Genomic DNA, 114545 nt, shown 5'->3' with positions numbered 1-114545 from the left:
CGGCCCGCTCGCGGGCGCCCACGGACGAGGGCGCGAGGTTGCGTCCGGCGCGGGAGGCGGAGTAGCCGACGAAGTGCTTGAGGGTCGCGATGATCCCGGCGGACTCCAGGCCCTGTACGTAGGCGGTGCCGATGGTGCCGACGAGGTAGGGGTCCTCTCCGATGGTCTCCTCCACCCGGCCCCAGCGGGCGTCGCGGACCACGTCGAGGACGGGGGCCAGGCCCTGGTGGATGCCGACGGACCGCATGTCGGCGCCGATGGCGGCGGCCATCCGGCGCACCGCGTCCGGGTCGAAGGTGGCACCCCAGGACAGCGGGACCGGGTAGGCCGTGGCGCCCCAGGCGGCGAAGCCGGCCAGGCACTCCTCGTGCGCCACGGCGGGGATGCCGAAGCGGCCGGCCGCGGTGATGCGGGCCTGGGTGCGCATCAGGGAGAGCGCGCCGAGCGCGGGGTCGACGGGGACGGTGCCGAAGGGGCGGGTGAGCTGGCCGAGGCCGGCGGGCACGAGCGCGTCGAGGTCGGCGGGCTCCTCCATGTCGTGCTGGTGCGGGGCGACTTCGCCGCCCTTGTCGGAGGCGCCCACCCACACGCCGTACAGCTGGGCGATCTTCTCCTCGAGGGTCATCGCGGCGACGAGCGCGTCGACTCTGGCGGCGACGGGGTGGGTGGGGTCGTTCCAGAGGGGGATTTCGGGGGTGGTCTCTACGGCCACGTCGGCAGTCACTTTCCTCCGACACCCATCAGCCCCTGGACCAGGGCGCGACGGGCGAACAGGTAGACGAGCAGGATGGGCACCATGGACAGCACCACGGCTCCCAGCAGACCGGGGATGTCGATGCCGTGCGCGGTCTGGAAGTTGTACAGGCCCAGGGTGACCACCTTGGTGGACTCGGACTGGGTCAGCACGAGCGGGAACAGAAAGCCGTTCCACGCCTGGAGCGCGGAGAACACCACGATCGTGGACAGTCCCCCGCGGGACAGCGGCACGACGAGCTGGAAGAACATGCGCCGCGGACTGGCGCCGTCCATCGCCATGGCCTCGTACAGCTCCGGGGAGATGTCGCGCATGGCACCGCTGAGGATCAGCGCGGACATCGGCAGGCAGAACGCGGCCGTGGGCAGGATGACGCCGAGCAGGTTGTCGTACAGCCCGGCTTCGCTGATCAGGTAGAACATCGGCACGATCACGGCCTGGGCCGGGATGGCGAGGCCGAGCAGGAACAGCCGGAAGATCGCCGACGTCGCCCGGCCGCGGCTGCGGACGATCGCGTAGGCGAGCGGCGGGACCAGCAGCAGCACGATGCCGATGACGCAGGCGGTGACGACGAGCGTGTTGAAGAAGTACTGGCCGAAGCCCGAGTCGAAGGCGCCGGTGAAATTGTCCAGCGTGAAGCTGTCCGGGAGGGAGACCGGTCCGTTCTCGGCGTAGTCCTGGCGGGTGCGCAGGGTGGCGGCGAGCAGCACGAACAGCGGCAGTCCGACCACGAAGAGCCAGACGAGCGAGCCGACGCCGGCCACGTAGTTGGGTCGGCGCCTCATGACACACCCTCCATGGAGCTGCGCATCTTGTCGTAGCCGGAGACCCGGACGACGATCAGCGAGATGATCGTGGCCGCCACGACCAGGGCCAGCGCGATGGCGGAGCCGATGCCGTAGTCGAAGCTCTTGAACGCCTTGTCGTACATGTAGTAGGCGCTGATGGTGGTGTCGGTGCCGGGACCGCCCTGGGTCAGGATGAGGACCGTCTCGAACGTGGTCAGACCGCCGACGATCATCAGGATCATCGAGGTGATCATGGAGGTGCGCAGCTGCGGCAGGGTGATGTGGAAGAACTGCCGGTAGCGGCCCGCCCCGTCGATCTCCGCCGCCTGGTAGAGCACCGGCGGGACGGCGCGGGCGGCGCCCTGGTAGATCAGCGTGTGGAACGGGGTGAACTGCCAGGTGCTGACGAAGGCCAGCACCCCGATGGCGGTGTTCTGTTCGCCGAAGAGGTTGCCGTCGCCGAAGAGCCAGCTCGCCTCGGCCGGGATGCCGAAGTTCGGGTCGAGCAGCGCCCGCCACAGCACGGACACGGCCGTCGCGGACAGCAGCAGCGGGATGAAGTAGATGACCGACAGGACGGCACGGTTGCGCTGGTGACCGGCGGCCCAGACGCCGAGCAGGATGCTCAGCGGAGTCTGGAGGACCACGCCGAGCACGGTCAGCAGCAGGGTCAGCCAGATGCTCTTGAGCATCACCGGGTCGTCGATGAGGCGCGACCAGTTGTCCGTGCCGACGAACTCGGGCGGGCTGATGCCGTCCCAGCTCATGAAGGACAGCACCGCCACCATGATCAGCGGGACGATCGCGAAGAGGAAGAAGAACAGTGCGGCGGGCACCGCCCAGCCGAAGCCGGGGCGGCCCACCGTCGTCGCGGACGGGGCGGGCGGCCGCCGCCGGGACTCCTTGCGGGGTCCGGCGGCGGGCCGAGCGCTCGTGAGGTGTGTGGTCATGAGCCGTTCGTCACTCGGTCGGGAGGGCCTGCATGGCCTTGATGAAGCCGTCCGTGTCGAGCTGTCCGTTGAAGAACTGCTGGATGGCCTTGTGCAGATCCGAGCTGGCCTTCTGCGGATACGCCTGGTCCCAGGACAGCTGGAAGGACGGGGCCTTGGACACGAGGTCGTACTGGAAGCGCGAGTACTCGGGGGTGCCCGAGCCGTCGATGAACTTGTCGGTGTTGGTCGTGGTCGGCAGGTTGCCGATGTCCAGCTGCGCCTTGACGAACTCGTCGGAGTACATGAGCTTCAGGAACTCGGCGACCGCCTCGGGGTGCTTGGTCTTCTTCATCACCGAGTAGTAGTTGTTGGTGTTGCCGGCCACGGCGGCCGGGTCGCCCTTGCCGCCCTCGACCGACGGGAAGGCGGTGTAGCCGAGGCCCTTCTCGGCGAAGTCCGGGTGGTCCGTGAGCTGCTGGGAGTAGTACCAGGAGCCCATCAGCTCGAAGCCGGCCTTGCCGGAGGCCACCAGCTGGACCGAGCCGCCGTTGGTGTACTTGACGGAGTCGTAGTTCTTGCCGAAGGCGCCGCTGTCGACGAGCTCCTTGATCATGTCCAGGGCCTTCTTGCTGTCCGCACTCTCCCAGGCGCTCTTGTCGCCGCCGACGGCCTTGGCGAACAGCTCGGGACCGGCTATGCGGTCGTAGAGGTACTGGAACCACATCTGGGTGGGCCAGACGTCGCCGCCGCCGAGCGCGATCGGGGTGACGCCCGCGTCCTTGAGCTTGTCCACCGCGGCGAGCAGCTCGTCCCAGGTCTTCGGCGGCTGGACGCCCGCGTCCTCGAGGACCTGCTTGTTGTGGAAGAGCAGGACCGGCTGGGTGCCGCGCATCGGGACGCCGTACGGCTTGCCGTCGACGACACCGCTCTCGAAGACGGACGGCAGGAACTTCTTCTCCAGGTCCGGGTTCTTCTTGATGAAGTCGTCGAGCGGCAGCAGCAGGTCCGCCTTGACGAACGGCTTGATGCTGCCGCCGCCCCAGTTGAAGAAGACGTCCGGGGCCTGCGGGGTGTTGATGATCGTCTGGAGCTTCGTCTGGTAGTCCGCACCGGGGATGGTGTCGAGGACCGCCTTGACGTCGGACGTCTTGTTGAAGGTGTCGACGATTCTCTGTTCGACCTTGTTGCTGGCGTCCCCGTAGACCAGGACATGGATCTTGCCGTCGTCCGACGACGCCCCGCCGTCCCCGTCACCGCAGGCCGACAGGCTCAGCGCCAGGGCGAGCGTCGCACCGGTGGCGACCAGTCTGGGCAAGCGCGCACGTGTCTTCATCGTTCGCCTTTCGAAAGTTTCGGCGCCATCACCGAAAGTCCATGCTGGTCGGACAGTAAAGTGAGACCGGATTTCTGGTCAATGGCCGTGCGGCTGCCGTCTCAAAACGTTATCGATCGCATGGCCTATCCTGCCTGCATGCACGATGAAGTTGAGGTGAGCGCCCGGGTCACCCTGGCCGAGGTGGCGAAAGAGGCGGGGGTCTCACCCCCGACAGTTTCGAAGGTCCTCAACGGTCGTTCGGATGTCTCCAGTACCACCCGGGCGAAGGTGGAGCGGCTCCTCGAGCTGCACGGCTACCGCCGCCGCGCCGCGAGCCCACCGCGCTCGCCCCTGGTCGAACTCGTCTTCCACGAGTTGGACAGCGTCTGGGCGATGGAACTCGTCCGGGGCGTGGAGGAGGTCGCCAAGGCCCACCGGACCGAGGTCGTGCTCACCCGCAGCGGCACCCGGCACGCACCCGCGCCGGACTGGATCGAGGGCGTGCTCAGGCGCAGGCCGCTGGGTGTCGTACTGGTCTTCTCCACACTCCCCGCGGAGGTCAAGCACCGGCTGCGGTCCTGGGACATCCCCTTCGTCATCGTCGACCCGGCCGGCGACCCCGACCCCGACGTCCCGTCCGTCGGCTCCGCCAACTGGGCCGGAGGACTGGCGGCGACCCGTCACCTCACCGACCACGGACACGAACGCGTCGCGATCATCACCGGGTTCGAGGACATGCTGTGCTCACTGGCCCGGCTCGACGGATACCGCTCGGCGATGACCATGGCGGGCCTGCCGATCGACCCGGCCCTCGTCCGCTACGGCGACTACAGCGTGGAGAGCGGCTTCGCGCACGGCATGGACCTGCTCGCCGGTCCCGGGCGGCCGACGGCGGTCTTCGCGGGCAGCGACCTCCAGGCGCTCGGCGTGCTGGAGGCCGCCCGCGTCAGCGGCCTGCGGGTCCCCCAGGACCTCTCGGTCGTCGGCTACGACGACGTGCCGCTGGCCCAGTGGTCGAGCCCGCCGCTGACCACCGTCCACCAGCCGCTGCGGCACATGGCCGAGGAGGCCACCCGCATGCTCTTCCAGCCGGACGACCCCGGCCGGTCCGGCCGCCGCATCGAGCTGGCGACCCATCTCGTCGTACGGCAGAGCACGGCGCCCCCGGGCGGGGTACGGCGGGCGCCCGGCGGCGCGGATGGGTGAGGCGTGACCGCGGGCCGCTACCGGTCAGAGTCGCCGCGTACGTCGGACAGATGGGGCGCGTCGGGCAGGTGGCGCGCGTCAGGCAAGTGGGGCAAGTGGCGCGCGTCGGGCAGGTGGGGAACGTCGGTCATGCGCTCGTCGTAGCCGGTGGCGGGATCGACGACCCGCCCGGCGGCCCACCAGTTCTCCCGCGCCGTCTCGACGGCCATCAGCATGACGTCCTCCTCGGGGACGCCCGCGCGCAGCCGGAGGTTGTCGACGATCGCCCGGAAGAGTTCCGCCTTCTGCGCCGCGCTGCGTTCGTTGAAGGACAGCTGGATGAACAGGGTGCGCCGGCTGCGCGGAATGCCGAACACCACCGGCTGCATCACGAAGTTGTCGTCCGTGACCTCGTGGAAGACGTGGAACTGGTCGTCCCGCGGGATCTTCAGGACGTCGACCATGGACGCGTGCAGCGCCTCGGAGACGAGCCGCCGGTACTCGGGCGTGGTTCCCTTGCGCAGGGAGATGCTGATCAAAGGCATGGCACCGACGCTAGGAGCCCGCGAGCCATTCCGACAGCGAATGTTCGGCATGCCGGATATGCTGCGGCCTCATGGGGATGGCCGATGTGACGCTGGTCGGACTCCGGGTGCTGCGCGAGGTGGCGGAGCGGGGCACCTTCACGGCGGCCGCGCACAGCCTCGGGTACACGCAGTCGGCGGTCTCGCGGCAGGTGGCCGCGCTGGAACAGGCGGCGGGCGCCCGGCTCTTCGACCGTTTCCCCGGCGGCGTACGGCCGACCGGCGAGGGCCGCGCCCTGCTGCGCCACGCCGTCGCCGCCCTGGACGCGCTGGAGGCGGCCGACCGGGAGCTGCGCGGGGTCGAGGACGCCACGAGCCGGGTCCGCCTGGGGTACTTCCCCGCGGCGGGAGCGGTGATGGTGGCCGACGCGCTGACGGCGCTGCGCTCCGAACGCCCCCGCGTGCGGGTGACCACGCGGGAGGCGAGCACCCCCGCGCTGGTACGCGCGCTGCGCAGTGGCAGCCTCGACCTGGCGCTGCTGACCTCCCGGCCCCCGCACCGCTCGCCCGACACCGACGACCCGCCGCTGCACGTCGAACCCCTGCTGGAGACGCGCCTGGCCCTGGCCGTTCCGGCGGACAGCCGCTTCGCCGAACACGGCACCGCCGATGTCGCGGACCTCGCCTCCGAAGCCTGGATCGCCGGGCCCGGCGGCACGGGCGATCCGCTGCTCGGCGTCTGGCCGGGGCTGCCCGGCCGTCCCCGGATCGCCCACACCGCCCGCGACTGGCTGACCAAGCTCCACCTGGTGGCGGCCGGTGCGGGCATCACCACGGCCTCACCGGCGCTGCTGCCCGTCGTCCCACGCGGCGTGTGCTTCGTCGCCGTCACGGGCGTCGCCGAGGAGGTCCGGCGCATCGACCTGGTCTCCCTGCCGGGCCGGGTCACGGCACCGACCGGGGCGCTGGTGCACGCCCTGCGCCGACGCGCCGCGGATCTGGCCGACTGACACGCGAGTCGGGAGACGAAGGCGCCAACCGCCTGTGTTTCGGGCCGCTCTCTGGGAAAATCTCCGAAGTCGGACGACCAGGGGGGCCGATGCCGATGGAGGCATTGAAGGCAGGGGATCCGGACCGCATAGGCGCCTACCGGCTCGTGGGCCGGCTCGGCGCCGGGGGCATGGGACAGGTGTTCCTCGGACGGTCGGCGGGCGGAAGACCCGTGGCCGTCAAGGTGATCCGCCCGGAGTACGGGGCCGATGCCGCGTTCCGGCGGAGCTTCGCCCGCGAGGTCGAGGCGGCCCGGCGGGTCGGCGGCTTCTTCACCGCGCAGGTCGTCGACGCCGATCCGGACGCGGAACGCCCGTGGCTGGTCAGTGCCTTCGAACCCGGGCCCTCGCTGTACACGGTGGTGGGCGAGCACGGCGCACTGCCGGCCGGTGCGCTGCGGGTACTGGCGGCCGGTCTGGCCGAGGGGCTCGACGCCATCCACCGGTGCGGCCTCGTGCACCGCGACCTCAAACCGGGCAACGTCGTCGTGGCGGCCGACGGACCGCGCGTCATCGACTTCGGCATCGCGCGGGCGCGGGAGGCCTCGTCGCACACGGTCAGCGGCGTCGTGGCGGGCACCCCGGCCTACATGTCGCCCGAGCAGGCACGGGGAGACCGCGGCATCGGACCGGCGAGCGACGTGTTCGCCCTAGGGTCGGTGCTGGCGTTCGCCGCCACCGGTCGCGCCCCGTTCGGTGACGGGCATCCCGCGGCGATGCTCTACCGGATCGTTCAGGAGGAGCCGGACCTCGCGCCGGTCGATCACGAACTGCGCGGCCTGGTCGCCGCCTGTCTCGCCAAGGACCCGGACGCCCGCCCCACGGCGGCCGGCCTCCTCGACTCCCTCTCCGGCGACACCGTGACGGCCCCTTGGGTCCCGCCCGCGGTCGCCCGCATGATCAGCGCGTTCGAGGCCGCACACGGCGTCGGCACCGGCCGCGGGGACGACGGCGCCACAGGCGGCGGGGCCCCGGACGCCGACGCGGGCGGGGCTTCGGGCGCCGCCGCCGGCGGGATCGCGGACGCCGACGCGGAGGTCGACGGGACGACGCTCACGCACACGCCTGCCGACGCCGGCACGAAGACCTACGAGGCCGGGGCCGCACCCGGCGCCCCGCCCCCTTCTCCGCGGCGACGCCGCGGCCTGGCACGACTGATCCCCACCCGCCGCGGGGACGGCCGCGACACCCCGGACCACGCGGGCCCTGCCGCTCCCGAGCGTGCCCTCGCACAGGGCTGGAACGGCCTGCCCTGGGGAGCGGGCGTCGCCGACTTCCGGGCGAGGTTCCCGGGCGCGGCGCAGCAGAACGGCGAGTGGTGGGTCACGGGACGGGGCCCCGAGACGTTCTGCGGGGTCACGATGGACGCCCAGTACGCCTTCAACGCCCGCGGCCGTTTGTGCCTGATCGCCTTCTATCCCGAGCCGGGCGACCGGGAGCGCCTGCCCGTGTCGGTCCTCGAGACGCTGGGCGCGCCGGACGGCACGTCGACCCGGTGGACCAGGGGCAAAGTCGTCGTGGACGTGAAGGTGGCGGGCGTGGTCGCCACCCTGACGCACACGGGGTTCGCCGACCGGTGAACTCCGTGCCACGGTCCGGGTCGCGGCGACGCCGGAACAGATGCCCAAGCACGACAGGTCTCCTGCCCCCCCCCCGTCGTGCCCGGGCAGCGTCCCGCCCTGGTGGCCGAGCTTCATCCCCGCTTAGTCTGCACAGCGTGATCGACTCATACGCGAGATCCGGCGATGCCGCGGTCGCGACAGCCGGGGCGCGGGCTGGCGCGGACGTGGTCCGCGCCATGTACGGCCGGCGACTCAACCGCATCGACAAGGGTGCTGGGGACTTTGCCACCGCCGCGGATGTAGAGGCAGAGAAGGCGATCCTGGGCATCATCCGTGCCGCACGGCCCGATGACGCGGTACTCGGCGAAGAAGGCGGGCAGCAGGGCGCTGGAGACGCGGTGCGCCAGTGGTTGGTGGATCCCCTGTGCGGCACACTGAACTACGCCGCCGGCAACGCGCTGGTGGCCGTCAACGTGGCGCTGCGCGAGGGGGCGGCGGCGGTGGCCGACCCGTTCAGCGGCGAGGTGTTCTTCACCGACGGGGAGACTGCCTGGGTGCGGCAGGACGGGGCCGACGACGCACTGCTGACGCCCACGACCGCTACCCGGTTGGTGGACGTCAACCTGGATCCGCCGTTCCCGAGTGCGCCCGGGTTCCGGACCGTGGACCTGCTGGCCCACCCTGAGTTCGTCGCACGTCTCCGACCCCGCGTCGTATCCACGACGCTGGCGCTGGCCTGGGTGGCTGCCGGCAGGCGCGCCGCGTATGTCACCGATGGCGGCGACCTCTCCGGGAGCGTGCACTTCGCGGCCGGTATCGCCGTGTGCCGGGCTGCCGGCTGCGTTGTCACCGACATCGACGGTGCCCCGATGGGTGAGGGGGGTCGTGGGCTCGTGGCCGCCGCCGACGACAAGACCCACAGGCTGCTGATGTCGATGATGCGCAGCCGGAGCTAGGGCTGCGACCGGATCGCCGGTGCCGCATGGGGTACGACTTCGTGCCCGTGATCCCTTACCCAGAGCGCGGTCTCCACGCCGACGAGCCCGCCGTCGTCCCACACAACGACCTCTATTCGGGTACTTCCCCGCCACCGGTCGCGGCGCGCGGAGTTGCCGCCTGGATGCCCCGCAGCAGGCCGGTGGACTGGCCCACCTCGATGAGGTAGCCGTCGGGGTCGCGCAGGTAGCAGCGCAGCTCGGCACCGCGATCGACGGGCTCGGTGAGGAAGTCGGCTCCTTGGGCGACCGCGTGCGCGTAGAAGGCGGCCAGGTCGGCCACCCGCACGTTGAGGAAGCTGGACACGCGCTCACCGCTTCGCGGGGCCTCCAGCGTGATCCCCGGTTTGTCGGGGGTGGGTCCGCCGCCGGGGTTCATGATGATCCAGCTGTTGGCGACCTTCACCATCGCCGGGTTCTCCGCCATCACCACCTCTCCACCGAAGACGTCGGCGTAGAAGCGCCGGGAGACGGCGACGTCGCGCACCGTGAGGAAGTGTGTGATCAGGAGGCCGTGTTGCGGTGCGGGCAGCTTCCCCGTCGGTGTCATCGTGCCGTCGTCCCTTCGTCAGCCCGAGCTGTCACGGATCGGCTCCGGAAGCCCGGCCCGCCGTGTCCACGCGGGTGTCGTGAGCGCAGCACCCGCGTCTGTGACATGTGACCGGGCCGGGGGTCGATCCGTGACAGCGACGATCACTCGTGACGGAGGGAGTGAGGGGCCGTGAGACGGACGCCCGTCGTCGGGGACGTCCGTCGTGGGGGACGTCCGTCGTCGGGGACATGCGTCGTCGGGAACACGCCGTCTGCGAAGGGCCCCCGACCGTTCACGCAGGCCCTTCGGGGGCTGTCGCGCGAATAGGCCCCGGGCAGCAGGATCAGATGAGTTCCAGGCCGCCGTCGACGGTGATCACCTGACCGGTCGCATGGCGTCCGGCCGGGTCCGCCATGCGGAGGATCCAGTGAGCCACCTCGTCCGCGTGCGCGATGTGGTGGGTCGGGATGCGGTCGCGCTCGTAGGCGTACATGTCGTTGGCCGCCTCCGGTGTCAGACCGGCGTGCAGCATGACGTCGGTGCGGGTGGGGCCGGGAGCGACCGAGTTGACGCGGACACCCTCGCCGGCCAGCTCCAGAGCCCAGCTCCGCGTCATCTGCTCGATGGCGGCCTTGGTGGCCGCGTAGTGCGCGCCCCCCGCCATCGGGCGGTGCCCGTAGGTGCTGGAGAGGTTGATGATCGACCCCGAGGTCCGGCGCAGGTGCGGCAGGGCTTCGCGGGCCAGAAGACTGGGCGCGACGACGTTGAGCGCGAGCAGATCGACGATCGTCTGCTTCTCGGCCTCCGCCAGTGGCATGACCGCTGTCGCACCGGCGTTGTTGATCAGGTGGTCGAGGCGTCCCCACCGCTCCACGGCCGCACCCACCACCTTGCCGGGCGCGTCGTCGTCGCGGATGTCGATCGCCAGGACGTCGATGTTGCTGTGGGCCGCGGCGGTCTCCTTCAACAACTCCTCGCGACGGCCTACTCCGAGCACACGCGCTCCCGCTTCGGCGAAGGCGACGGCGGTGGCTCGGCCGATGCCGGTTCCCGCACCGGTGACGATCACGACGTGCTCGGCGAACGTCTGGTGGGGGTGGTTTACGGACATCAGGAACTCCTTGTTCGATGTTCGATGTACATAGAACACTATGAGCAAGGGTCGGTGCATACGTCAAATGGGGAGGTGGCGACGGTGACCGGGGCAGGCGGAGTCAAAGGCGTCCGTGCGTACGGGAGTTGCTGCCGCGCTTCACGGGGCACCCGCCTCACATATTCATGCACACGTCAAAACAAGGTGTGACACGGGCAGTACACGTGCGGCACGCGGTGCCTACGGGGTCAGGCCTGCTCGTCCCGCTCGGTGACGTGGTCCCCGATGCGGTCGGCGACGGCGGCGGACAGCAGCGCCGGCAGGAAGCCGGGAAAGCGAGCCTCCAGGACGTCGCCCCGCAGCTTCACGAAGCAGCGCGTGCCCTCCTGGCGGGTCTGGGTCACACCTGCCTCACGCAGCATCTTGAGGTGATGGCTGAGCGTGGACTTGGCGACGGGAGCGCTGAACTGCCCCCACCCCTTCTCCGTGCCGTCGGACAGGATCCGGACGATGCCCAGCCGCGTCGGATCGCTGAGCACCCCGAGCACGCGAGGCAGGGAGATCTCTCTGTCCGCGGGTGACGCGTGGTGATCCGGCATACGGCCATGCTACCGAACGTTCGGCGCCTGTCGAACATGGGTCCCCGCACCGTCGCTCCCTCCTCCACGCAGGTAGCGGAGCAGGTCCTTGTCCGTCTCCTCGACGTGGAGCTGGCGCACGACCTCCTCGACCGCCTGGCTCAGCAGGGGAGATCCCAGCCGTAACACGTCGTGCGCGACGGCGGTGAGCTCGATCTCGATGCTCCGGCGGTCGTTGGCCGCGGTGTGCGTGGTGATCAGGCCGCGCTCCTGCAAGCGTGTGACCAGGCGGCTGGTGGCGGACTGGCTCAGCCCCGTCCCGTTGGCCAGGTCGCTCAGATAGAGCAGTCCCGTGCCGGCTGCCACCCCCTCGTTCAACGTGCGGAGGGCGTAGAACTCGCTCACGCCCAGGCCCAGCTGCCGGTGCAGGTGCCGCTCCATACGGGCTTCGATCCGGCGGTGGACCCGGGTCAGCCTGTTCCACTGGCTGATCAACCTGGCATCGTCGCTCATGGGTGGTGACCTCCCTGCTGTCCCCGGCGTCCGGCTGCTCGGTGCCGGGGCGGTCTCCCGGCGCGAGGGCGCGGCAGGTGAGCCGCACCCGCTTGCCCGCACAAGGAAGACAGGGCGGAGGCCCCGGATGTGACACCAGGGGGCCGGTGGAGGTCCGGCGGCGCGAACTCCGCCGCCCCGGGCGGAGCGAGCCCGCTTCGCCGCTCGTCGTCACGCGGCCTGACGGGCCGGGACGTGTGCAGGACCGACCGGTCTGCGGGACGGCTGTGGCAGGCGGCGCACCCGCTCCTCGGGGACGAGCAGTCGTACGAGACCGTCGAGGTCGCCGGTGTCGGCGGCGGTCCGGAACGCGGTGACGAGACGGCGGTGCGACTCGACGGGGATCGGACGCTCGCGCTCGCTGTCGAGTCGGGCCTGGGCGCGGTGGACCACCACGCGAGCGTTCGGGGCGCTGATCCGCAGCAGCTTCGCCAGCTCCGTATAGGTGTAGTCGAAGCCCTTGCGCAGCACATAGGCGGCCAGCCGGTCCGGCGTCAGCCTGGCCATGAGGAGGGCGAGGGCCGACTCGATCGCTGCGGTCCGCTCGGCGCGGAGCATGGGGTCGTCGGACGAAGCGAGGTCACCGAGGTCGGCGAAACGCGGTTCGGCCGGCATCTCGTGCCGGCGCCGCCCGGACTGGATGACGTTGATGGCCAGGCGGGTCGTGGTCGTGGTCAGGAACGCGACCGGGTTCTTGACCTCCGCGCGGTCGGTGAGCTGCCAGCGCACCCACGCCTCCTGGACCACGTCCTCGGCTCCCGCGGCGTCCCCGACGATCCGGTAGGCGATGCGGAACAGCCGGTTGCGTTGGGCCAGGAAAACGTGGAGGGCGGTGTCCAGGTCACCCTCGGCAGGCCGGGCGGCCGGGGTGTCGGCCGGCGTGGTGGTCTCCGGACTGGGCGCGGACATCGGGACTCCTTCGGGTGAACAAGCGCCCCTTCAGGGGCGATGGCTCCACCCTCCGTCCGTGACACCCCTCATCGCGCCCCTGTTGTCCGTAGTCGAGTCCGTGGGGCCCCGGGGGGCCAGGGCCTACGGACTCAGCCCGCACGCACCAGGCCCTCGTCGTCCCGGCCCGTGGGCGGGGTGCTCGCCAGGGCACCGGGCAGCGCGCGACGGGAATTGATCCCGAGCTTCGTGTACACCTTGCGCAGGTGCCACTCCACGGTGTGCGGGCTGATGAACAGCTCCGCGCCGATCTTCGCGTTCGTCATGCCGTCGGCGGCGAGCGTGGCCACCTGTGACTCCTGGGGGGTGAGCGCGCTGGTCACCGCGGCCTCCCGCACCCGGACGTGCTCCCCGGTGGCGAGCAGCTCGCGGCGGGCCCGCTCGGCGAAGGCGTGCGCCCGCATGCCGTCGAACATCTCGTGAGCCGTACGCAGGTGCTCGCGGGCCAGCGATCGCTGGTGGGTGCGGCGCAGCCACTCGCCGTACAGCAGGTGGCTACGGGCCACCTCCACGGTGACGCCGCCGCGCTCGAACTCCACGATCGCCGCACGGTAGAGACGGTCGGCCTCCTCGCCGTCGGCGAGCAGGGCCCGGCTACGGGCCGCGGCGCCGCCGGCCCAGCCCGAGTCGGCCGCGCGGGTGAGATCGAGCAGCCGGTCCAGTGAGGACCTGGCCTGGTCCAGCTCACCGCACCGGGTGGCGGCCTCGATGTGCTCGATCAGTGACAGACCGACGAAGTTGAATCCGTCGTGCTCGATGCCGGTACGCGCCGCCTCCAGGGCCTCCTCGTACCGTGCCAGGCCGTTGTACAGCACTCCCTTGATGTAGCCCGTGGCGCCCAGCAGGGAGACCTCGCCCCGCTGGTCGGCCCGCCGCCTGGCCTCCTCGATGATCCCGGAGGCGACGTCCGCCTCGCCCCGCCAGGCGGCCAGGACCAGCGTGGCGTACTTGTGCGGGGCGTGACCGGTCGCGGCGGCCAGGGCGTCGGCCTCGTCGATCATCCGGTCCGCCTCGGCGAAGTCGCCGTAGTGGATGTGCACTCCGCCGGCGTAGACGAGGGCCGGCGGCAGTGCGCCGAGCGCGCCGATGTCACGGGCCAGGCGCACCGCGCGATTGGACAGGGTGTCCCACGCGTGCAGGTCCCAGGCGTAGTGGATGAACGCCTCCAGCGCCACCGGTACGAGCAGGAGCCACCGCACGGTGGCCTCCCGGGTGGGCAGTTCCTCGGTGGCCAGCAGTTCCAGGGCGCCGCGCAGCGCCGGCACACCGGTCTCGTAACCGTCCGTGAGGAGCGCGGCCACACCGTCCAGGAGCAGGTCGGCGGCCTCGGAGCCGGAAGGGGGCGCGCCGGACGCGCGGGCGGCGATCGCGGCGGCGCGTGCCCCGGTGGGGCCGTGGACACGGCCGGCGAAGATGGTGGCGCTGATCGCCTCCAGGTATGTCTCCCGCGCCAGCGGCGACCCGGCGGCGGTGAACTGCGCGGCCGCGTCGAGGAGCAGGGGCGCCGCCTCGTCGCTGCGGCTGCGGGCGAAGAGGATCCTGGCCCGCAGCCGCGCCAGGCGAGCGCGGTCCAGCTGACTCAGGGGGCACAGTTCGGCCACGGTGGCCAGCTCCGTGGCCCGGTCGGGCGCGGCGGCAGAGAAGTGCGCCTCCGCTGCCGCCAGGGCACGGCGCCCTCGCGAACGGCGGTCCGGTGTCACCTCGGCGGCGCGTTCCAGCAGTACCGCCTCGGCCGCGATGCCGCCGCGTTGCCGGGCGCGGCCGGCCGCGCGCTCCAGTCCCGCGGCGACCTCCTCGTCCGGTCCGTCCGCGGCCTGGGCGGCGTGCCAGGCGCGCCGGTCGGGGTCCAGGACCGGGTCGGTGGCAGTGGCCAGGGCCCGGTGCACCGATCGGCGCGCTTCGGGTGCGGCTTGGTGGTAGACCGCCGAACGGACCAGCGGATGCCGGAACCGGACGGACTCGCCCAGCTCGATCAGGCCGGCGACCTTGGCCGGGGCGGCGAAGGGGGTGATCTTGAGCGTGGCGGCCGCGCGGGCCAGCAGCCGGGCGTCACCGACCGGTTCCGCCGCGGCGATCAGCAGCAGCGTCCGCGTCGCCTCCGGCAGCGACCCGAGCCGCTGGGCGAAGTCCCGCTCGATCCGGCTCGCGACCGGGCCCTGGACGATCGGGTGACCGGACGAGTCCAGGCCGTAGGCCAGTTCGGCGGCACTGCGGCCTCGGGAGAACTCCAGCAGAGCGAGCGGATTGCCGTGCATCTCGGCCACGAACCGGTCCCGGATCCGCTTCTCCAGTCGCCCGCCCACGGCGGTTTCCAGCAGTTCCCCGGCGGCGGTGGCGTCGAGGCCGCCGATACGCAGGGCCGGCAGACCGGTCAGCGCCTCCTGCCCTGCGGGGTCGCGCACCGCGAACACCATCGCGACCGCCTCGGCAAGCAGCCTCCTCGCGACGAACTCCAAGGTTTGCAGGGAAACTTGATCCAGCCACTGCGCGTCGTCGATCAGAACGAGCACCGGTCGCGCCTCCGAGGCGCGGGTGAGCAGCGTGAGGACGGCGAGGCCGACCAGGAAGCGGTCGGGCGGATCACCGGCCGCCATGCCGAACGCCACGCGCAGGGCCTCCCGTTGGGGTGACGGCAGGTGGTCCAGCTGGTCGAGGAACGGCGTGCACAGTTGGTGCAGGCTCGCGTAGGGCAGCTCCATGTCCGCCTCGATGCCCTGCGCCCGGGTCACCTTCGTCCGTGCCGCGTGCGCGGCCAGGTACTCCAGCAGCACCGTCTTCCCGATGCCCGCTTCGCCGCGGATCACCAGCACACGGGACCTGCCTTCACGCAGCTCTGCCAGGAGATCGTCGAGTGCCCCGCACTCGCGGTGCCGGCCGACCAGGTCCGGAAGCGGGCTGGCGATCATGCGCGTGGCTCCTCAGGTGCTCCGGGGACGGCGAACTCCCGCATCGAATGCCGGGAGCAATCCCCTTCACAATACCTGGAACACAGAGCACACCGTGTGTCCATACCTTGTGACACACTCCACATGTGAGATGGTGCCAAGGTTGTCACACGGGGCCCCGCAAGCCGGTCGGTCCTCTCGTACGACCGGGGCGGCGACGGTCTAACCCCGGCCGCCGCGCCGGGCGGTCGGCGTGTCCGGAAGGTGCCGGGACGCCCATCCGGCCAGCTCGCCGAGGATGGGCATCAGGGCGGTCCCGTCCGGAGTGAGGCGGTAGCGCACCGTGACGGGCGGGCCGGGCTCCACCTCGCGGTACGCGAGACCGGCGGCGGACAGCTCGGAAAGCCGTTCCGAGAGGACCGAGTCACTGATGCCCTCCACAGCGCGCCGCAACTCGGCGAAGCCCAGGGGTCCGTGCTGGAGGGTGGCCAGGATGACGCCGTTCCATCGCTTGCCGAGAAAGCTGAAAGCCTTGCTCAGCGCACCGTCGCAAGCCGCCGGATGGTGCTGCTCCGCCGCCGCGCCGTCCGCGTCGGCCGATCGAGTGCCCTTCGCCTTCTCCATGCCCTCAGGGTAACCGGGTGCTACTCTGCCGAAGGTCGCTCTGTTTTTCCTAGTGACCAGGCTTATCGCAGTCACTCCCTCATTACGAGCACACGAGCCAGGAGCATCCCCATGTCCGTTTCCGGACCTCTCCCCCGCATCCCCGCCGAGGCCGGCGCCGCGCTCTTCACCGACGCCCGCACCGCGTACTCCTTCGCCGACACTCCGGTCGACGACGAGACGCTCACCGCCATCTGGGAACTCGCCCGCTGGGCACCGACCGCCGCGAACACCCAGCCGCTGCGTGTCCTGTACGTCCGTACGGCCGAGGGCAAGGAGCGCCTGCTGCCGCACCTCGACGAGGGGAACCGGCCGAAGTCGGCCTCGGCGCCCGTCGTCGCGGTTCTCGCCGCGGACCACCGCTTCCACGAGCACATCCCGCACGTCCTGCCCATCCGCCCGGAGATGAAGGAGTACTTCGAGAGCGAGCCCGCCCAGCGCGAGGCCATCACCTCCTTCAACGGACCGCTTCAGGCCGGCTACTTCATCCTCGCCGTGCGCGCCCTGGGCCTGGCCGCCGGTCCGATGGCCGGCTTCGACCCGGCCGGAATCGACAAGGAGTTCTTCGCCGACAGCGACTGGCACTCCATCCTCGTGGTCAACATCGGGCACCCGGCCGGACCTCCGGCGTTCGACCGCATGCCGAGGCTGGCCCACGAGCACGCCCTCGACTGGGCCTGACCCCCGGCAGGCGTGAGAGCCGCACCGTCACAAGGCCGGCAGCAGGGACAGCAGCCGGAGGTTGGTGTGGCTCTCCGTCCCCGGTGTGGCGGTGTAGACCACGAGCCGCTGGGACTGGTCGGGATCGATCAGTGTCTGGCAGTGCAGTTCGAGGGTTCCGACCTGTGGGTGCACGAAGCGCTTGGAGGCGCAGTACGGTCCCAGCACGGGGCGCTGCCGCCACAGGCCGGCGAACTCGGGACTCTCCCGGTTCAGCGCGTCCACGAGCGCGGCGGCACCCGAGTCGCCCCCGTCGCGGGAGTAGGCGCTGTGGAGGTCGGCCACCATGAGACGGCTCTGCTCGGCGTGATCGCCCTCGGGGTGGATCAGGCGGGCGGCGGGGTCCGTGAACCAGCGGTAGTGGAAACTGCGGGCCAGTCCCGTGCGGGCCGTCTGGTCACCCAGCAGGGCCACCGCGGGGCGTGTCTGGGCCAGCGTCTCGCCCAGGTGGTTCATCACCTGGGCGGGAGTGTCCTCCAGCCGGTCCAGGATGCGCATCATCCCCGGCGCGACGTGATCACCTCGTCGCGCCCGGCGCGGCAGGGCGTGGCCGGCGAGCTGGAACAGGAGATCGCGTTCCTCCAGTGACAGGCGCAGGCCGCGGGCCATCGCGGTGAGCATCTGCTCCGAGGGGTGGGGGCCCCGCGGCTGCTCCAGCCGGCTGTAGTAGTCCACCGACATGTCGCACAGGGCCGCGACCTCCTCGCGGCGCAGCCCTCCGGTACGCCTGCGGCGGCCGCGGGGCAACCCGACGTCCTCGGGTTGCAGAGCCTCCCGGCGGGCCCGCAGGAAGGCGGCCAGCGCCGCGCGGTCTGCCATGGTCGTCCTTTCGCACGCGGCAGTGCGCCCCGTCGGGGGCGCACGGTCGCGACTCGGTGGATCAACGAGGTGAACGTCGGGTCCGGGGTCCGTCATTCCCGGCCGACAGTGTGTTGTGCGCGGACACGGTGGCAGGGTGCGTCAGCGTGTGATCGCCTTGGTCTCCAGGAACTCCTCGAGGCCCGCGCGGCCCATCTCCCGGCCGTTGCCGGACTGCTTGTATCCGCCGAACGGCGCCTGGAAGTTGTGCTGGCCGCCGTTGACGTCGACCTGACCGACACGCAGGCGCATGGCGACCGCCATGGCATGGTCCTCGTCCCCGGTCACCGCGGCGTTGAGGCCGTAGACCGTGCCGTTGGCGATCTCGACGGCGTGTTCGACGTCGGTGTAGGGGATGACGACGAGAACGGGGCCGAAGATCTCCTCCTGGGCGATGACCGACTCCGGTGCGACGTCGGAGAAGATCGTGGGCCTGACGTAGGCGCCGGTCTCGAACCCCTCGGGTCGGCCGGGGCCGCCCGTCACGAGGGTGGCGCCGTCGGCGATGCCGCGCCGGATGTAGTCGTCGACGCGGCGGCGCTGGGTCTCCGAGGCGAGGGGTCCGATCCGCGTGGCCTCGGCGGCCGGATCACCGACCACGTAGTCCTGGGCGGCGGTCCGGAGCTTGTCGACCACGGTCGCCTGAAGGTCCGCGGGCACGAGCATGCGCACGTAGGCACCGCAGGCCTGGCCGGCGTTGGCCCAGGCGAAGGCGAGTCCTCGGGGGACGGCGGAGTCGAGGTCGGCCTCGGGGAGGATGATGTGGGCCGCCTTGCCGCCCAGTTCGAGTGCCACCCGCTTCACCGTGGCGGAGGCGGCGCCGGAGACGCTCTTGCCGGCACGGGTGGACCCGGTGAAGGAGATCATGTCGATCTTCGGGTGGCGGGACAGGGCCTCACCGACGACCGGGCCGGTTCCCTGCACCACGTTGAACACACCGTTCGGCAGCCCGGCCTCCGTCGCGATCTCCGCGAACATCCGGGCGCTGAGCGGAGACATCTCCGAGGGCTTGAGGACGACCGTGTTGCCCGCCAGCATCGCCGGGACCACCTTGGTCACCAGCTGCTGCAACGGGAAGTTCCACGGGGTGATGGCCCCCACCACTCCGATGGGCTCGCGGACGACGAGGGAGTTCTCGACCGTCTCGCTCCACTCGAACCGCTCGGCCGCGGCGATCGCGGCCAGGGTGGACGCGACCGGGAATCCGACCTGCGCCTGCCGGGAGAAGGCGATGGGGGCGCCCATCTCCAGGGTGATGGCGGCCGCCAGTTCCTCGCTCCGCTTCTGCACACCCTCGGCCAGGCGTCGCATGACGTCCGCCCGGTGCCGCGGGGGCGTCGCGGCCCATCCCGGGATGGCGGCGACCGCGGCGTCGACTGCCATGTCCACGTCTTCGGCGGTGGCCTCGTGCACGTGGGCGACGACCGACTCGTCGGCGGGGTTCACCACGTCGATCAACGGTCCGGAGCCGGTGACGGCACGGCCGTCGATCCAGTGGGACGGGGTCGGGAAAGGCATCCTGGGGCTTTCGTTCATGCCGCCCAGCGAACACCTCGCGGCGCGGGACATCCATGCTCTCCAGGACCCATGATCCGGGTCACAGGACCGTGTGCGCGCGGCACTGCCGTGGGACGTCGCGGCCGCGGCGCGAGGCGCCGCCCGCCGCTCCCGGCCCGCACCACGAGGGCGCGGCCGACCGGTCGCCGGGGCCGTCCGGGCGTCCGGGCGTCCGGGCGTCCGGGCGTCCGGGCGTCCGGGCGTCCGGGTCCGAGAGCACCGCCGGCGCGCGCCGGGCGACGCGTACCGCTCGGGAGACGTCACCGGCCTCGGCCACCGCGCGGTACGTCCGGCCCGGACGTACCGCGCGGTGCGGTACGTCCGGCCCGGACGGCTCCGGCGCCGGGGCACCGGCGCGAGTCGACCGCCCCCTGCCCCGGCCGCACGCCGTGTTGTTATGCTCCCCGCGTGTGGGGGGCTGCGTGAGCGGGGACGGTCCGGAGCGGCTGCGTGGCCGACGCCGTGAGTACGACGTGCTGGACGGGCTGGTCTCGGAGGTGGAGGCGGACCGCAGCGCGGTGCTGGTGCTGCGCGGCGACGCCGGCATCGGGAAGTCCGCCCTGCTGGATCATCTGGCGGCACGCGTGACCGCCCACCGGGTCGCCCGGGGAGCGGGCGCCGAGTCGGAGATGGAGCTTCCGTTCGCGGGACTGCACCAGTTGTGCGCGCCCTTCCTCGAACACGCCGGCTCCCTGCCGCCCCCGCAGGCGGAAGCGCTGGCCACGGCGTTCGGGGTGAGCGCGGGGCCGCCCCCGGACAGGTTCCTGGTCGGTCTGGCGGTGCTCGGGCTGCTGACCGACGTGGCCGCCCGGCGACCGCTGTTCTGCCTCGTGGACGACGCCCAGTGGCTCGACCGGGTCTCCGCGCAGACGCTGGCGTTCGTGGCGCGGAGGATGCTCGCCGAACCGCTGGCCCTGGTCTTCGCCACCCGTGAGCAGCGGGGGCGCGACGACCTGGCCGGCCTGCCCGAGCTGACGCTGCACGGGCTGGACGACACCGACGCCCGCGCGCTGCTGGACGCGAGCGCCGAAGGCCCGATGGACGAGCGGATCCGCGACCGCGTCCTCGCCGAGGCCCGCGGCAACCCCCTGGCGCTGCTGGAACTCCCCCACGGCCACGTCGACCCGGAAGCGGTCGAGGGGTCCGCTCCGCACGGTCCCGGAAGGGTGACCGGCCGTATCGAGCGGAGCTACCTCGCGCGGGTCCGCTCGCTCCCGGAGCCGACGCAGCGCCTGCTGCTGGCGGCCGCCGCCGAGCCGGTCGGTGACGTGTCGCTGCTCCGCAGCGCCGTCGAGCGACTGGGCGTCGCCCCGGACGCGGTGGAGCCGGCGGTGACGGCGGGGCTGCTCGACGTCGGCACGCTGGTGCGTTTCCGGCATCCGCTGCTGCGCTCCGCGATCTACCGGTCGGCCGGGCTCGCGGAGCTGCGGGAGGTGCACCGCGTGCTGGCCGAAGCGACGGACCCCGGCCTCGACCCCGACCGCCGGGCCTGGCACCTCGCGCGGGCCACGGTCCGGCCGGACGAGGCCATCGCCGCGGAGCTGGAGTCGTCGGCCGGACGGGCGCGGGCGCGGGGCGGCACCGCCGCGGCGGCCGCGTTCCTCGCCCACGCGGCCGTACTGACGCCGCACCCGCGGCGCAAGGCGACGCGCGCCCTCGCCGCGGCTCAGGCGAAGCTGCGCGCCGGTGCGCCCGCCGCGGCGCGCGACCTGCTGGAGCTGGCACGGGCCGGCACGCTCGACGAACTCGGCCGGGCCCGCGCGGATCTCGTCGAGGCCCGGATCACCTTCGCTTCCAGCCGTGTGGACGAAGTGCTCCCCAGACTGCTGGCCACCGCGCGACGCCTGGTCCCGCTCGATGTGGGCCTGGCCCGCGAGACGTTCCTGGACGCCCTGTCGGCCGCCATGTTCGCCGGACGCCTCACGTCGGAGGCGCTCGTGGGCGAGGTGGCGGCGGCCGCGCGCGGGACGGCCCCGTCCCGCACCGGACCGCCGCGCAACGCCGATCTGCTGCTGGACGCGCTCACCACCCGTTTCCTCGACGGGTACCGCGACGCGGTCACCGTCTCCCGCGAGGCGGTGCGCGCGTTCCGCCGGGAGACCCAGCCGGACGAGGTACTGCGCTGGTCGTGGGTGGCTTCGGCACTGGCGGCCGACCTGTGGGACCACGAGGCCTGGACGGAACTGGTCACCCGCCACGTACGCACCGCCCGTGCGGTCGGCGCGCTGACCGAGTTGCCGCTGGCGCTCAATTCGCGGGTGGTCGTCCACACGACCGCCGGTGAACTGGACGCGGCGGCGCTGCTCCTCGCGGAGACCGGCCGGGTCCAGGAGGCGGTCGGCAGCGGTTTCTCGCCGTACGGCACGATGACGCTCGCCGCCTGGCAGGGCCACGCGAGCGAAGCCGCGCCGTTGATCAAGGGCGGCACGGAGGATGCCCTCGGCCGCGGTGAGGGCATCGGGGTGGCCGTCGCGAGCCGGGCGGAGGCGGTGCTCCTCAACGGCCTGGGCCGGTACGAGGAGGCGCTGGAGGCCGCCCGTCGGGCGAGCGCGCATCCGCGGGACTTGGTCGCGGCCGGCTGGGGGCTGGTGGAGGTGGTGGAGGCCGGGGCGCGCAGCGGCCGGCTCGACGTGGCCGAGGCGGCACTGGTCCGGCTGGCCCGGGAGACGGACGCCGCCGCCACGGACTGGGCAATGGGCGTCCAGCTGCGCTGCCGCGCCCTGCTCAGTGACGCGACGGCGGCCGAGGAGCTGTACCGGGAGGCGATCGAGCGGCTCGGCCGCACCCAGGCCGCCATGGATACGGCCCGGGCGCGTCTGCTGTACGGGGAGTGGCTGCGGCGGGAGGGCCGCCGCGCCGACGCCCGTGCGCAGTTGCGGACGGCCCACGCCCTGTTCACCCGGTTCGGCGCGCAGGCGTTCGCCGAACGCGCCGTCCGCGAACTGCGGGCCACCGGCGAGACGGTGGCCCGCCGCGACGCCGCCGCCGCGGCGGCGCTCACGCCTCAGGAGAGCCAGATCGCACGCCTGGCCCGGGACGGGCTCACCAACTCCGAGATCGGCGCCCAGTTGTTCCTGAGCCCGCACACCGTGGAATGGCATCTGCGGAAGGTGTACGCCAAGTTGGGCATCACCTCCCGGCGCCTGCTGGGCACGGCCCTGTGAGCGGCACCGCCCGACCGGGCGTCAGGCCACCCGGAGGGACGCCAGGTGGGCGTCGAAGGTCCGGCGGCCGCGCAGGTACTCCCCGCGTGGCAGCAGACCGCCCGTCGTCATGGCCTTGCCGACCTTGCCCGGGAGCGTCACCGGCACGACGAGGCGGCGTCGGCCCCGGGCACGCGCGATGCGACGCGCCATGTCCACCATCTCCAGCTGGTCGGGTCCCGCGATCTCGGGTGCCATGCCCGCCGGGCCCTCGACGGCGTGCTCGACGAGTGTCCGGGCGACGTCCTGGGCGGCGACGGGCCGCGTCAGCATCCTCGGCACCATGACCACCGGTGACGCGCTGTTCAGCAGCGGTTCCGGGAACTCGAAGAACTGGGTGGCGCGCACCACCGTCCACGGCAGGCCGGAGTCGCGGACCAGTTCCTCCTGGGCGCGCTTGCCGAAGTAGTACCCGAAGTCGACCTCGTCGCTGCCGACGATGGACAGGGTGACCATGTGCGCGACCCCGCCGGCGTGCGCGGCGGCGATCAGGTGGCCGGTCGTCCGGGAGAAGAAGTCGACGGCGGTCTTCCTTCTCGTGGTGACGATGTTCGCCACGTCGATCACCGCGTCGCTGCCGGAGAGTTTCGCGGCCAGACCCTCGCCGGTGGTGAGGTCCACACCGTGTGAACGGGCGAGGATCACGGGGGTGTGCCCGGTGTCCCGCAACTCCGCCACCACGTACTTGCCCACCAGACCGGTTCCTCCGGCCACGGCCACCCGCATGTGCTGCCTCTTCCCGCCGACATGGTTCGTGCGCTACACCCTGCTGACAGGACACACGCTTCTTCTGTGACACCCCCGCACGGGCGGAAGTGTCACACTCGCCCGCGCCGCTCGGTCACTGCGGAAGAGGGGGCTGACGGACTCCGTCCGGCCCCCGTACCCCGGCCGAGAGGAAGACCCATGATCACGCGCATCGTGACCGTCGCCGAAGGCGCCCGGCTCACCCGTTCCGTCTCGATCGGCACGCACCACCTGACCGCCGACGAGCCCGAGCCCGTCGGCGCCGACGAGGGCCCCACCCCGGGCGAGCTGCTGCTGGCCGCGCTGGGGTCCTGCACCTCCATGGCCGTGCGGGCCCTGGCGGACCGGCACGACTGGCCACTGGAGCGGATCGACGTGGCCGTGCGGTTCGGGAAGCAGGGTGACATCGTCAAGAACGTCGGGCTGACCGGCGACCTCGAGCCCGCTCAGCGCGAGCAGTTGCTGGCGGCGGCCGGGCGCTGTCCCGTCCACCGCCTGCTGGCCCGGGAGGCGAAGATCGTCACGGTGCCCGCGCTGCTGGCGGAACCGGAGGCGTCGCACGTCTGAGCCGGCCTTCGCCGCGCGGGTCAGGGCGCGGTCGCCATCGCCTCCAGCCGCACCGAGCCGATCTCCTTGCGGGAGGAGACGCCGAGTTTCGCGAAGACCTTGCGCAGATGCCATTCGACCGTGTGCGGGCTGAGAAAGAGCCGCGCGCCGATCTCCGGGTTGGTGAAGCCGCCCTGCACGAGCCGGGCGATCTCGACCTCCTTCGCGGTGAGGACCGCGGTCTGAGCCGTGGCGCGGCCGCGCACCTTGACGCCGACGGCGTTCAACTCGCGTCGGGCGCGTTCCGCGAACGCCTCGGCCCCGGCGGCGTCGAGCATCTCGTGTGCCTCACTCAGCCGGGTGCGCGCCTGCGCCCGTCGCCGTTCCAGGCGCAGCCACTCGCCGTGCCGAAGCCGTGCGCGGGCGCTGTCCATCCGGACCCCGGCCGTGTCGAGCCGCTCGATCGCCTCCCGGTGCAGGGCGTCGGCCGTCTCGCCCTCGCTCACCAGGGCGCGCGCCGCGGCGGACGTGCCGAGCGCCCAGGGGGTGCCACTGACCCGGGCCATCTCCTCGATCGCGCGCACGGCCCCGGCGGCCCGCTCGGTACGTCCGAGGCGCACGGCCGCTTCGACGAGTTCGACCCGGGACTGGAGGGACAGGCCCATCTCCTGCGGGTTCTCACAGCCCCGCTCGGCCGCGGCGTAGGCCTCCTCGTACCTGCCGAGGCCGTTGTAGAGGACGGCGGCGGCCCACTGGGTGGCCGTCGCCACCTTGCCCTCCCCGCGCAGGAGGCGGTCCTGGGTGAGGGTCTCGATGGCCTGCCGGGTGGCCGGCTCCCGCCCTCGGAAGGGCTCCAGGACGAGTGCGCCGTAGTGGGCGAAGAAGCTGCTGCCGGTGGCTTCGCCGATCGCGTTCGCCTCCACGGTCAGGGAGGCGGCACCGCGCAGGTCGCCGGCGAACACCCGGTTCGACAGGCGCAGCAGGAGGGCCGAGGGCAGTACGGCGAGCGCTCCGTTCGCGCGGGCCAGGTCGACCAGCCGCGCCGACAGCTCGGACCAGGCGGCGAAGTCCCAGGTGTTGTGGGCCATGCGGCACGCGAACGGCAGCCAGCCCAGGCCCTCCTCCCGGGAGAGTTCCCCGTCCCGGAACGCCGCCACGGCGTCCAGGAGGATCGGCGCGCCCACCGCGTAGCCCTCGGTCACCACCCGGGCGAGACCGGTCAGGAGGCGGGTCTCCCGGCTCTCGGTGCCGATGTGGCCCGGCGTGCTGAGCACCGCGTCGGCGACGTCCCGGACCCCGCCCGTGGCCAGTCGGCCCGCGGTCAGGGCCGCGTAGATCGCGTCCCGGTACGTCTGGTCGGCGAGTGCGGAGTCGAACGGCTGGAGCCGCTTCGCCGCTTCGAGCAGCAGCGGCAGTCCGGCGCTGGCGCTCTTGGCCGCCGACATGATCTGCCCGCGCAGCAACGTCGCGCGTCCGGCTCCGACCTCGTCGAGCGGGCTCAGCTCCGCCGCGTCGACCAGTTCCCTCGCGGTGTCGAAGGCGCCCGCCTGGTACTTCGCCCGCGCCGCGGCCAGTGCCCTGGCTCCGCGGCGCACCGGGTCGGGGGTCAGCGCGGTGGCCCGGTCCAGGAAGGCCGCCGCCGCGGCGACACCCCCGCGCGCGTGCGCCCGCCCGGCGGAGCCCTCCAGTTCGGCGGCGACGTTCTCGTCCGGGCCCGACGCGGCGCTGGCGAGGTGCCAGACACGGCGTTCGGGATAGAGCGTGGCGTCGATCGACTCGGCCAGGGCCGCGTGCACGCGCCGGCGCTCCTCGAACCCGACGGCGCGGTAGGCCGCGGAGCGCACCAGTGGGTGGCGGAAGCGGACCCAGGTGCCGAGGGTCAGCAGACCCGACGCCTCGGCTTCGGTCGCGGCACGGTCCACGTCGATGCCGAGGCGTTCGGCGGCGCTCCGCAGCAGGGAGACGTCGCCGACCGGTTCGGTGGCGGCGATGAGCAGCAACTGCTGCGTCTGCGCGGAGAGGGACCGGATACGGCGGAGGAAACCCGCCTCGATCTGGCTGGACAGGGGGCGGCTCTCCGGGGCGCCGAATCCGCCGGCCATCTCGAGGAGGGTCAGGCCGCGCGGCAGCTCCACCAGGGCCAGCGGGTTGCCGCGCGTCTCGGCGACGATGCGGTCGCGGACCCGCTGGTCGAGCGGGCCGGTGACGACCGAGTCGATGAGCTCTCGGGAATCGCGCTCGCCGAGTCCGCGCACGGCGAGCTCCGGAAGATCCGTGAACACCTCGCGGGAGCCGGACTCGCGGACGGCCAGGACCAGCAGGACGGGTTCGGCGAGCAGCCGTCGGGCGACGAACTCCAGCGTCTGGGCCGAGACGCGGTCCAGCCACTGCGCGTCGTCGACCATGCACAGCAACGGCTCGTCGCCGACGGCGGCGGCCAGCAGGCTCAACGTGGCCAGGCCGACCAGGAACCGGTCGGGAGCGTCACCGATCTGCATTCCGAATGCCGTGCGCAGGGCGTTGCGCTGCGGCTCGGGGAGACTGTCCAGGTGGGAGAGCAGAGGTGCGCAGAGCTGGTGCAGCCCGGCGTAGGAGAGCTCCATCTCGGACTGCACGCCGACCGCTCTGACGACGCGGCATCCGGTGGCCCGGTCGAGCAGGTGGTTCAGGAGCTCGGTCTTGCCGATGCCGGCCTCGCCGCGCACCACCAGCACTCCGCTGCGGCCCGCTCTGGCCTGCGCGAGGAGGTCGTCGAGGACCTTGCACTCGTCCTGCCGCCCGATGAGCTCGGTCCGTGCGCCGTCCCTCACCATGGCAGCCTCCCGGCTGTCACGATACCCCGGCGTTTCACTTTCTGTAGACCTGTCTCAAACTGATTGCCGAAGCTCGCGCGCAGGCGCTCGGAACCCTGGGGTACGGCGCCCCTGCCTGCGCCCGCCTCCGCCTTCTGCCGCGTGCCGGTCCTCCCGGCCTCGCGTTCCGGCCGGGTCCACTGGCCGGAAGCCGCCGCTACGGATCTCGCGGTGCCCCGGTGCCGCGTGGGCGGATCAGGTCATCGATCCCACGACGACCGCCGTGCACACGAAGATCGTCAGGCCGATCGCGGTCATGGCGATCATGGTGCCGCGCAGCCAGCGGCCGAACCGGAGGCGGTGCGCCGCCTCGGCCGCGCCGATGCGCTCCGCGATGTGCTCGGTCACCATGCGGGCGACGTACTTCTGTTCCTCCAGGTACCACCGCTCCAGGTCCATCCGCTGCCCGTGGGTCAGCCCGTCGGCCTTCGCCGTGAAGGCGGACACCCTTCGGCGAGCGGCGCTGAGGTGCGCCTCGCGGTACAGGAACGCCTGTAGGTCGGCCAGCCCGCGAGCGGCCTGCTTGCTCGTGTTCATGAGGTACTCCCGTGTCACTCCGGTGGGTCGTGACGCGGCGCCGCGGCGGGCGCGGTGCCGGTGGGCCGCCGCCGGTCCTCCCGGGGGCGGCGGCCCACCCTCCGCTCAGCCGGTCGCCTGCGCCGCCTCGTTGATCAGCCGGGCGACGTCGCCCGGACGGGACACGCTGACCGCGTGGGAAGCGGTGACGTGCACCACCGTGGCCTTCGCGCGCTCGGCCATGTACGTCTGCACCTGGGCCGGGATGTTGCGGTCGTCGGCGGCCACGAGGACCCAGGACGGGATGTCCTTCCACGCCGGCGCCGAGGCGCCCTCCGCGAGCGCGGCGTCGGCCACGGGCCGCTGGGTGGCCGCCATCACCGCCGTGGTCTCCTCCGGGACGTCGGCGGCGAACTGCTGGTGGAATATGCTCTGCTCGATGTAGAGGTCCGCGGCCCGGCCGCCGCCGGGGAGCGTGACCGGCACCGGGCGGAGCGTCTCCCCGAGGGTGCTGCCCGGGAACTTGCCGGACAGGTCGACCGCGCTCTCGCCTTCGTCCGGCAGGAACGCCGCGACGAACACGAGAGCCTTGACGTGGCCGAGTCCCTTCGCGGCGTTGCTGATGACCGAGCCGCCGTAGGAGTGCCCGGCGAGGACCACGGGCCCGTCGATGGACTCCAGGAGCTGTCTGACGTACGCGCTGTCCTCGGTCAGCCCGCGCAGCGGATTGCTCGCGGCCACCACCGGGTAGTCGTGCGAGCGGAGTTTCTGGACGACGCCGTTCCAGCTGGACGAGTCCGCGAACGCGCCGTGCACGAGGACGACGGTCGGCTTCTGTGCGCTCATGAGGGTGTCCTTTCCGGATCAGTCGGTGCCGAGGGCCTTGCGCAGAACGTGGATCGCCTGCTCGATCGCCGCGCTGGAGGCCTGCGTTCCGCGGACCGGGTTCAGCATCATGAAGTCGTGCAGGCTGGCGTTGTAGCGGACGCTCGTGGTCGGCACCCCGGCCTCGATCAGCTTGCGGGCGTACGCCTCGCCCTCGTCGCGCAGCACGTCGTTCTCGTCGACCACGACGAACGCGGGCGGCAGCCCCTGGAGGTCCTCCGGGGTGGCGCGCAGCGGCGAGGCCGTGATCTGGTCCCGCTCCGCCGGATTGGGGGCGTAGGCGTTCCAGAACCACTCCATGGCCTTCGCGGTCAGGTGCGGTCCGTGCGCGAAGAGCCGGTAGCTCTCGGTGTCCTGCCCGGCGTCGGTGACGGGGTAGTAGAGGGACTGGTGCAGGAACGTCACGTCACCGCGCCGCTTGGCCATGTGGGTGAGGGCGGCGCTCATGTTGCCGCCGACGGAGTCACCGGCGACGACCATGCGGGAGCCGTCCAGGCCTTCGTCGGCGCCCTTGGTGGTGACCCACTGGGCGGTGGCGTAGGCCTGCTCGATGGCGACGGGGTACTTCGCCTCCGGGGAGCGGTCGTACTCGACGAAGACCACGGCCGCCTCCGCGCCCACGGCCAGTTCCCGCACCAGACGGTCGTGGGTGCCCGCGTTCCCGAGGATCCAGCCGCCGCCGTGCACGTAGAGGACGACGGGGAGTACGCCGGTGGTGCCGGCGGGCTTGACGATGCGCACCCGCACGTCGCCGACCTCGACGGGCACGGTGATCCACTTCTCGTCCACGTCCGGCTTCTCCACCGGACCGGACTGGACGTCGTCGAGCAGCTTGCGGGCGCCCTCGACACCGAGTTCGTACAGCAGCGGCGGCTTGGCCGTGGCGTCGGCGAAGTCCTGCGCGGCGGGCTCGAGAACGATGTCGCTCATGGTCACTCCTTGCGGTGATGAGGCTTTTGGATGGCTTTCCACCTCATGAGACCGCGCGAGGAGTCGATGTGTGACGTGTCGAGCCCGCACAGATGTCGCTAGTCGGCGGCGACCCGGGTGGGGTCCACCGGCCTCGGCAGCAGGAAGCCGTCGACGTACAGATCGACGTGCTCGTTGTAGAACGCGGTCAGTCCGGCGATGCGGTTGGCGTGGATGGTCGGGAAGTCGTACGTCCAGGCGATGTCCTCGTGGGCGCCGGTGTCGCCGTCGAAGGACCAGTAGTCGCTCGTCGTTCCCTTGTAGGGGCACCGGGTCACCGTGTCGGAGTGCCGCAGCCGGGTCCAGTCGATGTTCATGGGGTCGAGGTAGTAGCGGGTCGGCAGACCGGTCTCGAACAGCTTCACGCAGCCGGAGGCTTCCGCCAGCACGACGCCGTCCACCTCGACCCGGACGGTGCTGCGCGAACGCAGCGCGTCCACCCGCGAGTACGGGCTGCGCGGATGGACGAAGACCGGCTCGTCCTCCTCGAACCAGGCGTCCAGCGCCTCCCATTCGAAGCGCACCGTGTCGCGCAGGGCTTCGGGGGCGCCCTCCCCCCAGACCCAGGCGGCCCCCGCGCGGACCTCCGGGCCGACCCGCAGGGTGTGGCGGTGCGCGGGCCCGGCGCCGAGCTGCTCGGCGTGCTTGTCGTCGTCGAGCACACCCTCCGCCAAGTCCTCGATCGGGATGCTGAACTGCGGGTACGCCTGCCACTCCCACACGTACAGCGCGCGGCGGGTGTCGAAGGCGACACGGCCCCCGACCATTCCCCGGATGCGGCGGGGAACGGGCTCGACGTGTCCGATCGGGACGATGAGACTGGGGTGCAGGACGCTCTCGGTAGCCATGGTGATCACCTTGGGGTTCGCTGATGGGGCGCTCGCCGTACCCGGGGCCCGGGAGTGCGGCGCCGACTCGGGCCGATGGGCCCGGTCCTCTTCCTCGATGCTAACCGCCCGCACCCGGCGACCACACCGAACGCGGGCCGCGATGCACTCTTCTTCACACGGTGTGCCCAGAGTCATGTCATGCCTGCGGACCGCGGGGCCGGGGAACGGAGGGTGCCGTGCGTGCGGGCGCATGCGGCTGTCACAGAACGCGCGGGCACCCGGTCAATGGTCCGTAACCGTTCCACCCTTGAGGAGATACGTCATGGACGCGCGCATCAACTACTTCGGCAACGCCCTCGCGGGCAAGGTCATGAAGCACCTGAATTCGGCCGGTGCGGCGGTCCAGGCCGCTCTGCCGGTCGCCACTCAGGAACTGGTGAAGATCCGGGCCAGCCAGATCAACGGCTGCGGCTTCTGCACGGACATGCACACCAAGGACGCCGCCGCGGCGGGCGAGGACCAGCAGCGACTGAACCTGGTCGCCGTGTGGCGCGAGGCCACGGTCTTCTCGGACGCCGAGCGCGCCGCCCTGGCGGTGACCGAGGAGGGGACCCGCATCGCGGACGCCTCCGGCGGTGTCTCGGACGAGGTGTGGGCCGAGGCCGCGAAGCACTACGACGAGGACCAGCTCGCCGCGCTGATCTCGCTGATCGCCGTCATCAACGCCTACAACCGGATCAACGTCATCAACCAGCAGCCCGCGGGCGGTTACAAGCCCGGCATGTTCGGCTGACGCAGCCTTTCCGGCCGCGCGGCAGCCCGGCCGGACGCGTGCCGTCCGTCGCCTGCTCACCCCGACCCCCGAGCAGGCGACGGACCGCTCGGGCCCACGCCACCCCAGGACTCGACATGAACCCCTCCCCCGCTCCCGAGAGCACCGCTTCCCTCCGCATCGCCGGCGCCCGTGGGCGGTGGACCCTGCTGGCCACCGTCCTGGGCTCGAGTGTCGTACTGCTCGGCTCGACCGTCACCAACATCGCGCTCCCGCGCATCGGCCAGGACTTCGACGCCGATCTCGGCGTCCTCCAGTGGACGGTGAACGCCTACATGCTGACCCTGGCGGGACTCATCCTGCTGGGCGGTTCCCTGGGCGACCGGTTCGGACGGCGCCGCATCTTCGTCCTGGGCCTGGTGTGGTTCGCGGTCGCCTCGCTGCTGTGCGCGGTGGCTCCGGACACCACCACGCTCATCGCCGCCCGGGCCCTCCAGGGCGTCGGGGGCGCGCTGCTCACGCCCGGGTCACTGGCGATCATCGAGGCCTCCTTCCATCCGGACGACCGGCCGCGCGCGATCGGCCTGTGGTCCGGCTTCGGCGGCATCGGCGCCGCCCTGGGGCCGTTCGTGGGCGGGTGGCTGGTGGACGGGCCCGGCTGGCGCTGGACCTTCGTGCTGAGCGCCGTCCCGGCGCTGCTGTGCGTCCCCGTCGCCCTGCGCCATGTTCCGGAGTCCGTGGGCGCACCGCGCAAGGAAGCGGTGCCCACGGCCGGCGCGAGGGCCCGGCGCGGGGTCGGCTTCGACGTGCCGGGCGCCGTCCTGGGAGCTCTGGCCCTGGCGCTGGTCACCTACGCGCTGACGGAGGCGCGCGACGGCGGGACCGTGGCCGTCGCCGCGGCCGTCGGCGGTGTCGTCGCGGGGGCCGCGTTCCTCCGCGTCGAACGGCGCAGCGGCGACCCCATGATGCCGCTGGCGATCTTCTCCTCCCGGCAGTTCACCGCCGTCAACGTGATCACCCTGTGCGTCTACGCGGGGACGGGCGGGTTCTTCTTCCTGACCGCGCTGCAACTCCAGATCGTCGTCGGGTACTCGGCGCTGGCCGCGGGGGCGGCGATGCTGCCGAACACCGTGCTGATGCTGCTGTTCTCGTCCCACGCCGGGACGCTCGCCCAGCGGCTGGGGCCGCGGGCCCCGCTCACCGTCGGCCCGCTGGTGTGCGGAGCGGGCATGCTGCTGATGCTGCGGGTCGGTCCGGGCGCGTCCTACGTCCAGGACATCCTCCCGGCCCTCCTGGTGATGGGCGCCGGCATGGTCGTCATGGTCGCCCCCCTGACCGTGACCCTGCTCGCCTCGGTGGACGCCTCGAACGCCGGGCTGGCCAGCGGCATCAACAACGCCGCGGCCCGGGCGGCGGGGCTGGTGTCCGTCGCGGCGCTCCCGCTGCTGGTCGGGATGGGGCCGGAGGCCTACCGGTCGGACGCGGCCTTCGACGCCTCCTTCGGCCGGGCCATGCCGCTGTGCGCGCTCCTGCTCGCCGTCGGCGCGTCGGTCGCCCTTCTCACGCTGCGACGGTCCGCCACCGCCCCTCGTCCGGCGCACGGGCACACCCACGGCTGGCTGACGGAACCGCCGCTGGTGTCCCGCTTCGCCCATCATCAAGCCGTCGAATGACAACCGGCGCCGCGCGCGGCGTTTGCCGTACGAAAGGAACCAGACATGTCGTACCCGTACCCGGAGCAGAAGTACTGGGGTGAGGACGGCGAGGTCAGCGCCGTCTTCCGGCCGGCCACCACACCGCCGAACCTGGGTGAGAGCGGCACCGGAAAGGACGCCACCCACTATCTGGCCACCACGGCCACCACACGGGGCGAGTTCGGGCTGTACCGGGTCGAGATGCGGCCCCGGGCGGGCGGCCCGAAGACCCATTTCCACAAGCGGATCTCGGAGTCCTTCTTCATCCTGGACGGGACCGTGCGCGTCTTCGACGGTGTGCAGTGGGTCGACGCCCGCAAGGGTGACTTCCTGCACGTCCCCCAGGGCGGGCTGCACGCCTTCCGCAACGACTCCGACGCACCGGCCGACATGCTGCTGCTGTTCACCCCGGGCGCCCCGCGCGAGGAGTACTTCGAGCAGGTCTCCCAGTTGGGGCACGCTTCCGAGGAGGAGCGTGCCGCGTTCTTCGACCGGCACGACTCGTACTTCGTGGAGTAGGAGCGGGAGCCTTGGTACCGCGCGACGACGGGGCCCCGCATCCGTGACCTCCCGGCCTGGCCGGTGTCACGGGTGCGGGGCCCCGTCGTGCGTGCCCGACCGGGGTCAGGCGGTGGGCCGGGGGGCGCGCAGGTGGGCGCGCTCCTTCAGCTCGGCCTCGTCGACCAGTTCGAGCATGGGCTTGCCGGGCGCGCACATCATCGTGACGACGAACTCCGTCTTCTCGTCGCTGAGCGCGTTGCCGTCCTGGTAGTGGATGGCGTCGCCGCCCGGCTCCCAGAAGGTGCCGCCGGCCTCGACGACACGCTCGGGCTCACCCTCCAGTTCGAAGCGGACGGCGCCCTTGATGACGTAGCCGAACGCCGGGCCGGAGTGGCGGTGCGGCGGGGTGCCGGGGTCGCCGGGCTCCCACTCGACGTGGATGGTCATCGCCGAGGCGCCCTCGGGGACGACGATCGGCGAGGCGTCCTGGAGCATCTTCGCCGCGCGGGTCCAGCTCGGACCGTCCGCGTCGCCGGTTCCGTGTCCGTGGTGGGCGTGCTGTGCATTCTCCGACATCGAGTCGCACCTTCCGTGGTTCCCCCGTGACCGGGCGGCACATCGTCCGCCGTCACGGGGTGGTCTCCGGTCGTGATGACCGCTCGCCCTCCTGACCGGACACCGTGCGGGTCTGTGACACCGCGCCACGGCCGGCCGGGTACGCGCCCCGGCCGCACGGTGTCACACGAAGGACTCGCGGTCTGTCTAGGTGAGACGGGCACGTTGGCACTTCGGCATCCGCCACCGTCCGCCCGGAACACCCAGCGGGGTCATCGGCCCCCGACGGAGGAGACGCAGATGAGAGTCGTCGTTGCAGGTGCCACCGGACTGATCGGTTCCCGGACCGTCGCACGGCTCCGGGACCACGGGGTGGAGGTCGTCCCCGTGTCGCGCGGGGAAGGAGTCGACGTCAGCACCGGCCAGGGCCTGGACCGGGCGCTGCGCGGCGCCGAGGTGGTCGTGGACGTCACCGACGCGCCCTCCCGGCGGCAGGAGACCAGCACCGCGTTCTTCACCACCGCGACGGGCAACGTCCTCAAGGCGGCCGCCGCCGCGGGCGTCGAGCACTACGTGGCGCTGTCGGTGGTGGGCGCCGACCGGATCGGCTCGGGCTACTTCCAGGCCAAGGCGGCGCAGGAGGACCTGGCACGGAACACCACCGTGCCGTACTCCGTGGTGCGCGCCACACCGTTCCACGAGTCCGTGGAGGCCGCCGCCGCGGCCGGCACCCGGCCCGACGGCGTACACGTGCCGCCGCTGTCGCTGCGGCCCGTCTCGGCGGACGACGTCGCCGCGGCCGTCGCCCATGTCGCGGTCGGGCTCCCCCAGTTCGGCGTGGTCGAGACCGCCGGGCCCGAGGAGCTCCGGCTGGAGGACCTCACGGCCGAGGTGCTCGGTTTCCTCGGCCGGCCCGGCCCGGTGATCACCGACCCGCGGGCGCCGTTCTTCGGCGCGGTGCTCGAGGAGCGGGCCCTGCTTCCCGGCCCGGACGCCCGGTTGGGCCATCACACGTTCTCTCAGTGGCTCAAGAGCCGCTAACCCGCCGGACGGCGCTGCCCGTCGCCCGGATCTCCCCCTCAGACCTGTCGCCCCGCGACACCCACCGTGTCCGCGGCCGGTGTCGCCGACACCACGCCGTGAAAAGAAGGCTGCCATGAGTGAACCCTCCCGGCCGACCGAGAACCCTGTGATCAGCGAGCTGGACCAGCTGCCCGACCGCGACCGCGAGGAGACCGCCGAGTGGCGGGCCTCCCTCGACGCCGTCGTGCGCAACGCGGGGCCGGAACGGGCGGTGTACCTGATGCGGCGAGTGCACGAGTTCGCCGCGAGTACGGGCATGTCCCTGCCGGGGCTGCTGCACTCGGACTACATCAACACCGTCCCGGCCGCCGCGCAGCCGGAGTTCGACGGCGACCTGGAGATGGAGACCAGGATCACCGCGCTCAACCGGTGGAACGCGGCGGCGATGGTCACCCGCGGCGCGCGCCTCGGGCTGGGCGGTCACATCTCGACCTACGCCTCGGCGGCCTGGCTCTACGAGATCGGCTTCCACCACTTCTTCCGGGGCAAGGACGGCGACGGCTCCGGCGACCAGCTCTTCGTCCAGGGACACGCTTCCCCCGGCATCTACGCCCGGGTCTTCCTGGAGGGGCGGCTGAGCGAGAGCCAGCTGGACGCCTTCCGCCGGGAGGCCGGTGGTCATGGACTGCCGTCCTATCCGCACCCCCGGCGGCTGCCTTGGCTGTGGGAGTTCCCGACGGTCTCCATGGGACTTGGCCCCCTCGGCGCCGTCTACCAGGCCCGCTTCAACCGCTATCTGCACGCCCGCGGCATCAAGGACACCTCCGCCTCACGGGTGTGGGCGTTCCTGGGCGACGGGGAGATGGACGAGCCGGAGTCGACGGCCGCCCTGACCCTCGCCTCCCGCGAGAACCTGGACAATTTGACGTTCGTCATCAACTGCAACCTCCAACGCCTGGACGGCCCGGTACGGTCCAACTCGAAGATCGTCCAGGAACTGGAGGCACGGTTCCGGGGCGCGGGCTGGAACGTGGTCAAGACGCTCTGGGGCGAGGCCTGGGACCCGCTGCTGGCGCAGGACACCACCGGCGACCTGGTACGGCGCCTGGGCGAGGTGCCCGACGCCCAGATGCAGACGCTCGCCGCGCGGGACGCGGCCTACATACGCAAGCACTTCTTCACGGGTGACGCCCTGTCGGCGCTCTCCGCCTCCCTGAGCGACGCGCGGGTGGTCGACCTGTTCGAGAACTCGCGTGGTGGACACGAGCCGTTGAAGGTGTACGCCGCCTACCGGGCCGCCGTGGAGCACCGGGGCGCCCCGACGGTGGTCCTCGCCCAGACGGTGAAGGGCCACACGCTGGGCCCGGCGTTCGAGTCGCGCAACGCCAACCACCAGATGAAGAAGCTCACGATGGAGCAGTTCCGGGCCATGCGCGACCTGCTGGAGCTGCCCATCCCCGACAGCGCGCTCGCCGGCGACCAGGTGCCGTTCTGGCACCCCGGGCAGGACTCGCCCGAGGTGCGGTACCTGCGCGAACGCCGGGCCGCGCTGGGCGGGCCCGCACCCGTGCGCCGGGTGGTCGCCAAGCCGCTGCCGGAACCGCCGGCCAAGCCCTTCGAGGACCTGGAGAAGGGGTCCGGCCACCAGGAGATGGCCACCACGATGGCACTGGTCCGGCTGGTCAAGGACCTGATGCGCGACCCGCGCAGCGGGGCCCGCTGGGTGCCGATCGTCCCCGACGAGGCGCGCACCTTCGGCATGGAGTCGATGTTCCCCACCGCCGGCATCTACTCGCCGCAGGGGCAGAACTACGACCCGGTCGACGCGGACCAACTGCTCCACTACCTGGAGAGCACGACCGGGCAGCTGCTCATCGAGGGCATCACCGAGGCCGGTTCCGTCGCCGAGTTCGCCGCCGCCGCGACGTCGTACGCCACGCACGGCGAACCCATGATCCCCTTCTACATCTTCTACGCCATGTTCGGCTTCCAGCGGACCGGCGACCAGTTCTGGGCGCTCGGCGACCAGATGGGCCGCGGCTTCGTGGTCGGCGGCACCGCCGGGCGCACGACGATGACCGGCGAGGGCCTCCAGCACGGGGACGGACACTCGCACCTGCTCGCCGCCACCAATCCGGCGGCCGTCAGCTACGACCCGGCGTTCGCCTACGAGATCGCGGTCATCGTCCGGGACGGTCTGCGCCGCATGTACGGCGAGCAGTCCGAGAACGTCTTCTACTACCTGACCGTGTACAACGAGCCCAAGCACCAGCCCGCCATGCCGCCGGTCCCCGGCATCGAAGAAGGCATCGTCCGGGGCATCTACCGGTACCGGCCCGCCGAGGCGCCCGCGGCCGGACCCCGGATCCAGCTGCTCGCCTCCGGTACGGCGATCCACTGGGTCCTGCGCGCACAGGAACTCCTCGCCTCCGACTGGGGCGTGCACGCCGACGTGTGGTCGGTGACGTCCTGGACGGAGCTGCGCCGGGACGCGATGCGTGCCGACGACGCCGGGACGCGGGGCGAGGAACGCACCCCGTTCGTCACCCGGGCCCTGTCGGGGGCGCCGGGGCCGGTGCTGGCCGTCAGCGACTGGATGCGGCAGGTGCCCGACCAGATCAGCCAGTGGGTCGAGCAGGACTACTACTCCCTGGGCACCGACGGCTTCGGGCTGTCCGACACCCGTGAGGACGTGCGCCGCTACTTCCGGGTGGACGCCGAGTCGGTCATGGTGACCGCACTGGACCGGCTGGCCCGGGCGGGGCAGGTGCCGCCGGAGACCGTCGCGCGAGCCCGCGCGCAGTACGGCCTCGAGCGCTGAGCCCCCGTACGAGGCGCCCCTACCGCCCGCGTCGTCCGACGCGGGCCGTGCACGACAGGTACGGCGGGGCCACGCGCCCCGCCGTTCCGTGAGGAGTTGAACGTCATCATGACCGTTTCCGTGACCCTGCCGGCTCTCGGCGAGTCCGTCACCGAGGGCACCGTGACCCGCTGGCTGAAGCAGGTCGGTGACCCCGTCGAGGCCGACGAGCCCTTGCTGGAGGTGTCGACCGACAAGGTGGACACCGAGATCCCCTCCCCGGCCGCCGGCGTCCTGCTGGAGATCCTCGCCGCCGAGGACGAGACCGTCGAGGTCGGTGCCGGCCTCGGCATCATCGGCTCCCCGGACGCGACCCCGGCGGCCCCGGCGGCCCCGGCCGCACCTGCGCCCCCACCCGCGCCCTCGGCACCGGCGCCCGCTGCCAACCCGGCACCGGCACCCGCTCCCACTCCGGCACCCGCTCCGGCACCGGCACCGGCACCGACTCCCACTCCGGCTCCGGCTCCGGCTCCGGCTCCGGCTCCGGCTCCGGCTCCGGCCGAGCCTTTCGTGCCGCCTGTCGCGGCCGCCGTTCCGGCTCCGCCCGTGCCCGCGCCCTCGCCCGCGTCTCCGCAGGCACCGGCACCGGCACCCGCACCCGCACCCGCACCAGTGGGCGCCGCCCCGGTGGAGGACGCGTCCTCGCTCCGCGGCCGCACGGTCCCGATGACCCGTATCCGCCGGGCCATCGGCAACAACCTCAAGAAGGCGCTGCTGGAGCAGGCGCAGCTCACCTCGACGGTCGAGGCCGACGTCACCCGGCTGATGCGCCTGCGGAACCGGTCGAAGGACGGGTTCCTGGCCCGGGAGGGCCTCAAGCTCTCCCCCATGCCCTTCTTCGTCAAGGCAGCCGCCCAGGCGCTGAAGGCGCATCCGGTGGTCAACGCCCGGATCAACGAGGACGAGGGGACCATCACCTACTTCGACACCGAGAACGTCGGGATCGCGGTCGACACGGACGCCGGTCTGATGACCCCGGTCGTCAAGGCGGCCGGTGACCTCACCGTCGCCGGGCTCGCCCGGGCCGTCCACGATCTCGCCGACCGGGCCCGCGGTGGTCACCTGACCCCGGACGACGTGTCGGGCGCGACCTTCACGATCTCCAACACCGGTTCGCGCGGCGCGCTGTTCGACACCGTCATCGTGCCGCCGAACCAGGCCGCGATCCTCGGTGTGGGCGCCACGGTCAGGAGGCCGGGGGTCGTGCGCGTCGGTGACGAGGAGATCATCGGCGTCCGGGACCTGGTGCACCTGTCGCTGTCGTACGACCACCGGCTGGTGGACGGGGCGGACGCGGCCCGCTACCTGACGGCGGTCAAGGCGCTCCTGGAGTCGGCGGCGTTCGAGGACGACCTGTACCCCTACGCCGCTGCGTGAACGAGGAAAGCCGGTGCGGGCGATGCCCGCACCGGCTTTTTCCGTCGGCGGCGCAGGCCGCGGACGCGGTGTGTGAAGGTACCCGCACGCGTTACTGACGGGGGACGGACGCGTGGGCCGTCAGGTCGTGGACCTGGACCCGTGCGGTGACGGCGCCGCCCTCCTCCGTGCGCTGTACGGGAACGGGCGCGTGGCGCAGCATGGCGTCGATCCGCTCGTCGCCGGCCAGGAAGAGGCCGTAGAGCGTCGTCCAGCCGCCGGCCCGCGCGTGTTCGCCCAGGTGCTGGAGCAGGCGGGTCCCGAGTCCGCGGCCCTGCCAGGAGTCCTCGACCAGCAGCGCCGCCTCGGCGGCCGTGTGGTCCGGCATCAGGTGACCCACGGCGACGATGCGTCCGGTCGCGCCCACGGCCGCCAGATGTACCGAACCGGGGCGGGACAGCAGAATGGGCACATACGTGCGAGGGTCGGCCATCGCCCGGTGGTAGCGGCTCCACAGGGTCTGCGGCGAGCAGCGGCGGTGCATCGCCACGGTGCGAGCGAGCTGATCGGGGCCTATCGGGATGATCCGCGGTTCGCGGCGCATGAGTCCGTCCTTGGGCGGCCGCGAACCGGTGCGCGACACGCACACGGCGCGGGGTCGGAAAAGGGCCGGTGGCGAACCACCGGCCCTTCGATCACCGGTGCGCGCTCAGCGCACCGAACGGGCGGCGTCCTCGATGACGCCGGTGACCTTTCCCGGCTGCGAGACGCTGACCGCGTGGGACGACCGCACCTCCGTGGTGTGGGCACCGGCCCGCCGGGCCATGAACTCCTGGGTCGCGGCCGGGATGTTGCGGTCCTGGGTGGCGACCAGGACCCAGGAGGGAATGGTCTTCCAGGCCGGTTCGGCCGCTGCCTCGCCCAGGGCCGCCTCGGTGACCGGTCGTTGGGTGACGGTCATGAGGTCGGTCTTGTTGCGCGGCACATCGGCCGCGAACTGCTGGCGGAACTTGTCGTTCTGGATGTACAGGTCGGTGCCGGCGGAACCGTCGGCGTTCGTCACCGGCACGGGGCGCAGCGCGTCAGCGAGGGTGCTGCCGGGGAACCGCTCGGACAGGTCGCCCGCGCTCTCGCCCTTCTCGGGGAGGAAGGCGGCGAGGTACACCAGCGCCTTGACGTTCTTGTTGCCGGTGGCGGCGTTGCTGATGACCGAACCGCCGTACGAGTGACCGGCGAGCACGACGGGTCCGTCGATGCCGGCCAGGACGTCCTTGAGGTAGGCGGAGTCGCCGCTCAGGGAGCGCAGCGGGTTGGCGACGGCGACGACCGGATAGCCGTCGTGCCGCAGCCTGTCGATGACGCCGTTCCAGCTCGTGGAGTCGGCGAACGCACCGTGGACCAGCACGACGGTGGGCTTGTGGCCGCGGTCGGCGGGGCCCTTGTCGGCGGAGGCCGGGGCGATCGTGGTGGCGAGCAGGCCTGCGGCGACGCCGGCGCCGGCCAGGACGGTCATCGTCGTATGGGTCCGGCTGGTGCGGAAGGTGCGGTTCATGTCTGATGCCTTTCGGGCGGGATCGTGATCGGTGGGTGCGGCACGTTGTGTCGCCTTTTCACCTTTGAGACCGGAAACCAACCAAATGCGTGACATGGTGTGAAAATGGTCTCCGCCGGTGTGTGTCGTCTCGCGGTTCAGGACCCGTGCCGACCGGTGATCTCCTCGTGCTCGGTCGCCGTGGGCTTGGGGATCTGTGTGCCGGGGCCGTAGAGGAAGCCGCTGAGTCCGGTGCGCAGGCGCTGGGTGCCGCGGGCCACGGCACCGTCCCCGTCGCGCGGGGGTACGGCGTCCAGGGGCCGGTGCTGCTCGTGCGAGGTCAGGGTGTGCAGTCGGGCCGGGTCGAGGGGCTCGTGGACCTCGACGTACTCGCCGTGCGGCAGGCGCTTGATGACGCCGGTCTCCCGGCCGTGCAGCACCAGGTCGCGGTCCTTGCGCTGGAGTGCCAGCGCCACGCGCTTGGTGACGACGAAGGCCAGGACCGGGACGACGAAGAGGCCGACGCGAACGGCCCAGGTCACGTCGTTGACGGACATGTGCAGGCGGGTGGCGATGATGTCGTTGGCGGCACCGATCAGGGCCACCGCGTAGACACTGAGCCAGGCCACGCCGAGGGCGGTACGCACCGGGCGGTTGCGGGGACGGTCGAGCAGGTGGTGCTCGCTGTCGTCGTCCGTGACCCAGGCCTCGAGGAACGGATAGGCCCCCATGGCCAGGAAGAGCAGCATCCCGGCCAGCAGCGGCAGCAAGTTGTCCAGCGCCAGGGTGTGGCCCCAGAAGTCGATCTCCCAGCCGGGCATGACGCGCAGCAGTCCGTCGGCGACGCCCATGTACCAGTCGGGCTGGGACCCGGCGGAGACCTGGTCGGGACGGAAGGGGCCGTAGTCCCAGACGGGGTTGATCTCGGCGACGGCGGCCATGAAGAAGATCACGCCGGCCACGAAGAAGAAGTAGCCCGCGGCCTTCACGGCGTACACCTTGGCCGGAAGACCGACGACGTTGTCGCGGGTACGGCCGGGTCCGGGATACTGCGCGGGCCGGTGGCGCAGGGCCAGGACCACGTAGGCCGCGATGAGGACGACCATGAGCGCGGGGATGACCAGGACGTGCAGGGTGTTGAAGCGGGCGATCAGGTCGTCGCCGGGGAACTCACCGCCGAAGAGGAAGAACGACAGATAGGTCCCGACGACGGGGATCGACAGGATCGTGCCGTTCACGACCTGGAGGCCGGTGCCGGACAGCAGGTCGCCCGGCAGGTCGTAGCCGGTCAGGCCTCCGAACATCGCCAGGACGAGCAGTCCGAACCCCAGCACCCAGTTCAGCTCCCGCGGCTTGCGGAACGCGCCGGTGAAGAAGACCCGCAGCATGTGGGCGAGGAGGGCGGCGACGAAGACCAGGGCCGCCCAGTGGTGGGCCTGGCGGACGAGCAGGCCGCCGCGGACGTCGAAGGAGATGTGCAGGGTCGAGTCGAAGGCCTCGGACACCAACTGCCCGCGCAGGGGGGCGTAGTCGCCCTGGTAGACCACGAGTTCGGAGGAAGGGTGGAAGTAGAGGCTCAGATAGACACCGGTGATCAGCAGGATCACGAAACTGTAGAGCGCGATCTCACCGAGCATCAACGACCAGTGGTCGGGGAAGACCAGGCGCCGGACGGAGCGCGCGACGGGGCGGCGGCCCAGCCGGCTGTCGGCCCATCGGGCGAGTCTGTCCCCCGTGCGCTCCTGCTCCGGCTCCACCGGCCGGCTGTCGTGGCCCATCTCTTCACCCTTCGTTTCTGCGTCACCCGCGGCTCACCGGCGCCGCGGTGGCGGGCTCCGCCGTGGATCCGCGGCACTGGCCCGGCGCGAGGGCTTCCGACCGCCGCGCGGCTGTGGTGGGGGGTGGGGGGACGCCCCCGCGGATCGCCCGCCGGGAAGACCGTCGGCACCCGTATGGCGCGACGAATCCGACTCGTCCGACGCTGTGCTGTTCGGCATGATTCGTGTACCGCTGTCGTCACCATGACCGGCGAGCCGGTGCGGGTGTGACATGCGCGGTGCCCCCGGGCAGGACGGCGGCGGGACGGCCCCGGCGTGGCTGACACCGGGGCCCGGGCGTCATCGGGACACGACGTTCTCCAGCTCCTCACCTGCGGCGAAACGGATCAGCTGGTGCCGGATGAGCTGTTCGAGACGGGGCCACAGGGCCGCCGTGAACGCGCCGACGTGCGGCGTGATCAGCACGCCGGGCGTCTCCCGCAGCAGATGGCCCGGCGGGAGCGGCTCGGGGTCGGTCACGTCGAGCGCGGCCCGCAGCCTGCCTCCGTGGGTCTCCTTGAGCAGGGCGTCGGTGTCGACGACGGCCCCGCGCGCCACGTTGACGAGCAGGGCGCCGTCCTTCATGCGGGCCAGCATGCCCGCGTCGAAGAGCTGACGGGTCTGCGGGGTCAGCGGGACGGACAGCACGACGACATCGGCGTCGCTCACGAGCCGGGGCAGGTGTGCGGCGGAGCGGACGGGGCCCCGGGGCGCGTCCCGGTCCGCGCCGGCCACACGGGTCACCGCACATCCGAAGGGCACCAGGAGCTCCTCCAGCGCGGAGCCGACGGCGCCGTAGCCGACGATGAGCACGGACCGCCCGTACAGGGACGGGAAGACCTCCGGTCGCCACGCCCCGCCGTCCTGGGCGCGGACCGACTCCGGTATGCCGCGCAGCGAGGCGAGGATCAGGGTCAGGGCCAGTTCGGCGGTGCTCGGTGCGGGAGCCGCGCCCGCGTTGCACAGGGTCACCGGGCGAGGCAGCCGGTCCAGCTCCGCGCGCAGTTCGTCCGTGCCGGAACTCAGGGCCTGCACCGCACGCAGCCGTGTCATGTGGGGCAGGGGACTGCTGATGACATCGATGTCCTTGGTCAGCGGCGGGGCGTAGAACTCCACCTCCGACGGGTCCGACGGGAAGGCCGAACGGCCGTCCCAGCGTACGTACTCCAGTCCCGGCGGCAGGTCGGTGAGCTCGGCGAACTGGGCGGGCAGCCATACCTGCGGGGTTCTCACGGTCATGACGGCGTGTTCTGCTTTCCCTCCGGGTTCCGCGAGTCGGAACCAGAGAACTGACTGCGTGTGCCATGCACTTGTGACAGCCCGTCTCCGTGACGGGCATCACCTCGGATCCGCCCGGACCGGCCCCCTCGCGAGGCACCCGCTGTCACACGTCCGGCTCACACGTTGTCTAGCTGGACATGCACCCCGTCATCACCGGAGCACCCGTGTCCCGGCCGGACCCGGACTCCTACGCCGTGACCGCCGAGTTCTACGACATCCTCCAGGCCGACCGGGACGCGGCACGCGTTCGCGAGCTCTACTGCCGGCATGTCGCGCGGGCCCGTCTCGGTGTGCTGGACATCGGGGCCGGGACCGGCCGGATCACGCTGATGAGCCTGGCCGAGTCCGCGGTCGACGTGCACGCGGTGGAGCCCGCGCGAGCCATGCGCACGTCCCTGCTCACCCGCCTCGCCACCCTGCCCGCGCGTCAGCGCGGGCGCGTGACCGTGCACCCGCACACCCTGGACGAGGCGGCGCTGTACGCGGCCGCGGACGTCGCCGTGTGCCACAACACGGTCGCCTGCCTCCCCCCGGCCGCGCGGGACGCGCTGTGGCCCGCGATCCACGCGGCTCTGGCCCCGGGGGGCACGCTCCTCCTGGAGCCGCCGCCCGCGCTGCCGCCCCCTCGCGACGTCGTGCGCCGCCTGCCGGAGCAGCGGGTCGGCGCGCACGTGTACGGCGGACGCATGACGATGTCCGCTGCGGGATACCGCATCCACACCCGTGTCGACTACTGGGTGCGCAGCGGACGGCATGTGCTGCGGGAGCACACGGAGTCGTTCTGGATGTGGCCCGCCTCGCGCACACGGATCATCGACGACCTGGCGCGGCACGGCTTCGTCCCTGCGCCGGGGCACGACGATCCGCGTGTTCTGGCCGTGACGCGGCCACCCCACCGGTGAACCGGCGGGCGGGACGGGCGCCGAACTCCGGGAGCACGGGGCCGGGCGGGCCCGTGCCACGGTGTCACAACGCGTGTCGTCGCCCGGTCTGAAAGGTGACCGGACCACTCGGTCCGGGTGCGCCTCACAGACTGGGACGGGTATCTCATGCCGCGTGCGAAGACGTTCGTGATCGTCGGGGGCGGTCTGGCCGCCGGCAAGGCCGCGGAGGAATTGCGCGAGCACGGCCACGACGGGCCGCTCGTCGTCATCGGGGACGAGCGGGAACGGCCGTACATCCGGCCACCGCTGTCCAAGGGCTACCTGCTGGGCAAGGAGGACCGCGAGTCCATCCACGTGCACCCCGAGAGCTGGTACCGGGAGCACGACGTCGATCTGGTCCTGGGCACGAGCGTGACGTCCGTCGACGCGCATGACCGGGCGGTGACGCTGGACGACGGCCGTCGCGTGCCCTACGCCGGTCTGCTGCTGGCCACCGGTTCCTCGCCGCGCCGCCTGTCGGTGCCGGGCGCGGACCTGGAGGGCGTGCTGTACCTGCGGCGCGTGGGCGACAGCGAGCGCCTCAAGGAGGCGTTCACCGAAGGCGCCCGGGTCGTGGTGGTCGGCGGCGGATGGATCGGGCTGGAGACGGCGGCGGCGGCCCGGGCGGCCGGCGCGGAGGTAACCGTGCTGGAGCGCGGTGAGCTGCCCCTGCTGAAGGTCCTGGGCCGGGAGGCGGCCGAGGTCTTCGCCGCTCTGCACCGGGACCACGGTGTGGACCTGCGTCCCCATGCCCAGATCGAGGCCGTCACCGGCACCGGGGGCCGCGTCGACGGGGTCCGGCTCGCCGACGGCACCCACCTGCCCGCGGACGCCGTGGTCGTGGGCGTCGGCATCACGCCCAACGTCCGCCTGGCCGAGGAGGCGGGCCTCGAGGTGCGCAACGGCATCGTGACGGACGCCCGTCTGCGGACCTCCGCCGCCGGTGTCCACGCCGCCGGTGACGTCGCCAACGCCTACCACCCCCGGCTCGGCCGGCACCTGCGCGTGGAGCACTGGGCCAACGCGCTGCACCAGCCCCGTACCGCCGCGCTGAGCATGCTCGGCCAGGACGCGGTGTACGACCGGCTGCCGTACTTCTACACCGACCAGTACGACCTCGGCATGGAGTACACCGGGTACGCCGAACCGGGCGGCTACGACCGCGTCGTCTTCCGCGGGTCGCGCGAGGAGCGGCGGTTCCTGGCGTTCTGGATGTCCGGCGACCGGGTGCTGGCGGGGATGAGCGTCAACCTGTGGGACGTCATCGGGACGATCCGCGCCCTGATCGAGTCGGGCGCGGAGACGGACGACGCCGCCCTCGCCGACCCCTCGGTCCCGCTGGAGAGCCTGCTTCCCCCGCACGCGCGGCCGACGGGGGACCAGGCGTGACCGGCAGCGCTCCCGCGCCGCTGCGCCCGATGCCGGACGACTGGCGGCGGGCCCTGGCCGTGGTGGCCCACCCCGACGACCTCGAGTACGGGTGCTCGGCGGCCGTGGCCTCCTGGGTGGCCGACGGCAGGGAGGTCACGTACCTGCTCGCCACCCGCGGTGAGGCCGGCATCGACACCCTGGATCCCGGACGGGCCGGCCCCCTGCGGGAGGCGGAACAGCGGGCCGCCGCCGCGGCGGTCGGTGTCCGCGCGGTGGAGTTCCTGGACCACCGGGACGGTGTGATCGAGTACGGCGTGTCCCTGCGCCGCGACATCGCCGCCGCCGTACGGCGTCACCGGCCGGAACTGGTGATCACCCTGAACCACCGGGACACCTGGGCCGCCGGGGCCTGGAACACCCCGGACCACGTGGCGGTGGGGCGCGCCGTGCTGGACGCGGCGGCGGACGCGGGCAACCGGTGGATCTTCCCGGAACTGGCCGAACAGGGGCTGCCGCCCTGGAACGGCGTCCGCTGGGTGGCCGTCGCCAACTCACCGGCGCCGTCCCACGCCGTGTCCGCCGAGCCGGGCTTCGAACAGGGCGTCCAGTCCCTGCTGCGGCACCGGACCTACCTCGAAGCCCTGACCGAGGAGGACCCCGAGACGTACGCGCGCCGCTTCCTGGGCGAGAGCACCGGCGTCCACCGCGCACGGTTCGACGGCGCTCCCGCCGTCGCCTTCGAACTGTTCAGCCGATGACCGGGCGCCCGCGGGCCCCCTACGCCTCTCGCCGCCGTCGCGACTCCCCCATCCGCACGGGCCGGTGCCCGTGCCGAGGAAGGACCCCTCATGATGTACGACTCCCCCGCCGTCCTGGACGCCGGACCGTCCGACGGCGTGGATCCGGACGCGTTCGTGCGCGCCGCCGTGCGCTGGCACTTCGACCCGGAGACCGGCTCCCGCTACTGGCTGGACCGGGCCGAACGGCTCGCCTTCGATCCGCGCCGGGACGTCAAGGGCGTGGACGACCTCGCACTCTTCCCCGACCTGAGCGACGAACTGCGCCAGGTCCCGGTGGCGGACCTGATCCCCCGGGGTTACGGCGGCGACGCCCGGCTGCTCAACGTCTTCGACAGCGGCGGGACGACCGGGGCGCCCAAGCGGGTCGTCCAGCTCGACGACTGGATGCGGCACAGCACCGCACAGGTCGACCGGCGGCTGCGGGAGCACGGCCTGCCCGTCGGTGCCCAGTGGCTGACCGTCGCGCCGACGGGTCCGCATCTGGTGGGGGACGTGCTGCAACGGGCGGCGGCCTCGCTCGGCGGCCCGGGACTGAGCATCGACATGGACCCCCGGTGGGTGCGGAAGCTGATCGCCACCGGCCGCGCCGACGAGGTCGAGGCCTACACCGACCACCTCGTCGAACAGTGCCGGCGGATCCTGCTGACCCAGGACATCGGTGTGCTGGCCGCCACCACACCCCTGCTGGAGCGCTTCGCCCGCGAGGAAGACCTCCTGGAACGGATCAACGGTTCGGTCCGGGCCATCGTCTGGGGCGGCACCCACATGGACCCCGACACCCGTCACCTGCTGGCCACGGAGGTCTTCCCCGAGGTGCCGCTGATCGGCATGTACGGCAACACCATGATGCTCACGGCGCTGCTCGAACGCCCCGGTCTCGACGCCTCGCAGCCCTGCGTCTTCGACCCGGTGTCGCCGTACGTGTTCCTCTCGGTCGTCGACCCCGCCACCGGGGAGCGCGTCGCGGTGGGCGAGCGCGGCCAGGTGATCGTCAGCCACGTCAGCAAGTCGATGCTCATTCCCCACAACGCCGAGCGCGACACGGCCGTGCGCGTCCGGCCCGTGGGCGGCCACGCGGGCGACGCCGTGGCGGACGTGGCGCCGGTGCCCACGGTGAAGGGCGAGACCGTGATCGAGGGCGTGTACTGATGGCCGCCGCCGATGCCGCCGAGCCGGTGTACCTGGACGCCCTCGGCCCCCGCGGTCCCTACCGCACCCGTGTCCCGGACACCGTGACGGATGTGTCCGGTGCCGAGGTGGCGCGGCTGAGTCTGGTGCCGCCGGTGTACGTCGACCGGGCGCTGGCCGCGCTGCGCAAGGCCGCACCGGTCCCGGCGGACGGCCTGGACGCGCTGCTGGCAGCGGCCGCCGAGGAGTTCGCCACTGGCACCGTCGGCGGGCTGGGCGTGCGCGAGTACGAGTACCTGGTCAGCCGCACCTCCGGTACCCCGCTGACCGTGGTGCGCGACGCGACCCGCGGCACGGCGAGGTTCGTCGCCCGCGCCCGGGCCTCCGCCGAGCAGGGCAGGCCGCGCGGCACGGTCCGGGAGCGCCCGGACCCCGTTCTCGGGGCCGGGCACGCCGTGTGGGCCCGCCGGGGCGAGGTGTTCGCCGTCAACGCCTCCGGCAATCATCCGGGGGTCCACCGGCTGTGGCTGGAGGCGCTGGCCCTCGGCTACCGCGTGGCCGTGCGGCCGTCGCGGCGCGAGCCGTTCACCCCGCACCGCCTGGTCGGCGCGCTGCACCGGGCGGGCGTCGGCCAGGACCGGCTGGCGCTGCTGCCCACGGACCACCGGACCGCGCAGACGCTGATCCGCGGCGCCGACCGTGCGGTGGTGTACGGCGGTGACGACGTCGTCGCCCGCTACGCCCACGACGCCCGGGTGCTGCCCCAGGGGCCCGGCCGGACGAAGATCCTCGTCACGGCGGACACGGACTGGCGGGAGCACCTGGACACGATCGTCGCCTCCGTCGCCGACGAGGCCGGCACCGCGTGCGTCAACGCCACCGCCGTCCTCGTCGAGGGCGACCCGGCACCGCTCGCGGAGGCCCTCGCGGCGCGCCTGTCCCAACTCCCCGGTCTGCCGCCCCAGGACACCCGGGCGGTTCTCCCGGTGTGCCCGCTGGACCGGGCCCTGGCCGTCGACTCCTACCTGAGGTCGGTGGCGGCGGGGACCCGCGCCTGGCTCGGCGGTGACGGCGTCGTCGACGACCTCGGGGACGGGAGCGCCGTCCTGCGGCCGGCCGTCCATCAGGTCGCCGACGCGGGTGCCCCGCAGCTGGGGACCGAACTCCCCTTCCCCTGCGTGTGGGTGGCGCCCTGGAGCCGCACGGACGGAATCGCCCCGCTGCGCGGGACACTCGTGCTCTCGGTCCTCTCCCGCGACCGTGCGCTGCTCGACACGCTGGTGGCGGAACCCTCCATCGCCAACGTGTACGCCGGTGACCACCCGACGTACTGGATGGCTCCGGGAGTGCCCCACGACGGCTACCTGTCGGACTTCCTGATGCGCGGCAAGGCCGTGGTCGGGATCGGGTGACGGCGGAGTCAGTGGGGCAGCAGCAGCATCACGGCCGTCCCCAGCGCCATCGCGCCGTCGCGCACGTGCCCGTACGGGTTCACGGCGGCGGCGCGGTGCGCGTGGTCCGTGGCGGTCCGCAGTGCGGGCATGGGACGTGTCAACGACCGCAGGGCGCAGCCGAGGAGATACACCGCCAGTACGACGGTGACCAGGGTCGCCGTCGTCGAGGCGTCGGCGGCATGGCCGTGGGCCGCGGTGTGGTGCGCGGCCGGGCCGCCCGCGGCGGCCACGGTCTCCCGGGCGGAGGCGGAGACCGGGACGGCGCCGGACGGGGGCCGCGACATCCAGGCCATCGCCGCCATGCCGACGGCGGACGTCAGCCGGTCGGCGAGCACCACCGTCGTACGGGCGGTCAGCGGGAACCACAGTGCGGCGGCGGTGAAGAACACCGTCGCGGCCCGGCCGGACAGGGGCGGGCCGGGACTCCAGGGCATCGCCGCCATGGCCGCCGCCATGGCGCAGTGCAGGACGAGGTCCACACGGTCACGGCGGCCCCCGCCCGGGGACCGGACAGCGTGCCACAGCATGTGCAGGGCCACTGCGGCGAACAGCAACGTCAGCATGCCGTGCACGGCATCGAGAGCCGGCGTCCTGTCCGACACGGTGTGCCCCTTCCGGTCCCTGGCGGTTCGCTGTCCTGACCGGGTGCGCGAGCGATCCGTGACAGGGAGGGCGGCCGCGGGGCCGGGGCGGGACGGCCGGACACCAGGGGGCTGCCGACGCCCGTGCGTGTCCGGCGGTGCCCCGTTGCCACGGTGTGCCACCCGTGGGGTCCGTGCGCACGCGTGCGCCCCTCCGCCGACACGCCTGTCGGCGCCCGCTTGTAGCATGGGGTGCACGAGGCCAGAAGGGATGTTCCATGCACGCTGGCGCCCCACCCGGCACCCTTGACCAGGCGACGAAGGACTTCCTCTCGGCGCGCCCGCAGCTCTTCGGTATCGCGTACCGGGTCCTGGGCAGCGCGGCGGAGGCCGAGGACATCGTGCAGGACACCTGGCTGCGGTGGCAGAGCACCGACCGTTCGAAGGTGCACGAACCGGCCGCCTTCCTGACCACGGTCGCCACGCGGCTGGCGATCAACGTGGCCCAGTCCGCGCGGGTGCGCCGGGAGTCCTACGTCGGCCCCTGGCTTCCCGAGCCCGTCGACACCACGCAGGATCCGCACCTGGGCGCGGAGCGGGCCGAGGCCGTGGAGATGGCGGTCCTGCTGCTCCTGGAGAAGCTGAACCCCGTGGAGCGCGCCGCCTACGTGCTCCGGGAGGCGTTCGACTACCCCTACGGACGGATCGCCGAGATCCTGGAGACCAGCGAGGCCAACACCCGCCAACTGGTGAGCCGCGGCCGCAAGCACCTGGCCGCCGAGCGCAAGGAGGCCGTTACCCCGACAGCCCACCGGCGGCTGCTGGAGGTCTTCCTGTCCGCGGCCCGGACGGGCGACCTGGCGGGCCTGGAGGACGTGCTCACCGCCGACGTCGTCAGCTACACGGACGGCAACGGGATCCGCGGCGCGTCCAGGATCCCGGTCATCGGGCTGCCGCACGTCTCGCACTACCTCGTGGCCTTCGCTCCGCGGTTCTGGCCGCAGTCGCAGGTCCGGTGGGTCGAGGCGAACGGACGGCCGGCCGTCCTGGTCCTCTCCGGCGAGGATGCCGTCGCCCTGCTGACCGCCGACATCTCGGCGGACGGCATCGACCGGCTCATGTGGGTGATGAACCCGGCCAAGCTGGCGCCCTACGTGGCCTCCCTGCGGGACTGACCTGCGGTCGGAGGTCCTCGGCCGCCGACGGGCAGGCGTCACAACAACGGTCGCTCACCGGTCATCCAGTCGTCCCGGACGTCTGCCGGGACCGCGTACCACGACGACACCGGAGCCCTGCCGTGACCGAGCGGATCAAGTTGCCCACCCTGTCGACCGAGAAGGATTTCGACGGGGAGGAGTTCTCGCCCATCTACACCACCACGGTGACCGTCCACGGTGGTGCGGCCTCGCACGGGCGGGCCTCCGGCCACGCCCGCTCGGCCGACGGGGCCTTGGACCTCGAGCTGCGGATGCCGGCCGAGCTGGGCGGTGACGGCCGGGGAACCAACCCCGAGCAGCTCTTCGCGGCCGGTTTCGCCGCCTGCTTCCACGGCGCGCTCAGCCTGCTGGCCCGGCAGGAGGCGCTGGACCCCGCGGCGATCTCCGTCGTGGCGACCGTCGCCTTCGGCCGGGACCCGGAGGACGGCGGTTATCTGCTGCGCGTCGATCTGGTGGTGCGGTGGCCCGGTGTCGATCCCGCGACGGCCGACGAGCTGATCGGGAAGGCCGACGCGTTGTGCCCGTACGCGCGCATGGCGTGGAGAGGGACGCCCACCACCATCACACTCGCCTCCTGACCGGGCACGCTCGGTGGCGGCGGCCGGTCAGGAGGGGAACCACAGATCCGCGTCGGCCGCCTCCTCCTTGCGGACGGTGAAGAAGGAGATCTCTTTCTTGTGCGGCCCGTGCTGCGGGGGCAGTGCCTCGACCGCCGGGTGGTCGCCGGCCGTGTCACGTCCTGCGCGCGACGGGGAAGCCGCCTCGGCGAAGTACTCCGCGTTGACGGCGAGGTAGTGCGCCCAGTGCCCCGGCAGATCGTCCTCGTGGAAGATCGCCTCCACCGGGCAGACGGGTTCGCACGCATGGCAGTCGACGCACTCCGCCGGGTTGATGTAGAGCGTGCGCGCGCCCTCGTAGATGCAGTCCACGGGGCATTCGGTGACACACGCCCGGTCCTTGATGTCGACGCAGGGCTGTGCGATGACGTACGTCATCCGTCTTCTCCTCTTCGGCCGTCGGACATCCCCCGGCGCCTTGTCGCACGGTCGTCAGGTTCGTCCAGATGACCGGGGACCCCGGCACGGTGTGACACGCGCGCGCCCCCGATGTCACAAACCGTCGCCCGACGTGGTCCTAGTCAGTGACCACCCAGAGCGACGGGAGCAAGCGTGCCTCTCACCGAACAACGTCTTTCCACCACGGTGCTGGTGATCGGTACCGGCGGTTCCGGCCTGCGGGCGGCGATCGAGCTGGCCGAGGCCGGCGTCGACGTCATCGCCGTCGGCAAGCGTCCCAAAGAGGACACCCACACGTCCCTGGCGGCCGGCGGCATCAACGCGGCCCTGGCCACGATGGACCCCGAGGACTCCTGGCAGCAGCACGCCGCGGACACCCTCAAGGAGAGCTATCTGCTCGGCGACCCCCGTACGGCGGAGATCGTCACCCAGGGCGCGGCCCTGGGCATCGACGACCTGGAGCGGTACGGCATGGCGTTCGCCCGTGAAGGGGACGGCCGGATCTCGCAGCGCTTCTTCGGCGCCCACAAGTTCCGCCGTACCGCCTTCGCCGGCGACTACACCGGCCTGGAGATCCAGCGCACCCTGATCCGGCGCGCGGTCCAGCTGGACATCCCGGTACTCGACAGCGTCTACATCACGCGTCTCCTGGTCCACGACGGTGCCGTCTTCGGGGCCTACGGCTTCGACCTGACCAACGGCACCCGCCACCTCGTCCACGCGGACGCCGTGATCCTCGCGGCGGGCGGGCACACGCGCATCTGGCGGCGCACCTCGTCGCGCCGGGACGAGAACACCGGTGACTCCTTCCGCCTGGCCGTCGAGGCCGGGGCCCGCCTGCGCGACCCCGAGCTGGTGCAGTTCCACCCGTCCGGCATCATCGAACCGGAGAACGCCGCGGGCACCCTGGTCAGCGAGGCCGCCCGCGGTGAGGGAGGCATCCTGCGCAACGCCCTCGGCGAGCGGTACATGAACCGCTACGACCCCGAGCGCATGGAACTGTCCACCCGCGACCGGGTGGCCCTCGCCTCGTACACCGAGATCAAGGAGGGCCGGGGCACCGCGAACGGCGGGGTCTGGCTCGACGTCTCCCACCTGCCCCGCCAGACGATCATGAACCGGCTGCCCCGGGTCTACCAGACGCTCCTCGACCTGCAAATGCTCGACATCACCCGTGAACCCATCGAGGTGGCCCCGACGGCCCACTACTCGATGGGCGGCGTCTGGGTCCGTCCCGAGGACCACAGCACCGACGTCCGCGGTCTGTACGCCATCGGCGAGGCCGCCAGCGGTCTGCACGGCGCCAACCGCCTCGGTGGCAACAGCCTGATCGAACTCCTCGTCTACGGCCGTATCACCGGCCAGGCCGCGGCGGCCTACTCGGAGTCCCTCACCGCGCAGCCCCGGTCCGCGACCGCCGTGGCCGAGGCACGTGCCGAGGTCGACGAGCTGCTGGCCGCGGACGGCCCCGAGAACGTCCGGGCGCTCCAGCGCGCGATCCGCAACACCATGACCGAGCACGCCGGCGTCGTCCGGGACGAAGAGGGCCTGCGCGCCGGCCTGGCGGAGCTGGACGCCGTCGAGAAGCGCATGCAGAACGTCGGCGTCCATCCCGACATCGCCGGCTTCCAGGACCTCGCCCACGCCTTCGACCTCAAGTCGGCCGCCCTGGCGGCCCGCGCCACCCTCGAAGCGGCACTGGAACGCCGGGAGACCCGTGGTTGCCACAACCGCAGCGACTTCCCCGACATGGACCCCGCGTTCCGCGTCAACCTGGTCTGGTCGCCGACGACCGGAATCACCCACGAGCGCATTCCCGATGTCCCGGACGAGATCGCTTCCCTCATGGCGGACGTGTCCACCGACGGAAAGCTCGTCGAGTAACAGGTTTCCGAGCACCGGAAAGCCTGAACACCTGAACTCCAGCAGCGCCGGAAACGCCAGAACACCGATGCATCGGTTCGCCTTGTCACAGAGCGGGTGAGCATTCGGTCTTGTCTGGTGCAGGCGAAAACGCACATCTCGAAAGGACATTCACATGAAGATCGTAGTCATCGGCGGTACCGGACTGATCGGTTCCAAGCTGGTCGCCAAGCTCAACGAGCACGGTCACGAGGCGGTGCCGGCCGCTCCCAACACCGGTGTCAACACGCTCACGGGCGAGGGCCTGGCCGAGGTCCTGACCGGCGCCTCCGTCGTGATCGACGTCTCCAACTCGCCCTCCTTCGAGGACGAGGCCGTCATGGAGTTCTTCCGCACCGCCACCACCAACCTCCTCAAGGCGGAGGCGAACGCCGGTGTGACCCACCACGTGGCGCTGTCCGTGGTCGGCACGGAGCGGCTCCAGGACAGCGGCTACTTCCGCGCCAAGCAGGCGCAGGAGGGTCTGATCAAGGACTCGGGCATCCCGTACTCGATCGTGCACGCCACGCAGTTCTTCGAGTTCATGAAGGGCATCGCCGAGGCGGCGACCGACGGTGACACCGTCCGGCTGGCCCCGGTCAAGATCCGGCCCATCTTCTCCGACGACGTGGCCGCCGCCGTCGGCCGTACCGCGGTCGGCACCCCCGTGGGCGGGGTGGTGGAGGTCGCCGGCCCCGAGGAGTTCCAGCTCGACGAGCTGATCCGCAAGGGGCTGGCCGCCAAGAAGGACCCGCGCCAGGTCGTGACCGACGTGCACGCCCCGTACTTCGGCGCGGAGTTGCAGGAGACCACGCTGCTCCCCGGCCCGGACGCGCACATCGCCGAGACCCGGTTCGCCGACTGGCTCGCGCAGCAGCGCTGAGTCGTCGGGGGCGGGTCCCCGAGCGGGGCCCGCACCCACCACAGGGGGCCTGTCGTCCGCACCGCGGCGCGGCAGGCCCCTCTCGTCACAGAAAGCCGACCCACCCTCATGATTCAACGCGACAACACCACCGCCCCGGTCCTCGGCGCGCACCCGGCCGTGACCGGTGCCTACACCATCGACCCGGTCCACAGCACGATCGGCTTCTCCGTCCGGCACGCCATGATCACCAATGTGCGCGGCCGGTTCGACCGGTTCGAAGGCCTGCTCGTACTGGACGGCTCCCACCCGTCCCGTTCCAAGGCGTACGTGAGTGTCCAGACCGACAGCATGGACACGGGCGCGGCGGACCGCGACGCCCACCTCGCGGGGCCCGACTTCTTCGACTCCGCGACGTTTCCCCTGATGACCTTCCACTCCGCCGGCATCGTCCCGCTCGGCGACGACGAGTTCCGCCTCACGGGCAGCCTGCGGATCAAGGACATCGAACTGCCCCTGGACATCGACGTCGTCTTCGGCGGGGCCGGTGACGACGCCTTCGGCAACCACCGAGTCGGCTTCGCGGGCTCCGCCACCCTGCGGCGTTCGGACTGGGGGCTGGCCTGGAACACACCGCTCGACACGGGGGGTGTGCTCATCAGCGACAAGGTGACGCTGACCCTGGACATCTCGGCCATCCGGACGGAGCAGGAGGCGGCGGCCTGACGGACACCGATGCGGGTGGGCGGTGGTGGCTCCGGCTGTGGAGCATCCCCGCCCACCCGCATCGGTCTCCGGCCGACGCACCGCATCGGTCTCCGGACAGCACATCGCATCGGTCTCCGGCCGACGCCCGCGCGTCGTCGGGCCGCTCAGGCGGCGCTCTCCGTCGCGCGCGACGCGCGCACCGCGCGCCGTCGCAGGGCGCGGCGCTCCCCTTCCGTGGTGCCTCCCCAGATCCCCTCGACCGGCCCGACATCGACGGCCCAGGCCAGGCACTGCCGCGTGACGGGGCAATGACGGCAGACCGCTTTCGCCTCGTCCGTCTGAATCGCCGCCGGCCCGCTGTTGAGACCGCCGATCGGGAAGAAGAGATCCGGGTCCTCGGTCAGGCAGAGGCCCCTTACACGCCAGTCCATGAATTGTCTCCTGTATGAGAAACGGATACCGGTTCGGGGGGTGGCTCGTCGAACAAGGTATTGCGGGAATAATTCGGGTCGCGCAGCGCCGCTTTCTCTGGAAGACCGGACGGTCGGTGCGAATGTGACATCCCGCCGCGCCGTGTGCCGGCGCGGCGGGACCGCCTCCGGGCAGGGCCGTGCACCGGTCCGCAAGATCCGTAAAAGAAGTCCGCGCAAAGGTGTAACGAAACGTCGGCGCCGCCGGTCGTCCGGAGCGAAGGTGAGCACCGCGCCCTGCCGATCCCTCAGTACGCCGGGCCAGCGCTCCGGCGGTCACGACGAAGAGTCGTCCGACCGCCTCCGCACCCACCGGCAACAGAGAAACGGAGACCCGGGATCATGCATCCAGAGGCGACCCCCGTGGCAGGCGACCTGAGCGAGGCCGTTTCCGTCTTTGTCGAACTCCGGCCCCGCCTCTTCGGCATCGCCTACCGCGTGCTGGGCAGTGCGGTGGAGGCCGAGGACGTCGTCCAGGAAGTGTGGCTGCGCTGGCAGCGCACCGACCGCACCCTCGTGATCAGCCCCGTGGCGTTCCTGTCGAGCACCACCACCCGGCTGGCCATCAACGTGGCCCAGTCCGCCCGCGTCCGCCGCGAGACCTACATCGGTCCGTGGCTGCCGGAGCCCGTCGACACCAGCAACGACCCGGAGGTCGGTGCCGAGCGGGCGGAGGCACTGGAACTCGCCCTGCTCCTGGTGCTGCAAAGGCTCTCCCCGACCGAGCGCGCCGCCTACGTCCTGAGGGAGGCATTCGACTACGCCTACCCCGACATCGCGCGCATCCTGGGCCTCAGCCCTGTCAACGTCCGCAAGATCGTGAGCCGGGCCCGCAAACACCTCACCGAGGACCAGCGGGACAGCGTCGACGCGGCCGAGCACCGGACGCTGCTCCAGACGTTCGTGGCCGCCGCCCGGCAGGGCGACGTCGCCCGACTGGAGGCGCTGCTCACCCCGAACGCGGTCAGTCTGTCCGACGGCAACGGCATCAGGGGAGCGGCGCGGGTGCCCGTCCTGGGCCGTGCCCGCGTGGCGAACCTGTCCACCGCGCACCCGCGGTTCTGGCCCACGGTCGAGACGGAACCGGTCGAGGCCAACGGACGCGGCGGCATCCTGATCCACCGGGACGGCCGGCCCGCCACCTTCATGACGGTCGCGGCCACGTCCCGCGGCATCCACCAGGTGATGTGGGTCTTCAACCCGGCCAAGATCGCCGCTTTCCTGCAATCCCGCACCCGTCACCGGTCCGCGGCGGCCCTCTGCGTCTGAGCGGGCCGCTGACGCGGTGTGCCGGGCGCACTGCTGACGTGCCGGGCGCGGGACGGGGCAGGTCAGGCGCGCGGGCGGTTCCAGGAGCGCAACTTGTCGGGATTGAGGACGGCCCACACCTGTACGACGCGTGAGCCGGCCAGGTCGAGGCAGACCACGGCGGCGACCTGGCCGTCGTAGCGTGCGACGAGACCCGTGCGCCCGTTGACGGGGCGGGTGTGCACAGTGGTGCGCGGGTGCCGGGCCAGCAGGGTCACGAGACTCTGGGCGACCCGTGGGCCGCCGACGACCGGCCGTGTCAGTGTGCGGACCTTGCCCCCGCCGTCGTAGAACGCGACGGCGTCGGGGTCCAGCAGCGTGGTCAGACGGTCCGCGTCCTCGTCGGCGCACGCCTGCCGTACGGCATCGACCAGTGCGTCCTCGACGCGCGGTGGCGTGGGGCGTGCGGCCATGGTCCGGAGGCTGTGCCGGGCTCTGTCCAACGTTTCGGTGCCCACCGGCCCCGGCCGGTCCCAGCCTGCCGGTCCCGCGGTGCCCACGGGTTCTCCGGCCGCGCCGCCGAGGGCCTCGTTGAGTACGAGGGCCGCTCGCTCGGCGGGTGTGAGCGCGTCCAACGCACCGGCCCACAGCGCGTCGAGATCGTCCTCCGGAGCCGGACCGGACGCTCCACGGCTCCCCTCGGGACCCTGGGGGCCCCGGTCACGATCGGACAGGGCCAGCCGCGCCAGGGAGATGCTGCCCACGACACGGGTCAGCCAGGCCCGCGGGGCGCCTATTCGGTCCCGCTGGTGCTCGGGGAGCGCATACCACTCCCGGTACGCCTCGTCGGTGACATCCTCGGCGACAGTGCCGCTGCCCAGCATCCAGTGCGCGACGTCCAGCAGGTGCCGCCGCTCGTCGAGCAGCTCCCCGATCGGCATGGTGTCAACCACGGGCTCCATACCGTCTCCTCCTCCTGAACGACTCGTCCTTGTGACGACTCGCCTCCCGCATGCGGTTCCCGCATCGCGCGCATCGCCACGTTACCCGCGGCACCGCAACGGCCGCATCCATGTCCCCCGGGACTGCGCGGAAAACTCCCACCCGCACAACACCACCCGCCTTCACACGGTCACACTCTGTCCGACGTTGCGTCCAGGCAGTCAGCGAGTTGTGTCGTACGGGCGAACCCTGCGGCCCTCCTACCCGTGGCGGCCTCTCGCACACCCGCTTCCGGGAAAGAATCGGCATGCCTCACCATGCCTCACCTGACGCCTGCCGCAGCGGCGGGAGCCTGCGTCGCCGGACCCGCCGGCCGCCTCGAGTCCGGCTGCGCACCGCGGTGACGCGCGGGCTCGCAAAGGGCTGTCACAGCGCTCGTCACTGTCCGGTCAATGCGATGTCGACGGTTCAGGAGCCGACGGCACGAGCTGAGGAAGGACGAGGGATGTCCCGAAGCACTGATCGGCAGACCGATCCCGCCGCCGCCACGGCGTCGCTGGCGGCGGAGGCCGCCCTGCTCGAAGGGCGGTTGAGCCTGCTCCGAGAGGCGATCGACTCGGTGGACGCACGTATCGACGCGGTCTCCGAGACCCTGCGGCGACTGCAACGCCCGGCGACCGGGCCCACCGACGGTGAAACGCCCGAGGAGCGGAAGAGCGGCACCGGGCCCGACCGCTCGAAGCGGGGCCGTGCCTGACACGGCGGACGGGCGGGCCCGGTGGCGCGTCACGGCGGACACCGCTGTCGACGCGCCGCCGGTCCGCCGCGCTCGCCGCCCGACGTGGGCCGTTTCCTGGCAGTACGGGTATCCTGCCCCCGGTGCCGGGCCGAGTGACGGAGCCCGCATCGGGCGGCCCCGCCGGAACGAGGGGTGAGAACGAGAGGAACGCATGGTCTCCGTGACCCCCAAGGCTCGCAACATCGAGATCACCGCCGAGGGCCTCCAGGAGGACCTGGCGCGGCTGGAGATCCAGAAGCAGGCACTGGAGCGGGAACTGGCCGCGGTCGCCGCTCACTTCGACTCCGTGCAGCGGGCCCTCAGCGCCCTTCAGGCCCTCATGCCGGAGTCCGTTCCCCCGGCCCCCGCGGCCCGTCCGGCGGCCGTGGTCGCGGAGGCGCCGGCGCCGGTGGCACCCGCCTCCGCACCCGTGCCGTCCGCCGACGAGGCGCAGGACGGTGCCAATGACGGTGACGGGGACCGTGCGGAGGACGCCTCCGGCGCCGGTGACGCCGACGGCTCGAAGTCGTACGGCAAGCTGACCGAGCAGATCCTGGCCTACTTCGCGGACGCCGGAAACACCGATGTCCGGGCCAGGGATGTGGCGTCCGCGCTGGGCCGCGACACCGACAGCGGCAGCATCAACGCGGTCCGGAGCACGCTCGACCGTCTGGTCGGCCAGTCCCGTGTCCGCCGGGTGGGCCGCGGTCTGTACCGCGCCGCCAAGCGCTGAGCCGCCCTGCCGTGTCCCCGGGGTCCACGGAGCCCGCTGGGAGTCATCCGGCGACGGCGTCCGCGTCCGCCTCCGCGGACTTCTCGCCTCGCCGTGGGTCACCGCTGGAGACGAAGGCCTCCCTCGGGTGCTGGACCGAGGCGAGGGAGATGACGTCGCGGCCGAAGAAGGCGGCGGTCACCCAGACGGCGAACACCCGTGCCTTGCGCTCCCAGCTCGGTACGGCCAGCACGTGGTAGCCACGGTGCATCAGCCACGCCGGGAATCCCTTGATGACCAGACGCCGGTACTGGAAGATGCCACGGCCCAGCCCGAGGGTGGCCACCACGCCGAGACTGTGGTGCACGTAGTCCTTGACGGGCCTGCCGCGCAGTGACGCCAGGATGTTCTTCGCCAGCAGCTTGCCCTGACGGACGGCGTGCTGGGCGTTGGGCACCGTACGGGCGTCCGGCCGGCCGGCGGCGAGATCGGGTACGGAGGCGTCGTCACCGGCCGCCCACACGTCCGCCACGACCTCGTTCTCCGTCCCGACGCGGAGATCCGCGCGCACCATCAGCAGACCTCGTGCGTCGACGGGGAGGTCGGTGTGGTTGTGCACGATCGGGTTGGCGGCGTTGCCCGCCGTCCACACGAGCAGCTCCGAGTCGTACTCCGATCCGTCCGACAGCACCACGCGTCCGTCCTTCGCGGAGACGAGCTGGGTGTTCAGATGCACCCGCGCACCCCGCTTCTCCAGCGAGCGCACCACCCACTCCCCCGGCTCGTCGGTGACCTCGGGCAGGATGCGCCCCCGTGCCTCGACCAGGTGGAAGGCGAGTTCCTCCGCCCCGATCTCGGGATAGTGCTTGAGCAACGCGGAGGCCAGGCTGAGCAGTTCACCGAAACCCTCGACCCCGGAGAAGCCGCCACCGACGACGGTTGCGGTGAGCAGCCGACGGCGTTCGGGCCCGTGGGGCAGGGTCGCCGCGCGGTCGAAGGAGGTGAGCAGCCGGTCGCGGATCGCCACGGCCTCCTCGACGTGCTTGAGCCCGTACGCCTGGTCACTCAGTCCCGGGATCGGGAAGGTGCGTGTGACGGCTCCCGCGGTCATCACCAGTATGTCGTAGTGGAGGTCGAACTCCGGTCCGGACGGCGGCCGGACCGTCACCGTGTGCGCGCTGTTGCGGATCTCGGTGACCGAACCCGCGATCAGCCGGGTGCGGTGCAGGTGCCGCCGGAGCGAGACCGCGGCATGACGGGCCTCCACCGACCCGGCGACCACCTCGGGCAGGAACGGCTGGTACGTCATGTACGGACGCGGGTCGACGACGGTGACCCGGGCCTCGTCCCGCCGCAACTTCTTCTCCAGGCCCCACGCGGTGTAGAAGCCCGCGTACCCGCCGCCGACGATCAGGATCTCACGCACGGTGTCCTCTGTTTCTCTTGGTTTCACCCTTCAAGACCGGCCGGCACCGCCCCGTGTGACAGCACCGGCACCGGTCCCGGCGTCCCCGCCCGGCCCTCAGGCGGCGGCGTGCGCGCTCCAGTGCTTCTCCAGGATCTCCGCGACCTCCGCCGGGCGCTGGAGCACCGGCCAGTGGTTGCAGTCCATCTCGACCACCTCGCTGGAGTGCAGGGAGTCACCCAGCCGGCGTCCGAACTCGATCTGGCAGGCGGGGTCCCGGGCTCCCCAGAAGACGACGGACGGCGCGGACACCGCGGACAGCTCCGGCTCCCACTCCGCTCCCATGGTGAGCGCCGACCTGTACAGCCTGAGCACCGAGTCCTTCATCGGCTCGTCCACGCGGCTCGCCATCTCCCTGGCCAGGTGGAGGGGTACGTCGAAGCCGGCCGCCACCTCCTCGGCGAAGGGCTCGGCACGCAGTTCGGCCATGTACCGGTCGCCCTCGACCCGGTCCTGCCAGATCCTGGCCAGCGGATGCCAGACGTACCCGGCGTTGACCGGCCCGTTGCCTCCGGCCCAGGTGCGGACGAGGTCGGGGCGCAGGGAGGCGACGCGGAGGGTGAGGATGCAACCCCAGTCGTGCCCGACCAGGTCCACCGGCTCACCGACCCGCTCCAGTCGCCGCACGAGCCAGTCGACGTACTCCTCCTTGGTGGAACCGAAGCCGGCGGGGCGCTCGGCGCCGAAGCCGGGCAGGTCCCAGGCTTCCACGTCGGATCTGGTCAGATGACCGCGCACACCGTCCCACACATGGTGGGTGTCGGGAACGCCGTGGATCAGGATCGCGGGCATGGTGGACCCTTTCGTCGGTGGGACGTGGTCGCGTGCGGTCGGCGACATCTCATGGTGTCACACGGTTGTATCGCCCTTTCGTCTCCGCCGTCCTCGCCACCTGCGCCGCCCTCTCCACCTCCGTCTCCGTCACGCCTCCGACTCCGTTTCCGCCTCTGTTTCCGCCTCTGTCGCGGTCTCCTGTTGTCACATGATCCGTGCTTGTGCGGTCTGCTCTGCCGAGGGCACGGCCAGCCGACCGCGGTGGTGGCGTTGTGGTGCCGGTAGAGGAAGGACACCTCATGGGTGGAACCGGTGACACGACACCGCTCGCGGAGCTGCTGGACGAGCGACAGCATCTGATCGACGTCGCTCGCTGGATGCTGGGCGCCGGGACGACGGCCGAGGATGCCGTCACCGAGACCTACCGGCGGTGGTACGGCCTGACCGACGCCGAGCGGTCGGGCATCAGCGAACCGCGTGTCTGGCTGACCAAGAACACGGGCACCATCTGTCTGGCGCGCCTGTCCGCACCCGCGGGCCGGCTGCCGGGCCCGGACGAGGCGGGCGACGGCATCGGCATCGAGCCCGACCGGGCACTGTCGAAGGAGGTCAGCGACGTCCTGCTCAACGCCCTGGACGCGCTCTCCCCGTCCGAACGAGCGGTCTTCGTACTCAACGACGTCTTCGCCATGCCCCCTCGGACGGTCGCCGACATCGTCGGGCGGACCCCGCACGAGTGCGCCGAGCTGGCCGAGAGCGCCCGCCGCAGCCTGCGTGCCGACGGCACGCGTCCCACCCCGTCGGACCAGCACGACAGGATCGTCCGTGCCGTCCGGCAGGCCTGCGTGCTCAACGACGCGCGGCATCTGGTGTCCCTGCTGTCTCGGCACGCCATCGCGTTCTTCGACGGCGGAGGCAAGATCCGTGCTCTGACCAGGCCGGTGCACGGCGACCAGCACGTCGCCCGGACCCTCCTCACGCTCCTCGCCCCGCGCCCCCGCACCGTCCTCCACCTCCAGGCGGCCAACGGTCGCACCGCGATCGTCGTGCGCCACCACGACCGGGTCGCCGCCGTGATCAGCTTCGACATCACCGGCCGGCGCGTCACACACGTGTGGGCCGTGCTGAACCCCGACAAGCTGCGCGGGTGGAATCGCCCCCACCCGCCCGCCGACGGAAACGGAGCGGTCCGGCACGTGTGAAGAGGCCGCCGGAAGGCGCCACTGGCCGGGGACTCGGTGCCCACTGTGCGCTCACCCGTTGCGCTTTCCACGTGTCAGTGGCAACAATTGTCAGGTGAGCTTCCCTCACATCGCCATCACATCTTCATCACGGTGACCATGGGACCCACCCGATGACGACGTTCCAGCACTCCTTGAAGGAAAACATGGTTCCGGCATCTCGCTCGACACGTGACATCGAAGTGACGGCTGAGAGCCTCCAGGCCGATCTCAGCCGTCTGGAGCTTCAGAGGCGGGCGCTGGAGAGGGAACTGGCCGCCGTCGTCGCTCATCTCGGCACCGTGCAACGGGCACTGGGCGCTCTGGAAGTCGTCATGGCGTCCACCGCGGCGGCCCCGGCCTCCGAGGCCGCGCCCGCGACCGCTCCCGGGACCACCGGCGGCACTGCCCGGCGCCGCGCCCCTGGTCCCGCGCGGGCCGCGACCCGGCCGAGAGCCGGCACGGAGCGCACGTACGGCAGGCTGACCGAACAGATCCTGGAGTACTTCGCGGGGGTCGGCGACGCCGACGTGCGTGCCCGGGACGTGGCGGTGGCCTTGGGGCGGGCCACCGACAGCGGCAGCATCAACGCCGTCCGCAGCACGCTCGACCGGCTCGTCGGCACCTCGCGGGTCCGGCGCAGCGGCCGAGGCCTCTACCGCGCCGGATGATCCCGGCAGTTCCCTCCGGCCAACGAGACTGGCCCCGGACGCCGACTCGCGGGGGATCGGTGGGCGCCCGGGGCACAGTACCCCCGCCAGGCTCTAGATGGCAGGGGAGCATTCCCGGCGCCGTGTGTGGGGTGTCCAACCCAACGCCGTGAACACTGTGATGATTCTACCTCACGTTCACACGCTCCGATGACACCGTCGTAGCCGTCTCCATCGTCCTCCATAACAGTGTGAGCGCGAGTGGCTCACCGGCTGGACGAAAAGGCGCCTCCGGCGCTCCATACTGGTAGTCGTGAACGACCCGTGCGTGTCTCCGAACCTCTCCCCCTCAGCGGAGGAGCCCGCGCCGCGGTCCGCGGTCGAACCGGGCCCGGATCGTGGGGACAGTGTGGATGCCATGCTGCGTCAGTGGGAGGAACACCGGCCGGCCGTGGACGTCTCCTCCAGCGAGGTACTCGCGCGACTGCTGCGCGCGGCCCGCCTGGCCGAGGAACTGTTCGAGGAGCGGCTGCGCCGTCAGCCCGGCAGGACCATCACCAACGTCGGGGACTTCGACCTGTTGCAGACCCTGCGCCGGGCGGCGCCCGGGCACGCCCTGACGCCGGGGCAGCTGATGCGGCACCTCGTGGTCTCCTCGGCCGGTCTCAGTGGCCGCCTCAACCGGCTGGAGCGGGACGGCTGGATCGTCCGGACCGCGTCACCCGACGATCGGCGGCGCTCACTGGTCAGCCTGACGGCGCAGGGGCGGGAGGAGTTCGACCGCCGGCTGGAGGGTCACCTGGCCGTGGAGCGTGAGCTGCTGGCCGTGCTCGACGCGCGGGAGCGGGTGGTCGTCGTCGGCGCGTTGCGCAAACTGCTGCTCATCCTCGAGGCGGCGGAGTGAGCCGGCGGACGCGGCGGGGCCGAGCCGCTCAGCCCACCGCCACCAGGACGAGGGCGACGACCAGGACGATCACGGTCGCCGCGAGTCCGGCCAGCGCCGCGCGGGACATCCGGCGCAGCCGGGCGTAGCGCCTGGCGTGCCGCGCCTCCACCATCGTGATCTGCTCGGTGAGGTGATGGGCGATGGCGCGGGAGACCCTGATCTGCTCCTCCACGTACCACCACTCCAGGTCGGTCTTCTGTTCTTCGCTGAGTCCGGGCACGTGTGCGGCGAACTCCGCCGCGCGGTGGTGAGCGGCCCGGCGGTGGGAGTCCCAGTACAGGTAGTCCTGAATGACCGTCAGGCCGCGCTCGGCCTCGTCCTTCGCATCCATGGTGTGCTCCAGCCATAGGTGTGCCGCCTCATGCCCACGACGCCGCGGCCACCGCCTCGCGGGAGGCCACCGTGGTGGCGCCCGGGCGTGCGGCAGATCGTGTCACACCATCGTATCTCTCGCTCGCGAGAGAGGGGACGGCGAGGCGTCACTCGGTCATGATGCAGTGCATAACAGTGTGATCACTCGTTGTGTTGTTCCTTGCGGGGTTGCCGCCCCGCACGGATCATGGGACGACGTGAAGCACACGCATCGGCCGGGGACTCTCCCGCGCACACCCGAAGACCCCTCCGCTCCCCTGTCTCCCGGCACGCACACGATCACCGTTCCACACGGTTCCGCCCGCGTCGCACTGCGCTACCACGTCGCAGGCTCGGGCCCCGTGTGCCTGGCTCATTCGGGCGGACCGGGCATCGGCTGGGAGTACCTGCGCATGCCCGGTCTCGAGGACTCCCTGACCATGGTCTACGTCGAACCGGTCGGCACGGGCGACTCCGGTCGGCTCCCGGATCCACGCGACTACACCGTGGCCACGTACGCGCACTTCCTGCACGCCGTGGTCCAGCACCTGAACGTGCCGCGGTTCGCCCTGCTCGGTCACTCCCACGGTGGTTTCGTGGCCCAGCGGTACGCCCTCGACCATCCCGCACAGGTCACCGCCCTCGTTCTCTACGACACCTCACCGGTCGCGGACGAGGAGTTCTGGTCGGCGGCAGTCACCGCCATGGAACGGTTCGTGAAGGACCACGTCGAAGACCATCCGGAGGTCGCGGACTACGCCGCCACCCTCACCACGCCTCTCGGTCTGCTGGACGACGACGGCGCCACCGCCGTCCTGCGCACACTGATGCCGGCCTATCTCCACGACTACTGGGGCAGAGAAGCCGAGTTCGCGCCCGCCCGTCGGACGCTGCGCATGTACGCGTCCCCCTCCCTCGGGGAGGAACCTCCCTTCGACGTCCGGGACGAACTGCCCCTCCTCACCCCGCCGGCCCTGGTCCTGGCGGGCCGTCACGACTTCATCTGCGGGCCACGGTGGGCCGCCCTGCTGCACGAGGGCCTGTTCAAGGCCGAGTTGACGGTCCTGGAGGAGGCCGGGCACCTCGCGCACCTCGAACAGCCCGCCCGGTTCGACGCCTCCGTCCTCGCGTTCCTGCAGGCCCAGGGGGTCGTCCGCGGACCGCGGAACTCATAGCTCCGGCGGTCCGGTCTCCAGCTTGCCCGTCGTCCGTCGGCGGCCGGTTCCTGACACGGCGTCACAAGTCCGGCCGCTGTCCGGTCTCACTGACAGGACGGGCCGCACAGACGGACCGCGGCACGTCGGATAACAAGCATCTGAGATCCCAGTTTGGAGTAGGCATGCTCTCCAGTCAGTCGGCCCTGATCGTCCGCGACACGCTCCCCGCCGTCGGAGCCTCTCTCGGTACGATCACCGACCTGTTCTACCGCCGCATGTTCGAGGAGCGTCCCGAGCTCCTGCGCGACCTGTTCAACCGCGCGAACCAGGCCAGCGGCGTCCAGCGCGAGGCGCTGGCCGGTGCCGTCGCCGCCTTCGCGACCGCGCTCGTGAAGCACCCGGACGAGCGCCCCGACGCGGTACTCGGCCGCATCGCGAACAAGCACGCGTCACTGGGCATCACGTCCGACCAGTACACCCTCGTCGGCCGCCACCTCCTCGCGGCCGTCGCGGAGGTCCTCGGCGACGCCGTGACCCCGGCGGTGGCGGCCGCCTGGGACGAGGTGTACTGGCTCATGGCGAACGCCCTCATCGCCATGGAGGCGCGTCTGTACGCCCGGGCCGACGTCGAGGACGGCTCCGTGTGGCAGAGCATGGAGATCGTCGAACGCCACGAGGAGACCCCGGACACGGCCTCCTTCGTCCTGCGTCCCGCCGACGGCTCACCCACCCGCCCCTTCGTCCCCGGCCAGTACGTCAGCGTGCGGGCCGAACTGCCGGACGGAGCACACCAGATACGGCAGTACAGCCTCTCCAGCGCTCCCGGCGGCGGGACCTGGCGCTTCACCGTGAAGCGCGAGCGCTCCCTGGACGGGCAGGTGCCGGACGGGGAGGTCTCCACGTGGCTGCACACCCACGCGCGCCCCGGTGACGTCCTGCGGGTGTCCCTGCCCTTCGGTGACCTCCTGCTGCCCGAGGGCGACGGTCCGCTCCTGCTCGCCTCCGCGGGCATCGGTGTCACCCCCATGCTCGCCATGCTGGAGCATCTGGCCACCGCGGCGCCCGACCGTCCGGTGACCGTCGTCCACGCGGACCGCTCCCCCGCTCACCACGCGCACCGGCTGGAACTCACCGCGCTCGTCGAGCGGCTGCCGCACGCCTCGCTGCACCTGTGGTACGAGGACACCGCGAACCATCCGGACGCCGCGGCGGACCACGTCAACGAGGGCTGGGCCGACCTCACGGGACTGTCCCCGGTCCCCGGCACCACCGCGTTCCTGTGCGGGCCGCTGTCCTTCATGAAGGCCGTCCGCACCGACCTGCTCGCCCATGGGCTGAGCCCCAGGGCCATCCACTACGAGGTGTTCGGCCCCGACCTGTGGCTCAGCAAGTAGCAGCGCCGGCCGCCGGGCGGTGAGCGGGCGGGCGTCGGTCGACCGCGCGGGGCGCCGGCCGTCGCCCGCGTACGGAAGCGGGAGAGGAGTCCGGCGCCCGCCCCCGGGAGTTCATGCGCTCGACGCGGTCGCGGTGAGTCCGGCGAGGGCGGGCTTCAGCTCGGTGCGCCGCTTGATGCCGAGCTTCACGAAGACCTTGCGCAGGTGGTACTCGACGGTGTGCGCGCTGATGAACAGGCGGGCGCCGATCTCCCGGTTCGTCAGCCCCTCGCGGGCCAGGCGCGCCACGTTCAGTTCCTGTTCGGTGAGCCGCGCCGCCGACTCTCGTGTGCGGACCCGCAGGGTCTCGCCGCTCGCGCGCAGTTCATTGGCGGCGCGCTGGGCGAATCCGGTCAATCCGCGGGCCGACAGCTCTCGGTGGGCGGCGCGGAGCTGTTCGCGCGCTTCGGCGGACCGCCCCTGGCGGTTGAGTGCCTCGCCGTACAGCAGGCGGCAACGGCCCACCCAGATCGAGATCCGCTCGTGCTCGAAGCGCTTGATCGCGTCCAGGAAGAGCCGCTCCGCGTCGTCCCCCGCACGCAGCTGCGCCTCGGCCATCGCCAGGACGGCCAGCGCGTAGCTGGTGCCCACCGGCCGTGTGACGTCGGCCAACTGCTCCAGTGCCTGCTCGGCGAGCGCGCGCTCACCGGTGTGCGCGGCCGCTTCCACCAGCTCGACCAGTGTGCGCATCGCGAGGTTCAGTTCGCGGGTGTACGGCAGCTCGCGCCGGCCGCTGGCCACCGCCTCGGCGAAGCGGCCCAGGCCGTTGTAGAGGACCGCCTCGGAGAAGTTGGCGGCGCTCACCGCGTGTCCCTCGCCGCGGGCGAGCCCGTCGGCCCGGACCCGCCCGGCCAGGCGCTCCGCCTCGTCGGCCTGCCCTCGGTACGCGGCGAGGAGGAGCCGCCCGTACGGCGGCAGCGGATTGCCGGTGACCTCCTTGATGGCGTCGATCTCGTCGCAGGAGGCTTCCGCCCCGTCCAGGTCGCCGTCGATCATCTGCACGAGCACCAATAGGCTCAGGGCGATCGGCAGTACGGTGACGACGCCTTCGGCACGGGCGAGTTCGACCTGCCGGTCGGCGAGCGCACGCAGGCCGGCGGGGTCCCACAGGTCCTGGGCGGCGCGGGAGGCGAACCACATCCAGTGCAGTTCGAGGGAGTCCGGCGCCTGCTCGAGGAAGGCACGCTGCGCCCGTCGCAGGGTGGGGAGCGCCGCCGTCTGCCCTTCGGTGGCGAGCAGCGCCTGCCCGCGCAGGATCAGGTCCCGTGCCCGGTCGGTCTCGTCGGCGGCGGACGTGGCGCCGAGGATCGCGTGCGCGACGGCGGTCACCTGCTCGGCGTCACCGAGCCTGCCGCCGTAGGTCGCCGCCGCGAGCGCTTCGATGTAGGTGTCGCGGGCGAGGACCGGGTCGAGCCCTTCGAGTCCCCGTGCCGCGTCGAGCAGGTGCCGCGCCCCGTCGCGGTCGCGCCGCAGCGCGTATCCGGCCCGCGCGCGCAGCCGCACCACGAGCGCCTCCTGCAACGCGGTGAGGGGAAGGACGCGGGCGGACCCGAGCAGGCGCAGGGCCGCGTCCGACGCGCCCGCGTCGTGCTTGGCCTCGGCGGCCGCGATGAGCCGCTGCCCGCGGCGGAACGGCGAGGGCGTGAGTTCGGCCGCCCGCTCCAGAAACGCGCCGGCGGCGGCCGCTCCGCCACGGGTTCGCGCACGCACGGCGGACTTCTCGAGATCGGCGGCGACCTCCTCGTCCGGTTGCAGGGTCGCGCTGGCCCGGTGCCAGGCCCGGCGGTCCGGGTCGTGCTCGGCGCTGGTGACGTCCGCGAGAGCGGCGTGGACGCGACGCCGGTCCCCCGGTGACGCCGCCCGGTACACGGCCGACCGCACCAGCGGATGGCGGAAGCCGACACGGGTGCCGACGACGAACGCCTCGGCGTCCTTGGCCGCGTCGAAGGCCTCCGGTCCCAGTCCCAGCACCGCGCTGGCACGCCACAGCAGCCCCGGGTCGCCGGTGGGTTCGGCGGCCGCCAGCAGCAGCAGGAGGCGCGCCGGTGCGGGCAGCGGGGCGAGCTGGACGACCAGGCTCTGCTCGATGCGGCTTTCCAGCGGCAGGGAGTCCGTCAGGGTGAAACCGCCGGCGATCTGGGCCGGGCTCAGGGCCCGGGGCAGTTCGCGCAGGGCGAGGGGATTGCCGCGGGCCTCCGCGATCAACTGGTCGCGCACCCGCAGGTCGAGACCACCGGGTACGGCCAGGCGCAGCAGTTCGCACGCGTCCTCGTGACCGAGCCCTTCGACGCTCATGTGGGGCAGGCCCGCGAACACCGGGTCGGCCTGCCGCATGGCGAGCACCAGGGCGATGCCCTCCGCGTCCAGCCGCCGGGCCGCGAAGGCGAGGGCACGCGCGGACGCCTGGTCGAGCCACTGTGCGTCGTCGACGACGCACAGCAGTGCCTGCTCCTCGGCGGCCTCGGTCAGCAGCCCCAGCAGGGCCAGCCCCACGAGGAACGGGCTCGGCGCGGCGGCGCTGCGCAGCCCGAACGCCACCTCGATCGCCTCCTGCTGGGGGGCCGGCAGCCGGGCGGCGGAACCCATCATGTGCCCGCAGAGCTGCTGGAGACCGGCGTAGGCGAGCTCCATCTCGGACTGGGAGGCGACGATGCGCTCGGTACGGACCTGCGCCGCGGCCCGTGCCGTGAGGTGGTCCAGGAGCGCCGTCTTGCCGACACCGGCCTCCCCGGAGACGACCAGCGCCCCACTGCGGCCTCCGCGGGCGCGGCTCACCAGCGCTTCCAGTTCCGCCAACTCGCGGCGTCGCCCCCGCAACGGCGCGATGTCAGCCACCATGTCCGCCTTCACCGGGAAGTACCGCTCCGCCATGTCCTTCGTTCAGGCATTCTATCGGAGCGCCGCCCCGGGCCGCCGAGCGTCGAGGACCGGTGCCGACGGCCGGCCCGGTCACCGTGCTGAAGAGCCGCACCGTGCCGACGGACGAAACCCGCCACACCGGGCCCCTCAGGAGCACGCCCGGTCACATCGGCCCGACCCGCCCCTCGTCGCCCCGGACGGGGGTGGGCGGAGCGGTGCCTGTGCGGCGACTGAGCCGGGTTCCGGTGAGCGGACGGCGGCGTGCCCGCCGGAAGGCCGTCCGCGCGGCCTTCCGGCGACTCGTGTTCTTCCGCGTCGGCGCCGTCACCGCCCTCGGCTCTCGGCGGTGGCCTTGCCGTGCTCGGCGTCGACGCGCGCGGTGACTCCCGTCTCGACGAGGGTGCGGGTCGCGTCGACCGAGGCGTAGATCCAGAGGATGCGCATGGGCGCGGTGCCGGAGGCGTTGCGGAAGCGGTGCGGAACGCCGGCGGGGACATACGTGGTGTCGAAACGGGTGACCCGGTGTTCCGTGCCGTCGATCTCCACGAGGGCGTCACCTTCGAGGATGGTCACACTCTCGGGGCAGTTGTGGGTGTGCAGGGCGATACCGGCACCGCTCTCGAAGAGGGTCTGCCCGGTGAGGAAGACCTCGGCGCCGACGGCCCGGGTGACCAGGGGGATGGTGCGGGCGCCGCCGCCTCGGGCGAAGGAGGTCAGTTCGTCCGGGCGCAGCACGGAGGGCGGGAAGGCGGCGAAGCAGGGATCGTCGGCGGCATTGTTCACAGGTTCTCCGTGGTGACATGGGATGAAGGGCCGCTGTCGTGGCCGGGCGGAAGTCGTGCACGGGGTCGAGCGGCCGGATGCTCCGGACGGGCGGGGCGGGGCGGGACGATACGAGACGGGACGGGACGCACCTCGCCGTCACGCGCGGCGCGCCGCTCAGGTGACGCTGATGGCGCCGGTGACCACGGCGAAGAGGATGTAGGCGGCGGAGACGAGGATGCCCCAGCGAAGGGCGTGCTTCTGGAAGTCGCCGAGTTCGGCCTTCACGAGGCCGAGGAGGACCCACAGGGGGGCGCTCGTCGGACCCATCATGTGGAGGATCTGTCCGATGGCGCCGGCGCGTGCGATCTCGTTCGGGCTGATGCCGTAGTGGGCGGCGGACTCGGCCAGGACGGGGACGACGCCGAACCAGTAGCCGTCGTTGGACATGAAGAAGCCGAGGGGCAGGGAGAGGACCGCGGTGAACAGCGGGATGACGTTGCCCCAGCCGTCCGGCACGATCGACAGGGCCGCGTCGGCCATCTCCTTGATCATGCCCGAGTCGGTCATGATGCCGGTGAAGACGCCGGCGGCCAGCACGAGGATCATCACGGGGACGGCATTGGCGGCCTGGCGCTTGATGAGCTCCTGCTGGTCGCCGATGGCGCGGATGTTGACGAGCAGCGCGATCACGAAGGCGACCATGAAGAGCACGAGGAGATCGGCGACCTCGAGGATGAGGAGCACCATCAGGAGCAGGGTGAGGGCCGCGTTGAACCACATCCGCCAGTCGACCCTGACCGGCTCGAACGCCTCTCCGGAGGCGATCTCCAGCTGGTAGGCGGCGAGCTTCTCCGCGTCGATCCGGCGACGTTCGCGCAGGCCGAGCCAGTAGGCGACGGCGATGATGGCGAGGCTGGTCAGTGCCATCGGGCCGATCATGTGGACGAAGTACTCACTGGCGTTGAGGTGCAGGACGCTGATCCCACGCGTGGCGGCGCCGCCCCAGGGGGTGGTGCCGGAGATGGTGCCCAGCGACATCGCGGCCAACGTCGCCAGGACCAGGGGGTTCATGCCGAGGCGCCGGTAGATGGGCAGGAACGCCGAGCAGACGATCATGTAACTGGTGGTGCCGTCACCGTCCAGGGCGACGCACAACGACAGCACCGCGGTGCCGACGACGATGCGGAGCGGGTCACCCTTGGAGGCGCGGAGGATGGCCTGGACGATCGGCTCGAACAGCTTCACCTCCATCATCAGGCCGAAATAGAGGACGGCGAACAGCAGAAGCGCCGCGGTGGGCGCGACCGTGTCCAGGCCGTTCATGATCATGTCGCCGAGCTGGGTGCCCTTGCCCGCTATGAGGGCGGCGACGATGGGCGTGAGCATGATCGCGGTGAAGGCGGAGAGGTACTTCCGCATCACGAGCAGCATGAAGCTGCCCAGCGTTGCGAAGCCGAGGACGGCGAGCATCGTTGCTCCTTGGTCGGTGCAGGACTGAGGGCCGCCGGTCGGACGGCGGCACAGAACGGCGCGTCGGGGTCAGTGCGTGTCGGTTCGGGCGACGACCGGCAGCGCACGCGGGGCCGTACTCGGCTCGTGCGTCGGGTCGGTCATGGTACGGGCGGCTCCTGTACGGCGGGCTCGCCGGACGAAGGGCGGGAAGGGGTCGGAGCGAGCCGGCCAGCTTCCGGACAACCGGTTTACCGGATTGCCGGTAGGTAACTAGAATCCAGCCATCACGTCAATACCGAAGTGAGGAAATCAATGGCCGAACTCGCCAGGATCACGGTCGAGCCGCGCGAGCCGCTGGCCGCCGAGGTCTCCCGCCGCCTGATCGACTACCTGATGTCCGGCGAGGTCCAGCCCGGCGACCGCATCCCCTCCGAGCGCCAGCTCACCGAGATGCTCGGAGTGAACCGGCCCACCGTGCGGGAGGCGATCAAGTCGCTCGGTTTCCTCGGGCTGCTGGAGATCCGGCAGTCCAGCGGGACGTACTTCCGCGGCACCGACTCCGACGTGCTCTACCGCCTGTTCGAGCTGGGTCTGGTCCTGGGCGAGCGGGGGGCCCGCGACATGGTGCAGGCCCGGGCCGAACTGGAGGTGATCGTCGCCGGGCTGGCCGCGCGGGCGCGCACCGAGGCGGGCGTCGAACTGCTGCGGGCCCGGCTCACGGCGATGCGGGAGTGCCCCGACGATGAGTTCCCCGAGGCGGACACCGCCTTCCACGCCGCCCTCGGCGAACTGGCCGGCAACACGGTGCTGCGCGACATGCTCAAGGGCATGCGCGCGATGATCCAGCGCGGCTGGGTGGAGCGCACCGGCGCCGTCCGGTCCCGCGAGGTGGCCTACGCCGACCACGTACCGATCTTCGAAGCGGTCGCGCAGGGCGACGCCGACGCCGCACGCGCCGCGATGGCCCAGCACATGGACGGCGCCTCCCGCCGCCTGATGAAGGCACTCGAACAGCGCGAGGCGTAGCGGCGTCGGCGGGCCGCCGGACCGGGACCGGCGGCTCACGGGCTCAACTCGCCCACAACCGGTTGACCGGTTGACCGGTTGGATCTACAGTGGCGGCACGGCACACACCACGCCCTGCTGCCGCCCCACATCTCGGGCCTGTCTTCCCGCTGTCACGGACGTTCACCCGCCGAGCGGAGCAGCCCCGCGGTCGGGACCCCTGCCGGTCCCCGCCTACCGGAAGAGGTAAGAACCCCGGTGATCGAACCCCAACCTCTGGTCGCCATGATCCACGCCGTGCCGACCGCGCACCGCATCGCCGAAGAGGCGTTCGCGCGGGAGTTCCCGCGGGCCACGGTCTGGAACGTGCTGGACGACCGCCTCCTGGACGACGCCCGCCGAGCGGGCGGACTCACCGGCGCGCTGCGTCGGCGCATGCTCCGCCTGATCGGCCACGTGATGGACGGCGGCGCCCAGGCCCTGCTGTTGACCTGCTCCTCGTACGGCGAGGTCGTGGACACCGCCCGCGCCCTGTGGGGCGTCCCCGTCCTCAAGTCCGACGAGGCGATGTTCCGGGCCGCGTTGGCCGGGCCGTACCGGCGCATCGCCGTCGTCGCCTCCACACCGCCCGCCGTTCCGGCCGCCGTCGCCCAACTCGAGGCACTCGTCCCGGCGGTCCGCCCGGACCGCCCGCTCGAGATAGTGACCGCCCTGAGCGAGGAGGCCGCCACGGCGGACGAAGCCGCCGCCGGCCACCTGGCCGCCGCCCTGCACGCCGCGGGCGGTGCCGGGGCCGACGCCGTCCTGCTGGCGCAGTACTCGCTCACCCCCGCCCGTGCCGCCCTGGCCGAGCTGGTGGGAGTGCCGGTGCTCGACGGCGCGGGCGCCGCCGCGCGTGAACTGCGCGAGCTGCTCGCACCCGGCGGGCCGTCGGTCGCGGCCGCGGCGGTCGCCTCGTGACCTCGCGCCCGCCCTGGCCGCTGGCCTACACCGTCTCCGGCGACGACTGCTCCGCACCGATGCCGCTGGGCTTCGCCGCACCGCTCACCGAGGCCGTCCGCCGACTGGCCGAGCTGGGCTACGACGGGGTGGAGGTGCAGGTCCGCGAGACCGGCGCGCACGCCGCCGGGGAACTGGCGCGAACGGTGGAGGGAGCCGGGCTGCGGGTGCTGGGCATCGGCACCGGTCCGGTCTGCGCACAGGACCGGCTGACGCTGACCGACCCGTCGCCCGACGTACGCCGTCACGCCCTGTTCCGGCTGCTGGGCGCGGCCCGTCTCGCCGGCGAGCTGGGCGTACCGGTCACCCTCGGGCAGACCCGCGGCACCTTCCTGCCGGGGCTGGAGGACATGCAGCGCCTGTGGGCCGAACGCGCCGTGCACCAGCTGGCCGAGGAGGCGGCCGACCGCGGCAGCCGACTCCTGCTGGAACCGCAGTCACGGGCCAACACCTCGCTGTGGCACACCCCCGGGGAAGCCCTCGCCGTCGTCGCGTCCCTCGACGCCCCGGCCGGACTGGTACTGGACACCCACCACCTCGCTGCCGAAGGCGTCGACCTGCTCCGGGCCGTGACCGAACACGCCGCCGTCACCGGCTGCCTGCAACTCGCCGCACCCTCCACCAGAGGCCCGCTGACCATCGGCGATCCACGGCTCCCCGCCCTGTTCACCGCGCTGCGCGAGGGCGGCTTCACCGGCTGGCTGACCCTGGAACACACCCAGGACGGCGACAGCCCGAAAGCCGCCGCCCGCTCGTGGACCGCGCTCACCGACGCCGCGGTTGCCCTGTCCTGACCCGCCTCACTCCCCACCCGCTTGTTCTGAGAGGAACCCGCACCATGAGCAGCAAGACCTACCGCCTCGGCGTCCTCGAGGGCGACGGCATCGGCCCCGAGATCGTCCCGTCCTCCGTCGAGATCGCCACCGCCGCCGCCGAGGCCGCCGGTGTCTCCGTCGACTGGGTGACCCTGCCGCTCGGCGCCTCCGCCATCAAGACCCACGGCACCCCCGTGCCCGAGGAGACCAAGGACGCCCTCGCCGGACTGGACGGCTGGTACCTCGGCCCGCACGACTCCGTCAGCTACCCCGAGCCGCACAAGTCCGCGCTCAACCCCTCGGGCACCCTGCGCAAGCACTTCCAGCTCTTCGCCAACATCCGGCCCGCCAAGTCCTTCCCCGGTGCCAAGGCCGTCTGCGACAACGCCGACCTGGTCATCGTCCGCGAGAACACCGAGGGCTTCTACGCCGACCGCAACACCTTCGCGGGCACCGGGGAGTTCATGCCCACCCCGGACACCGCGATCATGCTGGGCATCATCACCCGCGAGGCCACCGAGCGCGTCGCCCGCGTCGCCTTCGACCTCGCCCGCTCGCGCCGCAAGAAGCTCACCATCGTCCACAAGGCCAACGTCCTCAAGCTCACCACCGGCCTGTTCCGCACGGTCTGCCAGGAAGTCGCGAAGGACTACCCGGACGTGGCGGTGGACGACTTCCACATCGACGCCATGACCGTCCACCTGGTGCGCCGCGCCCAGGACTTCGACGTCATCGTCACCGAGAACATGTTCGGCGACATCCTCTCCGACCTGGCCGGCGAGATCTCCGGCTCGCTGGGCACCGCCCCGTCCATCAACTCCTCCGCCACCACCGCCATGGCCCAGGCGTCCCACGGCTCCGCCCCCGACATCGCGGGGCGGAACACCGCCAACCCGGTCGCCATGATCCTCTCCGGCGCCATGCTCTTCGAATGGCTCGGCGCCAAGCACGGCGACGACAGGCTCGCCACCGTCGCGAAGACCATCGAGAAGGGTGTGGCCGCCGCGATCGCCGCCGGCACCTCCACCCGCGACCTCGGCGGCTCCGCCTCCACCACCGAGTTCACCGCCGCCGTCATCAAGGCCATCGGCGCCGGTCAGTAGCAGCACCCCTGGTCGTCCGGGGCGGGTTGCCACGCCACCCGCCCCGGACCCCGTGAGCCGCACGACGCACAGCCCGAGGAGAGAGCCCGACCATGACCCTGCGCATCGGCTGCACAGCCGACGACTTCACCGGCGGCACCGACGTCGCCGCCGCCTTCCGGCGCGCCGGCCTGCGCACCGCCCTGGTCTTCGGCGCCCCGGACGACACCACGACGCTGCCGGCGGACTGCGACGCCGCCGTCGTCGCCCTCAAGTCCCGCTCCACGCCCGCCGACGAGGCCGTCGCCGACTCCCTCACCGCCCAGCGCTGGCTGCGGGCCAAGGGCGCCGCACAGCTCTACTTCAAGTACTGCTCCACCTTCGACTCCACCCCCCAGGGCAACATCGGCCCGGTCACCGACGCCCTGATGGACGCCGCCGGTGCCGCCGTCACCCTGCACTGCCCGGCCTCGCCGCCCAACGGCCGCACGGTCTACCAGGGCCACCTGTTCGTCCACGACCAGCTGCTCTCCGACTCGCCCCTGCGCCATCACCCGCTCAACCCCATGACGGACTCCGCCCTGGTGCGCCTGCTGTCCGCGCAGACCCGCCACCCGGTGGGCCTGGTCGACTGGGCCACCGTGCGGCGCGGGGTGGAGGCCGTCCGCGAGGCGATCACGGCGCACCGGCAGGCCGGCGTCCGGCACGTCGTCGCCGACGCCCTCACCGACGAAGACCTCGCCGTGCTCGGTGCCGCCACCCTCGAACTGCCCGTCGTCGCCGGGGCCGCGGGCCTCGCCGAAGGACTCGGACACGCCTACCCCGCCACCGGGCCGGCCGCCGCCGAACCGGCGCCGTCCCAGGGGCGGGCCGCCGTCCTGGCCGGCAGCTGCTCCGCCCGCACCCTGGAGCAGATCGCCCAGTTCTACGCCGCCGGCCTGCCCTCCCTCCACCTCGACGTCCTCGCCGCCGCGTCCGGCCGCGACGTCACCGGCGAGGCACTGGCCTGGTACGACGCACAGGACGCGGCGCTGCCCGTCCTGATCTACGCCTCCGCCTCTCCCGAGGAACTGTCCGCCGTACAGGCCCAGTTGGGCGTCACGGAAGCGGCCGCGCAGGTCGAGGAACTCCTCGGCGCCCTCGCCTCCCAGCTCGTCGAGCGCGGCGTACGCCGGCTCCTCGTCGCCGGCGGGGAGACGTCCGGCGCCGTCACCACGGCCCTCGGCGTCCGTGCGGTCCTGGTCGGCGAGGAGGCCGACCCCGGCGTGCCCTGGACGTACGCCACCACCGAGCACGGCGACCTCGCCCTCATGCTGAAGTCCGGCAACTTCGGCGCACCCGACCTCTTCACCCGCGCCCTCGCCACTCCGGCCGGGGAGGCCAAGTGACCCCCTACGCCGACGAGTCGGCCGCCCGCGCGCTCATCGTCCGCACCGCCCGCTCCCTGTTCACCCGCGGCCTCACGCACGGCTCCACCGGCAACCTGTCCGTCCGCCTGGCCGACGGCAGCCTGCTGCTCACCCCCACCGGTTCCAGCCTCGGCACGGTCGAAGATGCCGACCTGTCGCGCACCGACCTGCACGGCAAGCACCTCGACGGGCCCCAGCCGACCAAGGAGGCGTTCCTGCACGCCGCCTTCTACCGCGCCCGGCCCCGCGCCCACGCCGTCGTCCACCTCCACTCCACCCACGCCGCCGCCGTCTCCTGCCTCGCCGACGTGAACCAAGCCGACGCGCTGCCCCCGCTCACCTCCTACTACGCCATGCGCGTCGGCACCCTCCCCCTCCTCCCCCACCACGCCCCCGGCGACAGCGCCCTGGAACCGCTCGCGGAACACACGGCCCGCACGCACCACGCCGTCCTCCTCGCCAACCACGGCCCCGTCGTCGCCGGCGCGTCCATGGAGCAGGCCGCCGACGCCATCGAGGAACTGGAGGAGACCGCAAAGCTGCACCTCCTCCTGCGCGGACACGCCACCCGCCCCCTCACCCCCGAGCAGGCTGCCGCGCTCGCACCCCCATCCTCCTGACGGCCGGATGAGAAGCGGGCGCGGCAGCCCCGAACGAAGGAGCACCACATGCCCGAGACGGTCACCCCCGTCCCCACCGCCGACCTCGTCGACCGGTACGGCACCGAACTGCGCGTATGCGACGTGCAGTTCCGCCAGTTCGGCGCCCACCGGAGCTTCGCGGGCCGCGTCCGCACCGTCTCCTGCCACGAGGACAACGGCCTCCTGCGCGACCTCCTGCGCACCCCCGGCGACGGCGCCGTCCTCGTCGTCGACGGCGGCGGCTCCCTGCGCACCGCCCTGGTCGGCGACCTCATCGCCGGCGCCGCCCAGGACAACGGCTGGGCCGGCCTGGTCCTGCACGGCGCCGTCCGCGACAGCGCGGCCCTGGCCGGTCTCCGGCTCGGCATCAAGGCGCTGGGCACCATCCCCCGCAAGAGCGCCAAGGACTCCGCGGGAGCCGTCGACGTGCCCGTCACCATCGGCGGCGTCACCTTCCGCCCCGGCGACATCCTGCACGCCGACGACGACGGCATCGCACTCCTTCCCGAAGGCACGGTGAGCTGACCGGTGCTGCTGAGAACCTTCGGCTGGTCGTTCGCGGTCACCGCGCTCGGCCTGGTCGCGGCGATCTTCTACGGGGGGTGGACCGCCTTCGGCATCGTCGCGATCCTCTCGATCATGGAGATCTCGCTGTCCTTCGACAACGCGGTGGTCAACGCCGGGATCCTGAAGAAGATGAATGCCTTCTGGCAGAAGATCTTCCTCACCATCGGCATCCTCATCGCCGTGTTCGGCATGCGCCTGGTGTTCCCGGTCGTGATCGTGGCGATCAGCGCCCAGCTGGGACCCATCGAGGCCGTCGACCTCGCGCTCACCGACAAGGACCGCTACCAGGAGCTGGTGACGGACGCCCATCCGTCGATCGCCGCGTTCGGTGGCATGTTCCTCCTGATGATCTTCCTCGACTTCATCTTCGAGGACCGCGACATCAAGTGGCTGGCCTGGCTGGAGCGTCCGCTGGCCAAGCTCGGCAAGGTCGACATGCTGTCGGTCTGCATCGCCCTGATCGTGCTGCTCGTCTCCGCGATCACCTTCGGCGCCCACGCCCACCAGCACGGCGGGGCCCACGCCGACAAGGCGGAGACCGTCCTGCTGGCCGGCATCGCGGGACTGATCACCTACATGATCGTCGGAGGCCTCTCCGGCTACTTCGAGGACAAACTCGAAGAGGAGGAGGAACGCGAGCACGAGGCCGAGGAAGAGGCCGCGCGCACCGGCAAGCCCAAGTCGGCAGTCAAGCTGGCCGGCAAGGCGGCGTTCTTCATGTTCCTCTACCTGGAGGTCCTGGACGCGTCCTTCTCCTTCGACGGCGTCATCGGCGCCTTCGCCATCACCAACGACATCGTCCTGATGGCCCTGGGCCTCGGCATCGGCGCCATGTACGTGCGGTCCCTGACCGTCTACCTGGTCCGCCAGGGCACCCTCGACGACTACGTCTACCTGGAGCACGGCGCCCACTACGCCATCGGCGCCCTCGCCGTGATCCTGCTGGTCACCATCCAGTACGAGATCCACGAGATCATCACCGGCCTCGTCGGCGTCGCCCTGATCGGCTGGTCCTTCTTCTCCTCGGTACGCCGCAACCGCGCACTCGCAGCGGCCGGCGGCGACGGCGACCAGGAGAAGGCCGAGGTCTCCTCCGGGGTGTGAAACCCCAGGCCCCGGGGCCGGTGACGGTGCCGGTGCCGGTGCCGTCGAGGGTCAGGCCGGCTTCGGCGGCCAAGCGGTGGGTCGGGCCGACGACCGCAGCGCACCCGAAGGCGACCCGGTCGGCCAGTTTCTGTGAGCGGTCCATGAGGTGAGACCACGCCCGTCGCCCTGCTGACCGGTGTACAGGGCGCCATGGGCACCGCGATGAACGTCGTCGCGGCCGTCCTGGTCCTTGCCCGTCATGCGGTTGCAGACGCGCGGAACGGCAGATGGGTGAAGCCGCTGACTGCTCCGCCAGGTCTGCGGACCGCCCGCCCCACCGGTCGCAGTTGCGGCAACCGGCTGGCCAGAGCCCAGAGGGCGATCTCTCCCACCAGCCGGGCCAATGAGATCTCAAGTTCCATGGCCCCGTCAGCGGTGAGGTGACTGGGACGGGCACTCCGTGCGAGGTCGAAGCGGGCGGGATCGGGAAACCGGTGGGGATCGCGGTGAGCCGCAGCGAGCATCACCAGAACGCGGCTGTGAGGTGGCAGGGCATGGCCTGCCACCTCGGCCTGCTCGGAGGCAGTACGCAGGAGGAACTGGCGCGGAGGATCAAAGCGCAGGACCTCGTTGACCGCCTTCGCCGCAAGGTGCGGGGCTGTTCTGAGTGTCTTCCATTGGTCAGGGCGGGCCGCGAGTGCGGCTATCGCGTTGCCGATCAGACAGACCGCGGTCTCCAGGCCGGAGGCGATCAGAGTCCGACAGACTGCGGCGATCTCTTCCAGACCCAACTTGTCGGAGGCTGTACCTGACCGCCCCAGGTCGGTCGCCGGCGTCTCTCGACGGCCACGCCGTTGCACGTGTTCGATCAGTCTGGTCACGTCATTCCCTGCGCCGTTTCCGCGTCGGGGAGCGGTGAGTCGGCTGATCAGGTCGCCTCCAGGACTCTGTCGCCGCTCACTTTCCGATCGGATCACCAGGGCCGCCAGGTCCTCGTGCGCATCCTTGACTGCTTCCGCCCGGGCTGCTGAGGGCCTCCCGTGGACGGGACGCCCGAGGACGTCACAAATGTCAGCGAAGTGCGCCGAGTCGGCTGATGAGATACCGAGCATCTCACTGAGGCATGCGACAACCTAGGGATGGGCGAAGTCGGCCACAAGGTCTATGAAGTCGGCATCAGCGTGCTGGCGAAGCAGGTCATGAGCGGCGGTGTCGATGCGGGTGGCGGACCGATGTAGAGCCGGGTGCAGTAACGGCCCGGCGATTGCGTACGCCTCGTCGGATCGATCCGCCGATGAGCAGCGCCCCTCAGTGCGAGTCGGCGCCGAACGCGCGGGCGCGCCCGTGTCCGCGGGGCGGGTGAGTGATGCGCAGGTCGAGAAACACCGATCCTCAAGGACTTGGTGACAGCCGTCGTACGAGAGGACGGCGAACAGTCCCGTGCGGCTGCGGTGGACTGGCCCCTGAGCACGCATTTGCTCGTACAACGCATAGGCGTCACCCCGGAAGCCCGGCGCGATGAGCTTGGCCACAGGGTCACCGGTGCGGGCCAGAAACCTCGTCCTCATGCTGTGCAGGCCGAGAGTGCCGGCGCAAGAAGACTCGACGTCGTTGGGGCGGTTGTTCATGGTCTTCCCTCAGCAAGCGACTTCGGACAGGACGCTGAACACGGCTGACATCCGCGGGCGGCTGGAGTTCGGGGATCGTCGTGCACTCGTCGCCGATACGAGTTCTGCCAGGTTGGCGGCAAAGCCTGAGCGACACGTTCCACCGATGCGGGCGATCCCACGTGAGACGCCCATGTATCAATCGAACCGTAGACGACTCATTGTGTACTCCTTCCTGAGCGAAGCCCCGTTCCGCTAGCGCTGGGCTCGCAGGCGCTGGCGGTGGAGCCACTTCGGTAGTCCCGGGGCCTCGAGGAAGCCCTCCGCGCGGGCTGATGCCAGTCCTATGCGGGGCAGGTCGGCGCTCTTTCCGAAGAGGAGGAAGCGCGGTTCCCAGATCGGGCGGTACTTCGCGTTGGCGCGGTAGAGCGACTCGATCTGCCACCAGCGGGAGAAGAAGCTCAGCAGCGATCGCCACAGGCGCAGTACCGGTCCGGCACCAAGCCGTGCTCCACGCTCGAACACCGAGCGGAACATCGCGAAGTTCAGGGACACTTGGGTGGTGTCGATCTCGCCGGCCCGGCGCAGCAGTTCGATGACCATGTACTCCATCAGGCCGTTGTCGGAGTCGCGGTCGCGACGCATCAGGTCGAGGGAGAGCCCATGAGGGCCCCATGGCACGAAGGACAGCAGGGCCCGCAGCGCGCCTTCGGCGTCGTGGCATTCGACCATCACGCACCGCCCGTCCTCCCGGTCCCCGAGCCGGCCCAGCGCCATGCTGAATCCGCGCTCGGTCGCGCCGTCGCGCCAGTCGTCGGCACGCTCGACAAGACGCGCCATCTCGTCGGCGGTGATGTCCTCGTGGCGCCGGATGCGCACGGTGTACCCGGCTCGCCTCACCCGGTTGTGGGCCTGCCTCACGGAGCGCATGGCGCGGCCCTCCAGAGTGAAGTCGGACACTTCGACGATGGCCTCATCGCCGAGTTCGAGTGCGTCCAGGCCGTGTCGGGCGTAGACGGTGCCTGCTTCCTCGCTCGCGCCCATCACGGCCGGCACCCAGCCGTGTGCGCGTGCTTCGGCAAGCCACGGGGTGATGGCGCCCGGCCAGGCCTCCGGGTCACCGATCGGGTCCCCGGATGCCAGCGACACCCCGCCCACCACGCGGTAGGTGACTGCGGCCTTCCCGGTCGGGGACCACACCGCGCTCTTGTCCCGGCGCAGTGCGAAGTAGCCGAGGGAGTCGCGCTCTCCGTGGAGCTCCAGCAGAGCCCGCAGCTGTTTGTCGTCGTTCTCGGTGAGCGGGTCGACGGCGCGGCGGGCGCGGAACGCGGCGTAGGCGACAGCGATGGCGAGCGCGGTGCCCAGCATGTTGACGGTGACGTTGGCCCAGTGCGGGACGGCGATCCCCGGGAAGCGCGACTTGTCCACCGTGACCGTGATCAGCTGCCACGTACCGTAGCGCCAGCGCTCTGTGATGGTGGGACGGCCCGCGTGGGGCGCCTGGTTGGTGGCGGTTACCAGCAACCAGGCGAGCAGTGAAGCCGTAATCAGACCGCCGACGGCCACGACGCCGGCGAGCTTGGGGTTGGAGCGGTCTCCCTTGGCGTAGAACTCTCGCCGTCCTGCCAGCAGCGCGACGACGAACGCGGCAGTGAAGAGAAGTGAGATCCAGTTCTGCGGGTGCCGCCGCCACTGCGGAAAGATCATGGCGAAGCAGACGAGCGCCAGGAACAGCCCGCTGAGCGCCAGGTTGAGGATCCATGCCGCGCGTTTGCGGCGCCGCATCGTCACCGCGAGGAAGGCCGTGACCACGCCGGAGGCGAATCCGGCGGTCAACAGGTACGGCGTGAACAGGTCCTGTTGGTTGTGCCGTCGCAAGTCCTGGCCGAGGGAGACCCATATGGCGCTAAGGAAGTTGACGAACGCAACAACCCGTAGGTACCAGACAGCACATGAGGCGGCCCGTCGCGACAGCGGGGACTCTCTGTCCGCGGTGGTCTGGAGTGTGGCGGGCCGGTTGCTCATGGTCTCTTCCTGGGCGTGTTGTCAGGGGCTGGGCACTGGGTGGAGTCGTTGCCGTCGGACGCCGGCGTGTCCCAGCAGGTACTGACGCGGCTGAGTGGCTGCGCCGAGCCTGTGGTTTCGGCGCGGCCCAAGCCGTCCGTCGGACCACTTCTTGTCGGCCGGGGGCCTGGACCGCCTCCTGGCCACTGGCAATGCGAGCCCCGAGCATCGAGGCCCGCGTTGCCGGGGCAGCTTCTGTCTGCGGCAGCAGAGGCTGCGTCCGCTGTTCAGTCCGTGTGTTCAGTGCTGGACGGGTTCGTTGGTCAGCTTCTGACCGCGCAGCAGGAACCAGGCGACGGCCGAGGCGAGCAGCAGCAGGCCGGCGCCGACGCCCGCGGCGAGTGCCACGCCGTCGACGAAGGACTCTCGTGCTGCCTGCAACAGCGCCGCGGCCGCGTCGGTGGGCATGTGCACGGCGGCCACGACGGCTCCGGCCAGCGATTCGTGCGCCGCTTCCGGGGTTCCGGCCGGTCCGGTGAAGTCCTGGTAGATGTTGGTGACGACCGACCCCAGCAGGGCGATGCCCAGAGCGGTGCCCAGTTCGTAGGCCGTCTCCGAGACTGCCGAGGCGGCGCCGGCCTGTTCCTTGGGGACGGCGGTGAGGATGATGTCCGAGGTGATCGTGAACGACAGTCCGGCGCCGAACCCGACGACCAGCAGGGTGGTTCCGATCAGCGGGTAGCCGGTGGTCTGAGTGATCGTGGTCAGCGCGGCCAGGGACAGACCGATGACGGCCAGGCCGCTGGAGACCACCGCGCGCACCGAGAGGCGTCGTGCCGCGGCGCCGGCGACCAGACCGGCGACGACCGCGCCCGCGGCGGCCGGCAGCTCGGCGATGCCCGCTTCGATGGGCCGCCGGTCCTGGACGAGTTGCAGGTACTGGGAGAGGAAGAACAGCAGACCGGAGAGCCCGAGAATGGTGAGTACGTTCGCCAGGACGGCGCCGCTGAAGCCGCGGTTGCGGAACAGCCGGACGTCCACCAGCGGGACGGGCAGGGCCCGCTGGCGCCGGACGAAGCCGTAGAGAGCGGCCGCACCGAGCACGCCTGCCGCGAGGGTGAGCCAGGCGAATCCCTCGGCCGCGGCCTCCTTGATGCCGTAGACGACGCCGACCATGCCGATCAACGACAGGAAGACACTCGGCATGTCCCACGGCCCCGGGGAGGGGTTGCGCGATTCCGGCAGCATCTTGATCCCGACCATGACCAGCAGCGCCATCACGGGCAGGTTGATCAGGAAGACCGAGCCCCACCAGAAGTGCTCCAGCAGCACACCGCCGACGATCGGGCCGACCGCCATGCCCGCCGAGGCGGCGGCGCTCCAGATACCGATGGCGAGGCTGCGCTCACGCGGGTCGTGGAAGAGGTTGCGGATCAGCGCGAGCGTGGAGGGCATCAGCGTGGCGCCGGCGACGCCGAGCAGGGCCCGGGCGACGATCATCATCTCGGGGGTCTGCGCGTAGGCGTTGAGTACCGAGACCAGGCCGAACGCGGTCGCACCGATCAGCAGCAGGCGCTTGCGGCCGATGCGGTCGCCCAGGCTGCCCATGGAGATGAGCAGGCCGGCGATCACGAACGAGTAGGCGTCGCCGATCCATAGCAGCTGGGTACCTGAAGGCTGCAGGTCCTCGCTGAGGTAGGGCGTGGCCAGGCCGAGAACGGTGGCGTCCACCGCGACGAGCAGCACGGCCAGGACCAGGACGCCCAGGGCGATCCAGCGGCCCGGCGTCTGCTGGGTGCTGCCCTGCTCAGCCGTACGCAGGGGGTGGGTCATGATGCGTCCCTTCGCATCGTGCCGCCGAGCAGCAGCTCGGCGATCATGTGAGTGAAGTCGTTGCGGGCTGCCCGGCCCTCGATGACGGCCCAGCCGCCGGCGGCCAGCAGGCCGTACAGGGCTTCGGTGAGCCACACCGCGCTCAGGTCGATGCGGAACTCGCCGCTCTCCTGGCCCCGGCGGAACAGTTCGGTGAGCCGGGCGTCGATACGGGACCAGCCCGCGTGCTGCCCGTCGCCCTCGAAGAGCTGGTTTTCCGAGTAGAGGAAGGCGAGCAGACTCGTACAGGGCTCAAGGGCACGGACCAGGCGGCGCACCGCCTCCTCCGCCGTCCCCTCCGCGAGGCGGGCCGCATCCAGAGCCGCTTCGCACTCGGCGATACCGAGGTCCTCCAGGGCGCGCACCAGGGCGTCACGCCCGGGGAAGTGACGGTTCAGCGTCGCCCTGCTGATCCCGGCGGCCCGGGCGACCTCTTCGGTGGTCGCCGTGGCCTTTCGCGTCAGCAGATCGGCAGCGGCACGCAGCACTTGATCACGATCCAAGCTCATGAGTCAACAGTAACGCATGTGAGACATCATCGTCTCATTAGCTACATGTTCGTCTCTCGATACGACCACCCACCTCGGAAGACCGCACACCCCCATCACCGCAGCCGGACCCCACCGGAGGTCGGGAAAGCCCCCGCCGACCCGGCCGTCCGACCTCCCGGCAGAACGGCCCCCGCTCAGGCGTGCCGCACCGCCGGCATTGACAGTCATCGGGGTCAGCATAAACTTGACTGACAAGTCAGACTAGTTTGGGAGCGGGTATGGCATCTGGGACTGTGGAGCCCGTCCGTCGTCGGGCTCTCGTCGTGGGTTGCGGGATGGCCGGGTGCGCCGCGGCGTGGTGGTTGGATCATGAGGGATGGGAGGTCGTACTCGTCGACAAGGAGGCCGAGCCGTATCCGAGCAGCTACCTGCTGCAGTTGGACGCTCAGGCGACGCGGATCCTGCGGCTCATGGGCGGCCAGCAGATCGTCGACGAGGTGACCTTCGCGGCACCCGCGATGTCCGTGCGGTGGGGCACGCGCAAGGTCCGCGAGCTCAAGATTGACGGTGACGGCGAATGGCGCCTCGCTCGCCGGTCGGTGCTGCTGTCGAGGCTCTTCGCGCACCTGCCCGCCGCAGTCCACAAAAGGCTGGGAGTCGGGCTCGAGGCGCTGGAGCACCGCAGCGACGACGTTCTGGCCCGGTTCAGCGATGGTTCGACGGAGTCGTTCGACATGGTGGTCGGGGCGGACGGGCTGCACTCGACGGTGCGCCGGCTGACGCTGGCATCCGAAGCGCACAGCGTGTACCGCAATGGCCTCACCCACGTATGGATCAACGCCGACGCGCCCCTGCCCGACGGGCGTGCGGTGATCGCGTCCCGCGAGGGGATGCTGTCGATGATCTACCCGTTCCTGGACACCGGCCAGACGTCGGTCATGGCGGTTGTTCCCGTGCCGGACTCGACCATTGCGGACGAGCCGATGCTGGTCGAGCAGGTTTGTGACATGGTCGAGCGCCTGGGCCCGGACATGCACGCGATCGCGGAGGCGGCACGGAAGTCCGAGGACACCAAGCTGACCCGGTTCTCGCAGGTGCGACTGCCCCGCTGGTACACCCGCCGGGTCGTACTCCTCGGCGACTCCGCGCACTGCGTCGACCCGGTGTCCGGCATGGGCGCGCACGCTTCGCTGCCGGGCGCCAAGGTGCTGGCCGAGTCCCTGCGGGCCACGGACGACGTCACCCTCGCCTTCGCGCGGTTCGAGGCCGAGATCCGTCCCTTCGCCAGGACGGCACAGAGCATCACCGCCCGAACCGTGGAGTTCAGCACCCGGGCCGAGGGACGCAACCGCGCGGCCACACTTGCCGGAGGGATCGGCGATCTGCTGGCCACCATCCCGGCGACGCTGGCGAGGCACAGCAACCGAAGGCAGGCTGCCCTCCGGCCCTGAACCGTCCTTGCCTCTGGCAGGTCACCAGCCGGGGACGAGCCCGCGTGGCAGCCAGGCACACTGGTCGCCGTACGATGCCGCTACTCGCACATGAGAGAGATCAATGGGACGCACAGCAGGACGAGGACCCGAAGACACCAAGCGGTTGATCCTGGATGCCGCGAGGGGTGTCGTCGTGGCCCAGGGCGCCCGGGCGACCCTCGATGACGTGGCGGAAGCGGCCGGGATGACCCGAGGTGCCGTGATCTACCACTACAGCTCGAAGAACACGCTGTGGGTCGCCCTGACCCGCGATGTACTCACCCAGTTCCGTAATGCGGTGCACGACGACGTCGAGGACGGCCGGAAGCCCGGCCGTCTGGCGCGTGCCTTCATTCGCGCGTCGCTGGACGGAGACGGGATCGAGGCCGTCGGCGAGCGGCTGTTCCTCCTCGCCGCCCTCGCCGTCACCCCCGGGGTGCCCGAAATCCTCGCCGAGGACGGAGCCACCTGGAAGGCCGAGATGGCCGAAGACGGACTGTCGGTCGGAGCCCGCACGGTCATCCTCAACGCCATCGACGGTGCCGGCCTGATGACCGGATGGGGACTCAAGCCCGATCGTGCCGAACTCGTAGCTCTGCGTGACGAGTTGGAGAGACTCGCCAGCCCCGGCGTCTAGTACCAGGCCGACGCCCCCGTATACCGGGTACGGGATCTTCGCTCAACGAGCGCACCGACCGGGTGCTTCGACACCCGGACTGGCGCTCGTCGTTCTGGGGCGGCGGTGACAGACGCGGCAAGGGACGCCCGCGTCGATGCCACCTGCTCGACGCGGGGTTCCCTGCGGACGAGACCGCGGCCCGCCGCCTCCGGCGGCCAGGGCCGGCGAGTCCGCATCGCCTGCGCATCATCCGGCCCGGGGCAACCGCAGGCCCTGACCAGGCGGTGCCGACGCAGGAGAGCCAGCGATCGCCCCACTGTCCCGCAGCGTCACCGCCGCGCGCATCCTGCGGGGAGAAGACGCGGCGCGGCTTCATAACGGGCCTCCTCGATGCACCTCCACCGCCGGCCCTGCTCGGGCGGGCCGCTCACGACCGTGGCGAGCACGTCGGCGCCCGGGCGTGGCGAAGCCGGGATCTCCGCCACGGCGCAGGCCGAGGACGAGCGTGCCGACCGCGCCGGCAACGGCGACCATCGACGTCGCCCGCGGCTCTCTCCACCGCCATATCGGCGCATGACACCCAGACTTGTAAACTGTACTGACATGTCAGTACAGTAATTGGTGCACGAGGTAGACGGCCGGCAGGCCGCATACGAACGGAGCACGACCATGACCAGTGTCAGCACCCGATCCGCCGACGTCGTTGTCGTCGGTGCCGGTCTCGCAGGGCTCACGGCAGCCGACCAGCTCTCCCGAGCCGGGCACGACGTCGTCGTCATCGAGGGCCGCGACCGCATCGGTGGACGGATCCACACGGTCGAGATCGCGGGCGTCCCCGTCGACGCCGGAGCGACCTGGGTCGCGCCGGGTCACACCGCGGTACGCGATCTCGCGCGCCGATTCGACTGCGAGTTCGTGCCCCAGTTCCAACCGGGCAAGGGCGTCATGTCCTTCGGAGGCAAGCGCAAGACCGAGAGCACCATGTCCATGGCACCCTGGATGATGCTCGACCTCACGCGGATCATGGGCAACCTGCAGAAGATGGTCGACGGACTTCCCGTCTCGTCTCCTTGGGAGCACCCGCATGCCGCGCACTTCGATTCGATGTCGCTCGGCGAGTGGCTGACCTTGAAGCACGCCCTGAAGGACACCCGGAAGTTCATGAACATGTTCAGCCTGGTGCACTGGGGCGCACCCGTCGGCGAGGTGTCACTGTTCAACGTGATGCGATACATCAAGAACCTGGGCGGCATCGAGCACATGCTCGCCGTCGAGGGCGGCGACCAGCAGGACCGGGTACTGGGAACAACGCACACGCTGGTCACCAGGCTCGCCGGCACGCTGGAAGACTGCCTGCTCCTCGCCTCCCCGGTGGAGCGCATCACCACGACCGGCGAACGTGTCACGGTGGAAACCGGCAAGCACACCATCGATGCCCGGTGCGTCATCGTGACGGCGTCGCCGGCACACCGCTCGACCATCGAGTTCACGCCCGCACTCCCTGAGCGTCATTACGGACTGTCGCGCAGCTGGCGGCTGGGAGCACTCAGCAAGGCGTTCGTCGCCTACGACCGCCCCTTCTGGCGAGACGAAGGCCTCTCGGGGGAGGGCATGTCCGACGACGAGACCGTCTTCCTCACCTTCGACGTCAGCCCCCACCCCGATGGCCCCGGCATCCTCATGGCCTTCTGTGACGGCCGCGGATTCGACGCCTACGACAAGGACGAACGCCGCCGCCGCGTCCTGCGGCACCTCATCCACCTGTACGGCGAGTCCGCGCGCCACGCCATCGACTACACCGACTTCTCCTGGGGCAACGACAGCTTCGCACCCGGCGGGCCGAACCCGGCAGTCGGACCGAAGACATGGACCAACTTCGGGCCGTTCCTGCGCCAGCCTGTAGGACGCGTCCACTGGGCCGGCACCGAAACAGCCGACGAGACATCCGGCAGCATGAACGGCGCGATCCTCTCGGGCCGGCGAGCGGCAACCGAAGTGGCAGCACGCCTCGACACCGGACAGTGAACACACCCACCCTCACCGGCCTCGCCCCCGCACCGTCGGCGCCAACCGCGCACACCGCACCGCCCCAGCGGGCCACACGCCCGTCACAGGTCGGTAGTACAGGCCACGAGCAAGGTGGGTGGACAGGCCCAGGGCAGAACCGCCCCGGACCGACGCCCTCGCCCTGGATCAATTGGGTCGACACTCGTTCCGAGCTGCGGGAAACTCCTGGCGATGACTCAACGAACCGACACGCCTCCTGCGTGGGACGAGCGTGCGCAGCTGGTCGCCTTCCTCGATTACGCCCGTGACACCGCGCGCGCCAAGTGTGAGGACGTGTCCGCCGAAGACGCCCGCAAGGCCCCGCTCCCGAGTTCGCCGCTGATGACGTTGTGCGGGTTGATCAGCCATCTGCGCTGGGTCGAGTACTACTGGTTCCACGTTATGTTTCTGGGCGAGGAGCTCGCGGGGCCGCTCACCGAGGCAACCGACGATGATCCCGACCCTGAGATGCGGACGGCAGTCGACTTCCCGTTGCCCCAGCTTCTCGCCGAGTACGAGGAGCAGAGCGCCCGCTCCCGTCGACTGGTGTCCGAACACGACCTGGACTCGCCGGCCAAGCGTCCCATCAGCGACGGCCGCCACGTCGACCTCCGGTGGGTGATCCTCCACCTCATTGAGGAGACGTCCCGCCATAACGGCCACCTCGACGTCGTGCGTGAGCTCGTCGACGGGCGGACCGGCGCCTGAGACCTGTCGTGAGGGGCATGAGCGCGGCCGCAGGCGGATCGCTGCCACGGTGACCGTGCCGTGGCGACGTCGGCCCGCTTGTCGGACCGCGTGGCCACGGCACGGAAGTTCTTCGGCGCATTGATGGTTCGCTCAACTTCGTTCCTCCGCTTGTAGATCGTCTTGTCGAAACCTGAGGGCCGCCCGCCCTCGCTGCCACGGCGTTTCCGGTTGGCTCGCTGATTCTCCGGTTCGGAGGGAGACACGCTCTAGGAGCAGGCGACCGGCGTCGCTCCGATCCCCCGGGTGCGCCCCCTGGGCATACCGGGAGGAGGCGACGCCCACAGCGGTCATCAACGTCCTCGTCCAGCGCGCAGTACTGCGCAGCAGCGTCGCCACGAGCTCGGCGGCGAGGTCTCGTCCTCACGACCGACCGCATCCACCGGAACAGCTGCGGCGCCACCCTGATCGCTGTGGCCATCGACGCCGACCCGCTGACTCCGAGCGAGTAACCGCCTCCGGGGGCCGACCGGTCGGATACCACTACCCGGAGTCATGCATCCCGGCTCGCGTCACCGCCGGCCGTCCCGTCGTACGGACTCTGCGTGCGACATCTCCGCAGTTCAGCGGGTGGGACGTCCCGGGACGGGGTCACTTCCGGGCCTGCTGTGGACTGACGTCACACCGAGCGCCCAGCCTTACTGCGGAGCCGGCCGGAACTGGGTGCCCTTGGGTGCGCGGCAGCGGCCGGACGAACTCCTGATCGATGTCCGACAGTTCGCGGCGCCGTACCACCCGGCCATGATCCACCACTCAAGATCAAGGGAAATAGGGGCAGAGAGTGCACAGAAAGAGAAAGATGCTCCTTTTGGTAGCCCTTACCTCTTGTCTGGCTGCCGGGTGCAGCCCTGGCACCGGATCGCCCGCGGACCACGACCGGCCACAACAGAAGAAGGCCGCCTACGCTCAGGGGCCACCGCTCAGGGACCTGAGCCCCGCGGAGGAAGTGGAGATAGACCGCGCGGAGCAGGACCTCGTCACCCAGTGCATGCAACGCCAGGGCTTCCGGTACTGGGCCCTGCCGGTGCTGAGCGTGCCGGCACGCAAAGTCGGCGCCTACGTCGTGGACGACATCGCCTGGGCCCGCCAGTACGGCTACGGCCGGTCATTCGACAACGCGGCCCAGAAGGCCAACCGCGACCACCCCGACATCACTTACGTCAAAGCGCTCTCCAAGAAGGAACGCGTCAGATACTCCAGGGCGCTCAACGGGACCTTCACCGACCCCATCACCACCGAACTGCCGTCCGGCGGTTCGGTGCGCACCCCGCGAGGCGGCTGCTACGCCGAGGCCAGGGAACAGCTCTACGGCGACTACGCAACCTGGTTCCACGCCAAGAAGACCGTGACCTCGCTGACCCCCTTGTACGTTCCGCGCATCCTCAAGGACAAGCGTCTGACCAACTCCGTGGCGGCTTGGTCACGTTGCATGAAAGCAGCGGGCCGCCCCTTCGAGAGCCCCGACGCCATCCGTCGCGAGAGAGAGAACCTGATTCGCGGGATGACCGAGGAGCAGGCCCTGCGATCCGAAACCGCGCTGGCCGTGACGGAAGCCGAGTGCGCCCGACAGACATCCCTCGGGAAGACCGCGCGTGCCCTGGAGGCCGAATACCGGGACAAGGTGGCACGCGACTACGCCGAGGAATTCACCGCCTACCGGCAGATGAGACTGTCCGCCCTTACTCGGGCACGGAGCCTCTGAAACCCACTCACCACCCTCTCCACCACCGTTGACCGGATGGTCACGGAATGAATCAACCCAGAAGGAGCCCCACATGAGAAAGATCCCCACCCTCCTGACGGTCATGGCCATGGCCGCCCTCGGAACTGCCCTCCCGGTCTCCACCGCGCACGCGGCCACGGCCTGCGACCGCGCGTGGGACGGTGGCGCGACGCCCGGTGACATGTACGCCTACGACGGCACCGACTGCACCGGGTTCCTCGGAAAGTACTCTGGCTGGGACTCCAACTGGAACGACGGCATCGGGCATTACCAGGCCCCGGCCAGCAACAAGGCCTCATCCATCCTCAACAAGGGCACGACGCTCGAAGTCCAGTTCTTCAACGGGACCGGCACGGGGTGGACCGGAGGGTACATCTGCCTGTCGCGCAACGAGGGCTTCGCCTCCAACCTTGCCGATGACGAGTTTTCCAGTGGTGCCACGGTGAACAACGCCATCAGCTCGCACCGCTGGGTCGTCTACACCGCCTGCGACAACAACTGGGCCGAATAGCGCCGACGGCCACACCCGCACCGTACGTGGGGGCGCCGGCCGCGCGCCCCCACGTACGCAGGCTTTCGCCGGCACATCACCCTGCACCACGCGCCCTGGACGGCGCTCCTTTACACGGCTTGCCCGCCGCGGCAGCGGATCCTGGCGTGGGTGCTGGTCTGCCGGCCGGCAGCAGTCGACCTGCCGCATCGGCGATGACCTGCCACTCCGAGCCGGGCTCGTCGGACATGGCGGCGCCGACCCGGCTGAGAGCTACCGCGGTTCTGCGCGCCGACCGGTGAGCGGTCGGCGCGGACCCCGGCCTACCGGTTCGCGGCTGCGCGAGAGGTGCTCCGGTTCCTGCGACCGACCGCGCGGCCCATCGCGTTGCGCACCGCGAGGCCCGGCCGGGTGCGGGGCACCATGAGCCTGGAGAGCAGCCCGACGCGTCGCTGCCGCGGGCCTACCTCGCGGCGGAGCCGCGACTCGTAGGCGGCGAAGGCGCGAGCGTGATCACCGGGGTGGGCGGCGAGCTCTTCTGCGAGGGCGTACGCGCCCGCCATCGCCATGCTGGACCCATCGCCCAGCAGGGCCGTCGCCGCCGCCGCGTCCCCGAGCAGTACGACCCGTCCACGGGACCACGAGGGCACCTGGACGGTGGTCAGGGGGTCGAAGTACGGAGCCGGGTGGTCGAGGAAGGCTGCTACGAGTTCCGGTGCCCGCCACCGCACATCGGCGTAGGCGTCGGCCACGGTCTGCTTGTGAAGGGCGATGTTCTTGCGGTCGTGGGGCGCCGCCTGCGCGGCCCGGAAGGTGAAGATCGCGAGCGGAGTGGTCCGCGAGGGGTGGAGGACCAGCATCCGGTTCGGCACGGTCAGCATCGTCAGCTCGGTCGGGTCCTCGATGGCGTCGGGTGCCAGCGGCACGGTCGCGCCGTACAGGCCCAGGTCGCTCGCGAACTGCCGCTCGGGACCGAACACCAGGCGCCGTACGGTGGAGTGCATCCCGTCGGCACCGACTACCAAGTCGAAGCGCCGTGGCGCGGACCGCCGGAAGGTGACGTCCACCCCGCGTTCATCCTGGTCGAGAGCGGTGACCGTGTCGTCGAACAAGAACTCGGCCTCGGTCTGCGCCGACCCGTGGAGCACCTCGGACAGGTCGGCTCGGGTCACCTCGACCGTCGGCGCCTTGTCCGAGGTGAGCGGGAGTCGCAGGATGCGCCTGCCGTCGGGGTCGAGCAGGGTCAGCGACCGATTGCGGGTGGCGAGCTCGCGGAGCTGCGGGAGGATGCCCATGCGCTCGGCGACCGGGATCGCGGGCCCCTTCACGACGATCGCGCTGCCACCGGAGCGCAGCTGCCGGGCGTGTTCGACGACCGTCGGCCGGTATCCGTTCCGGGAGAGCCAGTACGCGAGTGCGGGCCCTGCGATTCCGGCACCGACTATCAGCACCTCGGGCTTCTTCATGACGATGACCTCTCGGAGTGTCGATGACCAGGTCCCCGGCGAGTGCCGGGGACCTGGTCTCAGGGCGCGGCGGCACGGGGCGGTGCGACCGGGCTGAGGTACGAGTAATTTCGTACCTCAGGGAAGCATGCCCTTCAGGTATGATGCAAGCCGTACCTGAAGGAGGTGCCGCGTGGCCGGAAGGAACCTGGTCGGACCGGAGGCCGATGCGCTCGATCTGGGTACGGTGTTTCGTGCCCTCGCCGACGAGCACCGGCGTTCGGTGATGACGGCGTTGGCCGCCGACCGCAGCGACAGCGAGCGGGGCTGCAACTCGTTCGATCTTCCGATCTCGAAGCAGACCCAGACCCACCACTTCCGGGTCCTGCGCGAGGCAGGTCTCATCGACGAGATCGACTACGGCAACCGCAAGGGCGTCCGGCTACGACGCGCGGACATCGAGCAGAGATTCCCCGGGCTCCTCGCGCTCCTGGAAGCACGGCCCCCGGCCGATACCGCTCCTCGCTGAGCACTGGAGGGGAGTCCGGTGCTGGGCCACGAGCACGAAACGGTGGGTCGGAATGCGGTCGCGCTCATAGGCGTACATGCCCTCGGCCGCCTCCGGCGTCAGCCCTCTCTGCCACCGGGCAGTACCCGTGCGGCACGCGGTGCTTACGGGGTCAGGCCTGCTCGTCCCGCTCGGTGACGTGGTCCCCGATGCGGTCGGCGACGGCGGCGGACAGCAGCGCCGGCAGGAAGCCGGGAAAGCGAGCCTCCAGGGCGTCGCCCCGCAGCTTCACGAAGCAGCGCGTGCCCTCCTGGCGGGTCTGGGTCACACCTGCCTCACGCAGCATCTTGAGGTGATGGCTGAGCGTGGACTTGGCGACGGGAGCGCTGAACTGCCCCCACCCCTTCTCCGTGCCGTCGGACAGGATCCGGACGATGCCCAGCCGCGTCGGATCGCTGAGCACCCCGAGCACGCGAGGCAGGGAGATCTCGCTGTCCGCGGGCGACGCGTGGTGATCCGGCATACGGCCATGCTACCGAACGTTCGGCGCCTGTCGAACATGGGTCCCCGCACCGTCGAGGTCGCCGGTGTCGGCGGCGGTCCGGAACGCGGTGACGAGACGACGGTGCGACTCGGTAGGGATCGGCCGCTCGCGCTCCTGTCGGGTCACAACGGGCTCGGGCAACGGCGCTGCGCGAAGGCGGCGCTCATGTTGCCTTCGTCGGAGTGAAGCGTCACATCCGGCCGGGTTGGCCTGTCTCTGTTGTACCGCAACGAATCGGCCACGGACCTCTCCAACAGCTCGCGCTCAAGACTGACGTGGTAGTTCACGATCGCCTACCGCCTCGCGCGCAGGCGGTACCCGCTTCACCGGCACCGACAGCCTCCCAGGCGCCTGAACCGATCCACCAGGCACCGACGAGGCCGACTGATCGATCCGGAGCTCCATGGACCAGGCGATTCAAAACCAGACAGAAGGAGTTGCGCCATGAACAGCGACCACGGAAACGTGCAATCACCGTGTACGGGTTCGCAGAGCCTCTTCCTCACTCTGCACCGCATGCTGGACGGCCTGGCGTGGGAGGACGTTCGAGCCGAATTCCGGTACGATCCCGCATCTCCTCTGCTCGTCAGTTGCACCTTTCTCGTGCCGCACGGCCCTCGGATCACCTGGTACGTGGGGCGGGACGTTCTGCACCAGGGTCTCCGCTCCGTGAGCGGCGCGGGCGACGTCCAGGTCTGGCCGACGTACATCGGCGAACAGACGACGGTCTGGATGCAGCTCACGTCGGAGAAGGCCACGGTTCTCTTCGAGATGTCCGCGCGGCCGCTGGAGGAGTGGCTCGACGACACGTACCGCAGCGTTCCGGCAGGCTCGGAGATGGCCAGATGCGACGTGGACCGTTTCCTTGCCGGGGTCCTCGGCGGGGGCGTAGCACGTGAATGAGAGGGGCGTGGCGAGACGCTGTCGTCACAAGCGCCCCAGCACTGCGCCGAGCCGGGTACGTGAATCCACGTCCAGCTTGGTGAACACCTTGCGCAAATGCCATTCGACGGTGCGTGGGCTGATGAACAGTTCGGCGCCGATCTCCACGTTCGTCTTCCCCGTCGCGGCCAGCCGGGCGATGTGGGCTTCCTGCGGGGTAAGGGCCTCGTACGCGTCGGTCGCACTCTGACGCACGGACTCGCCGAGTGTACTGAGCCCCCGACGCGCGCGTTCCGCGAAGGCACTCGCTCCGAAACCGTGCAGCATGTCGAAGGCGAGGCGCAGGTGTTCACGCGCCTCGCCGCGCCGATTCGCGCGGCGCAACCATTCGCCATACACCAGATGGGTGCGCGCGAGATGGACGGTGACTCGGCTGTGCCGCAGCCGCTCGATGGCTTCCTGGTACAGCAGGTCGGCGGTCTGGCCGTCGCTGAGCAGAGCTCGCGACCGGGCCAGGACGCCCAGAGCCCACTGCGTTCCGCCGGCACCGGCGTGCTCCTCCAGCCGGCGCAGCGCTGCCGCCGCGACTTCCTGCCTCCCGCCAAGGGCGCCGGCCTCGACGAGCTCCATGAGGGAGAATCCGACGACCGCCAAGTCCTCGTACTCCGCTCCCCGTTCGGCACTGTCCACGGCCTCGTCGTGCCGACCGAGGCCGTTGTGCAGCACGGCGAGCAGGTAGTGGGCCAGGCCGATCGCCCGGCCCTCACCCCACGTGGCTGCCTCCCGGGCGCCGGCCTCGATGATTTCCGCCGCCTGAGGATCTTCACCGCGCCACGCCAGCAGGAGCAGCGGGGCGTACCCGAGGGGCGAGTTGCCGGTCACCTCGATGAGGTTGCCGGACTCGTTGATCAACGCCAAGGCATGGTCGAACTCCCCCGCGTGCACGTGGACGGCCGCACGATAGGAGAGTGCCAGGGGAAGGACGTTGAGCGCACCGACGGTTCGAGCCGCGCGTACGGCGTGATCGGTGAGCGAAAGCCACGTCTCGTCGTCCCACATGTCGCCGGCGACCAGCCAGGCTATCCAGAGCCAGCGCATGACGTCGTCCTCGTCCGCGGCTCTGTCGCGGAGAGCGAGCAACAAGGGTTTGAGGAGTGACGCGCCCTCATCCCGGCCGACAGCGAACCACGTCGCCAGGCCGTCCAACAAGCCGTCCGCCAGCCGCGACGGTTGCGGTCCGCCAGGCGCGGCGAGTGCTGCCGCAGCCACCTCGCGCACTCCCGGGCGGCCGCCGAGCCGGCCGGCGAACACGGCCGCTCCGACCGCTTCCAGGTACGTCTCTCGCGCCTGTCCCACGTCGATCTCTTCCAGCCGACCCGCCGCTTCGAGCAGCATCGGCAGGGCCTCACCTCCGCGTCTGCGGGCGAAAGCGATCTGAGCCCGTAGCGCGGCGAGTGCTGTCTGCCGGCTCCCGTCCAGCGGATGGGCCTCCGCTGCGGCGAGGAGTTCGAGCGCGACCTCGGGAGCACCGGCTTCGAACGAGGCTCGCGCCGCGGCCAACGCCCTCGCTCCCCGCCTGCCCGGATCCGGCGTCAACTCGGCCGCGCGCCTCAGAAAGGCGGCGGCCGCCGCGATACCGCCACGAGCGTGCGCACGGCCGGCGGAGCGTTCCAAGTCGTCGGCGATCGTCTCGTCCGGTTCGACCGCCGCGTGGGCACGGTGCCAGGCTCGGCGATCCGCGTCGAACTCCGAAGCCGTCGCCTCGGCCAGGGCGCGATGCACGGTCCTGCGTTCTCCGGGGAGAGCCAAGCGGTAGGCCGCCGAACGAACCAACGGGTGCCGAAAACGCACCCGCGTACCGAATTCGATGAGCCCCGACTCCTCCGCCGCTCCCTCGGCGTCCGCCCCGATGTCAAGCCGCTCGGCGGCACGCCGCAGCAGGGGCACGTCCCCCACCGGCTCGGCGGCTGCCGCCAGCAGCAGCCGCTGAGCCGCGTCCGACAGACCCCCGATGCGTCGCACGAAGCTCTGCTCGATCTGACTCGCCAGCGGTCGGGCGTCCGGACGTCCGAACCCACCGGCCAGCTCCGCGGTGCTCAGCCCCCGTGTCAGTTCCAGCAGCGCCAGGGGATTTCCACGCGTCTCGGCGATGATGCGCTCCCGAACACGCTCGTCCAGCCGGCCGGGCACCACCGAGTCGAGCAGCAGACGCGCTTCGTCGTCGCGCAGCCCACGGACCTCGAGTTCCGGCAGCGCCGTCCAAGGATCAATGTGCGGATCGACGGGCGGGGTACGCACAGAGACGGCCAGCGCCACGCGTTCCGCCAGCAATCTGCGGGCGACGAAGGCCAGGACCTGCGCGGAAATCCGGTCCAGCCACTGAGCGTCGTCCAGCACACAGAGCAGCGGCCGCTCCTCCGCCGCCTCGGCCAGCATGCTGAGGACGGCCAACCCCACCATGAACCGGTCCGCGGCATCCCCGCCCTGGAGTCCGAACGCGACCGCGAGGGCCTCCCGCTGAGGGCCGGGAAGTCGATCGATGTGGCTCATCAACGGCATGCACAGCTGGTGCAGCCCCGCGAAGGCGAGTTCCATCTCGGATTCGACGCCGACCGCTCGGAGTACGCGAAAACCTGAAGCGTTCTCTGCCAGGTAGTCCAGGAGGGTCGACTTTCCGACCCCCGGTTCGCCGCGCAGGACCACGACCCGGCTCCGACCCGTTCGGGCATCGGCGAGGGCCTCGTCCAGCACACCCCGCTCATGGTTTCGGCCAAGCATGCCGCGCCGAGGTGCACTGCTCGACATCCACCACCACCGCGCAGCTCAGAGGGTCACATCCCGTTCGACTCGGAATCGCCCTATCTTGCACCACCGTCCGAAGCCCAGCCAAGCAGCCGTACTGGGATGCCGCCCGGGACTGCGCACAGTCCGTAGTCCGCCAGGCACGGAATGGTGAACCACTGGGGTGCATACCCGGGGCGCCAGGGTGTCGACCAGGCACTCCCCGGGGCGCCACGGAACGGCCCGCCAGGCGACTGTGGGACGACACCACCGGAGAGCGCCGCAAGCGCACGCGGCCGAGTTCTCGACCACGCCGGATGTCCCCATGCGACAGCGCGTCCCGCAGGCACCCAACCGCACGAACGGAGTCAGCAGGCTCATGTATCCCGACCCCTCCCCCAGCGAGGACGCCTTGGACGAGGCGCTTTCCATCTTCGAGCAGCTCCGGCCGCGACTCTTCGGCATCGCCTACCGCGTTCTCGGCAGCACGGTGGAGGCGGAGGACGTCGTTCAGGAGGTGTGGCTGCGCTGGCAGGGGACCGACCGTTCGGTAGTTCGCAGCCCGGCGGCCTTCCTGTCGAGTGCCACCGTCCGCCTGGCCATCAACGTGGCCCAGTCCGCCCGGGTCCGGCGCGAGACGTACATCGGTCCCTGGCTGCCCGAACCCGTGGACACGAGCAACGATCCCGAGGCCGGTGCACAGCGGTCCGAGGCCGTCGAACTCGCCCTCCTCCTCGTACTGGAGAAGCTGACACCGCAGGAGCGCGCCGCTTACATCCTGCGAGAGGCTTTCGACTACACCTACGCCGACATCGCCGAGATGTTGCGCCTCAACTCGGTCAACGTACGCAAGATCGTAAGCCGAGCCCGCAGGCACCTCCTTTCCGACCAGCGGACGACCGCGGACGCGGATGAGCACCGCCGACTGCTCAAGGCCTTCGTGCGGGCTGCCCGGAAGGGAGACCTCACGTCGCTGGAGACCCTGTTCTCTCCGCATGGCGCCGGCCCGTCCGACAGCGTCACAGTCAGGCGCCCCGTTCGCCGTGGCGGTCCCGTTCCACAGGGGGCACGCAGGGTCAGACCCGCGTCCGTCCGACTGTGACCGGGCAGCCGATGAGCTCCCCACTCGTTCCACTTCGCCCGACCGCGACGACGGCCCTTCTCGAGTTCTGCGCCGAAGGCAGGAAGGTAATATGTGCCGAGCTCTGCAGCGCGGCGCCGACGAACAGTGTCACTCGGTGGTCGACTGTCATGGAGGAACTGTCGGCGGGGACGGAGAGCATGCTGAGCGAGAGTCCCCAGATACGCCTGAAGGGGCGGCAGGCCGAGTGCTCCAGACTGGACCAGCTCATCGCGACGGTGCAGGCCGGCCACAGCTCCGTTCTGGTCCTGCGCGGCGAGGTGGGCATCGGAAAGACAGCGTTGCTCGACTTCGGACGCGCGAGCGCGGAAGGATGCCGGACCGCCAGGGCCGTGGGCATCGAGTCGGAGATGGAGCTGGCCTACGGGGGTCTGCACCAGTTGTGTGCTCCTTTCCTGGACCATCTCGGGCGCCTGCCTGACCCTCAACGCGAGGCACTCAGCACGGCGTTCGGCCTGAGCTCGGGGACTCCACCGGACCGTTTCCTCGTCGGTCTCGCGGCGCTCAGCCTCCTCGCCGATGTGGCCACGAAGGAACCCCTCATCTGCTTCATCGATGACGCCCAGTGGCTGGACAGGGTCTCCCTGCAAACGATCGCCTTCGTCGCGCGACGTCTCCTTGCCGAGCGCGTCGGCCTCGTCCTCGCCGTCCGTGAGCCGTCCGTCGAGGCCGAACTGGCGGGACTGCCGCAGCTCAGGGTCGAGCCGTTGAGCGACGGCGACGCCCGCGCACTGTTGGACTCCGTGATCCCGGGCCCCCTGGACGAGCGGGTCCGCACCCGCATCGTGGCCGAGACTCAGGGAAATCCTCTCGCCCTGCTCGAACTGTCCCGGGGTCTGACGTCGGCGGAGCTGGCAGGCGGGTTCGGACGCCCCGACGCCCGGCCGCTGGCAAGCCAGATCGAACAGAGCTTCATCGCACGCGTCCGAGCGCTTCCTGCCCAGACACGCGAACTGCTCCTCATCGCCGCGGCGGAGCCCGTGGGCGACGTGACTCTCCTGACGAGGGCCGCTGCACTGCTCGAGATCGAGACGTCGGCTTCCTCGGCGGCCGAGGCCGCCGGATTGATCACCATCGGTACCCGGGTGCGGTTCCGGCATCCCGTGGTGCGCTCGGCCGCCTACCGAGTCGCGTCGGCCGAGGCTCGCCAACAGGTCCACCAGGCACTGGCCGAGGTGACGGACGCGCACACGGACCCCGACCGCCGAGCCTGGCACCTGGCCAACGCGACGGCCGGTTCCGACGAGTCGGTGGCGGCGGAGCTGGTGCGCTCTGCCGACCGGGCACAAGCGCGCGGCGGAGTCGCCGCGGCGGCCGCGTTCCTGCAACGGGCCGCGGAGCTGACCCCCGACCCCGCTGCTCGCGGCACCAGGACACTGGCGGCGGCTCGGGCCAAGTACCAGGCCGGCGCCTATGGCACCGCACGCGAACTGCTGGACGCAGCGACCATCAGTCCCCTGGACGACCGGCAGCTCGCCGAGGCAGACCTGCTCCGCGGTCGGATCACCTTCGCCTCCAGGAACGCCGGCAGCGCCCTGCCTCTCCTCCTCAAGGCGGCAAGACGCCTGGAGCCACTGGACGCACGGCTGGCCCAGGAGACGTACCGCGACGCACTCGACGCCGCGCTCATCGTCGACCGGCTGCCGCACGGGGTCCGACTCCGGGACATCGCCGCGACGGCTCTCGCCGCACCCTCGGATCCGCCACTGGACCGGAACAACCTGCTCCTGCGGGGCCTGTCCACCATGACGCTGGACGGCTATGCGGCGGGCGCGCCCATGGTGCTGCGTGCCTTGGACGCCTTCTGCACGGAGGAGATCTCCGCGAACGAGAGCCTCGGCTGGTTCCCGCTCGCCGCTCGCATGGCCTTCAACGTCTGGGATTTCCACAGCAACACGGTTCTGTCGACGCGATTGGTCGATCTCGCCCGCGAGAGCGGGGCCCTGTCCGTGTTGCCGTCCGCCCTCCTTCAGTTGGTGTCGAACCGTGTGCTGGCGGGTGAACTGGACCACGCGGACACGCTCATCGCGGAGGCGCAGACCCTCGGTGAGGCGACGAACAGCCGCTACCTCGCGCACTACGTGTCGCTGGTGACGGAACCGTGGAGGGGCCAGGAGACGGCGACGCTCCACGCCATCAACGCGATGACCCGAGACGCGGATCTGCACCAGGGTCGGCAGGGCAAGGTGCTCAGTGCCAGCCAGTGGGCGAAGGCGGTGCTCTACAACGGGCTCGGCCGCTACGAGGAGGCATACGCCGCAGCGGAACAGGGCGCCGAGAACCTGGAGGAACTCGGCCTGGCCATCCGGTCGATGGTCGAACTGGTCGAGGCGGCCGTGCGCAGCGGAAGACCGGCTCGGGCCGCCGAGGCAGCCCGGCAGCTCGACACCTTCGCACGCGCCAGTGGCACCGACTGGGCTCTGGGAACCGCGGCCATGGTGCGCGCGCAGGTGAGCGGGGAAGAGACCGAGACCCTGTACCAGGAGGCCGTCGAGCGACTCGGCCGTACCGACGTCAAGATCACTTACGCGCGCTCGCTCCTGCTCTACGGGGAGTGGCTGCGCCGGGAGAATCGCCGCGTCGACGCGCGCGAGCACCTGGGGAGGGCGTACCGGCTTCTCAGCGCGATCGGAGTGAACGGTTTCGCGGAGCGCGCCTGGCACGAGATGCGCGCCACCGGCGCGACGGTGGGCAAACGAACTCTTGAGTCCCGTACGTCGCTCACTGCCCAGGAAGCACAGATCGCGCGCTTGGCGGGGGCAGGCATGACCAATCCCGAGATCGGAGCCCAGCTCTTCATCAGCCCGCACACCGTGGAATGGCACCTGCGCAAGGTGTTCGCGAAGCTCGACATCGCGTCGCGCAAGCAGATCAGCGATGCGCTGCGGGAAGGGACAGTGGTCACCACCTGAGGCGGCGTCGGGCCGTTTCCCACGCGGGGCGCACCGCTACCGCGGTGGTGAAGTGTGCCGGGTTCACGGTTCGTTCGGCGTCACAGTTGTCGGCGCGAGGTGACGCCAAGCTTCCCGAAGATCTTGCGCAGGTGCCATTCCACGGTGCGCGGGCTGACCACCAATCGTGCGCCGATCTCGGGATTGGTCAGACCTTCCCGCACCAGCCTGACGATCTGCACCTCCTTGGGCGTCAGGTCGGTCTCGGCGCTCCCGGCGATCGTACGGACGGTCTCACCGGCAGCGGCCAGTTCGCCGGCCGCGCGTCGGGCGAAGGCCTCCATACCCATAGTGGTGAACAGCTCGTGGGCACGGCGCAGTTCCCGCCCGGCCGCGTCCGAGCGTCCTCTTGTGCGCAGCCATTCGCCGTACACGAGGTGGGCTCGGGCCGACTCTCCGCGGAGCCGGGTGCGGCCGAGGGCGTCGATCGCCCGCAGGTAGTGGCTCTCCGCCTCCCCTCCCCCGGCCAAGAGAGCGTGCGAGCGGGCTTCGATGCCCACGGCCCAGTCCGTGCCGCTCGCCCGGGTCAGCTCGGTCAGCCGGGCCAACGCGTCAGCGGCGCGTCCCGGTGCGCCGGCCCGGGCTGTCGCCTCGACGTACTCAACGAGGGACCACACCGGAATGCCCATTTCCAACTGGTCGTACTCCCGGTTCGCCAGGTCGGCCGCGTCCGCCGCCTCCTCGTACCGGCCCAGACCGTTGTAGAGCAGGGCGCGCGCCCACCTGCTGACTACCGGACCCACTCCTTCACCACGACGCTCTACTCCGTCGTCGGCTCGTCTGCTCAGTTCGAGGCACTCGCTCTCCTGGCCCTTCCAGGCCGCGACGAAAAGCGCGCCGTAGATGGGCGCGGCCGTTCCCACCGCCTCCGCCACCGTCTGCGCCTCCGCCGCCAACGCCGCGCCCTCGGAGAGTTCACCGTCGAGGACGTGCACCACACAGCGCATGGTCAACGCGAAGGGCAGCGCCGTGGCCTGTCCGGCCTCTCGCGCCAGTTCGAGATGACGAGCGGCCAGCACGGACATGGTGGCGTGATCCCACACTCCCACGGCGGTCACGCAGATCAGCCACAACCAGCGCAGTCCCTCCGCCGGGGACAGATCCGGCTCCGTGAAGGCACCCAGGGCCCGACGCAGGTGGGGCACGGCCGCCGTATGGCCGTCGAGGACGCGTACCGCCAGGCCGTCGAGCAGGAGGTCCGTCGGGCGAGGCGGCCGCGGTGCGGGGATCTCGCGGGATGCCCTGGCCGCTTCGTACTGGCCGTTGTCGCCCGCCCGGGGACCGGCGAAAATGGCGGCGTTCACCACCTCCAGGTACGTCTCCCGGGCCAGCGCGACGTCGTGATCGGCAAGCTGACCGGCAGCCTTGAGCAGAAGTCCTGGAGCCTCACTGCCCCGGTTCGTGGTGAACGCGATCCTGGCCCGCAGCAGATCGGCCTCGCCACGCCGCCGTTCGTCGACGAAGCCCGTCTCCGCCAGTGACAACAGTGTCAGTGCCCGGGCAGGGTCACCCGCCTCGTGGGTCGCACGCGCGGCCGACAGTGCCCGGGCCCCTTGGAGGGCGGAGTCCGGCGTCAGTTCCACCGCACGAGCCAGGAATGCGGCAGCAGCCGCGGACCCGCCACGCGTCTCGGCCCGCCCGGCCGAGCGTTCGAGTTCCGCCGCGATGGACTCGTCGGGCCTGGATGCGCCGTGTGCCGCGTGCCAGGCGCGGCGGTCGGGGTCGGCCGCGGGGTCCGTCACATCGGCCAGAAGGCGATGCATGCTGCGTCGCTCGGCGGGCGAGGCCGCCCAGTAGACGGCCGAGCGCACCATGGGGTGGAAAAAGCGCACCCGGTCCCCGATCGTGAGAAGCCCGACTCCCACGGCGTCCATGGCGGCCTCGGGGTCGATCCTCAGCCTCCTCGCGGCGCGCCACAGCAGAGCCGGTTCGCCCGTGGGGTCCACCGCCGCGGCGAGGAGAAACGACCGGGACTCCGCCGGCAGGCCCGCGATCCTGGTCTCGTAGGCGTGCTGGATGCGAGCTCTGACGGGCTGGACGCTCGGCAGGCCGAAGCCGCCGGCCAGCGCGGACGACGTCGACGACCGGGACAGTTCCAGCAGCGCCAGCGGATTGCCCCGCGACTCGGCGAGGATGCGTCTGAGCACGTGCTCGTCCCACGGGCCCGACAACAAGGACCGCAACAACGTGTTCGCGTCCCGCTCGGACAGTCCCTCGACCAGCAGCTCCGGAAGGCCGGCAGGTTCGGCGACGCCCGCGCGCTCGCCGTCCGGCAGCCGGGCCGCGAAGACGATCGCCACCGACTCCGCGTGGAGGCGTCGAGCCGTGAACGCCAGCGCCTGCATGGACGCGCGGTCCAGCCATTGAGCATCGTCCACCACGCACAGCAACGGGCGGTCCTGGGCCACCTCCGACAGCAGTCCGAGGACACCGAGGGCGACGAGGAAGCCGTCGGGAGCCCGTTGCGACCCCAGGCCCAGGGCACCGCCCAGCGCATCGCGCTGGACCGCCGGAAGCCGGTCAAGTCGGTCGGCCAGGGAGGCACACAGCTGGTGGAGCCCCGCGTAGGGAAGCTCCATCTCCGACTGCACGCTTGTGGCGCGGACGACGTGGAACCCCCGTGCCCTGGACACCAGGTACTCGAGCAGCCTGCTCTTCCCCACTCCCGGCTCGCCCCGGAGCACCAGCGCACGGCTGTCACCGCCGCGCACGGCCCCGATCAGCCCGTCCAGCGCAGCGCATTCACGGCGGCGGCCCAGGACCGCCTCCGCGGCCCCAGGCCGGTCGTTCGGCCGGTACTCACCCATTACGTCCCGCCTGCGGTTCGACCGGCGAAGAGAGCGGGGCGGCCTAGTCTGCTGGGACCCGGTGGACACGCGTGTACCTCCATCGTAGGCCCGGGTGACCCGCCGGACGGGACTGCCGGCCGCCGCCGTCCCGCACCTTCCGGTACCCGGTCGGCACGAGGCTGTCGGGCGCCGAGGCCGCGAGCCACTCGGGGACAATGTCAGGGCCGTGCTTCCGGCCCGGACCCACTGTCGTCCGAGAAGGGCCCCGTGCGCATCAGTCGAGCGACGGCGCGGGACGAGCGGCCCACCGGGGGCGCCGACCGCCTCGACGCGCCGATCCCCGGAACATGCGCCGACCGGTGACGTCCTGAGCGGAGGAGATTAGGTCAGTCGACTGCTTCGGCGACGGCATCGCCGCTTGACCCGGGGGAGCCGGCTGCGCCGGGTGCGGTTCCTGCTCGCAGTGTCGCCAGCGCTGACGTCAGCGCACGACGGCTGGTGATCCCGAGGCGCGGGTAGATGCGGTACAGGTGAGCCCCGACGGTGCGGTGCGAGATGAACAAGCGCTGTCCGATCTCCCGGTTGCTCAGTCCTTGTGCGGCCATCACCGCGATCTGCATTTCCTGTGCCGACAGGAGGCTACCGCTGCCGGCGGGCCGGGGCCCGCCGGTTTCGCCTGCGGCACGCAGCTGCTCGCCCGCCATCTCCAGCCAGGGCCGGGCGCCGATCCGCTCGAACTCGTCCCGGGCCAGGCGCAGAGGCTTGCGGGCCTCCACACTGCGCCGCCGACGGCGCAACCAGCGTCCGTGATGGAGTTGCAGCCTGGCCCTCGTGAGCGTCCAACCGCTGGGCAGCGCGCCGAGCGTGGCGATGTAGTTCTCCTCGGCGGTCTCGTCCGGGCTGAGTACGGCGGCGACGTAGGACCGCGCGACCGTCATCATCTCCGAGGGCAGCTCGCGGGCGAGTTCCGGCAGCTCGGCGAGCAATCCCCGGGCCTGTTCGACGGTGTCGGCGGCAACAGCGGCGTCCGCCAGGTCCGGGACCAGCAACCAGCGGCAGACCGAGTGGTAGTGCGGGTCACCCGGTACGAATGCGGCCGCCAGGGTGTCGTAAGCCTCGGTGACGCGGCCGTCGAAGAGCGCCAGCAGACCGTCAACCTGCTGAGCCCTCGCGGCGGCGAACGGCATGCTGGGGAAGAGGCGGTGGGCGCGCATCTCCCGGATCGTCCGTGCGGACTCCTCGGTCTCACCGCGCAGGGCTGCCACCAGACCGACGTTGGCCTTGAGACTGAGCCACATGATCCATTCGCCCGTCTCCTCGGCCAGCGCGAGCCCTTCGGCCGATTCCTCGCGCGCCTGGTTGAGCTGACCGAGATAGGACCTCGAATAACTGGCGGCCAGGGAGCGCGCGAGCAGTCCGAGCCGGCCCTGCGAACGCCAGGCCGCCACCGCGGGCGACAGGTATCCGACGGCGCGGGTGACATCGCCCAGGCCCATGGCCCCGCTCCCGAGAAAGTGCATGCTCCGGCCGTCCTGGTGGTCCGGCTCCAGGGCATCGAGCCGCGCCAGCACCTGCGCTCCGTACCGGTAAGGCTGCGCGTAGGCCCGAACCGTCAGCACATGCGGGGCGTTGGGCTCGGAGTTCCAGCGGTCGAGCTCGGTCGTGACGCGAGCCCGTACCCGCGCGTCGCCGTCCTGGAAGAAGCACCGCGCCGCCGCGCGCCACAACAGGTCCTTGGCCACCTCCTGGGCTCCGGCGTCAAAGGCACCTGCGGCGGCCTTGACCATATCCTCGATGCGTCGTTCGGGAGCACCCGGCTCGAACGCGGCACTGTCGGTGACCACCATGAGGCGGGCACGCTCCACCGGCCCCAGCGCTTCCATGTCCGCACGGTCCAGGAGCAGGCGGGTCGTGATGCGGTCGTTGATCTCGTCGGCCAGCTCCGCCGCTCGAATCATGATGCCGGTCCGTCGGTGCGGATCGCGCACAAGCTCGGCCGCTTGACGCAGGGCCGGCACCGCGGCCGCCAGCTTTCCCCGGGCCTGAAGGGTGTCGGCGGAACGCTCCAGCCGGTCGGCGAGCGCATCGTCCGGCCCGACGGCCCCGGCCGCCTGGTGGACGAGCTGCCGGTCCGGCGCGTCGTCCAGTGCTGCGGCGAGGGCGCTGTGCGCCCTGAGACGGTCGGCTAGTGGCGACCGCGTGTAGACCGCCGAACGCATCAGGGGATGCCGGAATACAGGAGTACGCCCGTTCAACACCAGTAGTCCGGCGTCGATCGCTTCCTGGAGCGCGTGCAGGGAGACCGGCGAGCCGCACAGGTCGCCGGAGACGTTCAGAACGGTGTTCAGCGGGGCCGTCGGCTCGCTGGCCAGCGTCAGCAGCAGTGCCCGGCACTCCTTGCTCGCCGAGTCGGTGCGTGACGCGAACGCGGCCTCCAACCGCTGGGTCAGGGGCAGATCACCGGTCTGCCCCGGACTGCTCCGCACGGCCTTGGGCAGCTCCACGAGAGCAAGCGGGTTTCCCACCGCGCGGTCCAGGACGAGCGCGCGCAGGGGGGCCGGAAGGTCTGGCGCCTGCGCGTCCAGCAACTCGGCGGCGGCATCGGGGCCGAGCGGATCCAGCCGCATGTCGGGACGGACACCCATGCTGTGCTCCTCGGCGGAGTCGACACGGGCGGCGGCGAGGAGCAGGATCGGCAGATCGCCCATACGCCGAGCGACGAACCGGAGCACGTCCCGGCTGGAGGGGTCGACCCACTGCAGGTCGTCGACGAGCAGCAGGAGAGGCTGCCGGTCGGCCGCGTCGGCCAGCACCTCCAGCACGGCGAGTCCGGCGCGGTGGATGGGCGGATCAGCCTCCGTGGCGCCGAAAACGCCGTTCAGTGCCCGCCGGTGCACGTCCGGCAGGTCCCGGATGCCGCGAGAGGCACCCTGGAGCAACAGTTGCAGTGCGGCGTAGGGAAACCACTGCTCGGTCTCGACCCCGGAGGTGCGAAGCACCCGGAAATCACGGCGGGCGGCTTCGTCATCGAGAGCCCGCAACAGGGTCGACTTGCCGACACCCGCGGGACCGTAGGCGAGCAGCGCGGTGCCCTGCCCGTCCCCCGCGCTACTCAGGAGCGCGCGGAGGATGCGCATCTCCTCGTCCCGGCCGATCATCGCTTGCGTTCCCGCGCCGGCCCTCGTACCGGCAACGCGGGCTTTGACCCGGCCGGGCGTTCCCAGTCGATCACGTTGTCCCCCCATAGCACCACATCTCGCGGTACGTGCAAGGGCGTCGTGACTTCGGCGGCCCTTAGCACTCATCCTGTCACGACAACATCAGTCGAGTGACTCTCAGATGACTCGCCAGGCAGTTGAACCTTGCGACATACCGCCCCAAAGACAGAGCCGCAGGGGGTTTCCGCCGTCGAGCGGCCGGCCTCGCCCGGCCGATCGCCGACGCGCAGGTGGAAGGATGCAGTGCCCGCAGGACGAGGGTGCGGGGACGAGACGCCAGGCGCCTCAAGGTCATGCCCTCGTGAGAGAAGACGTCACCGTCGAAAGACCTGGACGCGCTCGGACAGCAGCGTTCTGCGTGGCGGTGGGCGATGTCGTGCCGGCGGAGGCCCGGTTCCGCGCTCGCAGGCCGGGACCGCACCTCCCGCTGGGCGGTTCCGACCCACGAACTCCACGCCGACGCGTATGAGCCGTCACGACACGTGCAGGCGTCGCACGGCTTCGCGGGCTGCCATAGCCGCTACGACCGGACAGCGGCGTCGATACGGGGCGGACGGTCAGAGCGCCCGCGCTGTACGAGGCAGGGCTTCCTCCCGGATCTGCCGAAGGAACCGGGCGTCCTCGGCATCGACCTCGCGTGCCGTCTCGAGCACGAGCTGCCAGCTGTCGGCCGGCACCACCACGGCACCGGCGGCATCACAGAACACGTAGTCCCCGGGGGTGATGCACACCCCGGCGAACTCCACGGTGGTGTTCGCGGCATACGGCATCACCGTGTCACCGCCCCAGCGGGTGGACTCCCCCCGGCACCAGGTGGCGAAGTCGTATCCGCGCAGCTGCCGGAAGTCCCGAAGCCGACCGTCTGCCAGCACTCCGGCAAGACGGTGGTTGGCAACCCGGGACAGTTTCGTGCCGCCTCCATGAGACACCTGCGGGTGGCCACCGCTGGAGAGCACCAGCACCCTTCCGGACGGGTCGTCGCCGACCGCCTCGTAGAAGAGGTCGGCGAAGGTCTTCGACGCCTCTTCCACGTCGTCGCGCCAGGGCATGAAGGACACGGTTACGGCCCGCCCGAACAGAACCCGCTCCGGACATGGGCTGACCAGCGGCAGTACATGGGCTCGGTGGCGATGGACGCGGCCCATGGCGTCCACCAGGGCGGCACTGCCGAGAGCCGCCAACTCCGCCACGAGGGCGCCTTCGCGGGAGCCGGCGGGCCCCGTGGCGCCCGCCGTCGGCCGGCCGATGGGGTGTGTGTCGTGGGACATTCTTCCTCCTGGGCCGTGGGCGCGACGGTACGCAGAAGGTGACAGGGCGGGCGACGGATGTGTGACAGGGGCACCCCCGGCGAGCATCGTCTGCCGGCCCACGGGGACCGTAACGGTCGGCAGGGCGCGAGGTGGTGGCGCCCGTGACGTGGCCCGAACCTGCGTCTCCCGGCGCCTCTGGGCTGCCCGGCCACGAGGAGGCGCCCCCCGGCAGGAAGCGTTGGATCCCGCGAGTTGTGAGTTGGCGACCCTGATAGCATGTTCGATGTACTACGAACATCGAACATTGAACATCCGGGGGGGGGAAGATCCCACCACAGCCGGTTTCACGCTCCGACACCTCTGCTTCCGCCTCCCGACCCAGGAGGCGGCGAGGCTCATCGGAGCGGTCACCCAGGGTCTCCCCCTTCATCGACGACCCAAGGACCAACGCCACCATGCAGCCAACCGCACACATCGGTGTGACCGGACTCGGCGTGATGGGCCGCAACCTGGCCCGCAACTTCGCGCGCCACGGATACACCGTGGCCCTCCACAACCGCACCGCGCTCCGAACCCAGGCACTCGTCGACGACTTCGGTCACGAGGGGACCTTCGTCCCGGCTTCAACGCCGGAGGAGTTCGTCGCGGCGCTCGAGCGTCCCCGCCGACTGATGATCATGGTCCAGGCCGGCGCGGCCACCGACGCCGTGATCGAGGAATTCGCCCCGCTCCTGGAGCCGGGAGACATGATCATCGACGGGGGCAACGCCCACTTCACCGACACCCGCCGCCGCGAGGCGAGCCTGCGGGAACGCGGTGTCCACTTCGTGGGCGCCGGCATCTCCGGCGGCGAGGAGGGGGCTCTCAACGGCCCCTCGATCATGGTGGGCGGCTCCGCGGAAGCCTATGCCGTCGTCGGTCCGATGCTGGAAGACATCAGCGCCAAGGTCGATGGCGAGGCGTGCTGCGCCCATCTAGGCACCGACGGCGCCGGACACTTCGTGAAGATGGTGCACAACGGCATCGAGTACGCCGACATGCAGTTGTTGACCGAGGCCTACGACCTCCTCCGCCAGGCCGCGGACTACAGCCCGCACGAGATCGCGGACATCTTCCGGACATGGAACCGCGGCCGCCTCGAATCCTATCTGGTGGAGATCACCGCGGAGGTCCTCGCGCACACCGACGCACGCACCGGCGGCCCGTTCGTGGATGTGGTGGTGGACAAGGCGGGCCAGAAGGGCACCGGCCGTTGGACCGTGCAGACGGCGCTGGATCTGGCGGCGCCGGTCACCGCGATCGCACAGGCCACCTTCTCCCGCGCTGCGTCCGGGCGGCAGCCCCTGCGCGAGGCCTACCGTGGTCTGCCCGGCGGGATCAGGGTGCCGCTGAGCCGTACCGAGGCCGCCCAGTTCGCCCGCAACGTCGAGAGCGCCCTGTACGCGTCGAAAGTCATCGCCTACGACCAGGGCTGGACAATGATCCAGAGCGCGGCGGCCGAGTACGGTTGGGACATCGACCTCTCCACGGTCGCCCGGATCTGGCGGGACGGCTGCATCATCCGAGCGGCGTTCCTCGACCGGGTCCGCTCCGCCTACGCGGCAGACCCGGGCATGAGCAGCCTGCTCGTGCAGAAGGACTTCGCCGAGGAGATCGCCCAGACACAGGTGCCCTGGCGGGAGACGATCGTCGCCGCCACTCGCCGCGGCGTCCCCGCCCCAGCCTTCACGGCGGCGCTGGCCGCGTACGACACCCTGCGTGCCGAGCGTCTGCCCACGGCTCTCATCCAGGGCCAGCGGGACTTCTTCGGCGCGCACGCCTATGAGCGCGCCGACGGCCCCGGCACCTTCCACACCCACTGGGGAGAACCTGGCCGTCCGGAGACCCGGGCCGGGTAGCCCCTGCGGAAGGCAGCCCGGTCTCACCGCCGGATGGACGGGGCCGGACCACGCCACGCCCGGGGAACCCGCCAAGTTCCGGCAGGAGCACGCATCGTGCTGCGGGACCGATCGGTCACTCGCCAGAAAGGACGGAGGCCCATGCCGTAGTTCGTCAGAGCAGCCGTTCGGTGGCGTTTCGATCCCGAGACGGGTTCCCCACACTGGCTGAGCCGAGCCGCGGGACTCGGCTTCTACCCGCGCCAAGACGTCCGGGGCAGCACATCACTCCGGCCGACGGAGAACCGCCCGCATTGCCGGGGAAGGCAGGTGCCGCCCACTCGGGTTTGTCATCACGCCCGGCCAGTGGAGGGAGCACCACAGAGGATTCCCGTCCTGGAAGAGATCCTCGTGCCCCGGCAGGCTGGTGGACGACCGCGCGCTCGGCCCGACCATGTCGGAGGCGATAAGGCCTATTCGTCACGCCGCAACCGGCGTCACCTGCGCAGACGCCAGATCAAGCACACGATCCCCGAACCGAGAGGGCAGACCCAGACCCACCACTTCCGGGTCCTGCGCGAGGCAGGTCTCATTGACGAGATCGACTACGGCAACCGCAAGGGCGTCCGGCTACGACGCGCGGACGTCGAGCAGAGATTCCCCGGACTCCTCGCGCTCCCGGAAGCACGGCCCCCGGCCGATACCGCTCCTCGCTGAGCACCGGCGGGGTCCGGGTGTAGAGAAGCTCCTGGTAGACGGGTGCGTGTCGAGTTCGTCCCTTGTCCCGGATCCGGCGCGCGGAACGACAGCGGCGCCACTACGGCCGGTGTCGCGCCCCTGGGCCCCACCAGCCGTCTCCCCCACCGCCCCTCCTACCGTCTCGCGTCCCTTGCCGCCGCCGTCGTCGTCGTGAACGGCAGCACCAGGCGTGAGGGGTGTGCCGCGTCCCGATAGATCTTGTGGGTGACGGGCCGGCCCACCGGCAGGTGAAAGGCGTCCGGCGGCAGCAGCGCGTTGTGCTCGTCGGCCAGCGGCTCGTCGTTGGACAGCTCCGCGACCAGCCGGTGCCCCGGCAGGAAGGTCGCCGCGAAGGGGTAGATCCGCAGCACGTACTCCTCGATCCTCCCCGGTTCGACCGGCACCGCGCGGGTGTGCGGGTGGTGCGGGTCGCCCTCGGTGCTGCGTTCCTCGTCGAGCTCGCGGTGCGACGCCTTGAGGTAGGCGGTGGTGACGAGCTGCCGTTTGCCGCCCGGCCCCTCGTCCCACACGCGCAGGATGAAGTTGGTGTCGGGCTGGTCGATCTCGGCGAAGAGGTGTGCCGCGCCCTGCCCGATCATCTCGGTGGGCTCGGTGAAGGGGGCGGTGGCCCAGCTGAGGATCTCCACCTTGTCGGTGACCGTCAGGGGCGCCTGGTAGAAGCCGTCGGGAGCCGCGTGTTCGGCGCCCATCAGCTCGGGTTCGAAGGAGAGCTTGCGGCGCGGACGGAAGTACAGCGATCGGAACTCGACATCCCTCGGAGGCCACTGCGCGCCGGTGGCTTCCTCGCGAGACCCCTCGACGTGGACGGTGACCGGGGGCTCGTCCATGACGCCGTTGTCGATGCCCTTGAGCCAGTACTCGTACCAGCGGAACATCTTGTCGTGCTCCTCGACGAAGGGGCGCGACTGCATGGGCGGGTAGGGGCCGATGTCGAGCTTCTTCGGGCCCTTCAGCGCCTTGTACAGCTCGATGGTGCCGTCCATGGTCCAGCCGCGTCCCTGGTCGATCTGGAGCCAGACCGGGATGTCGATGTCCGGCGCGAGGGTGATCGGGTTGCGCTCCTCGTACCAGTCGCCGTCGACCTCGTTCATGACGATGTCGAACCAGGCCTCG

The 114545-nt window shown here is 71.2% G+C and carries 95 protein-coding genes and 3 pseudogenes (2 of these 98 only partly in view); 51 read left to right on the top strand and 47 right to left on the bottom strand.

The features are described 5' to 3' along the window. The 4 genes in view from B9W62_RS35270 to B9W62_RS35255 are tightly spaced (at most 10 nt apart) and all read right to left on the bottom strand, a layout consistent with a single transcriptional unit that may run on beyond the window. A protein-coding gene (locus tag B9W62_RS35270; RefSeq protein WP_087810980.1) for a beta-xylosidase/alpha-l-arabinosidase crosses the window boundary here: on the bottom strand, window positions 1-724 show its 5' end (the start). The gene continues 1646 nt to the left of window position 1, outside the view; only the first 724 of its 2370 coding nucleotides appear in the window; it begins with the start codon at window positions 722-724; its stop codon lies off the left edge, out of view. Beyond that, complete coding sequence (locus B9W62_RS35265) at window positions 721-1539, bottom strand: carbohydrate ABC transporter permease (RefSeq protein WP_087810979.1); 819 nt, start codon at window positions 1537-1539, stop codon at window positions 721-723. Before B9W62_RS35265 ends, B9W62_RS35270 begins: the two co-directional genes overlap by 4 nt. Continuing rightward, entirely contained in the window at window positions 1536-2492 is a 957-nt protein-coding gene (locus B9W62_RS35260) for a carbohydrate ABC transporter permease (protein WP_087810978.1), read from the bottom strand. The genes B9W62_RS35265 and B9W62_RS35260 overlap by 4 nt, the downstream gene beginning before the upstream one ends. A gap of 10 nt (window positions 2493-2502) precedes the next feature. Further along, window positions 2503-3807, bottom strand: coding sequence for an ABC transporter substrate-binding protein (locus tag B9W62_RS35255; protein WP_087810977.1), 1305 nt, complete (start codon window positions 3805-3807; stop codon window positions 2503-2505). 138 nt (window positions 3808-3945) lie between these two features. On the opposite strand from B9W62_RS35255, the gene B9W62_RS35250 reads away from it, so the two are divergent. Next, on the top strand, window positions 3946-4995 hold the full coding sequence (locus B9W62_RS35250; protein ID WP_087810975.1) for a LacI family DNA-binding transcriptional regulator: 1050 nt from the start codon (window positions 3946-3948) through the stop codon (window positions 4993-4995). Between the two features lie 17 nt (window positions 4996-5012). Here B9W62_RS35250 and B9W62_RS35245 read toward each other — a convergent pair whose 3' ends face one another. Continuing rightward, window positions 5013-5519 (bottom strand): tautomerase family protein, encoded by a 507-nt coding sequence (locus B9W62_RS35245; protein ID WP_256976688.1) that lies wholly within the window; start codon window positions 5517-5519, stop codon window positions 5013-5015. 71 nt (window positions 5520-5590) lie between these two features. Here B9W62_RS35245 and B9W62_RS35240 point away from each other — a divergent pair, with 71 nt between their 5' ends. The 3 genes from B9W62_RS35240 to B9W62_RS35230 all read left to right on the top strand — a co-directional run bounded on the left by B9W62_RS35240 (window position 5591) and on the right by B9W62_RS35230 (window position 9065). Beyond that, a complete protein-coding gene (locus B9W62_RS35240; RefSeq protein ID WP_179235815.1) occupies window positions 5591-6508 on the top strand; it encodes a LysR family transcriptional regulator in 918 nt (305 codons plus the stop codon). Between the two features lie 95 nt (window positions 6509-6603). Next, window positions 6604-8127 carry a serine/threonine-protein kinase gene (locus tag B9W62_RS35235; RefSeq protein WP_087812234.1) on the top strand — a complete coding sequence of 508 codons (1524 nt, stop codon included), beginning with the start codon at window positions 6604-6606 and terminating at the stop codon, window positions 8125-8127. Window positions 8128-8264: 137 nt separating this feature from the next. Continuing rightward, window positions 8265-9065, top strand: a complete 801-nt coding sequence (locus tag B9W62_RS35230) for an inositol monophosphatase family protein (RefSeq protein ID WP_087810974.1) — start codon at window positions 8265-8267, stop codon at window positions 9063-9065. Window positions 9066-9177: 112 nt separating this feature from the next. On the opposite strand, the gene B9W62_RS35225 is transcribed toward B9W62_RS35230, so the two are convergent. From B9W62_RS35225 to B9W62_RS35195, 7 genes are all read right to left on the bottom strand, one after another. Further along, window positions 9178-9654, bottom strand: coding sequence for a VOC family protein (locus B9W62_RS35225; protein ID WP_087810973.1), 477 nt, complete (start codon window positions 9652-9654; stop codon window positions 9178-9180). 325 nt (window positions 9655-9979) lie between these two features. Then, window positions 9980-10747: an SDR family NAD(P)-dependent oxidoreductase gene (locus B9W62_RS35220; RefSeq protein WP_087810972.1), complete on the bottom strand. Its 768-nt coding sequence runs from the start codon at window positions 10745-10747 to the stop codon at window positions 9980-9982. Window positions 10748-10977: 230 nt separating this feature from the next. After that, window positions 10978-11328 (bottom strand): ArsR/SmtB family transcription factor, encoded by a 351-nt coding sequence (locus tag B9W62_RS35215; RefSeq protein WP_087810971.1) that lies wholly within the window; start codon window positions 11326-11328, stop codon window positions 10978-10980. Between the two features lie 9 nt (window positions 11329-11337). Further along, window positions 11338-11820, bottom strand: coding sequence for a MarR family winged helix-turn-helix transcriptional regulator (locus tag B9W62_RS35210; protein WP_087810970.1), 483 nt, complete (start codon window positions 11818-11820; stop codon window positions 11338-11340). A 210-nt stretch (window positions 11821-12030) separates the two neighbouring features. Further along, window positions 12031-12768, bottom strand: coding sequence for a sigma-70 family RNA polymerase sigma factor (locus B9W62_RS35205; protein WP_087810969.1), 738 nt, complete (start codon window positions 12766-12768; stop codon window positions 12031-12033). 131 nt (window positions 12769-12899) lie between these two features. Then, window positions 12900-15713 (bottom strand): helix-turn-helix transcriptional regulator, encoded by a 2814-nt coding sequence (locus tag B9W62_RS35200; RefSeq protein WP_087810968.1) that lies wholly within the window; start codon window positions 15711-15713, stop codon window positions 12900-12902. A 201-nt stretch (window positions 15714-15914) separates the two neighbouring features. Beyond that, window positions 15915-16316 carry a winged helix-turn-helix transcriptional regulator gene (locus B9W62_RS35195; RefSeq protein ID WP_087810967.1) on the bottom strand — a complete coding sequence of 134 codons (402 nt, stop codon included), beginning with the start codon at window positions 16314-16316 and terminating at the stop codon, window positions 15915-15917. A 111-nt stretch (window positions 16317-16427) separates the two neighbouring features. Between B9W62_RS35195 and B9W62_RS35190 the strand changes: the two genes are divergently transcribed. Beyond that, window positions 16428-17036: a malonic semialdehyde reductase gene (locus tag B9W62_RS35190; protein WP_087810966.1), complete on the top strand. Its 609-nt coding sequence runs from the start codon at window positions 16428-16430 to the stop codon at window positions 17034-17036. A gap of 27 nt (window positions 17037-17063) precedes the next feature. Here the strand turns inward: B9W62_RS35190 and B9W62_RS35185 are convergent, their stop codons facing one another. Continuing rightward, window positions 17064-17894 carry a helix-turn-helix transcriptional regulator gene (locus B9W62_RS35185; protein WP_087810965.1) on the bottom strand — a complete coding sequence of 277 codons (831 nt, stop codon included), beginning with the start codon at window positions 17892-17894 and terminating at the stop codon, window positions 17064-17066. A 141-nt stretch (window positions 17895-18035) separates the two neighbouring features. Continuing rightward, window positions 18036-19502, bottom strand: a complete 1467-nt coding sequence (locus B9W62_RS35180) for an aldehyde dehydrogenase family protein (RefSeq protein ID WP_087810964.1) — start codon at window positions 19500-19502, stop codon at window positions 18036-18038. A gap of 410 nt (window positions 19503-19912) precedes the next feature. On the opposite strand from B9W62_RS35180, the gene B9W62_RS35170 reads away from it, so the two are divergent. After that, window positions 19913-22654, top strand: a complete 2742-nt coding sequence (locus tag B9W62_RS35170) for a helix-turn-helix transcriptional regulator (protein ID WP_179235814.1) — start codon at window positions 19913-19915, stop codon at window positions 22652-22654. Between the two features lie 21 nt (window positions 22655-22675). Here B9W62_RS35170 and B9W62_RS35165 read toward each other — a convergent pair whose 3' ends face one another. Continuing rightward, window positions 22676-23419 (bottom strand): SDR family oxidoreductase, encoded by a 744-nt coding sequence (locus tag B9W62_RS35165; protein WP_087810961.1) that lies wholly within the window; start codon window positions 23417-23419, stop codon window positions 22676-22678. Window positions 23420-23599: 180 nt separating this feature from the next. Between B9W62_RS35165 and B9W62_RS35160 the strand changes: the two genes are divergently transcribed. After that, window positions 23600-24007: an OsmC family protein gene (locus B9W62_RS35160; protein ID WP_087810960.1), complete on the top strand. Its 408-nt coding sequence runs from the start codon at window positions 23600-23602 to the stop codon at window positions 24005-24007. 20 nt (window positions 24008-24027) lie between these two features. On the opposite strand, the gene B9W62_RS35155 is transcribed toward B9W62_RS35160, so the two are convergent. The 5 genes from B9W62_RS35155 to B9W62_RS35135 form a co-directional block, all read right to left on the bottom strand. Beyond that, window positions 24028-26799: an ATP-binding protein gene (locus B9W62_RS35155; RefSeq protein WP_087810959.1), complete on the bottom strand. Its 2772-nt coding sequence runs from the start codon at window positions 26797-26799 to the stop codon at window positions 24028-24030. A 234-nt stretch (window positions 26800-27033) separates the two neighbouring features. Then, a complete protein-coding gene (locus B9W62_RS35150; RefSeq protein ID WP_087810958.1) occupies window positions 27034-27375 on the bottom strand; it encodes a hypothetical protein in 342 nt (113 codons plus the stop codon). Window positions 27376-27480: 105 nt separating this feature from the next. Then, window positions 27481-28200, bottom strand: coding sequence for an alpha/beta fold hydrolase (locus B9W62_RS35145; protein ID WP_087810957.1), 720 nt, complete (start codon window positions 28198-28200; stop codon window positions 27481-27483). An 18-nt stretch (window positions 28201-28218) separates the two neighbouring features. Beyond that, window positions 28219-29169 (bottom strand): alpha/beta hydrolase, encoded by a 951-nt coding sequence (locus B9W62_RS35140; RefSeq protein WP_087810955.1) that lies wholly within the window; start codon window positions 29167-29169, stop codon window positions 28219-28221. A gap of 98 nt (window positions 29170-29267) precedes the next feature. Continuing rightward, window positions 29268-30056: a DUF427 domain-containing protein gene (locus tag B9W62_RS35135; protein WP_087810954.1), complete on the bottom strand. Its 789-nt coding sequence runs from the start codon at window positions 30054-30056 to the stop codon at window positions 29268-29270. Window positions 30057-30360: 304 nt separating this feature from the next. On the opposite strand from B9W62_RS35135, the gene B9W62_RS35130 reads away from it, so the two are divergent. The 3 genes from B9W62_RS35130 (at window position 30361) to B9W62_RS35120 (ending at window position 33023) form a co-directional block, all read left to right on the top strand. Beyond that, a complete protein-coding gene (locus B9W62_RS35130; protein WP_003972014.1) occupies window positions 30361-30831 on the top strand; it encodes a carboxymuconolactone decarboxylase family protein in 471 nt (156 codons plus the stop codon). Between the two features lie 116 nt (window positions 30832-30947). Then, entirely contained in the window at window positions 30948-32483 is a 1536-nt protein-coding gene (locus B9W62_RS35125) for an MFS transporter (protein ID WP_087810952.1), read from the top strand. Window positions 32484-32528: 45 nt separating this feature from the next. Beyond that, a complete protein-coding gene (locus tag B9W62_RS35120; RefSeq protein ID WP_059296912.1) occupies window positions 32529-33023 on the top strand; it encodes a cupin domain-containing protein in 495 nt (164 codons plus the stop codon). Window positions 33024-33128: 105 nt separating this feature from the next. Here the strand turns inward: B9W62_RS35120 and B9W62_RS35115 are convergent, their stop codons facing one another. After that, window positions 33129-33581: a cupin domain-containing protein gene (locus tag B9W62_RS35115; protein ID WP_087810951.1), complete on the bottom strand. Its 453-nt coding sequence runs from the start codon at window positions 33579-33581 to the stop codon at window positions 33129-33131. Window positions 33582-33860: 279 nt separating this feature from the next. On the opposite strand from B9W62_RS35115, the gene B9W62_RS35110 reads away from it, so the two are divergent. The 3 genes from B9W62_RS35110 to B9W62_RS35100 all read left to right on the top strand — a co-directional run bounded on the left by B9W62_RS35110 (window position 33861) and on the right by B9W62_RS35100 (window position 38820). After that, entirely contained in the window at window positions 33861-34601 is a 741-nt protein-coding gene (locus tag B9W62_RS35110; RefSeq protein WP_087810950.1) for an SDR family oxidoreductase, read from the top strand. Window positions 34602-34716: 115 nt separating this feature from the next. Next, on the top strand, window positions 34717-37404 hold the full coding sequence (gene aceE, locus B9W62_RS35105) for a pyruvate dehydrogenase (acetyl-transferring), homodimeric type (RefSeq protein WP_087810949.1): 2688 nt from the start codon (window positions 34717-34719) through the stop codon (window positions 37402-37404). Between the two features lie 108 nt (window positions 37405-37512). Next, window positions 37513-38820, top strand: a complete 1308-nt coding sequence (locus tag B9W62_RS35100) for a 2-oxo acid dehydrogenase subunit E2 (RefSeq protein WP_087810948.1) — start codon at window positions 37513-37515, stop codon at window positions 38818-38820. Between the two features lie 91 nt (window positions 38821-38911). Here the strand turns inward: B9W62_RS35100 and B9W62_RS35095 are convergent, their stop codons facing one another. The 4 genes from B9W62_RS35095 to B9W62_RS35080 all read right to left on the bottom strand — a co-directional run bounded on the left by B9W62_RS35095 (window position 38912) and on the right by B9W62_RS35080 (window position 43386). Beyond that, window positions 38912-39403, bottom strand: coding sequence for a GNAT family N-acetyltransferase (locus B9W62_RS35095; RefSeq protein WP_087810947.1), 492 nt, complete (start codon window positions 39401-39403; stop codon window positions 38912-38914). 105 nt (window positions 39404-39508) lie between these two features. Then, window positions 39509-40351, bottom strand: a complete 843-nt coding sequence (locus B9W62_RS35090) for an alpha/beta fold hydrolase (RefSeq protein ID WP_087810945.1) — start codon at window positions 40349-40351, stop codon at window positions 39509-39511. A gap of 137 nt (window positions 40352-40488) precedes the next feature. After that, window positions 40489-42108, bottom strand: coding sequence for a cytochrome bc1 complex cytochrome b subunit (locus B9W62_RS35085; protein WP_087810944.1), 1620 nt, complete (start codon window positions 42106-42108; stop codon window positions 40489-40491). A gap of 339 nt (window positions 42109-42447) precedes the next feature. Continuing rightward, window positions 42448-43386 carry a 2-hydroxyacid dehydrogenase gene (locus tag B9W62_RS35080; protein ID WP_087810942.1) on the bottom strand — a complete coding sequence of 313 codons (939 nt, stop codon included), beginning with the start codon at window positions 43384-43386 and terminating at the stop codon, window positions 42448-42450. Window positions 43387-43565: 179 nt separating this feature from the next. Between B9W62_RS35080 and B9W62_RS35075 the strand changes: the two genes are divergently transcribed. The 5 genes from B9W62_RS35075 to B9W62_RS35055 all read left to right on the top strand — a co-directional run bounded on the left by B9W62_RS35075 (window position 43566) and on the right by B9W62_RS35055 (window position 49062). Further along, window positions 43566-44330, top strand: a complete 765-nt coding sequence (locus B9W62_RS35075) for a class I SAM-dependent methyltransferase (RefSeq protein WP_087810941.1) — start codon at window positions 43566-43568, stop codon at window positions 44328-44330. Window positions 44331-44477: 147 nt separating this feature from the next. Next, window positions 44478-45740: an NAD(P)/FAD-dependent oxidoreductase gene (locus B9W62_RS35070; RefSeq protein WP_087810939.1), complete on the top strand. Its 1263-nt coding sequence runs from the start codon at window positions 44478-44480 to the stop codon at window positions 45738-45740. Next, entirely contained in the window at window positions 45737-46480 is a 744-nt protein-coding gene (locus B9W62_RS35065; RefSeq protein ID WP_087810938.1) for a PIG-L deacetylase family protein, read from the top strand. Before B9W62_RS35070 ends, B9W62_RS35065 begins: the two co-directional genes overlap by 4 nt. A 90-nt stretch (window positions 46481-46570) precedes the next feature. Beyond that, on the top strand, window positions 46571-47671 hold the full coding sequence (locus B9W62_RS35060) for an acyl-CoA synthetase family protein (RefSeq protein ID WP_087810937.1): 1101 nt from the start codon (window positions 46571-46573) through the stop codon (window positions 47669-47671). Then, window positions 47671-49062 (top strand): aldehyde dehydrogenase family protein, encoded by a 1392-nt coding sequence (locus tag B9W62_RS35055; RefSeq protein WP_087810936.1) that lies wholly within the window; start codon window positions 47671-47673, stop codon window positions 49060-49062. The genes B9W62_RS35060 and B9W62_RS35055 overlap by 1 nt, the downstream gene beginning before the upstream one ends. An 8-nt stretch (window positions 49063-49070) precedes the next feature. On the opposite strand, the gene B9W62_RS35050 is transcribed toward B9W62_RS35055, so the two are convergent. After that, the gene (locus B9W62_RS35050) at window positions 49071-49706 is read right to left on the bottom strand and encodes a DUF5134 domain-containing protein (protein ID WP_087810935.1); all 636 of its coding nucleotides are present in this window, start codon (window positions 49704-49706) and stop codon (window positions 49071-49073) included. A 257-nt stretch (window positions 49707-49963) separates the two neighbouring features. Here B9W62_RS35050 and B9W62_RS35045 point away from each other — a divergent pair, with 257 nt between their 5' ends. Together B9W62_RS35045 and B9W62_RS35040 are read left to right on the top strand one after the other, a co-directional pair. Continuing rightward, the gene (locus B9W62_RS35045; protein ID WP_087810934.1) at window positions 49964-50860 is read left to right on the top strand and encodes an RNA polymerase sigma-70 factor; all 897 of its coding nucleotides are present in this window, start codon (window positions 49964-49966) and stop codon (window positions 50858-50860) included. Window positions 50861-50982: 122 nt separating this feature from the next. Next, window positions 50983-51480: an Ohr family peroxiredoxin gene (locus B9W62_RS35040; protein WP_107424232.1), complete on the top strand. Its 498-nt coding sequence runs from the start codon at window positions 50983-50985 to the stop codon at window positions 51478-51480. Window positions 51481-51507: 27 nt separating this feature from the next. On the opposite strand, the gene fdxA is transcribed toward B9W62_RS35040, so the two are convergent. After that, a complete protein-coding gene (fdxA, locus tag B9W62_RS35035) occupies window positions 51508-51897 on the bottom strand; it encodes a ferredoxin (protein ID WP_087810933.1) in 390 nt (129 codons plus the stop codon). Between the two features lie 174 nt (window positions 51898-52071). Between fdxA and B9W62_RS35030 the strand changes: the two genes are divergently transcribed. From B9W62_RS35030 to B9W62_RS35020, 3 genes are all read left to right on the top strand, one after another. Beyond that, a complete protein-coding gene (locus B9W62_RS35030) occupies window positions 52072-53802 on the top strand; it encodes an L-aspartate oxidase (protein WP_087810932.1) in 1731 nt (576 codons plus the stop codon). A 154-nt stretch (window positions 53803-53956) separates the two neighbouring features. Continuing rightward, window positions 53957-54703, top strand: a complete 747-nt coding sequence (locus B9W62_RS35025) for an SDR family oxidoreductase (protein WP_087810931.1) — start codon at window positions 53957-53959, stop codon at window positions 54701-54703. Between the two features lie 108 nt (window positions 54704-54811). Further along, on the top strand, window positions 54812-55408 hold the full coding sequence (locus tag B9W62_RS35020; protein WP_087810929.1) for a YceI family protein: 597 nt from the start codon (window positions 54812-54814) through the stop codon (window positions 55406-55408). 146 nt (window positions 55409-55554) lie between these two features. Here B9W62_RS35020 and B9W62_RS35015 read toward each other — a convergent pair whose 3' ends face one another. Continuing rightward, window positions 55555-55821, bottom strand: coding sequence for a WhiB family transcriptional regulator (locus B9W62_RS35015; RefSeq protein WP_003972036.1), 267 nt, complete (start codon window positions 55819-55821; stop codon window positions 55555-55557). A 381-nt stretch (window positions 55822-56202) separates the two neighbouring features. Between B9W62_RS35015 and B9W62_RS35010 the strand changes: the two genes are divergently transcribed. Beyond that, window positions 56203-57129, top strand: coding sequence for an RNA polymerase sigma-70 factor (locus B9W62_RS35010; RefSeq protein WP_256976687.1), 927 nt, complete (start codon window positions 56203-56205; stop codon window positions 57127-57129). A 62-nt stretch (window positions 57130-57191) separates the two neighbouring features. On the opposite strand, the gene B9W62_RS35005 is transcribed toward B9W62_RS35010, so the two are convergent. Next, window positions 57192-58070, bottom strand: coding sequence for a sigma factor (locus B9W62_RS35005; protein ID WP_087810927.1), 879 nt, complete (start codon window positions 58068-58070; stop codon window positions 57192-57194). A gap of 485 nt (window positions 58071-58555) precedes the next feature. On the opposite strand from B9W62_RS35005, the gene B9W62_RS35000 reads away from it, so the two are divergent. Together B9W62_RS35000 and B9W62_RS34995 are read left to right on the top strand one after the other, a co-directional pair. Next, a complete protein-coding gene (locus tag B9W62_RS35000; RefSeq protein ID WP_016327943.1) occupies window positions 58556-58807 on the top strand; it encodes a hypothetical protein in 252 nt (83 codons plus the stop codon). 193 nt (window positions 58808-59000) lie between these two features. Then, window positions 59001-59561: a hypothetical protein gene (locus B9W62_RS34995; protein WP_087810925.1), complete on the top strand. Its 561-nt coding sequence runs from the start codon at window positions 59001-59003 to the stop codon at window positions 59559-59561. Between the two features lie 43 nt (window positions 59562-59604). On the opposite strand, the gene B9W62_RS34990 is transcribed toward B9W62_RS34995, so the two are convergent. After that, a complete protein-coding gene (locus B9W62_RS34990) occupies window positions 59605-60966 on the bottom strand; it encodes an NAD(P)/FAD-dependent oxidoreductase (RefSeq protein WP_087810924.1) in 1362 nt (453 codons plus the stop codon). Between the two features lie 96 nt (window positions 60967-61062). Beyond that, window positions 61063-61845, bottom strand: a complete 783-nt coding sequence (locus B9W62_RS34985; protein WP_087810923.1) for an alpha/beta fold hydrolase — start codon at window positions 61843-61845, stop codon at window positions 61063-61065. A 233-nt stretch (window positions 61846-62078) separates the two neighbouring features. Between B9W62_RS34985 and B9W62_RS34975 the strand changes: the two genes are divergently transcribed. The 3 genes from B9W62_RS34975 (at window position 62079) to B9W62_RS34965 (ending at window position 64553) form a co-directional block, all read left to right on the top strand. Then, a complete protein-coding gene (locus B9W62_RS34975) occupies window positions 62079-62981 on the top strand; it encodes a sigma-70 family RNA polymerase sigma factor family protein (protein ID WP_087810921.1) in 903 nt (300 codons plus the stop codon). A gap of 152 nt (window positions 62982-63133) precedes the next feature. Continuing rightward, window positions 63134-63670, top strand: a complete 537-nt coding sequence (locus tag B9W62_RS34970; RefSeq protein WP_087810920.1) for a hypothetical protein — start codon at window positions 63134-63136, stop codon at window positions 63668-63670. 397 nt (window positions 63671-64067) lie between these two features. Continuing rightward, window positions 64068-64553, top strand: coding sequence for a MarR family winged helix-turn-helix transcriptional regulator (locus B9W62_RS34965; RefSeq protein WP_256976686.1), 486 nt, complete (start codon window positions 64068-64070; stop codon window positions 64551-64553). Window positions 64554-64581: 28 nt separating this feature from the next. On the opposite strand, the gene B9W62_RS34960 is transcribed toward B9W62_RS34965, so the two are convergent. Then, window positions 64582-64926 (bottom strand): hypothetical protein, encoded by a 345-nt coding sequence (locus B9W62_RS34960; protein ID WP_087810918.1) that lies wholly within the window; start codon window positions 64924-64926, stop codon window positions 64582-64584. A gap of 238 nt (window positions 64927-65164) precedes the next feature. On the opposite strand from B9W62_RS34960, the gene B9W62_RS34955 reads away from it, so the two are divergent. Both B9W62_RS34955 and B9W62_RS34950 read left to right on the top strand, forming a co-directional pair. Further along, the gene (locus tag B9W62_RS34955; RefSeq protein WP_087810917.1) at window positions 65165-66121 is read left to right on the top strand and encodes an alpha/beta fold hydrolase; all 957 of its coding nucleotides are present in this window, start codon (window positions 65165-65167) and stop codon (window positions 66119-66121) included. 164 nt (window positions 66122-66285) lie between these two features. Then, the gene (locus B9W62_RS34950; protein WP_087810916.1) at window positions 66286-67497 is read left to right on the top strand and encodes a globin domain-containing protein; all 1212 of its coding nucleotides are present in this window, start codon (window positions 66286-66288) and stop codon (window positions 67495-67497) included. A 111-nt stretch (window positions 67498-67608) separates the two neighbouring features. Here B9W62_RS34950 and B9W62_RS34945 read toward each other — a convergent pair whose 3' ends face one another. The 3 genes from B9W62_RS34945 to B9W62_RS34935 all read right to left on the bottom strand — a co-directional run bounded on the left by B9W62_RS34945 (window position 67609) and on the right by B9W62_RS34935 (window position 72630). Then, the gene (locus B9W62_RS34945; RefSeq protein WP_087810915.1) at window positions 67609-70407 is read right to left on the bottom strand and encodes an AAA family ATPase; all 2799 of its coding nucleotides are present in this window, start codon (window positions 70405-70407) and stop codon (window positions 67609-67611) included. Window positions 70408-70719: 312 nt separating this feature from the next. Beyond that, window positions 70720-71178, bottom strand: a complete 459-nt coding sequence (locus B9W62_RS34940; RefSeq protein WP_087810914.1) for a cupin domain-containing protein — start codon at window positions 71176-71178, stop codon at window positions 70720-70722. Window positions 71179-71334: 156 nt separating this feature from the next. After that, complete coding sequence (locus tag B9W62_RS34935; protein ID WP_087810913.1) at window positions 71335-72630, bottom strand: CitMHS family transporter; 1296 nt, start codon at window positions 72628-72630, stop codon at window positions 71335-71337. Window positions 72631-72924: 294 nt separating this feature from the next. On the opposite strand from B9W62_RS34935, the gene B9W62_RS34930 reads away from it, so the two are divergent. The 8 genes from B9W62_RS34930 (at window position 72925) to B9W62_RS34895 (ending at window position 80234) form a co-directional block, all read left to right on the top strand. Next, entirely contained in the window at window positions 72925-73638 is a 714-nt protein-coding gene (locus tag B9W62_RS34930) for a FadR/GntR family transcriptional regulator (RefSeq protein WP_087810912.1), read from the top strand. Between the two features lie 237 nt (window positions 73639-73875). After that, on the top strand, window positions 73876-74577 hold the full coding sequence (locus tag B9W62_RS34925) for an aspartate/glutamate racemase family protein (RefSeq protein ID WP_087810911.1): 702 nt from the start codon (window positions 73876-73878) through the stop codon (window positions 74575-74577). After that, complete coding sequence (locus tag B9W62_RS34920; RefSeq protein WP_256976685.1) at window positions 74574-75410, top strand: sugar phosphate isomerase/epimerase family protein; 837 nt, start codon at window positions 74574-74576, stop codon at window positions 75408-75410. The genes B9W62_RS34925 and B9W62_RS34920 overlap by 4 nt, the downstream gene beginning before the upstream one ends. A 44-nt stretch (window positions 75411-75454) precedes the next feature. Continuing rightward, window positions 75455-76534: an isocitrate/isopropylmalate dehydrogenase family protein gene (locus tag B9W62_RS34915; protein WP_087810910.1), complete on the top strand. Its 1080-nt coding sequence runs from the start codon at window positions 75455-75457 to the stop codon at window positions 76532-76534. Window positions 76535-76626: 92 nt separating this feature from the next. Next, on the top strand, window positions 76627-77901 hold the full coding sequence (otnK, locus tag B9W62_RS34910; protein WP_087810909.1) for a 3-oxo-tetronate kinase: 1275 nt from the start codon (window positions 76627-76629) through the stop codon (window positions 77899-77901). Continuing rightward, complete coding sequence (otnC, locus tag B9W62_RS34905) at window positions 77898-78542, top strand: 3-oxo-tetronate 4-phosphate decarboxylase (RefSeq protein WP_087810908.1); 645 nt, start codon at window positions 77898-77900, stop codon at window positions 78540-78542. The genes otnK and otnC overlap by 4 nt, the downstream gene beginning before the upstream one ends. A gap of 48 nt (window positions 78543-78590) precedes the next feature. Beyond that, entirely contained in the window at window positions 78591-79088 is a 498-nt protein-coding gene (rraA, locus tag B9W62_RS34900; RefSeq protein ID WP_087810907.1) for a ribonuclease E activity regulator RraA, read from the top strand. Window positions 79089-79091: 3 nt separating this feature from the next. Further along, window positions 79092-80234 carry a DUF475 domain-containing protein gene (locus tag B9W62_RS34895; RefSeq protein ID WP_087810906.1) on the top strand — a complete coding sequence of 381 codons (1143 nt, stop codon included), beginning with the start codon at window positions 79092-79094 and terminating at the stop codon, window positions 80232-80234. 239 nt (window positions 80235-80473) lie between these two features. Here B9W62_RS34895 and B9W62_RS34890 read toward each other — a convergent pair whose 3' ends face one another. From B9W62_RS34890 to B9W62_RS34870, 4 genes are all read right to left on the bottom strand, one after another. Next, a complete protein-coding gene (locus B9W62_RS34890; RefSeq protein ID WP_179235813.1) occupies window positions 80474-81097 on the bottom strand; it encodes a cytochrome P450 in 624 nt (207 codons plus the stop codon). 981 nt (window positions 81098-82078) lie between these two features. Further along, on the bottom strand, window positions 82079-83848 hold the full coding sequence (locus B9W62_RS34880) for a phosphatidylglycerol lysyltransferase domain-containing protein (protein WP_087810903.1): 1770 nt from the start codon (window positions 83846-83848) through the stop codon (window positions 82079-82081). Between the two features lie 279 nt (window positions 83849-84127). Then, window positions 84128-85660, bottom strand: coding sequence for an MFS transporter (locus B9W62_RS34875; protein ID WP_087810902.1), 1533 nt, complete (start codon window positions 85658-85660; stop codon window positions 84128-84130). Then, window positions 85657-86208, bottom strand: coding sequence for a TetR/AcrR family transcriptional regulator (locus B9W62_RS34870; RefSeq protein ID WP_087810901.1), 552 nt, complete (start codon window positions 86206-86208; stop codon window positions 85657-85659). The genes B9W62_RS34875 and B9W62_RS34870 overlap by 4 nt, the downstream gene beginning before the upstream one ends. 260 nt (window positions 86209-86468) lie before the next feature. Between B9W62_RS34870 and B9W62_RS34865 the strand changes: the two genes are divergently transcribed. From B9W62_RS34865 to B9W62_RS34850, 4 genes are all read left to right on the top strand, one after another. Then, a complete protein-coding gene (locus B9W62_RS34865; protein WP_087810900.1) occupies window positions 86469-87641 on the top strand; it encodes an FAD-dependent oxidoreductase in 1173 nt (390 codons plus the stop codon). Between the two features lie 103 nt (window positions 87642-87744). Next, window positions 87745-88299, top strand: coding sequence for a TetR/AcrR family transcriptional regulator (locus B9W62_RS34860; RefSeq protein WP_087810899.1), 555 nt, complete (start codon window positions 87745-87747; stop codon window positions 88297-88299). 651 nt (window positions 88300-88950) lie between these two features. Continuing rightward, window positions 88951-90306, top strand: coding sequence for a flavin monoamine oxidase family protein (locus B9W62_RS34855; RefSeq protein WP_087810898.1), 1356 nt, complete (start codon window positions 88951-88953; stop codon window positions 90304-90306). 213 nt (window positions 90307-90519) lie between these two features. After that, window positions 90520-91035 (top strand): DinB family protein, encoded by a 516-nt coding sequence (locus B9W62_RS34850; RefSeq protein WP_087810897.1) that lies wholly within the window; start codon window positions 90520-90522, stop codon window positions 91033-91035. A 30-nt stretch (window positions 91036-91065) separates the two neighbouring features. Here the strand turns inward: B9W62_RS34850 and B9W62_RS34845 are convergent. Then, window positions 91066-91268: pseudogene (locus B9W62_RS34845) on the bottom strand (IS5/IS1182 family transposase); the annotation flags it as partial. 605 nt (window positions 91269-91873) lie between these two features. On the opposite strand from B9W62_RS34845, the gene B9W62_RS34840 reads away from it, so the two are divergent. Together B9W62_RS34840 and B9W62_RS34835 are read left to right on the top strand one after the other, a co-directional pair. After that, the gene (locus tag B9W62_RS34840; protein ID WP_087810896.1) at window positions 91874-92776 is read left to right on the top strand and encodes a hypothetical protein; all 903 of its coding nucleotides are present in this window, start codon (window positions 91874-91876) and stop codon (window positions 92774-92776) included. Window positions 92777-92849: 73 nt separating this feature from the next. Continuing rightward, on the top strand, window positions 92850-93308 hold the full coding sequence (locus tag B9W62_RS34835) for a hypothetical protein (RefSeq protein ID WP_087810895.1): 459 nt from the start codon (window positions 92850-92852) through the stop codon (window positions 93306-93308). 302 nt (window positions 93309-93610) lie between these two features. Here the strand turns inward: B9W62_RS34835 and B9W62_RS34830 are convergent, their stop codons facing one another. After that, complete coding sequence (locus B9W62_RS34830) at window positions 93611-94753, bottom strand: FAD-dependent monooxygenase (RefSeq protein WP_087810894.1); 1143 nt, start codon at window positions 94751-94753, stop codon at window positions 93611-93613. A gap of 172 nt (window positions 94754-94925) precedes the next feature. Between B9W62_RS34830 and B9W62_RS34825 the strand changes: the two genes are divergently transcribed. Further along, window positions 94926-95261: an ArsR/SmtB family transcription factor gene (locus B9W62_RS34825; RefSeq protein ID WP_087810893.1), complete on the top strand. Its 336-nt coding sequence runs from the start codon at window positions 94926-94928 to the stop codon at window positions 95259-95261. Window positions 95262-95412: 151 nt separating this feature from the next. Here the strand turns inward: B9W62_RS34825 and B9W62_RS34820 are convergent, their stop codons facing one another. Further along, window positions 95413-95763 carry an ArsR/SmtB family transcription factor gene (locus B9W62_RS34820; protein ID WP_087810892.1) on the bottom strand — a complete coding sequence of 117 codons (351 nt, stop codon included), beginning with the start codon at window positions 95761-95763 and terminating at the stop codon, window positions 95413-95415. 465 nt (window positions 95764-96228) lie between these two features. Here B9W62_RS34820 and B9W62_RS34815 point away from each other — a divergent pair, with 465 nt between their 5' ends. Next, entirely contained in the window at window positions 96229-96687 is a 459-nt protein-coding gene (locus B9W62_RS34815) for an SsgA family sporulation/cell division regulator (protein WP_256976684.1), read from the top strand. Window positions 96688-96711: 24 nt separating this feature from the next. Here the strand turns inward: B9W62_RS34815 and B9W62_RS34810 are convergent, their stop codons facing one another. Continuing rightward, a complete protein-coding gene (locus B9W62_RS34810; protein ID WP_306426476.1) occupies window positions 96712-99444 on the bottom strand; it encodes a helix-turn-helix transcriptional regulator in 2733 nt (910 codons plus the stop codon). A 382-nt stretch (window positions 99445-99826) separates the two neighbouring features. Between B9W62_RS34810 and B9W62_RS34805 the strand changes: the two are divergent. Continuing rightward, a pseudogene (locus B9W62_RS34805) lies at window positions 99827-100489 on the top strand (sigma-70 family RNA polymerase sigma factor); the annotation flags it as partial. Between the two features lie 239 nt (window positions 100490-100728). Next, window positions 100729-103500, top strand: coding sequence for a helix-turn-helix transcriptional regulator (locus B9W62_RS34800; protein WP_087812230.1), 2772 nt, complete (start codon window positions 100729-100731; stop codon window positions 103498-103500). An 80-nt stretch (window positions 103501-103580) separates the two neighbouring features. On the opposite strand, the gene B9W62_RS34795 is transcribed toward B9W62_RS34800, so the two are convergent. The 3 genes from B9W62_RS34795 to B9W62_RS34785 all read right to left on the bottom strand — a co-directional run bounded on the left by B9W62_RS34795 (window position 103581) and on the right by B9W62_RS34785 (window position 110814). After that, on the bottom strand, window positions 103581-106346 hold the full coding sequence (locus B9W62_RS34795; protein ID WP_087810889.1) for an ATP-binding protein: 2766 nt from the start codon (window positions 106344-106346) through the stop codon (window positions 103581-103583). 368 nt (window positions 106347-106714) lie between these two features. After that, window positions 106715-109486, bottom strand: a complete 2772-nt coding sequence (locus B9W62_RS34790) for an AAA family ATPase (protein WP_087810888.1) — start codon at window positions 109484-109486, stop codon at window positions 106715-106717. A 617-nt stretch (window positions 109487-110103) separates the two neighbouring features. Then, window positions 110104-110814, bottom strand: coding sequence for an RraA family protein (locus B9W62_RS34785; protein ID WP_087810887.1), 711 nt, complete (start codon window positions 110812-110814; stop codon window positions 110104-110106). Window positions 110815-111251: 437 nt separating this feature from the next. On the opposite strand from B9W62_RS34785, the gene gndA reads away from it, so the two are divergent. Both gndA and B9W62_RS39815 read left to right on the top strand, forming a co-directional pair. Continuing rightward, window positions 111252-112694 (top strand): NADP-dependent phosphogluconate dehydrogenase, encoded by a 1443-nt coding sequence (gene gndA, locus B9W62_RS34780; protein ID WP_087810886.1) that lies wholly within the window; start codon window positions 111252-111254, stop codon window positions 112692-112694. Window positions 112695-112986: 292 nt separating this feature from the next. Then, window positions 112987-113223 (top strand): annotated as a pseudogene (locus B9W62_RS39815) (IS5/IS1182 family transposase); the annotation flags it as partial. A gap of 322 nt (window positions 113224-113545) precedes the next feature. Here B9W62_RS39815 and B9W62_RS34770 read toward each other — a convergent pair. Beyond that, window positions 113546-114545 carry the 3' portion of a CocE/NonD family hydrolase gene (locus B9W62_RS34770; RefSeq protein WP_087810885.1) on the bottom strand. Its footprint extends 746 nt past the window's final position, so only the last 1000 of its 1746 coding nucleotides appear in the window; its start codon lies off the right edge, out of view — the gene reads right to left on this strand; it ends in the stop codon at window positions 113546-113548.

Origin of the sequence: Streptomyces sp. CS113 (assembly GCF_002188365.1) — a bacterium.
Classification (GTDB): domain Bacteria; phylum Actinomycetota; class Actinomycetes; order Streptomycetales; family Streptomycetaceae; genus Streptomyces; species Streptomyces tendae.
This window is presented reverse-complemented; position numbering and strand designations above follow the sequence as displayed.

Coding starts and splice junctions, on each gene's coding strand:
- B9W62_RS35265 (WP_087810979.1), bottom strand. CDS start 1,539: ATGAGGCGCCGACCCAACTACGTGGCCGGCGTCGGCTCGCTCGTCTGG.
- B9W62_RS35260 (WP_087810978.1), bottom strand. CDS start 2,492: ATGACCACACACCTCACGAGCGCTCGGCCCGCCGCCGGACCCCGCAAG.
- B9W62_RS35255 (WP_087810977.1), bottom strand. CDS start 3,807: ATGAAGACACGTGCGCGCTTGCCCAGACTGGTCGCCACCGGTGCGACG.
- B9W62_RS35250 (WP_087810975.1), top strand. CDS start 3,946: ATGCACGATGAAGTTGAGGTGAGCGCCCGGGTCACCCTGGCCGAGGTG.
- B9W62_RS35245 (WP_256976688.1), bottom strand. CDS start 5,519: ATGCCTTTGATCAGCATCTCCCTGCGCAAGGGAACCACGCCCGAGTAC.
- B9W62_RS35240 (WP_179235815.1), top strand. CDS start 5,591: ATGGGGATGGCCGATGTGACGCTGGTCGGACTCCGGGTGCTGCGCGAG.
- B9W62_RS35235 (WP_087812234.1), top strand. CDS start 6,604: ATGGAGGCATTGAAGGCAGGGGATCCGGACCGCATAGGCGCCTACCGG.
- B9W62_RS35225 (WP_087810973.1), bottom strand. CDS start 9,654: ATGACACCGACGGGGAAGCTGCCCGCACCGCAACACGGCCTCCTGATC.
- B9W62_RS35220 (WP_087810972.1), bottom strand. CDS start 10,747: ATGTCCGTAAACCACCCCCACCAGACGTTCGCCGAGCACGTCGTGATC.
- B9W62_RS35215 (WP_087810971.1), bottom strand. CDS start 11,328: ATGCCGGATCACCACGCGTCACCCGCGGACAGAGAGATCTCCCTGCCT.
- B9W62_RS35210 (WP_087810970.1), bottom strand. CDS start 11,820: ATGAGCGACGATGCCAGGTTGATCAGCCAGTGGAACAGGCTGACCCGG.
- B9W62_RS35205 (WP_087810969.1), bottom strand. CDS start 12,768: ATGTCCGCGCCCAGTCCGGAGACCACCACGCCGGCCGACACCCCGGCC.
- B9W62_RS35200 (WP_087810968.1), bottom strand. CDS start 15,713: ATGATCGCCAGCCCGCTTCCGGACCTGGTCGGCCGGCACCGCGAGTGC.
- B9W62_RS35195 (WP_087810967.1), bottom strand. CDS start 16,316: ATGGAGAAGGCGAAGGGCACTCGATCGGCCGACGCGGACGGCGCGGCG.
- B9W62_RS35190 (WP_087810966.1), top strand. CDS start 16,428: ATGTCCGTTTCCGGACCTCTCCCCCGCATCCCCGCCGAGGCCGGCGCC.
- B9W62_RS35185 (WP_087810965.1), bottom strand. CDS start 17,894: ATGGCAGACCGCGCGGCGCTGGCCGCCTTCCTGCGGGCCCGCCGGGAG.
- B9W62_RS35180 (WP_087810964.1), bottom strand. CDS start 19,502: ATGTCCCGCGCCGCGAGGTGTTCGCTGGGCGGCATGAACGAAAGCCCC.
- B9W62_RS35165 (WP_087810961.1), bottom strand. CDS start 23,419: ATGCGGGTGGCCGTGGCCGGAGGAACCGGTCTGGTGGGCAAGTACGTG.
- B9W62_RS35160 (WP_087810960.1), top strand. CDS start 23,600: ATGATCACGCGCATCGTGACCGTCGCCGAAGGCGCCCGGCTCACCCGT.
- B9W62_RS35155 (WP_087810959.1), bottom strand. CDS start 26,799: ATGGTGAGGGACGGCGCACGGACCGAGCTCATCGGGCGGCAGGACGAG.
- B9W62_RS35150 (WP_087810958.1), bottom strand. CDS start 27,375: ATGAACACGAGCAAGCAGGCCGCTCGCGGGCTGGCCGACCTACAGGCG.
- B9W62_RS35145 (WP_087810957.1), bottom strand. CDS start 28,200: ATGAGCGCACAGAAGCCGACCGTCGTCCTCGTGCACGGCGCGTTCGCG.
- B9W62_RS35140 (WP_087810955.1), bottom strand. CDS start 29,169: ATGAGCGACATCGTTCTCGAGCCCGCCGCGCAGGACTTCGCCGACGCC.
- B9W62_RS35135 (WP_087810954.1), bottom strand. CDS start 30,056: ATGGCTACCGAGAGCGTCCTGCACCCCAGTCTCATCGTCCCGATCGGA.
- B9W62_RS35130 (WP_003972014.1), top strand. CDS start 30,361: ATGGACGCGCGCATCAACTACTTCGGCAACGCCCTCGCGGGCAAGGTC.
- B9W62_RS35125 (WP_087810952.1), top strand. CDS start 30,948: ATGAACCCCTCCCCCGCTCCCGAGAGCACCGCTTCCCTCCGCATCGCC.
- B9W62_RS35120 (WP_059296912.1), top strand. CDS start 32,529: ATGTCGTACCCGTACCCGGAGCAGAAGTACTGGGGTGAGGACGGCGAG.
- B9W62_RS35115 (WP_087810951.1), bottom strand. CDS start 33,581: ATGTCGGAGAATGCACAGCACGCCCACCACGGACACGGAACCGGCGAC.
- B9W62_RS35110 (WP_087810950.1), top strand. CDS start 33,861: ATGAGAGTCGTCGTTGCAGGTGCCACCGGACTGATCGGTTCCCGGACC.
- aceE (WP_087810949.1), top strand. CDS start 34,717: ATGAGTGAACCCTCCCGGCCGACCGAGAACCCTGTGATCAGCGAGCTG.
- B9W62_RS35100 (WP_087810948.1), top strand. CDS start 37,513: ATGACCGTTTCCGTGACCCTGCCGGCTCTCGGCGAGTCCGTCACCGAG.
- B9W62_RS35095 (WP_087810947.1), bottom strand. CDS start 39,403: ATGCGCCGCGAACCGCGGATCATCCCGATAGGCCCCGATCAGCTCGCT.
- B9W62_RS35090 (WP_087810945.1), bottom strand. CDS start 40,351: ATGAACCGCACCTTCCGCACCAGCCGGACCCATACGACGATGACCGTC.
- B9W62_RS35085 (WP_087810944.1), bottom strand. CDS start 42,108: ATGGGCCACGACAGCCGGCCGGTGGAGCCGGAGCAGGAGCGCACGGGG.
- B9W62_RS35080 (WP_087810942.1), bottom strand. CDS start 43,386: ATGACCGTGAGAACCCCGCAGGTATGGCTGCCCGCCCAGTTCGCCGAG.
- B9W62_RS35075 (WP_087810941.1), top strand. CDS start 43,566: ATGCACCCCGTCATCACCGGAGCACCCGTGTCCCGGCCGGACCCGGAC.
- B9W62_RS35070 (WP_087810939.1), top strand. CDS start 44,478: ATGCCGCGTGCGAAGACGTTCGTGATCGTCGGGGGCGGTCTGGCCGCC.
- B9W62_RS35060 (WP_087810937.1), top strand. CDS start 46,571: ATGATGTACGACTCCCCCGCCGTCCTGGACGCCGGACCGTCCGACGGC.
- B9W62_RS35055 (WP_087810936.1), top strand. CDS start 47,671: ATGGCCGCCGCCGATGCCGCCGAGCCGGTGTACCTGGACGCCCTCGGC.
- B9W62_RS35045 (WP_087810934.1), top strand. CDS start 49,964: ATGCACGCTGGCGCCCCACCCGGCACCCTTGACCAGGCGACGAAGGAC.
- fdxA (WP_087810933.1), bottom strand. CDS start 51,897: ATGACGTACGTCATCGCACAGCCCTGCGTCGACATCAAGGACCGGGCG.
- B9W62_RS35025 (WP_087810931.1), top strand. CDS start 53,957: ATGAAGATCGTAGTCATCGGCGGTACCGGACTGATCGGTTCCAAGCTG.
- B9W62_RS35020 (WP_087810929.1), top strand. CDS start 54,812: ATGATTCAACGCGACAACACCACCGCCCCGGTCCTCGGCGCGCACCCG.
- B9W62_RS35015 (WP_003972036.1), bottom strand. CDS start 55,821: ATGGACTGGCGTGTAAGGGGCCTCTGCCTGACCGAGGACCCGGATCTC.
- B9W62_RS35010 (WP_256976687.1), top strand. CDS start 56,203: ATGCATCCAGAGGCGACCCCCGTGGCAGGCGACCTGAGCGAGGCCGTT.
- B9W62_RS35005 (WP_087810927.1), bottom strand. CDS start 58,070: ATGGAGCCCGTGGTTGACACCATGCCGATCGGGGAGCTGCTCGACGAG.
- B9W62_RS35000 (WP_016327943.1), top strand. CDS start 58,556: ATGTCCCGAAGCACTGATCGGCAGACCGATCCCGCCGCCGCCACGGCG.
- B9W62_RS34995 (WP_087810925.1), top strand. CDS start 59,001: ATGGTCTCCGTGACCCCCAAGGCTCGCAACATCGAGATCACCGCCGAG.
- B9W62_RS34985 (WP_087810923.1), bottom strand. CDS start 61,845: ATGTCGCCGACCGCACGCGACCACGTCCCACCGACGAAAGGGTCCACC.
- B9W62_RS34975 (WP_087810921.1), top strand. CDS start 62,079: ATGGGTGGAACCGGTGACACGACACCGCTCGCGGAGCTGCTGGACGAG.
- B9W62_RS34970 (WP_087810920.1), top strand. CDS start 63,134: ATGACGACGTTCCAGCACTCCTTGAAGGAAAACATGGTTCCGGCATCT.
- B9W62_RS34965 (WP_256976686.1), top strand. CDS start 64,068: ATGCTGCGTCAGTGGGAGGAACACCGGCCGGCCGTGGACGTCTCCTCC.
- B9W62_RS34960 (WP_087810918.1), bottom strand. CDS start 64,926: ATGGATGCGAAGGACGAGGCCGAGCGCGGCCTGACGGTCATTCAGGAC.
- B9W62_RS34950 (WP_087810916.1), top strand. CDS start 66,286: ATGCTCTCCAGTCAGTCGGCCCTGATCGTCCGCGACACGCTCCCCGCC.
- B9W62_RS34945 (WP_087810915.1), bottom strand. CDS start 70,407: ATGGCGGAGCGGTACTTCCCGGTGAAGGCGGACATGGTGGCTGACATC.
- B9W62_RS34935 (WP_087810913.1), bottom strand. CDS start 72,630: ATGCTCGCCGTCCTCGGCTTCGCAACGCTGGGCAGCTTCATGCTGCTC.
- B9W62_RS34930 (WP_087810912.1), top strand. CDS start 72,925: ATGGCCGAACTCGCCAGGATCACGGTCGAGCCGCGCGAGCCGCTGGCC.
- B9W62_RS34915 (WP_087810910.1), top strand. CDS start 75,455: ATGAGCAGCAAGACCTACCGCCTCGGCGTCCTCGAGGGCGACGGCATC.
- otnK (WP_087810909.1), top strand. CDS start 76,627: ATGACCCTGCGCATCGGCTGCACAGCCGACGACTTCACCGGCGGCACC.
- rraA (WP_087810907.1), top strand. CDS start 78,591: ATGCCCGAGACGGTCACCCCCGTCCCCACCGCCGACCTCGTCGACCGG.
- B9W62_RS34880 (WP_087810903.1), bottom strand. CDS start 83,848: ATGAGCAACCGGCCCGCCACACTCCAGACCACCGCGGACAGAGAGTCC.
- B9W62_RS34875 (WP_087810902.1), bottom strand. CDS start 85,660: ATGACCCACCCCCTGCGTACGGCTGAGCAGGGCAGCACCCAGCAGACG.
- B9W62_RS34870 (WP_087810901.1), bottom strand. CDS start 86,208: ATGAGCTTGGATCGTGATCAAGTGCTGCGTGCCGCTGCCGATCTGCTG.
- B9W62_RS34865 (WP_087810900.1), top strand. CDS start 86,469: ATGGCATCTGGGACTGTGGAGCCCGTCCGTCGTCGGGCTCTCGTCGTG.
- B9W62_RS34860 (WP_087810899.1), top strand. CDS start 87,745: ATGGGACGCACAGCAGGACGAGGACCCGAAGACACCAAGCGGTTGATC.
- B9W62_RS34855 (WP_087810898.1), top strand. CDS start 88,951: ATGACCAGTGTCAGCACCCGATCCGCCGACGTCGTTGTCGTCGGTGCC.
- B9W62_RS34850 (WP_087810897.1), top strand. CDS start 90,520: ATGACTCAACGAACCGACACGCCTCCTGCGTGGGACGAGCGTGCGCAG.
- B9W62_RS34840 (WP_087810896.1), top strand. CDS start 91,874: ATGCTCCTTTTGGTAGCCCTTACCTCTTGTCTGGCTGCCGGGTGCAGC.
- B9W62_RS34835 (WP_087810895.1), top strand. CDS start 92,850: ATGAGAAAGATCCCCACCCTCCTGACGGTCATGGCCATGGCCGCCCTC.
- B9W62_RS34830 (WP_087810894.1), bottom strand. CDS start 94,753: ATGAAGAAGCCCGAGGTGCTGATAGTCGGTGCCGGAATCGCAGGGCCC.
- B9W62_RS34820 (WP_087810892.1), bottom strand. CDS start 95,763: ATGCCGGATCACCACGCGTCGCCCGCGGACAGCGAGATCTCCCTGCCT.
- B9W62_RS34815 (WP_256976684.1), top strand. CDS start 96,229: ATGAACAGCGACCACGGAAACGTGCAATCACCGTGTACGGGTTCGCAG.
- B9W62_RS34810 (WP_306426476.1), bottom strand. CDS start 99,444: ATGCTTGGCCGAAACCATGAGCGGGGTGTGCTGGACGAGGCCCTCGCC.
- B9W62_RS34800 (WP_087812230.1), top strand. CDS start 100,729: ATGCTGAGCGAGAGTCCCCAGATACGCCTGAAGGGGCGGCAGGCCGAG.
- B9W62_RS34795 (WP_087810889.1), bottom strand. CDS start 106,346: ATGGGTGAGTACCGGCCGAACGACCGGCCTGGGGCCGCGGAGGCGGTC.
- B9W62_RS34790 (WP_087810888.1), bottom strand. CDS start 109,486: ATGATCGGCCGGGACGAGGAGATGCGCATCCTCCGCGCGCTCCTGAGT.
- B9W62_RS34785 (WP_087810887.1), bottom strand. CDS start 110,814: ATGTCCCACGACACACACCCCATCGGCCGGCCGACGGCGGGCGCCACG.
- gndA (WP_087810886.1), top strand. CDS start 111,252: ATGCAGCCAACCGCACACATCGGTGTGACCGGACTCGGCGTGATGGGC.